This window comes from Paenirhodobacter hankyongi (assembly GCF_003664585.1).
Taxonomy (GTDB): Bacteria; Pseudomonadota; Alphaproteobacteria; order Rhodobacterales; family Rhodobacteraceae; genus Rhodobacter; species Rhodobacter hankyongi.
The window spans coordinates 1-109,032 of record NZ_RCHI01000013.1 but is presented as its reverse complement, the minus strand read 5'-3'; the positions used below and the strand labels follow the sequence as shown (position 1 = coordinate 109,032).

111 protein-coding genes and 3 pseudogenes (1 of these 114 only partly in view) are annotated in these 109,032 nt (G+C 69.5%); 49 read left to right on the top strand and 65 right to left on the bottom strand.

Annotation, left to right across the window (positions count from 1 at the left end; translation table 11 throughout):
- The 6 genes in view from DYS74_RS13535 to DYS74_RS13510 are tightly spaced (at most 16 nt apart) and all read left to right on the top strand, a layout consistent with a single transcriptional unit that may run on beyond the window.
- Nucleotides 1-143: the 3' end of a nuclear transport factor 2 family protein gene (locus DYS74_RS13535; RefSeq protein ID WP_121534222.1), read on the top strand. It extends 259 nt beyond the left edge of the window; only the last 143 of its 402 coding nucleotides appear in the window; its start codon lies off the left edge, out of view; it ends in the stop codon at nt 141-143.
- Complete coding sequence (locus DYS74_RS13530; RefSeq protein ID WP_220668850.1) at nt 127-1,587, top strand: amidase; 1,461 nt, start codon at nt 127-129, stop codon at nt 1,585-1,587. Before DYS74_RS13535 ends, DYS74_RS13530 begins: the two co-directional genes overlap by 17 nt.
- Complete coding sequence (locus DYS74_RS13525; RefSeq protein ID WP_121534220.1) at nt 1,584-2,879, top strand: amidase; 1,296 nt, start codon at nt 1,584-1,586, stop codon at nt 2,877-2,879. Before DYS74_RS13530 ends, DYS74_RS13525 begins: the two co-directional genes overlap by 4 nt.
- Nucleotides 2,876-3,982, top strand: coding sequence for an AbrB family transcriptional regulator (locus tag DYS74_RS13520; protein WP_121534219.1), 1,107 nt, complete (start codon nt 2,876-2,878; stop codon nt 3,980-3,982). Before DYS74_RS13525 ends, DYS74_RS13520 begins: the two co-directional genes overlap by 4 nt.
- On the top strand, nt 3,979-4,497 hold the full coding sequence (locus DYS74_RS13515) for a flavin reductase family protein (protein ID WP_121534218.1): 519 nt from the start codon (nt 3,979-3,981) through the stop codon (nt 4,495-4,497). Before DYS74_RS13520 ends, DYS74_RS13515 begins: the two co-directional genes overlap by 4 nt.
- Before the next feature lie 16 nt (nt 4,498-4,513).
- Nucleotides 4,514-5,545 carry a 2,5-dihydroxypyridine 5,6-dioxygenase gene (locus tag DYS74_RS13510; RefSeq protein WP_121534217.1) on the top strand — a complete coding sequence of 344 codons (1,032 nt, stop codon included), beginning with the start codon at nt 4,514-4,516 and terminating at the stop codon, nt 5,543-5,545.
- Nucleotides 5,546-5,633: 88 nt separating this feature from the next.
- On the opposite strand, the gene ppaT is transcribed toward DYS74_RS13510, so the two are convergent.
- Nucleotides 5,634-6,818, bottom strand: coding sequence for a pyridoxamine--pyruvate transaminase (gene ppaT / locus DYS74_RS13505; RefSeq protein ID WP_121534216.1), 1,185 nt, complete (start codon nt 6,816-6,818; stop codon nt 5,634-5,636).
- Between the two features lie 260 nt (nt 6,819-7,078).
- Between ppaT and DYS74_RS13500 the strand changes: the two genes are divergently transcribed.
- Nucleotides 7,079-7,780, top strand: a complete 702-nt coding sequence (locus DYS74_RS13500; protein WP_121534215.1) for a FadR/GntR family transcriptional regulator — start codon at nt 7,079-7,081, stop codon at nt 7,778-7,780.
- A 10-nt stretch (nt 7,781-7,790) separates the two neighbouring features.
- Nucleotides 7,791-9,314, top strand: coding sequence for a GMC family oxidoreductase (locus DYS74_RS13495; RefSeq protein WP_121534214.1), 1,524 nt, complete (start codon nt 7,791-7,793; stop codon nt 9,312-9,314).
- 42 nt (nt 9,315-9,356) lie between these two features.
- On the opposite strand, the gene DYS74_RS13490 is transcribed toward DYS74_RS13495, so the two are convergent.
- From DYS74_RS13490 to DYS74_RS13460, 7 genes are all read right to left on the bottom strand, one after another.
- Nucleotides 9,357-10,136: an SDR family NAD(P)-dependent oxidoreductase gene (locus DYS74_RS13490; protein WP_183077536.1), complete on the bottom strand. Its 780-nt coding sequence runs from the start codon at nt 10,134-10,136 to the stop codon at nt 9,357-9,359.
- A gap of 83 nt (nt 10,137-10,219) precedes the next feature.
- A complete protein-coding gene (locus tag DYS74_RS13485; RefSeq protein ID WP_121534212.1) occupies nt 10,220-11,059 on the bottom strand; it encodes a fumarylacetoacetate hydrolase family protein in 840 nt (279 codons plus the stop codon).
- A gap of 125 nt (nt 11,060-11,184) precedes the next feature.
- Nucleotides 11,185-11,877, bottom strand: a complete 693-nt coding sequence (locus DYS74_RS13480; protein ID WP_183077535.1) for a GntR family transcriptional regulator — start codon at nt 11,875-11,877, stop codon at nt 11,185-11,187.
- A gap of 108 nt (nt 11,878-11,985) precedes the next feature.
- On the bottom strand, nt 11,986-13,506 hold the full coding sequence (locus tag DYS74_RS13475; RefSeq protein ID WP_121534210.1) for a TRAP transporter large permease: 1,521 nt from the start codon (nt 13,504-13,506) through the stop codon (nt 11,986-11,988).
- Nucleotides 13,506-14,045: a TRAP transporter small permease gene (locus DYS74_RS13470; RefSeq protein WP_183077534.1), complete on the bottom strand. Its 540-nt coding sequence runs from the start codon at nt 14,043-14,045 to the stop codon at nt 13,506-13,508. Before DYS74_RS13470 ends, DYS74_RS13475 begins: the two co-directional genes overlap by 1 nt.
- A 147-nt stretch (nt 14,046-14,192) precedes the next feature.
- A complete protein-coding gene (locus DYS74_RS13465; RefSeq protein WP_121534208.1) occupies nt 14,193-15,398 on the bottom strand; it encodes a hypothetical protein in 1,206 nt (401 codons plus the stop codon).
- 149 nt (nt 15,399-15,547) lie between these two features.
- On the bottom strand, nt 15,548-16,489 hold the full coding sequence (locus DYS74_RS13460; protein WP_121534207.1) for a LysR family transcriptional regulator: 942 nt from the start codon (nt 16,487-16,489) through the stop codon (nt 15,548-15,550).
- 108 nt (nt 16,490-16,597) lie between these two features.
- Between DYS74_RS13460 and DYS74_RS13455 the strand changes: the two genes are divergently transcribed.
- Nucleotides 16,598-17,350, top strand: a complete 753-nt coding sequence (locus tag DYS74_RS13455) for an SDR family NAD(P)-dependent oxidoreductase (protein ID WP_121534206.1) — start codon at nt 16,598-16,600, stop codon at nt 17,348-17,350.
- A gap of 38 nt (nt 17,351-17,388) precedes the next feature.
- On the opposite strand, the gene DYS74_RS13450 is transcribed toward DYS74_RS13455, so the two are convergent.
- The 5 genes from DYS74_RS13450 to DYS74_RS13430 all read right to left on the bottom strand — a co-directional run bounded on the left by DYS74_RS13450 (nt 17,389) and on the right by DYS74_RS13430 (nt 23,374).
- Nucleotides 17,389-18,627, bottom strand: coding sequence for a pyridoxal phosphate-dependent aminotransferase (locus DYS74_RS13450; RefSeq protein WP_121534205.1), 1,239 nt, complete (start codon nt 18,625-18,627; stop codon nt 17,389-17,391).
- An 8-nt stretch (nt 18,628-18,635) separates the two neighbouring features.
- Nucleotides 18,636-20,147 (bottom strand): L-piperidine-6-carboxylate dehydrogenase, encoded by a 1,512-nt coding sequence (gene amaB / locus DYS74_RS13445; RefSeq protein ID WP_121534204.1) that lies wholly within the window; start codon nt 20,145-20,147, stop codon nt 18,636-18,638.
- A gap of 22 nt (nt 20,148-20,169) precedes the next feature.
- The gene (locus tag DYS74_RS13440) at nt 20,170-21,588 is read right to left on the bottom strand and encodes a hypothetical protein (protein ID WP_121534203.1); all 1,419 of its coding nucleotides are present in this window, start codon (nt 21,586-21,588) and stop codon (nt 20,170-20,172) included.
- A gap of 247 nt (nt 21,589-21,835) precedes the next feature.
- Nucleotides 21,836-22,594, bottom strand: a complete 759-nt coding sequence (locus tag DYS74_RS13435) for an HpcH/HpaI aldolase family protein (protein WP_121534202.1) — start codon at nt 22,592-22,594, stop codon at nt 21,836-21,838.
- An 81-nt stretch (nt 22,595-22,675) separates the two neighbouring features.
- Nucleotides 22,676-23,374 carry a response regulator transcription factor gene (locus DYS74_RS13430; RefSeq protein ID WP_183077533.1) on the bottom strand — a complete coding sequence of 233 codons (699 nt, stop codon included), beginning with the start codon at nt 23,372-23,374 and terminating at the stop codon, nt 22,676-22,678.
- An 89-nt stretch (nt 23,375-23,463) separates the two neighbouring features.
- Here DYS74_RS13430 and DYS74_RS13425 point away from each other — a divergent pair, with 89 nt between their 5' ends.
- The 3 genes from DYS74_RS13425 (at nt 23,464) to malQ (ending at nt 27,363) form a co-directional block, all read left to right on the top strand.
- Nucleotides 23,464-25,083, top strand: a complete 1,620-nt coding sequence (locus tag DYS74_RS13425; RefSeq protein ID WP_121534200.1) for an FAD-dependent monooxygenase — start codon at nt 23,464-23,466, stop codon at nt 25,081-25,083.
- Between the two features lies 1 nt (nt 25,084).
- Nucleotides 25,085-25,255 carry a hypothetical protein gene (locus tag DYS74_RS18690; RefSeq protein WP_183077532.1) on the top strand — a complete coding sequence of 57 codons (171 nt, stop codon included), beginning with the start codon at nt 25,085-25,087 and terminating at the stop codon, nt 25,253-25,255.
- Nucleotides 25,256-25,362: 107 nt separating this feature from the next.
- Nucleotides 25,363-27,363, top strand: coding sequence for a 4-alpha-glucanotransferase (gene malQ / locus DYS74_RS13420; protein WP_121534199.1), 2,001 nt, complete (start codon nt 25,363-25,365; stop codon nt 27,361-27,363).
- 3 nt (nt 27,364-27,366) lie between these two features.
- On the opposite strand, the gene DYS74_RS13415 is transcribed toward malQ, so the two are convergent.
- Nucleotides 27,367-28,332 (bottom strand): XdhC family protein, encoded by a 966-nt coding sequence (locus tag DYS74_RS13415; RefSeq protein WP_183077531.1) that lies wholly within the window; start codon nt 28,330-28,332, stop codon nt 27,367-27,369.
- A 251-nt stretch (nt 28,333-28,583) separates the two neighbouring features.
- Here DYS74_RS13415 and DYS74_RS13410 point away from each other — a divergent pair, with 251 nt between their 5' ends.
- The 3 genes from DYS74_RS13410 to DYS74_RS13400 are packed head-to-tail and all read left to right on the top strand — an operon-like array spanning nt 28,584 to nt 32,681.
- Nucleotides 28,584-29,882 (top strand): cytochrome c, encoded by a 1,299-nt coding sequence (locus tag DYS74_RS13410; RefSeq protein ID WP_121534197.1) that lies wholly within the window; start codon nt 28,584-28,586, stop codon nt 29,880-29,882.
- Between the two features lie 14 nt (nt 29,883-29,896).
- Nucleotides 29,897-30,370 (top strand): (2Fe-2S)-binding protein, encoded by a 474-nt coding sequence (locus DYS74_RS13405; protein WP_121534196.1) that lies wholly within the window; start codon nt 29,897-29,899, stop codon nt 30,368-30,370.
- A complete protein-coding gene (locus DYS74_RS13400) occupies nt 30,363-32,681 on the top strand; it encodes a xanthine dehydrogenase family protein molybdopterin-binding subunit (protein ID WP_121534195.1) in 2,319 nt (772 codons plus the stop codon). Before DYS74_RS13405 ends, DYS74_RS13400 begins: the two co-directional genes overlap by 8 nt.
- A 77-nt stretch (nt 32,682-32,758) precedes the next feature.
- On the opposite strand, the gene DYS74_RS13395 is transcribed toward DYS74_RS13400, so the two are convergent.
- The 5 genes from DYS74_RS13395 to DYS74_RS13375 all read right to left on the bottom strand — a co-directional run bounded on the left by DYS74_RS13395 (nt 32,759) and on the right by DYS74_RS13375 (nt 37,729).
- The gene (locus DYS74_RS13395) at nt 32,759-34,372 is read right to left on the bottom strand and encodes an FMN-binding glutamate synthase family protein (protein ID WP_121534194.1); all 1,614 of its coding nucleotides are present in this window, start codon (nt 34,370-34,372) and stop codon (nt 32,759-32,761) included.
- Between the two features lie 157 nt (nt 34,373-34,529).
- The gene (locus DYS74_RS13390; protein WP_121534193.1) at nt 34,530-35,567 is read right to left on the bottom strand and encodes a DUF475 domain-containing protein; all 1,038 of its coding nucleotides are present in this window, start codon (nt 35,565-35,567) and stop codon (nt 34,530-34,532) included.
- Nucleotides 35,568-35,685: 118 nt separating this feature from the next.
- Entirely contained in the window at nt 35,686-36,111 is a 426-nt protein-coding gene (locus DYS74_RS13385; RefSeq protein WP_121534192.1) for a DUF1499 domain-containing protein, read from the bottom strand.
- Nucleotides 36,108-37,076, bottom strand: coding sequence for an agmatinase (gene speB / locus DYS74_RS13380; RefSeq protein ID WP_121534191.1), 969 nt, complete (start codon nt 37,074-37,076; stop codon nt 36,108-36,110). Before speB ends, DYS74_RS13385 begins: the two co-directional genes overlap by 4 nt.
- A 176-nt stretch (nt 37,077-37,252) precedes the next feature.
- Entirely contained in the window at nt 37,253-37,729 is a 477-nt protein-coding gene (locus tag DYS74_RS13375; RefSeq protein WP_121534190.1) for a hypothetical protein, read from the bottom strand.
- A 273-nt stretch (nt 37,730-38,002) separates the two neighbouring features.
- On the opposite strand from DYS74_RS13375, the gene DYS74_RS13370 reads away from it, so the two are divergent.
- From DYS74_RS13370 to DYS74_RS13365, 3 genes are all read left to right on the top strand, one after another.
- On the top strand, nt 38,003-38,506 hold the full coding sequence (locus tag DYS74_RS13370; protein WP_121534189.1) for an RrF2 family transcriptional regulator: 504 nt from the start codon (nt 38,003-38,005) through the stop codon (nt 38,504-38,506).
- Nucleotides 38,507-38,639: 133 nt separating this feature from the next.
- A complete protein-coding gene (locus DYS74_RS19050; RefSeq protein ID WP_281272464.1) occupies nt 38,640-38,774 on the top strand; it encodes a hypothetical protein in 135 nt (44 codons plus the stop codon).
- Between the two features lie 122 nt (nt 38,775-38,896).
- The gene (locus DYS74_RS13365) at nt 38,897-39,253 is read left to right on the top strand and encodes a TfoX/Sxy family DNA transformation protein (protein WP_121534188.1); all 357 of its coding nucleotides are present in this window, start codon (nt 38,897-38,899) and stop codon (nt 39,251-39,253) included.
- Nucleotides 39,254-39,275: 22 nt separating this feature from the next.
- Here the strand turns inward: DYS74_RS13365 and ndk are convergent, their stop codons facing one another.
- Nucleotides 39,276-39,698 (bottom strand): nucleoside-diphosphate kinase, encoded by a 423-nt coding sequence (gene ndk / locus DYS74_RS13360; RefSeq protein WP_121534187.1) that lies wholly within the window; start codon nt 39,696-39,698, stop codon nt 39,276-39,278.
- A gap of 214 nt (nt 39,699-39,912) precedes the next feature.
- Here ndk and DYS74_RS13355 point away from each other — a divergent pair, with 214 nt between their 5' ends.
- A complete protein-coding gene (locus DYS74_RS13355) occupies nt 39,913-41,769 on the top strand; it encodes an ABC-F family ATP-binding cassette domain-containing protein (protein ID WP_121534186.1) in 1,857 nt (618 codons plus the stop codon).
- A 171-nt stretch (nt 41,770-41,940) separates the two neighbouring features.
- Nucleotides 41,941-42,945: a Fe(3+) ABC transporter substrate-binding protein gene (locus tag DYS74_RS13350; protein ID WP_121534185.1), complete on the top strand. Its 1,005-nt coding sequence runs from the start codon at nt 41,941-41,943 to the stop codon at nt 42,943-42,945.
- A gap of 51 nt (nt 42,946-42,996) precedes the next feature.
- Here DYS74_RS13350 and DYS74_RS13345 read toward each other — a convergent pair whose 3' ends face one another.
- Entirely contained in the window at nt 42,997-43,776 is a 780-nt protein-coding gene (locus tag DYS74_RS13345; RefSeq protein ID WP_121534184.1) for a hypothetical protein, read from the bottom strand.
- A 156-nt stretch (nt 43,777-43,932) separates the two neighbouring features.
- Here DYS74_RS13345 and DYS74_RS13340 point away from each other — a divergent pair, with 156 nt between their 5' ends.
- The 6 genes from DYS74_RS13340 (at nt 43,933) to DYS74_RS13315 (ending at nt 50,536) form a co-directional block, all read left to right on the top strand.
- A complete protein-coding gene (locus tag DYS74_RS13340) occupies nt 43,933-44,868 on the top strand; it encodes a nucleoside hydrolase (protein WP_121534183.1) in 936 nt (311 codons plus the stop codon).
- Nucleotides 44,869-44,974: 106 nt separating this feature from the next.
- Nucleotides 44,975-46,402 carry a protein adenylyltransferase SelO gene (locus DYS74_RS13335; RefSeq protein WP_121534182.1) on the top strand — a complete coding sequence of 476 codons (1,428 nt, stop codon included), beginning with the start codon at nt 44,975-44,977 and terminating at the stop codon, nt 46,400-46,402.
- 38 nt (nt 46,403-46,440) lie between these two features.
- Complete coding sequence (locus tag DYS74_RS13330; RefSeq protein WP_121534181.1) at nt 46,441-47,142, top strand: endonuclease/exonuclease/phosphatase family protein; 702 nt, start codon at nt 46,441-46,443, stop codon at nt 47,140-47,142.
- A gap of 105 nt (nt 47,143-47,247) precedes the next feature.
- Nucleotides 47,248-48,144: a DMT family transporter gene (locus DYS74_RS13325; protein WP_121534180.1), complete on the top strand. Its 897-nt coding sequence runs from the start codon at nt 47,248-47,250 to the stop codon at nt 48,142-48,144.
- Nucleotides 48,145-48,231: 87 nt separating this feature from the next.
- The gene (gene eno, locus DYS74_RS13320; RefSeq protein WP_121534179.1) at nt 48,232-49,506 is read left to right on the top strand and encodes a phosphopyruvate hydratase; all 1,275 of its coding nucleotides are present in this window, start codon (nt 48,232-48,234) and stop codon (nt 49,504-49,506) included.
- A gap of 13 nt (nt 49,507-49,519) precedes the next feature.
- Nucleotides 49,520-50,536, top strand: a complete 1,017-nt coding sequence (locus tag DYS74_RS13315; protein ID WP_147435509.1) for a hypothetical protein — start codon at nt 49,520-49,522, stop codon at nt 50,534-50,536.
- Nucleotides 50,537-50,636: 100 nt separating this feature from the next.
- Here the strand turns inward: DYS74_RS13315 and DYS74_RS13310 are convergent, their stop codons facing one another.
- Together DYS74_RS13310 and DYS74_RS13305 are read right to left on the bottom strand one after the other, a co-directional pair.
- Nucleotides 50,637-50,891, bottom strand: a complete 255-nt coding sequence (locus DYS74_RS13310) for a DUF2798 domain-containing protein (protein WP_121534177.1) — start codon at nt 50,889-50,891, stop codon at nt 50,637-50,639.
- A gap of 165 nt (nt 50,892-51,056) precedes the next feature.
- Nucleotides 51,057-52,166: an anhydro-N-acetylmuramic acid kinase gene (locus tag DYS74_RS13305; RefSeq protein WP_121534176.1), complete on the bottom strand. Its 1,110-nt coding sequence runs from the start codon at nt 52,164-52,166 to the stop codon at nt 51,057-51,059.
- Between the two features lie 61 nt (nt 52,167-52,227).
- On the opposite strand from DYS74_RS13305, the gene tyrS reads away from it, so the two are divergent.
- Complete coding sequence (gene tyrS, locus DYS74_RS13300) at nt 52,228-53,478, top strand: tyrosine--tRNA ligase (RefSeq protein WP_121534175.1); 1,251 nt, start codon at nt 52,228-52,230, stop codon at nt 53,476-53,478.
- 140 nt (nt 53,479-53,618) lie between these two features.
- Here the strand turns inward: tyrS and DYS74_RS13295 are convergent, their stop codons facing one another.
- On the bottom strand, nt 53,619-54,206 hold the full coding sequence (locus DYS74_RS13295; RefSeq protein WP_121534174.1) for a peptidylprolyl isomerase: 588 nt from the start codon (nt 54,204-54,206) through the stop codon (nt 53,619-53,621).
- Nucleotides 54,193-54,705, bottom strand: a complete 513-nt coding sequence (locus DYS74_RS13290) for a peptidylprolyl isomerase (RefSeq protein ID WP_121534173.1) — start codon at nt 54,703-54,705, stop codon at nt 54,193-54,195. The genes DYS74_RS13295 and DYS74_RS13290 overlap by 14 nt, the downstream gene beginning before the upstream one ends.
- Before the next feature lie 162 nt (nt 54,706-54,867).
- Between DYS74_RS13290 and DYS74_RS13285 the strand changes: the two genes are divergently transcribed.
- From DYS74_RS13285 to DYS74_RS13250, 8 genes are all read left to right on the top strand, one after another.
- On the top strand, nt 54,868-56,058 hold the full coding sequence (locus DYS74_RS13285; protein ID WP_121534172.1) for a phosphoglycerate kinase: 1,191 nt from the start codon (nt 54,868-54,870) through the stop codon (nt 56,056-56,058).
- 136 nt (nt 56,059-56,194) lie between these two features.
- Nucleotides 56,195-57,085 (top strand): fructose bisphosphate aldolase, encoded by an 891-nt coding sequence (locus tag DYS74_RS13280; protein WP_121534236.1) that lies wholly within the window; start codon nt 56,195-56,197, stop codon nt 57,083-57,085.
- A gap of 84 nt (nt 57,086-57,169) precedes the next feature.
- Nucleotides 57,170-57,805 carry a hypothetical protein gene (locus DYS74_RS13275; protein WP_121534171.1) on the top strand — a complete coding sequence of 212 codons (636 nt, stop codon included), beginning with the start codon at nt 57,170-57,172 and terminating at the stop codon, nt 57,803-57,805.
- 127 nt (nt 57,806-57,932) lie between these two features.
- Entirely contained in the window at nt 57,933-58,229 is a 297-nt protein-coding gene (locus DYS74_RS13270; RefSeq protein ID WP_121534170.1) for an FtsB family cell division protein, read from the top strand.
- Between the two features lie 132 nt (nt 58,230-58,361).
- Nucleotides 58,362-59,366, top strand: coding sequence for a pyruvate dehydrogenase (acetyl-transferring) E1 component subunit alpha (gene pdhA, locus DYS74_RS13265; RefSeq protein ID WP_121534169.1), 1,005 nt, complete (start codon nt 58,362-58,364; stop codon nt 59,364-59,366).
- Between the two features lie 12 nt (nt 59,367-59,378).
- Nucleotides 59,379-60,746, top strand: a complete 1,368-nt coding sequence (locus tag DYS74_RS13260; protein WP_121534168.1) for a pyruvate dehydrogenase complex E1 component subunit beta — start codon at nt 59,379-59,381, stop codon at nt 60,744-60,746.
- A gap of 10 nt (nt 60,747-60,756) precedes the next feature.
- Complete coding sequence (locus tag DYS74_RS13255) at nt 60,757-62,043, top strand: pyruvate dehydrogenase complex dihydrolipoamide acetyltransferase (protein ID WP_121534167.1); 1,287 nt, start codon at nt 60,757-60,759, stop codon at nt 62,041-62,043.
- A gap of 126 nt (nt 62,044-62,169) precedes the next feature.
- Nucleotides 62,170-62,505: a carboxymuconolactone decarboxylase family protein gene (locus tag DYS74_RS13250; protein ID WP_113898795.1), complete on the top strand. Its 336-nt coding sequence runs from the start codon at nt 62,170-62,172 to the stop codon at nt 62,503-62,505.
- A 42-nt stretch (nt 62,506-62,547) separates the two neighbouring features.
- On the opposite strand, the gene cysE is transcribed toward DYS74_RS13250, so the two are convergent.
- The 24 genes from cysE to DYS74_RS18685 form a co-directional block, all read right to left on the bottom strand.
- The gene (cysE, locus tag DYS74_RS13245) at nt 62,548-63,366 is read right to left on the bottom strand and encodes a serine O-acetyltransferase (RefSeq protein WP_113898886.1); all 819 of its coding nucleotides are present in this window, start codon (nt 63,364-63,366) and stop codon (nt 62,548-62,550) included.
- A gap of 87 nt (nt 63,367-63,453) precedes the next feature.
- Nucleotides 63,454-67,371, bottom strand: a complete 3,918-nt coding sequence (locus tag DYS74_RS13240) for a baseplate multidomain protein megatron (protein ID WP_121534165.1) — start codon at nt 67,369-67,371, stop codon at nt 63,454-63,456.
- Nucleotides 67,371-67,826 carry a peptidase gene (locus tag DYS74_RS13235; protein WP_121534164.1) on the bottom strand — a complete coding sequence of 152 codons (456 nt, stop codon included), beginning with the start codon at nt 67,824-67,826 and terminating at the stop codon, nt 67,371-67,373. The genes DYS74_RS13240 and DYS74_RS13235 overlap by 1 nt, the downstream gene beginning before the upstream one ends.
- Nucleotides 67,823-68,713 (bottom strand): DUF2163 domain-containing protein, encoded by an 891-nt coding sequence (locus DYS74_RS13230; protein WP_121534163.1) that lies wholly within the window; start codon nt 68,711-68,713, stop codon nt 67,823-67,825. The genes DYS74_RS13235 and DYS74_RS13230 overlap by 4 nt, the downstream gene beginning before the upstream one ends.
- A complete protein-coding gene (locus DYS74_RS13225; RefSeq protein WP_121534162.1) occupies nt 68,713-69,345 on the bottom strand; it encodes a DUF2460 domain-containing protein in 633 nt (210 codons plus the stop codon). Before DYS74_RS13225 ends, DYS74_RS13230 begins: the two co-directional genes overlap by 1 nt.
- A 10-nt stretch (nt 69,346-69,355) precedes the next feature.
- Nucleotides 69,356-70,009, bottom strand: coding sequence for a phage tail tape measure protein (locus tag DYS74_RS13220; protein WP_121534161.1), 654 nt, complete (start codon nt 70,007-70,009; stop codon nt 69,356-69,358).
- Nucleotides 69,996-70,226: a rcc01693 family protein gene (locus DYS74_RS13215; protein WP_281272463.1), complete on the bottom strand. Its 231-nt coding sequence runs from the start codon at nt 70,224-70,226 to the stop codon at nt 69,996-69,998. Before DYS74_RS13215 ends, DYS74_RS13220 begins: the two co-directional genes overlap by 14 nt.
- Entirely contained in the window at nt 70,223-70,543 is a 321-nt protein-coding gene (locus tag DYS74_RS13210) for a gene transfer agent family protein (RefSeq protein WP_121534160.1), read from the bottom strand. Before DYS74_RS13210 ends, DYS74_RS13215 begins: the two co-directional genes overlap by 4 nt.
- Complete coding sequence (locus tag DYS74_RS13205; RefSeq protein WP_113898802.1) at nt 70,543-70,956, bottom strand: phage major tail protein, TP901-1 family; 414 nt, start codon at nt 70,954-70,956, stop codon at nt 70,543-70,545. The genes DYS74_RS13210 and DYS74_RS13205 overlap by 1 nt, the downstream gene beginning before the upstream one ends.
- 45 nt (nt 70,957-71,001) lie before the next feature.
- Nucleotides 71,002-71,409, bottom strand: coding sequence for a DUF3168 domain-containing protein (locus tag DYS74_RS13200; protein WP_121534159.1), 408 nt, complete (start codon nt 71,407-71,409; stop codon nt 71,002-71,004).
- Between the two features lie 28 nt (nt 71,410-71,437).
- Nucleotides 71,438-71,743, bottom strand: coding sequence for a head-tail adaptor protein (locus DYS74_RS13195; RefSeq protein WP_342769167.1), 306 nt, complete (start codon nt 71,741-71,743; stop codon nt 71,438-71,440).
- On the bottom strand, nt 71,740-72,333 hold the full coding sequence (locus tag DYS74_RS13190) for a head-tail connector protein (protein ID WP_121534158.1): 594 nt from the start codon (nt 72,331-72,333) through the stop codon (nt 71,740-71,742). The genes DYS74_RS13195 and DYS74_RS13190 overlap by 4 nt, the downstream gene beginning before the upstream one ends.
- A 178-nt stretch (nt 72,334-72,511) precedes the next feature.
- On the bottom strand, nt 72,512-73,708 hold the full coding sequence (locus DYS74_RS13185) for a phage major capsid protein (RefSeq protein WP_121534157.1): 1,197 nt from the start codon (nt 73,706-73,708) through the stop codon (nt 72,512-72,514).
- 29 nt (nt 73,709-73,737) lie between these two features.
- The gene (locus tag DYS74_RS13180) at nt 73,738-74,295 is read right to left on the bottom strand and encodes an HK97 family phage prohead protease (protein WP_121534156.1); all 558 of its coding nucleotides are present in this window, start codon (nt 74,293-74,295) and stop codon (nt 73,738-73,740) included.
- 10 nt (nt 74,296-74,305) lie between these two features.
- The gene (locus DYS74_RS13175) at nt 74,306-74,539 is read right to left on the bottom strand and encodes a GTA head formation protein, RCAP_rcc01685 family (RefSeq protein ID WP_121534155.1); all 234 of its coding nucleotides are present in this window, start codon (nt 74,537-74,539) and stop codon (nt 74,306-74,308) included.
- Between the two features lies 1 nt (nt 74,540).
- Complete coding sequence (locus DYS74_RS13170; protein WP_121534154.1) at nt 74,541-75,719, bottom strand: phage portal protein; 1,179 nt, start codon at nt 75,717-75,719, stop codon at nt 74,541-74,543.
- 169 nt (nt 75,720-75,888) lie between these two features.
- The gene (locus DYS74_RS13165) at nt 75,889-77,190 is read right to left on the bottom strand and encodes a DNA-packaging protein (protein WP_121534153.1); all 1,302 of its coding nucleotides are present in this window, start codon (nt 77,188-77,190) and stop codon (nt 75,889-75,891) included.
- Nucleotides 77,183-77,509, bottom strand: a complete 327-nt coding sequence (locus DYS74_RS18955) for a hypothetical protein (RefSeq protein WP_245965283.1) — start codon at nt 77,507-77,509, stop codon at nt 77,183-77,185. The genes DYS74_RS13165 and DYS74_RS18955 overlap by 8 nt, the downstream gene beginning before the upstream one ends.
- 199 nt (nt 77,510-77,708) lie before the next feature.
- The gene (gene mltG, locus DYS74_RS13155) at nt 77,709-78,875 is read right to left on the bottom strand and encodes an endolytic transglycosylase MltG (RefSeq protein WP_121534151.1); all 1,167 of its coding nucleotides are present in this window, start codon (nt 78,873-78,875) and stop codon (nt 77,709-77,711) included.
- Nucleotides 78,875-80,134, bottom strand: coding sequence for a beta-ketoacyl-ACP synthase II (gene fabF / locus DYS74_RS13150; RefSeq protein WP_121534150.1), 1,260 nt, complete (start codon nt 80,132-80,134; stop codon nt 78,875-78,877). Before fabF ends, mltG begins: the two co-directional genes overlap by 1 nt.
- A 64-nt stretch (nt 80,135-80,198) precedes the next feature.
- A complete protein-coding gene (gene thpR, locus DYS74_RS13145; protein ID WP_121534149.1) occupies nt 80,199-80,777 on the bottom strand; it encodes an RNA 2',3'-cyclic phosphodiesterase in 579 nt (192 codons plus the stop codon).
- A gap of 68 nt (nt 80,778-80,845) precedes the next feature.
- On the bottom strand, nt 80,846-81,079 hold the full coding sequence (locus DYS74_RS13140) for an acyl carrier protein (protein WP_068765186.1): 234 nt from the start codon (nt 81,077-81,079) through the stop codon (nt 80,846-80,848).
- Nucleotides 81,080-81,252: 173 nt separating this feature from the next.
- Entirely contained in the window at nt 81,253-81,990 is a 738-nt protein-coding gene (fabG, locus tag DYS74_RS13135) for a 3-oxoacyl-[acyl-carrier-protein] reductase (RefSeq protein WP_121534148.1), read from the bottom strand.
- Between the two features lie 31 nt (nt 81,991-82,021).
- Nucleotides 82,022-82,171, bottom strand: a complete 150-nt coding sequence (locus DYS74_RS18685; RefSeq protein ID WP_183077529.1) for a hypothetical protein — start codon at nt 82,169-82,171, stop codon at nt 82,022-82,024.
- Between DYS74_RS18685 and DYS74_RS13130 the strand changes: the two genes are divergently transcribed.
- The gene (locus DYS74_RS13130; protein ID WP_121534147.1) at nt 82,161-82,388 is read left to right on the top strand and encodes a hypothetical protein; all 228 of its coding nucleotides are present in this window, start codon (nt 82,161-82,163) and stop codon (nt 82,386-82,388) included. The two genes, DYS74_RS18685 and DYS74_RS13130, sit on opposite strands and share 11 nt — an antisense overlap.
- A 45-nt stretch (nt 82,389-82,433) precedes the next feature.
- Here the strand turns inward: DYS74_RS13130 and fabD are convergent, their stop codons facing one another.
- Entirely contained in the window at nt 82,434-83,363 is a 930-nt protein-coding gene (fabD, locus tag DYS74_RS13125; RefSeq protein ID WP_121534146.1) for an ACP S-malonyltransferase, read from the bottom strand.
- Nucleotides 83,364-83,514: 151 nt separating this feature from the next.
- Here fabD and DYS74_RS13120 point away from each other — a divergent pair, with 151 nt between their 5' ends.
- Nucleotides 83,515-84,726, top strand: a complete 1,212-nt coding sequence (locus DYS74_RS13120) for a cytochrome b/b6 domain-containing protein (protein ID WP_121534145.1) — start codon at nt 83,515-83,517, stop codon at nt 84,724-84,726.
- Between the two features lie 57 nt (nt 84,727-84,783).
- Here the strand turns inward: DYS74_RS13120 and DYS74_RS13115 are convergent, their stop codons facing one another.
- Entirely contained in the window at nt 84,784-85,713 is a 930-nt protein-coding gene (locus DYS74_RS13115) for a helix-turn-helix transcriptional regulator (RefSeq protein ID WP_121534144.1), read from the bottom strand.
- 139 nt (nt 85,714-85,852) lie between these two features.
- Here DYS74_RS13115 and DYS74_RS13110 point away from each other — a divergent pair, with 139 nt between their 5' ends.
- Both DYS74_RS13110 and DYS74_RS13105 read left to right on the top strand, forming a co-directional pair.
- The gene (locus DYS74_RS13110; RefSeq protein WP_121534143.1) at nt 85,853-87,931 is read left to right on the top strand and encodes a TonB-dependent siderophore receptor; all 2,079 of its coding nucleotides are present in this window, start codon (nt 85,853-85,855) and stop codon (nt 87,929-87,931) included.
- The gene (locus DYS74_RS13105; RefSeq protein WP_245965282.1) at nt 87,931-88,803 is read left to right on the top strand and encodes an alpha/beta hydrolase; all 873 of its coding nucleotides are present in this window, start codon (nt 87,931-87,933) and stop codon (nt 88,801-88,803) included. The genes DYS74_RS13110 and DYS74_RS13105 overlap by 1 nt, the downstream gene beginning before the upstream one ends.
- Nucleotides 88,804-88,829: 26 nt before the next feature.
- On the opposite strand, the gene DYS74_RS13100 is transcribed toward DYS74_RS13105, so the two are convergent.
- On the bottom strand, nt 88,830-89,123 hold the full coding sequence (locus DYS74_RS13100; protein ID WP_121534142.1) for a DUF2218 domain-containing protein: 294 nt from the start codon (nt 89,121-89,123) through the stop codon (nt 88,830-88,832).
- A gap of 120 nt (nt 89,124-89,243) precedes the next feature.
- On the opposite strand from DYS74_RS13100, the gene DYS74_RS13095 reads away from it, so the two are divergent.
- Genes DYS74_RS13095 through DYS74_RS13060 form a run of 8 tightly spaced genes read left to right on the top strand, consistent with a single transcriptional unit; the run spans nt 89,244 to nt 95,123 of the window.
- Nucleotides 89,244-90,143, top strand: a complete 900-nt coding sequence (locus tag DYS74_RS13095; protein WP_121534141.1) for a siderophore ABC transporter substrate-binding protein — start codon at nt 89,244-89,246, stop codon at nt 90,141-90,143.
- Nucleotides 90,144-90,145: 2 nt separating this feature from the next.
- Nucleotides 90,146-91,099, top strand: coding sequence for an ABC transporter permease (locus DYS74_RS13090; RefSeq protein ID WP_121534140.1), 954 nt, complete (start codon nt 90,146-90,148; stop codon nt 91,097-91,099).
- Nucleotides 91,089-92,039: an iron chelate uptake ABC transporter family permease subunit gene (locus DYS74_RS13085; protein WP_121534139.1), complete on the top strand. Its 951-nt coding sequence runs from the start codon at nt 91,089-91,091 to the stop codon at nt 92,037-92,039. The genes DYS74_RS13090 and DYS74_RS13085 overlap by 11 nt, the downstream gene beginning before the upstream one ends.
- Nucleotides 92,036-92,803 carry an iron ABC transporter ATP-binding protein gene (locus tag DYS74_RS13080; protein WP_121534138.1) on the top strand — a complete coding sequence of 256 codons (768 nt, stop codon included), beginning with the start codon at nt 92,036-92,038 and terminating at the stop codon, nt 92,801-92,803. Before DYS74_RS13085 ends, DYS74_RS13080 begins: the two co-directional genes overlap by 4 nt.
- 24 nt (nt 92,804-92,827) lie before the next feature.
- On the top strand, nt 92,828-93,505 hold the full coding sequence (locus tag DYS74_RS13075) for a MotA/TolQ/ExbB proton channel family protein (protein WP_245965281.1): 678 nt from the start codon (nt 92,828-92,830) through the stop codon (nt 93,503-93,505).
- On the top strand, nt 93,502-93,885 hold the full coding sequence (locus tag DYS74_RS13070; RefSeq protein ID WP_121534136.1) for an ExbD/TolR family protein: 384 nt from the start codon (nt 93,502-93,504) through the stop codon (nt 93,883-93,885). The genes DYS74_RS13075 and DYS74_RS13070 overlap by 4 nt, the downstream gene beginning before the upstream one ends.
- Before the next feature lie 3 nt (nt 93,886-93,888).
- A complete protein-coding gene (locus tag DYS74_RS13065; protein WP_121534135.1) occupies nt 93,889-94,329 on the top strand; it encodes an ExbD/TolR family protein in 441 nt (146 codons plus the stop codon).
- Complete coding sequence (locus DYS74_RS13060) at nt 94,326-95,123, top strand: energy transducer TonB family protein (protein ID WP_121534134.1); 798 nt, start codon at nt 94,326-94,328, stop codon at nt 95,121-95,123. The genes DYS74_RS13065 and DYS74_RS13060 overlap by 4 nt, the downstream gene beginning before the upstream one ends.
- A gap of 37 nt (nt 95,124-95,160) precedes the next feature.
- Here DYS74_RS13060 and DYS74_RS13055 read toward each other — a convergent pair whose 3' ends face one another.
- From DYS74_RS13055 to DYS74_RS13010, 10 genes are all read right to left on the bottom strand, one after another.
- Nucleotides 95,161-96,585, bottom strand: coding sequence for an aldehyde dehydrogenase family protein (locus tag DYS74_RS13055; protein ID WP_121534133.1), 1,425 nt, complete (start codon nt 96,583-96,585; stop codon nt 95,161-95,163).
- 112 nt (nt 96,586-96,697) lie between these two features.
- Nucleotides 96,698-97,993, bottom strand: a complete 1,296-nt coding sequence (locus DYS74_RS13050; protein ID WP_121534132.1) for an NAD(P)/FAD-dependent oxidoreductase — start codon at nt 97,991-97,993, stop codon at nt 96,698-96,700.
- A gap of 50 nt (nt 97,994-98,043) precedes the next feature.
- Complete coding sequence (locus DYS74_RS13045) at nt 98,044-98,679, bottom strand: cupin domain-containing protein (protein ID WP_121534131.1); 636 nt, start codon at nt 98,677-98,679, stop codon at nt 98,044-98,046.
- An 88-nt stretch (nt 98,680-98,767) separates the two neighbouring features.
- Nucleotides 98,768-99,853, bottom strand: coding sequence for an ABC transporter ATP-binding protein (locus tag DYS74_RS13040; RefSeq protein WP_121534130.1), 1,086 nt, complete (start codon nt 99,851-99,853; stop codon nt 98,768-98,770).
- The gene (locus DYS74_RS13035; RefSeq protein WP_220668849.1) at nt 99,850-100,635 is read right to left on the bottom strand and encodes an ABC transporter permease; all 786 of its coding nucleotides are present in this window, start codon (nt 100,633-100,635) and stop codon (nt 99,850-99,852) included. Before DYS74_RS13035 ends, DYS74_RS13040 begins: the two co-directional genes overlap by 4 nt.
- Nucleotides 100,632-101,498 (bottom strand): ABC transporter permease, encoded by an 867-nt coding sequence (locus DYS74_RS13030; protein WP_121534129.1) that lies wholly within the window; start codon nt 101,496-101,498, stop codon nt 100,632-100,634. The genes DYS74_RS13035 and DYS74_RS13030 overlap by 4 nt, the downstream gene beginning before the upstream one ends.
- An 80-nt stretch (nt 101,499-101,578) precedes the next feature.
- Nucleotides 101,579-102,589, bottom strand: a complete 1,011-nt coding sequence (locus DYS74_RS13025) for an ABC transporter substrate-binding protein (protein WP_121534128.1) — start codon at nt 102,587-102,589, stop codon at nt 101,579-101,581.
- Nucleotides 102,590-102,804: 215 nt separating this feature from the next.
- A complete protein-coding gene (locus DYS74_RS13020; protein ID WP_183077528.1) occupies nt 102,805-103,395 on the bottom strand; it encodes a TetR/AcrR family transcriptional regulator in 591 nt (196 codons plus the stop codon).
- Nucleotides 103,396-103,483: 88 nt separating this feature from the next.
- Nucleotides 103,484-104,647 (bottom strand): NAD(P)/FAD-dependent oxidoreductase, encoded by a 1,164-nt coding sequence (locus tag DYS74_RS13015; protein WP_121534126.1) that lies wholly within the window; start codon nt 104,645-104,647, stop codon nt 103,484-103,486.
- Nucleotides 104,644-106,152 carry a 2Fe-2S iron-sulfur cluster-binding protein gene (locus DYS74_RS13010; protein ID WP_121534125.1) on the bottom strand — a complete coding sequence of 503 codons (1,509 nt, stop codon included), beginning with the start codon at nt 106,150-106,152 and terminating at the stop codon, nt 104,644-104,646. Before DYS74_RS13010 ends, DYS74_RS13015 begins: the two co-directional genes overlap by 4 nt.
- Nucleotides 106,153-106,782: 630 nt before the next feature.
- On the opposite strand from DYS74_RS13010, the gene rlmF reads away from it, so the two are divergent.
- Nucleotides 106,783-107,688: a 23S rRNA (adenine(1618)-N(6))-methyltransferase RlmF gene (gene rlmF, locus DYS74_RS13005; RefSeq protein ID WP_121534124.1), complete on the top strand. Its 906-nt coding sequence runs from the start codon at nt 106,783-106,785 to the stop codon at nt 107,686-107,688.
- Nucleotides 107,689-107,690: 2 nt separating this feature from the next.
- Here the strand turns inward: rlmF and DYS74_RS13000 are convergent.
- A pseudogene (locus tag DYS74_RS13000) lies at nt 107,691-107,945 on the bottom strand (transposase); the annotation flags it as partial.
- A 149-nt stretch (nt 107,946-108,094) separates the two neighbouring features.
- On the opposite strand from DYS74_RS13000, the gene DYS74_RS12995 reads away from it, so the two are divergent.
- Entirely contained in the window at nt 108,095-108,727 is a 633-nt protein-coding gene (locus DYS74_RS12995) for an AAA family ATPase (RefSeq protein ID WP_183077527.1), read from the top strand.
- A 59-nt stretch (nt 108,728-108,786) separates the two neighbouring features.
- On the opposite strand, the pseudogene DYS74_RS12990 reads toward DYS74_RS12995, so the two are convergent.
- Both DYS74_RS12990 and DYS74_RS12985 read right to left on the bottom strand, forming a co-directional pair.
- Nucleotides 108,787-108,891, bottom strand: a pseudogene (locus DYS74_RS12990) (IS5/IS1182 family transposase); the annotation flags it as partial.
- 18 nt (nt 108,892-108,909) lie between these two features.
- Nucleotides 108,910-109,032: pseudogene (locus tag DYS74_RS12985) on the bottom strand (IS3 family transposase); the annotation flags it as partial.

Here is a 109,032-nt window from a genome sequence, read left to right as displayed (position 1 = left end):
CCCGCCCGCGCCCCGAGGCCCCCTGCCCCGCCCCGCGCACGGTGGTGATCGAGGGGATGCACCTGCTGCTGATCCGCGACGGCGCGATCCGGATTTCGCAAGATTACTGGGACAAGGACGTCTTCCTTGCCCAGATCGGGTGACGCGATGCTGAGCGAGTATCCCGACCTCGACGGCATGGCGCTGGCCGCGCTGATCCGGGCGCGCGAGGTCAGCGCGCGCGAGGTGCTCGACACCGCGCTTGCCCGCATCGCCGCGCTGGACCCCGCGCTGAACACCATCGTGCATGCGCATTTCGACCTGGCCGCCGCCGATCTCGAGGCGGGCCTGCCCGAGGGCCCCTTCACCGGCGTGCCCTTTCTCGTCAAGAACACCGGCATCGCCGTGCGCAGGATGGAGATGTCGACCGGCTCGCAGCTCTTTCGCGGCAATACCGACGCCGCCGATTGCACCCTCGTCGCGCGCTATCGCGCCGCGGGGCTGGTGCTGCTGGGCAAGTCGAACACGCCCGAATTCGCGCTGAGCTTCGCCACCGAGCCGCGCGCCTTCGGCCCCACCCGCACCCCCTGGAACCCTGCGCACGGGCCGGGCGGCTCGTCGGGCGGCTCGGCCGCGGCGGTGGCGGCGGGGATCGTGCCCTGTGCCAACAGCTCGGACGGGGCGGGCTCGACCCGGCTGCCGGCGGCGCATTGCGGCCTCTTCGGTTTCAAGCCCAGCCGGATGCGCAACCCGCTCGGCCCGGTCGCGGTCGAGGGCATCGCCGGCATGTCGACGCCGCATGCGATCACCCGCTCGGTGCGCGACAGCGCGGCGCTGCTCGACGTGACGGCGGGCGCCGACCTCGGCGACCCCTATGCTCAGCCGCCGCGCGCGGGCAGCTTCCTCGCCTCGGTGGCGACCGACCCGCGGCCGCTGCGGATCGGGCTGACGCTCGACTCGCCGCTGGACACCGTGATCGATCCGCAGATCCGCGCCCGGGCCGAGGCGGCCGCGCGGCTGATGGAGGATCTGGGCCACCAGGTCGAGCTGGTCGAGACCGCAGGTTATGACGCCCACGCGCTCAAGACCGCCTGGCAGGTGATCCCCGGGGTGAATGTCGCGGCCGCCGTTCTGGCCCGCGGCCGCGCCCTTGGCCTCGCCGATCCGGTGGCCGAGCTGGAACCCGTCAACGCCGAATGGGTGCGCCGCGGTCTTGCGCTGAGCGGCATGGACTATCTCGCCGCGGTCAACCGGCTGCACCAGACCGCCCGCGATCTGGGCCGGTTCTTCGCCCGCTTCGACGTGCTGATGTCGCCCGCGACGGCCGAGCTTGCCCCGAAGATCGGCGAGATGGCGAGCACGCCCCCCGGCCTCGACGCCTTCTATGACCGGTTCTGGGCGCACAGCCCCTTCACCTGCGCCTTCAACGCCTCGGGCTTCCCGGCGATGTCGGTGCCCTTCGGCCTGTCGCGCGAGGGGCTGCCGATCGGCGTGCAGTTCGGCGCGGCGCTTGGCGGCGAGAACCTGCTGTTCGCGCTTGCCGGCCAGATCGAGCGCGCCGCCCCCTGGGCCGGCCTGCGCCCCGACCTTGCGGAGTTCCTGAAATGACCGATATCCTCGCGCTCGACGCCACCGACCTGATCGCCGAGGTCACCGCCTGCCGGCTCAGCCACCGCGCCGTGGCCGAGGCCTATCTCGAACGCATCGCCACCCGCGAGCCCGAGGTCGAGGCCTGGGCCTTCCACGATCCGCAGCTGGTGCGCGACGCCGCCGACCGGCGCGATGCCGCGGGCACGGCGGGCCCCTTGGCCGCGCTGCCGGTCGGGGTCAAGGACGTGATCGACACCTGCGACATGCCGACGGGCTATGGCAGCGCCGCCTATGCCGGCTTCCGCCCCGCCTGGGATGCGCCCTGCGTGGTGCAGGCCAAGGCCGCGGGCGCGCTGATCCTCGGCAAGACCGTCTCGACCGAATTCGCCATGGCGAGCCCGGGCAAGACCCGCAACCCCTGGAACCCGGCGCATACGCCCGGCGGCTCGTCCTCGGGGTCCTGCGCCGCGGTGGCGGCGGGGATGGCGCTGATGGGCTTTGGCACGCAGACCGCGGGCTCGGTCATCCGCCCGGCCTCCTATTGCGGCGTGGTCGGCTACAAGCCGACCATCGGCCTGCTGGAGGCGGCCGAGATCAAGGTGCTGGCGCACACGCTCGACACGCTCGGCCTGATCACCCGTTCGGTGCGGGACGCCGCGCTGATCGCCTCGGTGCTCGCCGGCCGGCCCGGGCTTGCGCTGCGCGAGCTGCCGCAGAGTGCGCCGCGTGTGGGTCTCTTCCGCACCCCGCCCTTCGACGCCGCCGAACCCGGCACGCTCGCCGCGCTTGAGCACGCCCGCGCCCGGATCGAGGCGGCGGGCGGGCAGGTGACCGAGATCGCCGTGCCGGCCGATTTCATCGCCACCCATGCGCTTCATGCCGCGGTGATGGGCTGGGAGGTGACGCGTGCGCTCGCCCATGAACGCGGCCCGCTGTGGGAGGCGCTGACCCCGGTCACCCGCGCCTTCCTGACCGAGAAGGCGCAGATCGACGCCCCCGCCTATGACGCCGCCCGCGCCGCCCTGCCGGCACAGCGCGCGGCGCTGGCCGCGGCGATCGAGGGGGTGGACGTGCTGCTTGCGCCGGCCGCGCCCGGCCCCGCGCCCGAGGGGCTTGCCTCGACCGGCGCACCCGCCTTCAACACCCCCTGGACGCTGCTGCAGATGCCCGCGCTCAGCCTGCCCGCGATCGTGTCGGGCGGCCTGCCGGTCGGCGTGCAGGTGATCGGCCGCAAGGGCGAGGACGCCCGCACGCTCGCCGCCGCCGCCTGGATCGAGGCCTGCCTCGACGCGCCGAAGGGGATCCGATGACCGCTCCCTTCCAACCCGAGGCGCGCCCTGCCGTGCGCCGGCGCGGCGCGCTGCAATGGCTGGCGCTGCTGGCGACGGCAGGAGTGCTTGCCGCGCTGCTCGCGCTGATCCGCTTTCCCGCCGCGCCGCTTCTGGGGGCGCTGGTCGCGGGCATCCTGTTCGGTGCCTCGGGCAGTCCGCTGCGGGTGCCGCGCCCGGCCTATCTGCTGGCGCAGGGCGCCGCGGGGGTGTTCATCGCCTCCTCGATGACCCCCGCGATCCTGGTCGACATGGCGCACGACTGGCCGCTTTTGCTGCTGATGACGGCGCTGACGCTGATGGCGGCATTCGCCATCGGCTGGGCGATGAACCGGTTGACCGGCATCGACGAGGACGTCGCCGTCTATGGCAGCCTGCCGGGGATGTCGGGCGCGATGGTGGTGATCGCCACCGAGCGCGGCGCCGACGCCCGCATCGTCGCGCTGATGCAATACGTGCGGCTTGCCGCGGTGATCGTCTCGGTCGCGCTGCTGGCCAGCGTGCTGCCCTCGGTCGAGGTCGCCGCGCGCGCCGCGCGCCCGGTCAGCCCGCTGTCGCCCGTCGTCGCGATGGCGATCGCCGCCGGGGCGCTGGTCGCGGTGCGGCTGCGCGCCCTGCCCGCCGCCGGCATGCTGATCCCGATGATCGTCGCCGCGGTGATCGAGGCCGGCGGCTGGATGCACCTCGCCCTGCCGCAGCCGGTGATCCTCGCCACCTTCGGGGTGATCGGGCTCGAGGTCGGGCTGAAGTTCACCCGCGGCGTGCTCGGCCATGTGCTGCGCCTGCTGCCCGCGGTGCTCGCCGCCACCGCGGCGCTGATCCTCGTCAGCGCGGGCTTCGGGCTGCTGCTGATGACCATCACCGGGCTTGATCTGAAGACCGCGCTGCTCGCCACCGCGCCCGGCTCGATCGAGACCGTCGCCCTCGTCGCCATCGCCACCAAGGCGAATGTCGCCGCCGTTCTGGCCTTCCAGACCGTGCGCATGTTCGCGGTGGTGCTGTTCGGCCCCGTCCTCGTCGAGCGCCTCGTGCAGCTTCCGATCTGGCGCCGACATGCCCCCCGCCCCAACCGGAGAAGACCATGACCATGCCGATGCTCTATCCGCGCCCCGATGTCGCCGAAGGGCTGAAAGCGGCGATGCGCCATGTGGCGAGCAGCGTGACGGTGATCACCGCCGGGCGCGGCGCCGCGCGGCGCGGCATCACCGCCACCGCCTTCACCTCGGTCACGATGGAGCCGCCCACGGTGCTCGTCTGCATCAACCGCGGCGGCGCCGCGCACGAGGCGATCACCCGCGCGGGGCATTTCTGCGTCAACGTGCTGTGCGAGGACGCGACCGATGTCGCGGCCAGCTTCGCCGGCATGACCGGCAAGACCGGCGCCGACCAGTTCGAGGGCTTCGAATGGGTCGAGACCGCCTCGGGCGCGCCCGCCTATGCCTATGCACAGGCGGCGATCTCGTGCTCGGTGGCGGCCTGCCATGTCGCCGGCAGCCATTCCATCTTCATCGGGCAGGTCGAGGAGGTGGCGATCGATCCCGACCGCACCCCGCTTCTGCATTTCAACCGCGGTTTCCACCGCCTCGGCGCCCGCCGCTAACCGACAGGAGAACACCATGATCAGCGACGCCGATTTCGTCATTGCCTGGAAGGACGTGCTGGAACAATGCCGGCTGCAGCCCGGGGAACAGGTGGCAATCCTGACCTCGGACGACAGCAACATGCAGATCGTGAATTGCGCGCGCATCGCCATCGGCCTGCTCGGCGGCGTGCTGACGATGATCAACCTGCCGCCGATCAACGGCGAAAAGGCGCTGTCGCGCGACAAGTCGGGCTATGTCGGCAAGACCCCCCTCGCCTTCAACACCGCGGCGCTCGCCGCGCTGAAGGCCGCCGATCTGGTGATCGACACGATGCAGATGCTGTTCTCGCCCGAGCAGGAACAGATCCTGAAGACCGGCACCCGGATGCTGCTCGCCGTCGAGCCGCCCGAGACCATGCTGCGGATGATCCCGACGCCCGAGGCGAAGGACAAGGTCAAGCGCGCCAGCGTCTTCATGGGCCAGGCGCGCGAGATGACCGTGACCTCGAAGGCCGGCACCGATTTCCGCTGCCGCCTCGGCCAGTATCCGGTGCTGGAACAGTTCGGCCTGGCCGACGAGCCCGGCCGCTGGGACCACTGGCCGAGCTGCATGATCGCGCGCTGGCCCGACGAGGGCTCGGCCGAGGGCCAGATCGTGATCGACGCGGGCGACATCCTGTTGCCGTTCAAGCGCTATGCCACCGACCGAACGGTCTTCACCGTCGAGAAGGGCATCGTGACGCGGATCGAGGGTGGGGTAACCGCGGAATACATCCGCAGCTTCATGGAGACCTTCCGCGATCCCGACGCCTATTACATGGCCCATGTCGGCTGGGGGCTCGAGCATCGGGCCAGCTGGACCACGCTCGGCCTTTACGACCGCGAGGCGGCGCTCAGCATGGACAGCCGCTGTTACGAGGGCAATTTCCTGTTCTCCACCGGCCCGAACACCGAGGCCGGCGGCCACCGCGACACGCCCTGCCACCTCGATATCCCGTTGCGCGGCTGCTCGGTCTCGCTCGATGGCGTGGCGATGACGGTCGATGGCCGGGTGGTGCATGGCTGACCCCGCGGCCCTGCCCTCCCGACCGGAAAAAGGCGGCCCGTCAGGGCCGCCTTTGCCGTTCGTGCCGGTGGCGGGGGAAACCCGGGGCTCAGCCCCGGATCACCGCCTCGGCCGCCGCGACGCCGGCGCCGATGTCGATCGCGCGCCCGGTCAGCTCGGCCATCGCGCCGCCAAGCGCGGTCAGCGCCACCACGGCATAGAGCGGATGCGCCGTCGGCCCCATGTGCCCGATCCGCACCAGCCGGTTGAAGGTCTCGGCCCGCCCCGACGAGATCACCACGCCATAGCGGCGCTTCATCAGGGTGCGCAGCGCGGTCTCGTCGACGCCCGCGGGCAGCTTCACCGCGGTGCAGGTCGGCGAGGCGATCGCGGGCCGCGCCGCCCACAGCTCGAGCCCCATCGCCAGAACCCCCGCGCGCATCGCCGCCGCGGTGGTCGCGTGCCGGGCCCAGACCGCCTCGGGCCCCTCGCCCAGATAGCGGTCAAGCCCGGCATCGAGCGCGTTGATCTCGGCCACCGAGGGGGTGAACGGGAAGGGGTTTTCCTTCCGCCACGCCTCTTTCCAGTCGAGGATCGACAGCATCGAGGCGCGCGGCGCCGCCGGGTTCGTCTCCATCTTCGCCCAGGCCCGGTCCGACACCGCCAGGATCGACAGCGCCGGCGGGCAGCCGAGGCACTTGTTCGGCCCGGTCACCAGCAGGTCGGCGCCGACCGCATCGAGATCCATCTCGACCCCGGCCCAGGCCGAGACCGAGTCGACGACGTAAAGCGCCCCATGCGCGCGAACCACGCGACCGATTTCCTCGATCGGGTTGAGCGTGCCAGAAGGGGTGTCGTGATGACAGATCGCGACCAGGGTCACCTCGGGGTGGGCGTCGAGGAAGGCCGCCACCGCGGCCGGGTCGATGACCTCGTCATAGGCCACGCGGATCTCGTGGAAGCTGCCCGCCCGCGGCTTCAGCCATTCGCCGTAGCCCGCGCCATAGACCCCCGAAACGAGGTTCAGCACCACATCCACCGGCGCCACCAGCGAGGCCGCCGCGGCCTCGAGCCCAAGCACCGGCTCGCCCTGCAAGATCACCGGAACCGTCTGGATTCGAAGGGCTTTTTGCAGCTTCAGCACGGTCGCCTCGTAAAAGGCGAGGAAGGCCGGGTCGTAATCGTAGAGCACCGGCTTCGCGATGGCGGAAAGCACCTCGGGATAGCAGTTCACCGGCCCCGTGGTCAGCGTGAAAAGCGCCGGGGCGAGGGCGGCTGCGGTAACGTCGTTCATGGTCCCTGTCCTGTTCTGTGGTTCGTGCCGGGGCACGCCCGGACGGGCCTTCGGCCCTGCGGAAAACTCAACCACACTCCAACCAAGGTCGCAACCAATATGTCAACATTTTCCATTTTTTGGTTGCATCCTCTTGGTGTATCTCTCAGAATTATTGGCAAGACGTGCAACCAGCGGTCGCGGTATTCCGGGCGACCCATCCGGGCGGGCGTCACGAATAAACCGGGGGTCTGCGATCTTCGGCGGGAGGCGAGCAAGGCATGACGGATCGAGACGACACCACGGCGACGCAGGCGCCGGACGACACCCTCGGCGCGGTGCTGGCGCGGCTGCGCGAGATCATCGCCGAGATGCCGCAGCTGCCCCCCGAACGGACCCTGTCGGAACAGCTGAACGTCTCGCGCCATGCGCTGCGCAAGGCGCTGAAGGTGCTGCGCGACGCCGGCGAGATCGATCCGGCGCGGGCCGGGCGGCGGGCGCTGGCCGACCGCGCGCCCTCGAGCACCCGGCTGGTGCAGTCGACCAATCCGCTCGAGGTGATGGAGATGCGCCTGATGATCGAGCCGGCGCTGGCCCGGCTCGCGGCGCTGCGCGCTTCGCCCGACGAGATCGCGCGCATCCTGCAGACCTCGCAATCGCCCTCGGGCCTCAGCCCGAGCCAGGCCGACCAGGAGTTCCACCGCGCCGTCGCCGCCGGCTCGCGCAACAGCCTCGCCTCGGAACTGCACATCCTGCTGCACCGGGTGCAGAACGATGCCCGGCTGCGCTTCACCGACAGCGACGCCGACAGCCGCACCACCGAGGAACGGGTGCGGATGCGCGACGACGAACACCGCACCATCGCCGAGGCGATCGCGGCGCGCGACCCGGACCGGGCCGAAGAGGCGATGTATGAGCACCTCGAACGAACGCAACGCAAGCTGACCGGGCGGCTCGGCTCACGCTCGACCGACGCGGCATGATCGGGACAAGATGACGGACATTCTCATTCTGGGGGCCGGGTCCGCCGGCTGCATCCTCGCGGCCCGGCTCAGCGCCGATCCCGCCTGCCGGGTGACGCTGGTCGAGGCGGGCACGCGCCCGACCGATCCCGACATCGCCCGCCCGGCGATGTGGCCCTTCCTGCAGGGCCGCCCCTATGACTGGGATTACACCACCGTGCCGCAGCCGGGCACCGCCGGGCGGGTGCATCACTGGGCCCGCGGCAAGGCGCTTGGCGGCTCGAGCAACCTGCACGCGATGTTCCACGTCCGCGGCCATGCCGAGGATTACGAGGACTGGGTCGCGGCCTCGGGCTCGCAGCGCTGGAGCTATGACGCCCTGCTGCCGCATTTCCGCGCAACCGAAAGCTGGTCTTGCGGCGGCGACGATCTGCATGGCGATGCCGGGCCGATGCCGATCCTGCTGCCCGAGGCCGAGACCCACCCGCTGGTGCGCGATTTCATCGCCGGCTGGGTCGCGATGGGGCAGCCGCGGCTGCGCGACCATTGCGGGCGCGCGCTGATCGGCACCGCGCCGAATGCGCTGATGATCCGCGACGGGCGGCGCATCACCACCGCCGAGGCCTGGCTGACCCCCGCGGTTCTGGCGCGGCCGAACCTGACCGTGCTGACCGGGGCCGAGGTGCACCGGCTGCGCCTTGAGGGCGCCCGCGTCACCGGCGCCGAGCTGCGGGTGGAGGGCACCGAGCAGGTGCTTGCAGCCGATCGGGTGATCCTGTCGCTTGGCGCGATCGGCACGCCCCTGCTGCTGATGCGCTCGGGCATCGGCGATCCGGCGGTGCTGGCGGCGGCGGGCGTGCCCTGCCGGATGGAACGGACCGAGCTCGGCCGCAACCTGCACGATCACATGCTGGGCGCGGGCGTCGTGTGCCGCTCGAAACGCCCGGTCGCGCCCTCGAAGCTGCAGGTCTCGGAAAGCCTGAGCTATCAGGCCGAGGACCCGGCGCGCACCACCGGCCGGCCCGAAATCGTGGTCGGCTGCGTCGTCGCGCCGAGCGTCGCCGAGGGGGTCGAGGCCCCTGCCCCCGGCACCGGCTTCACCCTGCTCTTCGGCGTCACCAACCCGACCAGCCGCGGCCGGCTGGCGATCACCGGCCCCGCGCTTTCCGATGCGCCGATGATCGACCCGGCCTATCTGTCGACCGAGCATGACCGCCACCTGTTCCGCGTCGCACTGAAACGCGCCCGCGCCATCGCAGCGAGCCCCGCCCTCGCCGATTGGGTCGCCGAGGAGGTGCTGCCCGGCCCCGCCCTGCGCAGCGATGCCGAGCTGGACGCCTTCATCGCCCGCGTCGCGATCACCCATCACCACCCGGTGGCGACCTGCGCCATGGGCCGCGACGAGGCCGCGATCACCGATGCCGATCTGGCCATGCGCGGGCTCGACAACCTGTGGATCGTCGATGCCTCGGTCATCCCCTCGATCACCGCGGGGCCGATCCACGCCGCGGTGATGGCGATCGCCGAAAGCTTTGCGAGCGGCTTTCGCGGCTGACCGCACCACCCGCACCGGCGGGCGGCAGGGACAGCACGGATCTCAGCCGAGGGTGCGGCCGCCGTCGACCACCAGATCGGCGCCGGTGATCAGGCTGGCCTCGTCCGAGGCGAGGAAGGCCACCGCATTCGCGATGTCGGCCGGCATCGGCAGGCGGTCGGTGCAGTGCTGCGCCAGGATGACCTCGAGCGCCTTTTCCTTCGAGCCATAGCGCTTCAGCAGCATCGCCTCGATCAGCGGCGTCCAGACCCAGGTCGGATGCACCGCGTTCACCCGCACCCGATAGCCGCTCTTGCCCGCGCTCATCGCCGCACTGCGGGTCAGCGCACGCACCGTCGCCTTGCTGACGTTGTAGGGAATGGCGTCGACGCTGCCGAGGAAGGCGGTGGTCGAGCCGATGTTCACCACCGCGCCGCCGCCCGTCTCCTTCATCACCCGGATCGCCTCGCGGGTGCCGAGGAAGGTGCCGTCGGCATTCACCGACATGATCCGGCGCCATTCCGCCATCGGCAGTGCATCGATCAGGAAGCTCGCGCTGCCGACGACACCGGCGGCATTGACCAGAACGTCAAGCCGCCCGGCCTCACGCACCACCCCCTCGAGCGCGCGCTGCCAGTCCTCCTCGGAGGTGACATCGAGCGGCACGATCTGCGGCGCGGGAAGCCCCTCGAAGGCCGCCATCACCGCCTCGACCCCGTCGGGCTTCTGGTCGGCCAGGAACACCCGCCCGCCCTCCTGCGCAATGCGCAGACCGATCGCCGTGCCAAGCGCGCCGACGCCGCCGGTCACCACCGCGGTCTTGCCCGCAAACCTCATGTTCATCGAACCGTCTCCTTCGTGGGCGCGCGCCCGGGGCGCCGCCGGTTGGGGTTTCGCGCCGCCTGCCCGCCAGGCGGCGCAGGGCGTCATTCGTCGACGACGCCGTTCTTCAGGGTGCCGATGCCGGTGATCTCGACCTCGACCTGCATGCCGGGCACGAGATAGAGCTGCGGCTTGCGGAACTTGCCGACCCCGCCCGGCGTGCCGGTGGCGATCACGTCGCCCGGGCTCAGCGTGATGACCGTCGAGATATAGGCGATCATCTCGGGGATGCCGATCGCCAGATCATCGAGCCACGCGCGCTGCACCACCGCGCCGTCGACGCGGGTCGTCAGCTCGGCCCGGGTGATGTCGTCGATCGCATCGGCGGTGACGATCCAGGGGCCGATCGCGCCCGAGGCCTCGAAGCTCTTGCCCGGCCAGAACTGCGGCGTGTGGATCTGGAAATCGCGGATCGAGCCCTCGTTCACGCAGGTATAGCCGAGGACGTGGTCGAAGGCCTCGGCGGCCGGGATATGCCGGCCGCCCTTGCCGATGATCACCGCAAGCTCGCCCTCGTAGTCGAAGGCCTGGCTGGCCTTCGGCCGCACGAGCGGCGTGCCGTGGCCCACCAGCGAAGCGGGATAGCGGGTGAAGATCGACGGGTGGGAGGGCCGCTCGCGCCCGGTCTCGGCGATGTGCGACAGATAGTTCAGCCCGATGCAGAGGATCTTCCCGGGTTCGGGGATCGGCGGCAGAAGGCGGACATCGGCGAGCGGGCGGCGCGGACCGAGGCCCGCGAGCTCGGCCACCGCACCGGCGGCCACGACCGCGCGCAGGTCGGGCCAGCGCGACCGCAGCACCGATCCGGCATCGAGAACCTCGCTGCCCTCGACCGTGCCATAGCTTGCCTGACCGCTCTGGTCGGTGAAAGAAACAAGACGCATTCGTCACTCCTCGTGATGGCCGGCAGGCGCCGGCATGGGTTGCCCGCCGGGCAAGATGCTCGTGTGCGCATCACCGCGATGCGCATCATTCCGGGATGGGGAGCGGGGCGCGCGCCCCGCGATTGTCAGGGCGCGGGGGACACGTCCCTGGGCCAGTTTGCCAACAGCTTTTCCTCGGTCGCGTGGTAATGCTCGAGCAGCAGCGCCGTCGCCCGGTCGGTGTCGCGCCGCAACACCGCCGCGAGGATCTCGGCATGCTCGTGCTCGACGTTGCGCGCGCTGCTGGTGGTGACCGGGCTCGACCAGACGCGATAGATCTCGGTCGCGGAGGCCAGCTTCTCGCAGATGTCGATCAGCGCCGGGATGCCGCAGGCCTCGACCAGCCGCGAATGGAAGGCACGGTGCGCGCTGAACCATTCGGGGTTGCCGTGCAGCTCGTCGCCCGCGCTGCGGCGCGGGGTGCGGGTCAGACGGTGATGCGCCGCCAGCACCTCGGTTTCCCACTCGACACCGCCGCGCTCGATCGCGAGGGCCAGCGCCAGCTTCTCGTTGTGGCAGCGGATCAGCGTCAGGTCGCGCAGCTCCTGGCGGTCGAGCATCGGCACGAAGAAGCCCTGCCCGATTGACGATTGCACCAGCCGGTCGCCGCTGAGCAGGATCAGCGCCTCGCGGATCACCGTCGTGCTGGCCTCGTAGGCCTTGCCCAGCAGGCTCGGCTGCAACCGCGCCCCGGGGGCAAAGCGGCCGTCGAAGATGTCCTGGCGGATCCGCTGATAGACATCCAGCGCCAGCGATTTTGCGTCACCTCGTTTCGACATGGTCCTGCGCCTCTGCGTCCTGTTTCCGGTCTTGCCCCGCCCCGTCGTGGGGGCGCAGGGCGCCGCGGGTCTTGTCCCGCGGCGTTGTGCCAGCATAGGCCATTGCGCTCACTGGATCATCTGCGCCGGCAGCCAGGTCACCAGCTGCGGGAAGACGGTGATCAGGATCACCACCGCCAGCGCCAGCGGCACGAAGAGCAGCACCCCCGAGAACACATCCGCAAGCGAGATCCGGTGGCCGATGTTGATCTCGGGGTCCTGCGCCATGCGGTGGCCGATGAACACCAGAAGCCCTACCGGCGGCGTCAGGATGCTGATCTCGGCCATCAGCACCAGGAACACCCCGAACCACATCGGATTGTAGCCCGCCGCGACGACGATCGGCATGATCAGCGGCACGGTCAGCAGCATCATCGCGATCGCATCCATGAACATGCCCAGCACGAGGTAGAGCACGATCAGCAGCGTGAAGAACACGAAGGCGTTGCTGGTCAGGCTCAGCATGTGCGACGACAGCCATTGCGCGGCGCCGGTGACGGCGAGCAGCCGGCTGAGGATCGCGGCGCCGATGATCAGCATCAGGACCGAGCCCACGGCCGAGAGCGTGCCCCGCGCCGCCCCCGAAAGCGAGCGCAGGAAGCTGCGCCGGTCCTGCACCGCAAAGCAGTATCCCATCGCCCCGAGCGCGCCGACCGAGGCGCATTCGGTCACCGTCAGGAAGCCGCCGCCAAGCCCGCCGAAGATCACCGCGATCAGCACCGGCACCGGCCAGGCCTCGGCGACGATGCGCAGCTTCTCGCGCGGGCTCAGGGCAGGAGCCGGGGCCGGTGTCGCCTCGACCTTCGCGGCCTTCGCGCCGCGCGCCGCCTCGCCGACCCAGTCGGGGCGGAACAGGGCGATCGCCACCACGGTCAGCACATAGGCAAGGGTCAGCAGGATGCCCGGGATCGTCCCCGCCAGCAGCTGCGGCCCGACCGGCACCTCGGCAAATCCCGCGAAGATCACCATCATGATGCTCGGCGGGATCAGCTGGCCGATGGTGCCGGCGCTGAGCACCGCGCCGACCGCAAGGCGCTTGTCATAGCCGAAGCGCAGCATCTCGGCGATCGCGATCCGGCCGAGCGCATAGGTGCTGCCCACGGTCGAGCCGCTGATCGCGCCAAGGCCCGCCCCGGCGATGTTCGTCGTCGCCGCAAGGTTGCCCGGCAGCCAGAAGAACAGGATCCGCGCCGCCGCGTAAAGCTTGGTGGTGATGCCCGAATACCAGAGCATCAGCCCCATCAGCACGAACATCGGCAGCACAATGAAGGTCGTGCTCGAGGCCGAGGTGAAGGGCGTCTGCGACAGCGTCGCATCCAGCGCCCGCGTTCCCATCACCGCATAGAGGCCAAGGGCGCCCGAGATCCCCATCGCCAGCCCGACGCTCATGCCAAGGCCCATCAGCGCGAACATCATGCCAAGCGCCACCAGCGCCCGCAGCTCGCGCGCCATGTCGGCGAAGAAGAGCCCCCCGAAGGCGGCCGCAAGGACCGTCAGCAGGATCACCCAGCTCACCCCCTTCCAGGGGTGAAGCGACGCCGCGGTATCAGACGCGGCCAGATCGGCGGTCGGTGTCGTTGCCTTGCTCATCACAGCGCCTCCGGGCTTTCGAGATGGTCGTCGGAATCGGTATCGCGGCCTTTCAGCACCACGACGAGGTGGCGCAGCAGGACGAGCGCATAGCTGAGGAAGCCGACCGCGGTGACGAAGCGCACCGGCCAGATCACGATCTTGTAGGCGCCGGTATATTCGCCGTCGATCATGCTCTCGTAGGCGACATGGAAGCCAAGCAGCGCCATCCGCAGCAAGATCGCGATCGCCACCAGCGCGACGATCGCCTCGGCCAGCTTCAGCGCGTTGCGGCCCAGCACCTCGGTCAGCATGGTGACGCGCACGTGCTCGTGGCCAAGGCCGGCCCACCAGATGCCGATGAAGACCATCGGCACCAGCAGCCAGTATTGCGTCACCTCGAGGGCGCCGGGGATCGGGGTGTTGAACAGGTTGCGCGACAGCACATCGGTGAAGGTCAGCGCGACAAGGGCATAAAGGCAGAAGGTACCCAGTCCGACGAGGACGGACTTGCCCAGGCTCCATATCGAGGTCTTGCGCCGGTTCGGGGGCGTGATCATGGACACTCTCTCGAGTTGGGATGCCGGCGCCGCCACGGGCAGGCACGGCATCGAGATGGGGGGATGGGGCCGGCGCCGACGCGGCGCCGGAGGCGGTCCGGATCGCCCGGCGCCGCGTCCGTGCCGGCGCCGGGCGGGACCTGCCGGTCAGCGGGTCGCGGCGGCGTAGGGCGCGACGATCTCGCTGCGGATCCGCTGCGCCAGCGGCGCGAAGTCGGGCAGCGTGCCGCCCTTGGCGACGAAATCGCCCCAGGAGGTGTACGCGCCGCCAAAGCCGAATTCATCGCTCAGGATGGTGCGCCACTTCGCGCGCAGCGCGGTCAGCCGGGCGACCTCGGCGGCGGGATCGGCCACTTCCTTCGGGCTGGCGGCCACCGCATTCGCGCGCACCGCATCGTGGAAGTCATCGACCTTCTTGCGCATCTCGGCATCGGGGGTGGTGTAGATCACGCCGCTCGCGATGCTCGAGGTCGCGGTGCGCAGCTGCTGCTCGAGCGCGGCCTGCAGCAGGTCGGACGAATATTGCGCCGTCTCGTCCCAGATGATGTCCTTCAGCTCCTGCGGGAAGGCCTTCCAGGTGTCGAGGTTGAAGCCATAGACCGCCTGCGCATAGGCGGTCAGCCCGACGCCGAGGTTGAAATACTTGGCATGGTCGAAGAAGCCGTTCGCGCCGGCATCGGCCAGCCCGCCCATCCAGCAGTCGATCACGCCCGACTGGAACGACTGATAGACCTCGGTGATCGGCAGCGCGACCGGGGTCAGGCCGAGGTTCTGCGCCTCCTTCGTCCAGGTGTCGCCCGCAACCCGGCTGCGCTTGCCGGCAAGATCGGCGAGCGTCGCATTGTCGTCGCGGCACAGCACGCCATAGGGCCCGGTGATCGAGAACGAGGGCATCACCGCGAAGATCCCGGCATCAAGCAGCTGCTGGCTGTGCGCCGTCATGCCGGCGTTCCACTCATAGCCCGCAAGCGCCGTGGTCGCCACCTCGAGCACCGGGTTCTGCTCGGTCGGAATGGCCAGGCTGCCCTGCCACTGGTCGACCGAGAATTTCGCGGGCTCGTAGGCGGGCAGCACGAAGCCGAAGTCGAACAGCCCGGCACCGAGCGCCGAGGTCAGTTCCGAGGCGGGCACGAGGCTGCCGGCATAGTAGTATTCGAAGGTGACCTTGCCGCCGCTGCGTGCCTCGACCCGCTTGGTGAAGGCCTCCATCGGCGCGGTGAACCAGCTGTCCGGCCCGTAGAGCGAGGCAACGCGCAGCGTCATCGGCTTCATCTCGGCGAGGCTCTCGGCCGAGGCGCCCGTGAAGGTGAAAAGCGCGGCCGACAGTGCAGCCCCCGCCACCAGGTATTTCATAACAATCTCCTCCCCTTGGTGATGTCAGCCGTCCGGCGCCGCACCTCCTGGCCCGGGTCCCATCCCGACCGGCCGAGAGCTTTCCTCCCGCGGCGGCGAGAACGACTCTGCATCATAGAATCGATTCTTACTTTCAAAATATTTTAGCGTCAACTCTCACGCCATGCCGCGGGGCCATTCCCGCCCTCGCCCACGACCCCCTCTCGCCGCATCAGCGCCTCGAGCCAGTCCATGAAGACGCGCAGCCGCGGCGCCAGGTGGCGGCGGCGGGCGTAGAGGATCGAGAGCGGCACCGGCGCCGGGCGGAATGCGGCCAGCACCTCCACAAGCTGCCCGGTGCGCAGCTCCTCGCGCACGCCATGGGCCGGCAGCTGCACCAGCCCATGCCCCGCAAGCGCCGCCGCGACATAGCTTTCGGCATTGTCTACGCACAGATGGCTCTGCATCGGCACCGAGATCGCCACGCCCGCGCGCCGCCCCTCCCACAGCGCCTCGGCCGCGGGCATCCGCAGCGCGTAATTCACCAGCAGATGCCCGCCGAGATCCTCGGGCGTTTCCGGCCGGCCGTGCTCGGCGAGATACCCCGCCCCGGCACAGGTCAGGATCGCCACCGTGCCGAGCCGGCGGCAGATCAGCTCGCTGTCCTCGAGCTCGGCCATCCGCACCACCGCATCCACCCCCTCGGCGATCAGGTCGGTCATCCGGTCGGTGGCACTGAGGTCGATGGCAAGCCCCGGATGGCGGGCGCGGAACTCGGCCAGATGCGGGATCACCACATGCCGGGCCATCCGGCTCGGCATGTCGACCCGGATCCGCCCCGCAAGCGCCTCGGGCCGGTCGCGAAACAGCCCCTCGGCCTGCGCCATCGCGTCGACCAGATCGCGCGCGGTCTCGAGGAACTGCAGCCCCTCCGGCGTCGGACGCACGACGCGCGTCGTGCGCGCCAGAAGCTGCGCGCCGAGCCGGTCCTCGAGCGCCTGCACCGTGGTCGAGACGGTCGAGCGCGGCAGCCCGAGCACCGCCGCCGCGCGGGTGAAGTTTCCGCTCTCCACCACCCGGATGAAGACCTGCATCTGCTGAATTCTGTCCATGCCGATTGTTCGCGCCTTTCGACAGATGATGTCAATGGCGGCCGGTTTATCCGTCATCCCCGTCGGATTATCTCTGCCGCAGATGATTTCCGGCAAAGGAGAAGGAAAATGGCGATTGCTCTGGTGACCGGTGCAAGCCGCGGGCTTGGCCGTGACATGGCGCTTGCGCTGGCGCGGGCGGGCACCGATGTGGTGCTGACCTATCTGGGCAGCGCGGCGCGGGCCGAGGCGGTGGCGGCCGAGATCCGCGCGCTCGGCCGGCGCGCCGCGGCGCTGCAGCTCGATGTGACCGACAGCGCGTCCTACGGCGGCTTCGCGGCCTCCCTTGCGGCGCTGCTGCCGGCCGAGTTCGGCGCCGACCGGCTCGATGCGCTGGTGAACAACGCGGGCGTCGGCATCAACGCGCCCTTCGCCGAGACCTCGGAGGCGCAGCTCGACCAGATGCTTGCCACCCACCTCAAGCCCGCCTTCCTGCTGACGCAGGCGCTGCTCGGCCTGCTCGGCGACGGCAGCGCGGTGGTGCATGTCTCGACCGGGCTCGCGCGCTTCGCGCTGCCGGGCTATGCCGCCTATGCCGCGGCGAAGGGCGGGATCGAGGTTCTGACCCGCTATCAGGCGAAGGAGCTCGGTGCGCGCGGCATCCGGGTGAATGTCGTCGCCCCGGGCGCGATCGAGACCGATTTCGGCGGCGGCGCGGTGCGCGACGATGCCCGCGTCAATGCCTTCATCGCCAGCCAGACCGCGCTTGGCCGCGCCGGCCGGCCCGAGGACATCGGCCCGGTCGTCGCCTTCCTGTGCTCGGACGCGGCCCGCTGGGTCACCGGCCAGCGCATCGAGGTCTCGGGCGGCATGTTCCTGTGAGGATGCGGCCGCCCCCGGCGCGGGGGGCGGCCCGCCGCTCAGCGCGGCCGGGTCAGCGTGGCGCAGGCCCGCGCGATGCGGTCAAGCGCCTCGCGCAGCTCGGCCTCGGAGGTGGCGTAGGAGATCCGGAAATAGGGCGAGAGGCCGAAGGCCGCCCCCGGCACCATCGCCACGTCGGCCTCGTCGAGCAGCCAGGCGCAGAAGGCGCGGTCGCTGTCGATCACCCGGCCAGAGGGCGTCACCGCCCCGATCAGCCCGGCGCAGGAGGCGAAGGTGTAGAACGCCCCCTCAGGCACCCGGCACTCGATCCCCTCGATCGCGTTCAACCCGGCGACGACCAGATCGCGGCGGCGCCGGAAACTCTCGGCACGCTCGGCCAGCAACTCCTGCGGCCCGGTCAGCGCCGCCACTGCCGCCGCCTGGCTGATCGAGCTCGGGCAGGAGGTCGACTGGCTCTGCACCACCGCCATCGCCCGGATCAGCGCCTCGGGCCCGCCGGCATAGCCGATCCGCCAGCCGGTCATCGCATAGGCCTTTGAGACCCCGTTCACCGTCAGGATCCGGTCCTTCAGCCGCGGCTCGAGCGCCGCGGGCGTGACGAAGCGGAAGCCGTCATAGGTGATGTGCTCGTACATGTCGTCGACCAGCAGCCACAGCTGCGGATGGGCAAGCAGCACATCGAGGAGCGGGCGATAATCGGCCTCGGCATAGGCCGCGCCGGTCGGGTTCGAGGGCGAGTTCAGGATCACCCAGCGGCTGCGCGGGGTGATCGCCGCGGCCAGATCCCCGGGCGTCAGCCGGAACCCCTGCGCACCATCGCAGGGCACCGCCACCGGCACGCCGCCGGCGATCCGCACGATGTCGAAATACGAGGTCCAGCACGGCGTCGGGATGATCACCTCGTCGCCCGGGTTCAGGCTTGCCATCAGCGCGTTGAACAGGATCTGCTTCGCGCCGGCGGCGACGGTGATCGCGCTGACCGGATAGTCGACACCGTTCTCGCGGCGGAACTTCTCGGCGATCGCCGCCTTCAGCTCGGGCGTGCCGTCAAGCGCGGTGTATTTCGTCCGCCCCTCGGCCATCGCCTGCGCGGCACCGGCCTTGACGTGTTCGGGCGTGTCGAAATCGGGCTCGCCCGCACCAAGGATGATCGTCGGCCGGCCCGCGCGCTTCATCGCCGCGGCCCGCGCCCCGATCTGCAGGATCTCGGACACGCCAAGCGTGGCGATCCGATCGGCCGGGACGAACCCGGCCGTTTCAGGCATGTGCACGGTCATTTCCGGCCTCAGTCGATGTCGAAGGTGACGCCCTGGGCGAGCGGCAGCTCGCGCGAGAAGTTGATCGTGTTCGTGGCCCGGCGCATGTAGCCCTTCCACGCATCCGACCCGCTTTCGCGGCCACCCCCGGTTTCCTTCTCGCCGCCGAAGGCGCCGCCGATCTCGGCGCCCGAGGTGCCGATGTTGACGTTGGCGATGCCGCAATCCGAACCGCGCGCCGACAGGAAGGTCTCCATCTCGCGCAGATCGAGGGTGAAGATCGACGAGCTGAGCCCCGCGCCCACGGCGTTATGCGCCTCGAGCACCGCGTCGAAATCGCTGTATTTCATCACATAGAGGATCGGCGCGAAGGTTTCCTCGAGCACCGGGCCGACCTGTTCGGGCATCTCGACGAGCGCCGGGTGCACGTAATAGGCCGCGTCCGAGCCGATCGCCTCGCGTGCGCCGCCATGCACCGTGCCGCCGGCCGCGCGCGCCGCCGCAAGCGCGGCCTGCATCGCGTCGAAGGCCTGCCTGTCGATCAGCGGGCCGACAAGGGCCTGGGTCTCGAGCGGGTTGCCGACGGTGACGCTCGCATAGGCCTTGATGAGCCGCGGCACCAGCGCGTCATAGACACTTTCATGCACGAAGAGGCGGCGCATCGTGGTGCAGCGCTGGCCCGCCGTGCCCATGGCGCCGAAGGCCACCGCGCGCAGCGTCATGTCGAGATCGGCCGAGGGGCAGACGATGCCGGCGTTGTTGCCGCCGAGTTCCAGGATCGAGCGACCGAAGCGCGCCGCCACCTTCGGCCCGACGATGCGGCCCATCCGGGTCGAGCCGGTGGCCGAGATCAGCGCCACGTCCGGGCTTTCGACCAGCACGTTGCCGACATCGCCCGCGCCGATCAGCACCTGGCTCAGGTTCTCGGGCGCCGCACCGAAACGGGCGAGCGCACGGGCAAGGATCGCCTCGCAGGCAAGCGCGGTGAGCGGGGTCTTTTCCGACGGTTTCCAGATCACCGCATCGCCGCACACGAAGGCCAGCGCGCTGTTCCAGGCCCAGACCGCGACCGGGAAGTTGAAGGCGGTGATGACGCCCACGACGCCGAGCGGATGCCAGGTTTCCATCATCCGGTGGCCGGGGCGTTCGGTGGCGATGGTCAGGCCGTAGAGCTGACGGCTGAGGCCCACGGCGAAGTCGCAGATGTCGATCATCTCCTGCACTTCGCCCTGGCCCTCGGACGGGCTCTTGCCGGCCTCGATCGAGACGAGCTTGCCAAGCGCCACCTTGTCGGCGCGCAGCTCCTCGCCCAGAAGACGGACAAGCTCGCCGCGCTTCGGCGCCGGCACCAGACGCCAGGCCTTGAAGGCCTCCTTCGCGCGGGCGACGGCGGCGGCGGCGGTCGCGGGCGTGTCCGGGGTCAGCGCGGCGATCTCTTCGCCGGTCACCGGCGAGAAGCTCGGCATCGTGCCGGCCGTGGTGCGCGCGGCATCAACGCCAAGGGCTTCGAGCAGGCTCCGGGTTTCGGGTGCAAGCGACATGAGAGGTCCTTCCTGTGGTCTTTTATTCGAGGAAATAGGTCAGGCAGACGAGCGCCGCGGCGGCGCCGAGCCCGTAGAGGGTGAAGGCGCGGTTCACCCCGAAGGTGACACGCGCCGGCATCAGGCCGAGAACCCGGCCGGTGATGATCGACATCGCCGAGATCGGCGAGGCGGAGATCGCGAGCGCCCAGGCGAAGCACAGCGCAAGGGCAAGGGCGAGCGGATGGGCGGCGCCCACGGGGCCCGAGCCGAAGAGCTGCGCCGCCAGCACCATCACGATCGAATGCGGGATCATCGCGGCACCGGCGAGCGGGATCAGCACGAGACAGCCGAGGATGACGGCCAGCGCCGGCAGCGCGCCGCTCTCGATCAGGGCGCCAACGCCAAGCGCGTTCAGCGCAACCGAGACGCCGGCGCCGATCACCGCGGCGGCGAGGAAGATCGTCGCCTCGTTCGCCATCGTCGCCGAGGCCTCGGAAAGCGCATCAAGCGGGCGCTGCGCCCCCGCCCCGCGCGCCGCGGGCTCGAGCCGCGGCCAGAGGACGGCAAGGAGCGGCAGCACCAGACAGGCGGCGGTGAGGAAGCTGACATCCAGCGCCCGGTGCAGCCCGAGGGTGACGGCAATCAGCCCCGCCACCGCGGCAAGGATCGCGGCGAGCGCCCGGCCGCCGCCCGGCACCGCCTCGCGCTCGGGATCAGGGGTGCCCGCGCCACGATCGAGCAGCAGACCGCCCGCCGAGACCAGCATCGCCGCGCCAAAGCTGAGCGCAAGGAAGAGCACGGGATCGAGCCCCGGGATCGCCGAGGTGACGATGGCAAAGCCGACGCCGATCGGGTTCCACACCGTCATCATCAGCGTGCCGCGCAGCGCGGCGAGCGTCACCGGCGCCGGGTCGATGCCGGGCTTGCCCTCGGCCTTGGCGCGGGCGGCATGGTCGGCGGCGATGTCCGACATCATGCCGATCGTGCCGATGTTGAACAGCACCGACAGGAACTGCGCGCCGAAGGTCATGGCAAGGGCGCGCAGCCGCGCCGGATAGGCGAAAAGCCGCGCCGCCGCGGCGCCGATCACCTTCGAGGCGCGCACCGGCGCCCGGATCAGGCCGAGCGTGGTCAGGAAAGCCGAGAAGGCGGTGCCCTGAAACAGCGCGCGCTGCATCGCCGGCAGCGCCTCGGGCGCCAAGATCGCGACCAGCGCCGCCGCCACCATCGCGCCGATCGCGAAGCGGCGCGCGATGCGCTGCACCTGCGGCAACCGGATCACCGCGAGCGTCACCGCAGCCGCAGCGGCCACCCAGTCAAGCGCCGCAAGGCCGGGTGCAAAGCGCCCGCCCACCTGCCCCGCGACAAGCGCGGCGATCATCGCCACAGCGAGCCCGCCGGCGATCCGGTTCAGCGGCAGCACCCCGGTCCGGGGCAAGATCCGCGGCACGCCCATCATCCGTTCCTCCGCACCCGGAGGGGGCGTGCGGCGCCGGCGATGCCGGGGAGCGAGAGCGGAAGGAGGGAAGACGTCATTCTGTATGTGCCGCGTCAGGTGGATGCCTGAAGCGGAATACGCCTTTTCCGCCGGCCCTGCATAATGACGAATCCGGCGGAGTTGATGCGCCCGGGGAATGAGGGACCCGGAATGAGGGACCGGCCGCATCGCGTGCCGGGCCCGCCCGCGCGGCAGGCCCGGCCGAAGGTCAGAAGCCCGCGCGCAGGGTCCGCAGCCCGGTGCCGAGCACGCCGACATCGGTGCCGACGGCGAGGAAGGCGACCCCCTGTTCGGCATAGCGCCGCGCCACCGCCGGGTCGGTCGAGAGGATCCCCGCCGCCCGCCCCGCGGCGCGGATGCGCGCGATCGCGTCGCGGATCGCATCCTGCACCTCGGGCGCCGCGCTGTTCGTGCCATGGCCCATGTCGGCCGTCAGATCGGCCGGGCCGATGAAGACCCCGTCCACCCCCTCGACCGTCAGGATCTCGTCAAGCGCGGCAAGGCCCTTGCGATTCTCGACCTGCACCAGCAGGCAGACCTCGTCATTCGCGGTGGCAAGGTAATCACCGATCGCGCCATAGCCGGTGGCGCGGCCGAGCATCGCACCGACGCCGCGCACGCCCGCCGGCGGATAGAGCATCGAGCGCACCGCCTCGCGCGCCTGCTCGGCGCTTTCGACCATCGGCACCAGAATCGTCTGCGCCCCGATGTCGAGCATCTGCTTGATCCGCGCGCGGTCGTCGTCGCGCACCCGCACCACCGGATGGGTGCGCTCGGCCACCGCGCGCAGCTGGTCCATCACGTCGCGCAGCCCGTTCGGCCCGTGCTCGCCGTCGATCACCATCCAGTCGAAACCGCAGTGCGCGGCAAGCTCGGCCACCGAGGCATCGGCCAGCGAGACCCACAGGCCGATCTGCGTCTCGCCGGTCTTCAGCCGGGCCTTGAAGGGGTTGTGCGGTGCGGGCATGGGAGTTCCTCGTCTGGGTCGTTGCGGCGCCACCCTAGCGCGCCCTCGCCCGGAACCGAAGCCCCCTCGCCAGAAGCCCCGTCAGTCCTGCCGGCAGATCGCGAAAAGCGCGCCGCGCGAGGTGATGCCAAGCTTGTCATAGGCACGCTTGCGATAGGTGGCGACGGTGGCGGGCGACAGCGCCAGCTCGGCCGCGATGGTCTCGGCCTTCTTGCCGGCCAGCACGCCCAGACAGACCTCGCGCTCGCGCTCGCTCAGCGCGGTCAGCGCCGGCGGCAGGGCCGAAGGCGCGCGCGCCTCGGCATCGAGCAGCACGAGCCGGCCGACCAGCTCGGCAAGCTCCGCATCGAGCCGCCCGGCCTCGCCCTCGCCATGATAGAAGTTCACGAAGAGCCGCCGGGTCGCGCCCGCGGCCAGCACGCTCAGCTTGCCCGCCAGCCCCGGCCGGGCGAACAGCGCCTCCCAATAGTCGGGGTCGACGCCCGCACTCTCCGCCCCGAGCCCGCGCAGCTGCAGCGATCCGGGGGCGAGCGAGAGAAGCTCGGCCAGCAGCGGATCGCGGCGGAAGGCGCCGTCGAGATACTGCGCCGCCATCGCCTCGCCGACATGACCGGCCGAGTAGTTGCACGACAAGAGGCAGCGCGCCCGCTCGGCGCTGACATCGAAGACCATCACCTGCCGCGCCCCGGTGCGCTGCGCGAGATCGAGGAGCGGCGCCGCACAGCCCGCCTCGCCAAGGGACGCAAGACAGGCCCCGATCAGACCGTAGACACCGCTCATCCGTCCCCTCCTGTCCCCTGCTTTGAAGGACATACCTGCCCGCCCCGGCGCGGTAAACAGGGGCGGGAGACTGTTTCAGGGAGGACGGCATGAGACCCGCAGGCCGCGCGGACACCGCATCGCTTTATTTCACCTATCCGCAATTCGCGGCGCCCGAGGGCGCGGCGCGCGCGGGACTTGCGCGCGACGTGGCCGTCGCCATCGTCGGCGCCGGCCCCGTCGGCATGGTCGCTGCGCTGACGCTCGCCCAGCAGGGCATCGCCTCGGTGCTGATCGAGGCGAAGGACAGCTTCAACGACGGCAGCCGGGCGATCTGCATCGCGCGGCAAAGCTATGCCATCCTCGACAGTCTCGGCGTGGTCGCGCCCTTCCTCGAGAAGTCGCTCGGCTGGACCACGGGGCGCAGCTTCTACCGCGGCCGGCAGATCCTCGAGTTCCACATGCCCGACGGGCCCGAGGAAAAGTTCCGCCCGATGTACAACCTCGAACAGCAGTTCATCGAGGCCTATCTGTGGCAGGCGATCGAGGCCAACCCGCTGATCGAGACGCGCTGGCAAAGCCGGCTCGAGGGCATCGAGATCGACGAGGCCGGTGCGCGACTGACCGTCGCCGACCCCGAGGGAAGCTACAGCTTCCACGCTGACTGGGTTCTGGCCGCCGACGGCGCGCGCAGCGTGGTGCGCAGCCAGCTTGGCCTGCGCCTGCAGGGGCAGAATTTCGAGGGCCGCTATGTCATCGCCGACGTGCAGATGGATCACGACTATCCGACGATCCGCCGCGCGCTGTTCGACCCGGCCTGCCGGCCCGGCGCGACGGTGCTGATCCACCGCCAGCCCGACAACATCTGGCGCATCGACTATCAGCTTGGCGATGACGAGGACCCGGCCGAGGCGGTGCGCGAGGAGGTCGTGCGCGACAGCGTCGCCGCGGTGCTGGCCGAGATCGGTCACACGGGCCCCTGGGAGCTTGAATGGTGGTCGATCTACTCGGCCAACACGCTGGCGCTTGACGACTACCGCAAGGGCCCGGTGATCTTCATCGGCGACAGCGCCCATATCGTGCCGATCTTCGGCGTGCGCGGGCTGAACAACGGCATTGCCGACGCCCATAACATCGGCTGGAAGCTCGGCCATGTGCTGACCGGCAAGGCCGGGGCGGCGCTGATTGACAGCTATACCCCCGAGCGGCGCGGCGCGACGCTCGATGTCTTTGCGAATGCCTCGAAAAGCGCGCGCTTCATGACGCCGCCCACCCGCGGCTGGCAGATCCTGCGCGACGCGGCGCTTGGCCTCGCCCTCACCCACCCCTTCGCGGGCGAACTTGCCAATCCGCGGCAGATGACGCCCTTCACCTATGCCGAAAGCCCCGCGGTGCTGCCCGACGATCCGGGCTTTGCCGCGGGCCCCGCGCCCGGGGCGGCGATGATCGAGGCGCGGGTGGGCGCCGGGTTCCTGTCGGACCGGCTGGCCCGCGGCGGCTTCACGCTGGTCTGCTTCGATCCGGCCCTTGCCCGCGCCGTCGAGGCGCTGCCGGACGCCCCCGCTGTTGCCTGCCTGCCCTGGCCCTCCGCCGCGGCCGACCGGCTTGGCGCCGGGCAAGGGGCTGCCTATCTCGTCCGCCCCGACCTGCATGTCGGTGCACGCTGGCCGGCGGCCACCGCCGAGACGGTGCGCGCCGCGCTTGATACCCTGTGCTTCCGGGAGGTGTGAGATGACCCAGCACGAAATCGAACAGGTCTACGAGGCGCTGGCCGAGGGGATCGACCGCGCCGCCCCCGAGGCGCCCGAGCTCTACCTCGCCCGGGTCTGCCTGCTGCTCGCGCGCGAGCTGCCCTCGGTCGAGGCGGCGCTGGCCGCCATCGCCGCGGCGCAGACGGCCTGAGATGGCAGGAACGGGTGCGCTGCGATGCAGCGCCCCGTTGCCGCCCGCCCGGGGGCCGGCTATGCTCGGGCAAAGGCGCGGCAATTTGGCCGTGCAGCGGAGGACAGATGACCCCGATCGAAGAGATTGCCGCGGCGGCCGGTGTCGCCCGGATCTGGCACGACATCTTCGGATCGGATCAGGTGATCCCCGAGGCACGGCTGGCGCGGATCCTCGCGGCGCTTGGCTACCCGGTGGGCTCGGCGGCCGAGATCGCGCGCAGCCGCGACCAGCTCGCCGGCGAGGCCGCGACGCCCCCCGCGATGATCGTCACCGAGGCCGGGATCGGGACCGCGCTTCCCGCCACGCTGCCGCAGGGTGACATCCCCGCGCTGCTGGTCTGCGAGGACGGCACGAGCCGGCCGATCGCGCTGGCGAATGGCCGCCTCGCCGCGGTGACCGAGCCCGGCTATTACCGGCTGGTTCTCGGCAAGACCGAGCTGACGCTCGCCGTCGCGCCGCCCACCTGCCACGGCATCGACGCCCTCGGCGATCGGCATTTCTGGGGCCCGGCAGTGCAGATCCCGGCCTTGCGCGGCGCCACCCCCACCCCCTTCGGCGGCTTTGGCGAGCTGGCGGATGCCGCGCGCCTCTTTGCCGCGCGCGGGGCCGATGCGATGATGATCAACCCGGTGCATGCGCTCTTTCCCGGGCACGGCGCGGGCTACAGCCCCTATTCGCCCTCGAGCCGGCTGTTCCTGAACACCGCCATGGCGGACCCCGCGCTTCTGGGCCTGCCGCCGCTCGCCGCCGCTCCGGGCGGCGCGTTGATCGACTGGGCCGGCGCCCTGCCCGCGCGCCACGCCGCGCTGCGCGCGCTCTTCGCCACGCTCGACGCCGAGACCCGCGCCCGCATCGCCGCGGACAGCGCCGCCGAGGGGCCCGGCCTGCGCCGCCACGCAATCTTCGACGCGCTCGATACCCGGTTCCGCCCGACGGGCGCGGATGGCTGGCGCGCCTGGCCCGCGGCCTTCCACGACCCCGACGGCGCAGCGGTGGCCGAGTTCGCGCGCGAAGAGGCCGAGGAGGTCGAGTTCCACCTCTTCACCCAATGGCTGGCCCGCGAGGGGCTGTCGGCGGCCCAGGCCGCGGCGCGCCAGGGCGGCATGGCGATCGGACTCATTGCCGACCTGGCCGTCGGCGTGCATGGCGCGGGCAGCGACAGCTGGTCGCTGCGCGGCCAGATGCTTGACGGGCTGACGATCGGCGCGCCGCCCGACCCGCTCGGACCGCAGGGCCAGAACTGGCTGCTGAGCAGCTTCTCGCCGCGGGGCCTGCGCGACAGCGGCTATGCCCCCTTCATCGCGATGCTGCGCGCGACGCTTGCGCGGGCGGGCGGGCTGCGCATCGACCATGCCTTCGGGTTGGCCCGGCTCTGGGTCGTGCCCGACGGGCAAAGCTCGGCCGAGGGCGCCTATCTGAGCTATCCGTTCGAGGACATGCTGCGGCTCGCCGCCCTTGAAAGCCACCGCGCTCAGGCGCTGATCGTGGCCGAGGATCTGGGCACCAAGCCCTTCGGCTTCACCGAGGCGATCGAGGCGAAGAAGATGCTCGGCATGCGCGTGCTGTGGTTCGAGCGGGCAGGCGATCAGGGCTTCATCGGGCCGCAGGATTACGCGCCGATGAGCCTGGCGATGACCGGCACGCATGACACGGCGACGGTGGCGGGCTGGTGGACCGGGCGCGACCTCGACTGGGCGGAGAAGCTGCACCGCTTCGGCCCCGGGGAAAGCCGCGCCGATGCCGACGCGCATCGCGCCTGGGACCGCGGCCGGCTGTGGGGCACGATCGGCGCGGGCGCGCCCTGCCCGGCGGTCGACGACCCGGCGCCGGTGGTGCGTGCCGCCCTGCGCCACCTTGGCCACACCGCTTCGCGCCTTGCGCTGGCGCCGCTCGAGGATCTGCTGGCGCTGCGCGAACAGCCGAACCTTCCGGGCACGATCGACGACCACCCGAACTGGCGCCGCCGCCTTGACGCGCCGCTGGCCGAGCTGCTCGATGACCCGACGACGGCCGAGCGGATCGAGACCCTCGCCACCGCCCGCACCGAGGCCTTCCCGGGGCATTAGACCTCAGCCGGCGACCACCGCCTCGGCCAGAACCTCGGCCAGCACCGAGGCGGCAAGGGTGCGCGCGTCGCGGGTCGAGGGGATCACCCCGATCGGGCCGCGCAGCCGGGCAAGATCGGCCTCGGCCACCCCCGCCGCGCGCAACCGTGCGAGCCGGTTTTCCGCCGTGCGCCGGCTGCCCTGCGCCCCGACATAGAAGGCGCGGCTTGCCAGCAGGTGGCGCAGGATCGCGGGCTCCCAGTCGTGATCGTGGAAGAACAGCACCCCGGCGGTGAAGGCATCAAGCGGCACCTGCGCGACAGCCGAGGGCTGCGGCAGGTGCACGACCGTGGCGCCGCGGCCGTCGAGCGGGGCGAGCGTCTCGGTATCGGGCGAGGCGAGCACCGTTTCATAGCCCGCCCCGGCGACCATGCGCGCGAAGGCCACGGCCTCGGGCCCCTTGCCGAAGACGGCAAAGCGCGGATCGGGGAGCACGCGCAACACAAGTTCGGCCTGCGGATCGGCGCCGAGGCTCAGCCCGGCCCCGGACACGGCCAGCGAGAATGGCGCGCGCGCCGCCAGCCGCGCCCGCAGATCGGCCAGCACATCGGCCGAGGGCGCCGGCAGCACGAGGATGTCGAGCCCGCCGCCGCAGGGCAGCGTCAGGTCGATGAAGGGCGAGCCCGCGCCATAGCGCAGCCGCCGCGCAACGCCCTCGCCCGCCACGGCTTTCGCATGTTCGGCAATGTCGGCGTCGATGCAGCCCGAGGACAGCGTGCCCGCCACCGCGCCCGCGCGGCCAAGTGCCATCGTCGCGCCGACCGGGCGATAGGACGGCCCCTCGGTGCGCAGGATCAGGGCAAGGGCCGACGGATCCGCAAGCGCCGCAAGCGGCAGGTCACTCGCCCGGATCGTCGCCCGCGCCGGGCCCTTCCCCGTCTCGGCTCCCGGCATCGCGGCGGCACCCCGCCGCAGGTCCTGTTGCTGCATCGTCATTTCCCCGTCTGGGCACCCCGATCCGGCACAGATGGGCCCGGGCCCCGTCTGCGACCATAGGACGCGGCGCGAGGGCCCGTCCAGCCTGTCTCGGGAATGAGACAGTCGCTCCCGCAAAGCCAGGCGGGTGCAGGGCTTTTCCGGTCCGCCTCGATTGACGCGGGGGGCCGTTGCGCTATTTGGTCGCAGGTCATCCGGGCCTCTTGCCCGGATTTTCCGCACAAAGACCAAGGATTGATGCCCTGATGCTTAAATCCACGCTCTCCATTCTGGCAGGTGCCGGCGTTCTCGCCCTCGCCGGTTTCGGGATCTACGCGTATCACTCGCCCTATGCCGTCGAGCCGCCCTCGGCCCGCCCGGCGTTCGACCCGGCCCAGGTGGAACAGGGACGCATCCTCGCCGCCGCGGGCTATTGCGCCACATGCCACACCGCGGCCGGCGGCGCGCCCTATGCCGGCAACTTCCCGGTGACCACCGATTTCGGCACCATCTATGCCTCGAATATCACGCCCGACCCGGAAACGGGGATTGGCAATTGGTCGAAGGCCGCGTTCCGCCGTGCCATGCACGAGGGCGTCGACCGCGAGGGCCGCCACCTGTTCCCGGCCTTCCCCTTCGACCACTTCACCAAGATGACCGACGCCGATGTCGATGCGGTCTATGCCTATCTGATGACCGCGGTCGCCCCGGTCAAGGAAGCGACGCAGGCGCCGACCATCCCCTTCCCGCTGAACCAGCGGATCCTGCAGGCGGGCTGGAAGCTGCTCTTCGTCGATTTCGGCCGCTACACCGACGATCCGACGAAATCGGCCGAGTGGAACCGCGGCGCCTATCTGGTCGAGGGCGTCACCCATTGCGGCGCCTGCCACACGCCGCGCAACAAGGTCGGTGCCGAGGAGAAGAGCGCGCGCTTTGCCGGCGCGACGATCGACGCCTGGAGCGCGCCCGCACTGACCGCCGCGAACCCCTCGGCGGTGCCGTGGACGGCCGCGGACTTCACCCGCTACCTCTCGACCGGCGCGGGGGTCTATCATGGCATCGCCGCGGGCCCGATGGCGCCGGTGGTGCATGCCGGCCTGCGCGAGCTGCCGGCAAGCGACCTGACGGCGATCGGCGTCTATCTGGGCGATGTCGTCGGCGCGCCCGAGGCGGACCCGGCCGCCAGCCCCGCGGTGCAGGCAAGCCTGGCCGCCGGCCGCCCCGATCCCGCCTGGCGCGCCGATGAGGGCGAACGGCTTTACGCCACCGCCTGCGCCGCCTGCCACTACAACGCCGAAAGCATCGTCGCCGAACGGCCCGAGCTGGGCATCAACTCCTCCACCCGGCTCGACGATCCGTCGAACCTGATCCATGTGATCCTCGACGGGGTGTCCTCGGCCGAGGGCACGCCCGGGGTGGTGATGCCGGCCTTCCGCGACGCGCTTTCCGACCAGCAGATCGCCGCGATCGCCGCCTATCTGCGCGACAAGCGTGCCGACCTCGCCCCCTGGACCGACCTCGAGACGCGCGTGGCGCAGATCCGGGCGCACCAGGGGACGCATTGACGAGGACAGATGAGATGATCGAATTCAGCATCAACGGACGCGCCGTGCGCGTCGACGTCGATCCCGATACCCCGCTGCTGTGGGTGATCCGCGACGAGGTCGGGCTGACCGGCACGAAATTCGGCTGCGGCATCGGCATGTGCGGTGCCTGCACCGTGCATGTGGGCGGGCGCGCGACGCGCTCGTGCATCACCCCGGTCTCGGACGTGGCCGGGGCCGAGATCACCACGATCGAGGGGCTCGACCCGGCGGGCGAGCACCCGCTGCAGCAGGCCTGGCGCGAGCTGAAGGTGCCGCAGTGCGGCTACTGCCAGTCGGGCCAGATCATGCAGGCCGCGGCCTTCCTCAAGGACATCCCGAACCCGACGGATGCCGATATCGACGCGGTGATGACCGGCAACCTGTGCCGCTGCATGACCTACAACCGGATCCGCGAGGCGGTGCGCGAGGCCGCGGCCGCGATGCGGGGGGAGAAGACCAATGGCTGACACCCTGCGTTTCCCGCCCAACAAGCGCGCCCTGCCCGACCTGAGCCGGCGCGGCTTCCTCGTGTCGCTGTGCGCCGCGGGCGCCGTCTTCGGCTTCCCGAAACAGGGCGCCGCGGCGATGGACCCGGCCGCGCCGGGCGGCCTGCCGCCCGAGGCCGCAGGCGCAAGCTACGAGCCCGCGATCTGGTACTGGATCGACAGCAAGGGCATCGTCAACGTCAACATCATCCGCGCCGAGATGGGCCAGCATGTGGGCACCGCCATCGCCCGGATCCTTGCCGACGAGCTCGGCGCGAACTGGGATGACGTGCGCATCACCCATGTCGACACCGATCCGAAATGGGGCCTGATGGTCACCGGCGGCAGCTGGTCGGTGTGGCAAAGCTGGCCGGTCTATCGCCAGGCAGGCGCCGCGGGGCGCATCGCGCTCGCCGAGAAGGCCGCCGCGCTCTGGGGCGTCGATGTCGCGACCGTCACCGTGGCGAACGGCACCGTCACCGCGCCCGGCCATTCGGCGGGCTTCGGCGAGCTGGTGGCCGCGGGCATCACCCGCGCCTTCACCGAGGACGAGCTGAAGGCGCTGCCGCTCAAGCCCGCCCCCGAGCTGACGCTGGTCGGCAAGGACGTCACCGCGCTCGACATCGCCAACAAGACCACCGGCGCCACGATCTATGGCATCGACGCGCAGGTCGAGGGCATGGTCCATGCCGTGCCGCTGATGCCGCCGACCCGCTATGGCTCGGTCATCACCGCAATCGACGACAGCGCGGCGAAATCGGTGAAGGGCTATCAGCAGACGCTGACGCTCGAGGACCCGTCCGAGACCGTGCAGGGCTGGGCGATGGTCATCGCCGACAGCCACTGGGCCGCGGTCAAGGCCGCGAAGGCGATCAAGGTCACCTGGACCGCGGGCCCGGCGGCCACCGTCGACGAGGCGCAGATCCAGGATTACGGCCGCAAGCTGATCGCGGACGAGAGCACTGGCGCGATCCTCGACACCGGCAACAGCGATGTCGATCCGGTCTTCGCCAAGGCGGCGGATGTGTTCGAGGCGGAATACACCACCGCCTCGGTGCTGCACTTCCAGCTTGAACCGCTGAACGCGCTCGCCTTCCGCAACGCCGAAGGCGTGTGGGAGATCCACTCGGGCAACCAGTGGCAATCGCTCGCCCTGCCCTGGCTGCAGACCGCGCTTGGCGTCGGCGACGGCGAGGTGGTGATGCGCAGCTACATGCTGGGCGGCGGCTTCGGCCGGCGGCTGAACGGCGACTATGCCGTGCCGGTGGCGCTCGCCTCGAAGATGCTCGACGGCAAGCCGGTGAAGATGGTGATGTCGCGCGAGGCGGACGCCGCCTTCGACAGCCTGCGCGCGCCCTCGGTGCAGCACCTGAAGATGGCCTTCGACGCCGACAAGGCGGTGATCGCGATGGACAGCGCGGTGACCGCGGGCTGGCCGACGAAGGTGATGATCCCGGGCTTCATGCCGAAGGGCACCAATGGCGAGCCCTACGATCCCTTCGCGGCCGATGGCATCGACCACTGGTATGACGTCGGGGCACAACGCGCCCGCGCGATCTCGAACGACCTTGCCGAAAGCACCTTCCGGCCGGGCTGGCTGCGCTCGGTCTCGCCGGGCTGGATCAACTTCGCGGTCGAAAGCTTCATGGACGAGGCCGCGCGCCACATCGGCGCCGACCCGCTGGCGTTCCGGCTCGACCATTTCCGCGCCACCGGCCGCAATGCCGGCGAGGCGCCGAACGCGACCGGCGGCGCGACGCGGCAGGCGAATGTGCTGCGCCGGGTAGCGGAGCTGTCGGGCTATGGCAAGGGCGGGCTGCCCGACGACACCGCGATCGGCATCGCCACCACCTATGGCCAGTCGCGCTCGATGCCGACCTGGGTCGGCGGCGCGGCGCAGGTGCATGTCGACCGCGCCTCGGGCCGGGTCGAGGTGCAGAAGATCTGGCTGGTCGTCGATTGCGGCACCGTGGTCGACCCCGACGGCGCCAAGGCGCAATGCGAGGGCGCGGCGCTGTGGGGCCTGTCGATGGCGCTCTTCGAGGGCACCGAGATCGCCGCGGGCCTGCCGCGCGATCGCAATCTCGACAGCTACACGCCGTTGCGGATGATCGACACGCCCGAGGTGGTGGTCGAGTTCGTCGAAAGCACCGAGGTGCCGACCGGGCTCGGCGAGCCCGGCACCACCGTCGTCGCCCCGGCGATCGCCAATGCGATCTTCGAGGCGGTCGGCGTGCGGATGCGGCATCTGCCGATCACCCCCGCCGAGGTGCTTGCGGCGCTCGCGGGCTGACCCCGGTCCAGGGCCACGGAAACCGAAAGGGCGCGCCGATGGCGCGCCCTTTTCCTGTCCGGGATCGCGGCGGTGGATCACACGCCGCTGTCGAAGGGCTCGAAGGCCTCGGGCCGGGCGCGGCGCCAGCGTTTCAGATAGCCGAAGCGGTCATCATCCTCGCGCAGCAGGAAGCCCTCGGGCATGTAGGGATAGACCTCGTCGCCCACCACCATGTTGCGGTCCTTCTCGCGCATCATCAGGTGATGCGGCAGGAAGCCGCCCGGATGGTCGAGCCCGGCCGCGCCGGTCATCTCGGCCAGCGCCTTCAGCGTGTTGCGGTGGAAATTCGCCACCCGCTCGGCCTTGTCGGGCACCACGAGCGCCCGCGAGCGCGACTTGTCCTGCGTCGCCACGCCCACCGGGCAGCGGTTGGTGTGGCACGACTGCGCCTGGATGCAGCCGATCGCGAACATGAAACCGCGCGCCGAATTCGCCCAGTCGGCGCCAAGCGCCAGCGCCTTGGCGATGTCGAAGGCCGAGATCAGCTTGCCCGAAGCGCCGATCTTCACCCGCTCGCGCAGGCCCGCGCCGCGCAGGGTGTTGTGCACGAAGGTCAGCCCCTCGACCAGCGGCATCCCCATGTGGTTCGAGAATTCGAGCGGCGCCGCCCCGGTGCCGCCCTCCTTGCCGTCGACGACGATGAAGTCGGGGGTGATGCCGGTCTCGAGCATCGCCTTGACGATGCACATGAATTCGCGCCGGTGCCCGACGCAGAGCTTGAAGCCCACGGGCTTGCCCTTCGACAGCTCGCGCAGCTGGCGGATGAAGGCCATCATCTCGAGCGGCGTCGAGAAGGCCGAATGCGAGGCCGGCGAGATGCAGTCGACGCCCATCGGCACATCGCGCGCCTCGGCGATCTCGGGGGTGATCTTCGCCGCCGGCAGCATGCCGCCATGGCCGGGCTTGGCGCCCTGGCTCAGCTTGATCTCGATCATCTTCACCTGCGGGTCGGCGGCCTGACGCGCGAATTTCTCGGGGTTGAAGGAGCCATCGTGATTGCGGCAGCCGAAATAGCCCGAGCCGAGTTCATAGATCAGATCGCCGCCGCCCGCGCGGTGATAGCGCGAGATCCCGCCCTCGCCGGTGTCATGGGCAAAGCCGCCCGCCTTCGCGCCGCGGTTCAGCGCCTCGATCGCGTTCGAGGAGAGCGCACCGAAGCTCATCGCCGAGATGTTGTAGATCGAGGCGGAATAGGGCTGCGCACAATCCGGCCCGCCGATCGTCACGCGGAAATCGGTGTCGGCGATGTGGCGCGGCCGGATCGAATGGGTCAGCCACTGATAACCCGAGCCATAGACCTGGATCTTGGTGCCGAAGGGGCGCGCATCCTCGACGTTCTTCGCGCGCTGATAGACGATCGAGCGTTCCTCGCGCGAGAAGGGTTCCTCGTCGGAATCGCTCTCGATCAGGTATTGCCGGATCTCGGGACGGATCTCCTCGAAGAGGAAGCGCAGATGCCCGATCACCGGGTAGTTGCGCAGGATCGAGTGTTTCGTCTGGATGATGTCGCGCACGCCCATCACCGCGAGCGCCCCGAACACCAGCACCCCAAGCCAGAACCAGGCGGAATGCGCCAGTCCGAAAAGGCTTGCGACACACAGGATGACGCACAGCGCCAGCGGCAGGTAGCGCTTGTAGAGCTTGCCCATGGGATCTCCTCGGTTTCCGGCGGGCGGGCGGCCCGGCGGATTCGTCCTCGGCCCGGACTGTGGCCTGCCCCCGTGTCGGTGTCGAGCCGCGCGATGGCCAGCGGGTGGCGGAATCTGCCGTTGCGGCAACCCCGGCTTGCCAGGACGGCAGGCGCGCTCAGGCCGCTTCGTGGTGGCGGCGGAAGCGCAGCGAGGAGAAGAAGGCCAGCCCGATCAGCGCCGCACCCAGAAGGCCGGTGATGACCTCGGGCACATGCATCATCGTCTGCAGGAACATGATGAGGCTGAGGATCAGGATCGACCAGAAGGCACCGTGTTCGAGATAGCGGAACTCGGCCAGGGTGTTCTTCTCGACCAGCATGATCGTCATCGAGCGCACGTAAAGCGCACCGATGCCAAGGCCGATGGCGATCAGGAACAGGTTCTGGGTCAGCGCGAAGGCGCCGATCACCCCGTCGAAGCTGAACGAGGCATCGAGCACCTCGAGATAGAGGAAGGCGCCAAAGCCCGCCCGCGCTGTGTCGGCGGCGAGCGAAGCGCGGTCGAGCACCTGGCCGAGCACCTCGACGGCGAGAAAGGTCAGGAGCCCCGCCACCGCGGCAAAGAGGAAGTTGCCCTCGGTGCGCGGCGGCAGCAGCCACACGAAGAGCAGCACCACCGCCAGCACGAAGCCGATCTCGAGCCCGCGGATCGAGGCGCAGGCACGCAGCCGGCGCTCGAGCGCGGCGATCCAGTCGATCTCCTTGCCCTCGTCGATGAAATAGGTCAGCGCCACCATCATCAGGAACGCGCCGCCGAAGGCCGCGATCGAGACATGGGCCGAGCCGACGATGCGGGCGTATTCGGCGGGGCGCGTGGCGGCGAGATCGAGCGCCTGGAGCGGGCCGATGCCGGCGGCGATCACCACGATCAGCAGCGGGAACAGGATGCGCATGCCGAAGACGGCGATGATGATGCCCCAGGTCAGGAAGCGGTGCTGCCAGGCGGGGCTCATGTCCTTCAGCCGGTTCGCGTTGACGATCGCGTTGTCGAAGGAGAGCGAGACCTCGAGCACCGCCAGCACGGCGGCGATCAGCAGGAACGAAAGCGCGCCCGCCGCGCTGTGCGAATAGCCCCAGCCCAGCCAGAAGGCGAGCGCGAGCCCCACCCCCGTCAGCACAAAGGCCCACCGGAAGTAATGATACAGGTCGCGCATGATGGCTTGCCTCGCAGTCTCGCTGCGCTGGAGATAGGGGCGTGGCCCCCGCGCTGCAAGACAAGGCCGCCGAAAGCGCGGCGCGGCGTGCCCTTGCCGCAACAGCCGCCCGTCCCGCTCAGTGCACCCCGGCGCGGGCAAGCCAGCCCTCGATCCGGCTGCGGTTGCCGCCGAAATCGAAAGGCCCGAAAATGAGATGACCGCGCACATGCACGCGGTCCCCCTCGATCCAGAGATTGGAGATGTCGGGCAGGCCCCAGAGGGCCGAGCGGGTGACGACGGTGACCAGCCCCTCCTCGACGCTGCCCTCGATCAGCGCAGTGCGCGGCGTCGCCTCGACCACGGTCACCAGCGCCGCCAGCGTCGCCTTCGGCTCGGTCACCTGCCGCACCGCCTCGAAGCCGCCCGGCGCCGGCCAGTCGCCCACCCCATGCGCCGAATCCATCCGGTGATAGAGATCGGCCGGCAGCGGCGCGAGCCGGACCCAGGCCCCGAGCCCGAGCACGGCAAGCAGGAGAAGCGCGGCGACGAGGCGCAGGATCATGCGCGCCCCCGGCGGGTCCAGCCGTAAAGCGCGATCAGCTCCATCGCCACATGGGCGCCGGCGATCGCGGTGGCGCCGGTGGTGTCATAGGGCGGCGAGACCTCGACCACGTCGCCGCCGACCAGATTGATGCCGGCGAGCCCGCGCAGGATCGCCGCCGCCTGCCACGAGGCCAGTCCGCCCCAGACCGGGGTGCCGGTGCCGGGCGCAAAGGCCGGATCGAGGCAGTCGATGTCGAAGGTGATGTAGCAGGGCCGATCGCCCACCACCGCCTTGATCCGCGCCACGGTCTCGGCCACGCCCGCCTGATGCACGAAGGGCGCGTCGAGGATGGTGACGCCGCAGGTGTCGGGGTTGTCGGTGCGGATGCCGACCGAGACGGTGGTCCCGGGCGCCACCACCCCGGTCTTCAACGCCTTGTAGAGGAAGGTGCCGTGGTCGATCCGGCTCATGTCGTCATCGGCCCAGGTGTCGGAATGGGCGTCGAACTGGATCAGCGCCACGGGGCCGAATTTCGCGGCATAGGCGCGCAGGATCGGCAAGGTGATGAAATGATCGCCGCCGAGCGTGATGCTGCCCGCCCCGGCGGCGAGGATGCCCGCGACATGCGCCTCGACCCGGCCCGGGAAGGACGGCGTGTGGGCATAGTCGAAGGCCAGATCGCCGTAATCGACGACGGTCATCTCGGAGAGCGGATCATAACCCCAGCCGAAGGGCGCGTCGGGCGCCTGCAGCGCCGAGGCCTCGCGGATCGCGCGCGGCCCGAAGCGGGTGCCGGGCCGGTTCGTCACCGCCTGGTCGAAGGGCACGCCGGTCACCGCCAGATCGACCCCGGTCAGATCCTTGGTATAGCGCCGGCGCAGGAAGCTCGTGGCACCGCCGAAGGTGTTCTCGAAGGCCAGCCCGCGCGCCTCCGCACGGGTGAAAGCCATGTCGACCTGGGTCTTCGCGTCCTCGAGTGCCATCTGCTTCTCCTGTCTCGCGCCCTAGCTGAACCGACGGTGGCAAAAGGTCAAGCATGGGCGCAGGGGCAGGCGTGGGTTGGGGGCAGCAAAGATCGCCCAAATGACGACAGCGGTGCACCATAAGGTCGCGAAGGTCTAAAATACCAAGACACCCGAAAGATGCGCGACGAGTTCGCTCACTTCTTCGCCGTGTAAAGGTTCAGGATCTCGATTTCCCCATCATCGAGGAACCATGCCCCGTCTCTGCATTGGATTTTCTTGAAGCCATAGCTATCGAAAAGCTCGATCTTGCCAAGACCGCCCACAGTGCGGATCGCGGTGTAGTGGTCGAAGCCGTCCGGGCGCTTGAGGTAGATGATCGCCCCATCTGTCGAATGTTCGACGATTTCCTCTGGCGTCGGCTTGACGAAACGCTTGGCCTTATAGTCGAAATGGCTCAGGAACTCGATGACATCGGCGCGGTACACCCCTTCCGTGATTGTCCGGAACAGGTCGCCGTTCGTCGCAACATACTGAAGAAGTTCGTTGAACTTTATTCCGGCATCCTCAATGCCGTCGATATCCTTCTGAAGGTGCATCAGGTTGATCGTGGCATAGAGACTGCACAACCAGTCAAGATCACCCTGCTGAAAAGGGAATTCGTGGTTCTTCATATCACATGCTCCGGCAGAAATCAGATGAAGGCGTAACCCGTCAATGAGCATAGCCTGAGGGGCGCGGCGAATGCCAGTGGCGAAGCATAGAGACGCCGGGACAGGAGGTCGAAATCTGTCCGCTGCCCGTTTGAGCCTGTCTTGGGAGAATAGAGGCGCGGGCAGTTGGAGAGACGCATGACCCCGAAAAAATCATGCATCGCGGATATCTGATCTGGGTCAAATCGCGCCGGCCCGGTTTCGCCTATGGGATGCTGAACAGAGGGCCTTGCCATGAGACTGACGACGCGAACCAACCTGGCCATGCGCACGCTGATGTGCTGTGCGGTCAATCCCGGCCGGATCGTGCGCAAGCACGAGATCGCCGCCGCCTGCAACGCCTCGGAAAACCACCTCGCGCAGGTCGTCAACACCCTCGCGCAGCGCGGCTTCATCGAGACGCAGCGCGGCCGCTCGGGCGGGCTGCGGCTGGCGCGGCCGATGGCCGAGATCGGCGTCGGCGAGGTGCTGCGCGCCTTCGAGGCCACCCTGCCCTTCGCCGAATGCTTCGACGCCGAGGCAAACACCTGCCCGCTGAGCGAGGCCTGCCTGTTCCGCGTGGCCCTCGGCAAGGCGCTCGAGGCCTTCTATGCCTCGCTCGACAGCTGCACGCTCGCCGATCTCGTCGCCGACAATGCCGCGCTCGACCGGCTGCTGAGCCTGCCCGCCGAGCGCACGATCTCGCTGTGCGGCCGGCCGCAGGGGCAGAGCCCCGACCAGGCCGTGGCCGGGCTGTAACATCCTCGCGAGCCCGGCCCCGAACGCGCGACTTCGCTTGACCGGATGCGCGCGCCAGCCTACCTCCCGCCAACGTCTCGCCGTTTTCAAACTGCCTCATGTCGAGGCATGTCGGCGTTGCATGAGGCAAGAGATGCAGAGCACGCAACAGTCGGGCGCAGCCCAACCGGCCCCGTCCGCGCAACCCGCCCCGCAGCAGCAGGCCCAGTCGACCCCGGTCGTGCAGCAGGGCGCACCGGTGAAGATCACCGACTGGGCGGCGATCTGACCGCCTGACTCGGGCGCGCGCGGGCTCCTGCCTGCGCCCGCCAGACCCGCGGCGCCGTTCCCGGCGGCTTGTGCCCCGGCGCCCCTTCGGCGAGACTGCGCCATCTTGCGCAGGAGCCTGCCATGCCCCGCCCCCTCACCGACATCTCCGGCATCGGCCCCGCCACCGCGGAGGGCTTCGCGCGCGCCGGTATCCCCGATGCCGAGACGCTGATCGAGATCGGCGCCGACGCCGCCTATTCGGCCTGGCTGGCGGCCGGCAACCCGCCCCATTTCATCGGTTATTACGCGCTGGTGATGGCGCTGCAGGGCCGCCCCTGGAACGATTGCCGCGGCGCCGAGAAGGACGCGCTGCGGCTGCGCTTCGACGCGATCAAGGCCGCGGCCCGCGCCCCCTCAGCGGGTGGCGCCGGACAGGACAAGGGCCGCCTCCGGCTGGAAGCGGCCCTTGACGAGATTGGCGTGGGGCTGCGGCGCTGAGGCGCCACAAACCGGATCCGGCTCAGCCGACCAGTTCGAGGCCCGAGAAGAAGTAGGCGATCTCGACCGCGGCGGTTTCCGGCGCGTCCGAGCCGTGCACCGAGTTCTCGCCCATCGACAGCGCGAATTCCTTGCGGATGGTGCCGTCGGCGGCGTTCGCCGGGTTGGTGGCGCCCATCACTTCGCGGTTCTTCGCGATCGCGCCTTCGCCCTCGAGCACCTGCACGACGACCGGCTCCGACGCCATGAATTCGCACAGTTCGCCGTAGAACGGACGGTCCTTGTGCACTTCGTAGAACTTGCCGGCCTGCTCGAGCGACAGACGGATGCGCTTCTGCGCGACGATGCGCAGGCCCGCTTCCTCGAACTTGGCGTTGATCTTGCCGGTCAGGTTGCGGCGGGTCGCATCGGGCTTGATGATGCTGAGGGTGCGTTCGATGGCCATGAGGGAAGCCTTTCTGGGAGGGGACCGGGGGGCTGTCCACCCGGTCAGGTTTTGGTCTGGCGCCTGCTAGCATGGGGAATCGGCGTTGAAAACCCCGTCTTTCGGGCAGGTATCGCGGCAAAACGCGATATCTGCATGACAGCCACGCCATTTCGCGCAAGCCGCCCCCGCGCGCCCCGTTGACGCGCGCGCGCCGCTCGGGCATGGCTCGGCCATGCTGAAGATCGACACCATCACCTATGCCGTCGAGGGCCGCCCACTGTTCGAGGGCGCCTCTGCCACCATTCCCGACGGCCACAAGGTCGGCCTCGTCGGCGCGAACGGCGCGGGCAAGACCACGCTCTTCCGCCTGATCCGGGGCGAACTCGCGCTGGAAAGCGGCGAGATCAGCCTGCCGTCGCAGGCCCGCATCGGCGGTGTGGCGCAGGAGGTGCCCTCCTCCTCGACCTCGCTCATCGACACCGTGCTCGCCGCCGATACCGAGCGCGCCGCGCTGATGGACGAGGCCGCCCACGCCACCGACCCGCACCGCATCGCCGAGATCCAGACCCGGCTCGCCGATATCGACGCCTGGTCGGCCGAGGGCCGCGCCTCGGCGATCCTGAAGGGGCTCGGCTTCGACGCCGAGGCGCAACGCCGCCCCTGCTCGGATTTCTCCGGCGGCTGGCGGATGCGCGTGGCGCTGGCGGGCGTGCTCTTTGCCCAGCCCGACCTGCTGCTGCTTGACGAGCCGACCAACTACCTCGACCTCGAGGGCGCGCTCTGGCTCGAAAGCTATCTGGTGAAATACCCGCATACGGTGATCATCATCAGCCACGACCGGGAACTTCTGAACCGCGCCGTCGGCTCGATCCTGCATCTCGAGAACCGCAAGCTGACGCTGTGGCAGGGCCCCTACGACCAGTTCGCCCGCCAGCGCGCTGCCGCCCGCGCCGCCCTGGTGGCCGAGGCGAAGAAGCAGGACGCCCGCCGCGCCCATCTGCAAAGCTTCGTCGACCGCTTCAAGGCGAAGGCCACCAAGGCCGCCCAGGCCCAGGCCCGGGTCAAGATGCTGGAAAAGATGGAGCCGATCACCGCCCCCGAAGAGGCGGCGAAGGTCGCCTTCTCCTTCCCCGCGCCCGAGGCACTGAACCCGCCGATCATCGCGATGGAGGGCGCGGCCGTCGGCTATGGCGGCAAGCCGGTGCTGCGCCGTCTGTCGCTGCGCATCGACCAGGACGACCGGATCGCGCTGCTGGGCCGCAACGGCGAGGGGAAATCCACCCTGTCCAAGCTGCTCGCCGGCAAGCTTGAGGCCTCCGAGGGCTCGATCACCCGCTCCTCGAAGCTGCGCATCGGCTATTTCGCCCAGCACCAGGTCGACGAGCTCGACCTCGACGCGACGCCGCTCACCCATCTGCAGCGTCTTCGCCCCGAGGAGGCGCAGACGAAGCTGCGCGCGCGCCTGGCGGGCTTCGGTCTTTTTGCCGATCAGGCCGAGACCATCGTGCGCAAGCTCTCGGGCGGTCAGAAGGCGCGCCTGTCGCTGCTGCTGGCCACGATCGACGCGCCGCATCTGCTGATCCTCGACGAACCGACGAACCACCTCGACATCGAAAGCCGCGAGGCGCTGGTCGAGGCGCTGACCGCCTATTCGGGCGCGGTGGTTCTGGTCAGCCATGACATGCACCTGCTCAGCCTGGCCGCGGACCGGCTGTGGCTGGTGAAGGGCGGCGCCGTTGCCCCCTATGGCGGCGATCTCGAGCAATACCGCGCCGAGCTGCTGGCGGGCGATCCGGCGGACAAGCCCGCACCGAAGCCGAAGGACAAGCCCGCGCGCCCCTCGCGCGACGCCATCCTTGCCCTGCGCGCGGAGGCGCGCAAATGCGAGGAACGCGTGAACAAGCTTGCGGAAATGCTTGAAAAGCTGGACGAAAAGCTGTCAGACCCAGAGCTTTACGACGCCTCCCGCGCAGCCGAGCGTGACAAGTGGCTGCGCAAGCATGCCGAGGCGCGCGACGCGATGACCCGCGCCGAGGAACTGTGGATGGCCGCCCTCGAGGCGCTCGAGACCGCCGTCGCGGCCGGCTGAGCCCCAGCCATTCATCTTGCCCCAAAGACCTCGGGGGGCGGCGCAGCCGCGGGGGCAGCGCCCCCTCGGCCCGCGTCGCCCCGCGCGGCATTCCCGATTTCTTCACTCAGGTATTGACCCCTGTGCCACGCTCGGGCATAGAACGTCAAAACCTGACCAAAGGAGTCACCCATGACCGCGCGCATCCTTCTGGCCCTGACCACGGCGCTCGCTGCCACCCCGGCGCTGGCCGAGGAGGTCAATGTCTATTCGCACCGCCAGCCCGAGCTGGTGCAGCCGCTCTTCGACGCCTTCACCAAGGAGACCGGCATCGACGTCAACGTCGCCTTCGTCGACAAGGGCATGGTCGAGCGGCTGGTGGCCGAGGGCGCGCGCTCGCCCGCCGATCTGGTGATGACCGTCGATATCGCGCGACTGATGCAGGTGGTCGATGCCGGCGTCACCCAGCCGGTCGAGGATCCCGCGCTCGACGCCGCGATCCCGGCCGAGTTCCGCGACCCGGGCCATCAGTGGTTCGGCCTGACCACCCGTGCCCGCATCGTCTACGCCAGCCGCGACCGGGTGAAGGACGGCGAGGTGACGAGCTACGAGGATCTCGCCGATCCGAAGTGGAAGGGCCGGATCTGCACCCGCCCCTTCACCGCCGATTACAACGTCGCGCTGACCGCGGCCTATCTCGCCCATCACGGCGAGGAGGCAACGCGGACCTGGCTCGAGGGCGTGAAGGCCAATCTCGCGAAGAAGCCCGAGGGCAACGACCGCAGCCAGGTGAAGTCGATCTGGGCCGGCGAATGCGACATCTCGCTCGGCAATACCTATTACATGGGCCAGATGGTCGCCGACCCGGTCGAGAAGGACTATGCCGCCGCGGTGCGCATCGTCTTCCCGAAGTTCGAGGGCGGCGGCACGCACATGAACATCTCGGGCGTGGCGATGACCAAATCCGCCCCGAACAAGGACGCGGCGCTGAAGCTGATGGAATTCCTGGCCTCGGACGAGGCGCAGCGGATCTATGCCGAGACCAACAACGAATTCCCGGTGAAGCCCGGCGTGCCGCGCTCGGCGCTGGTCGAGAGCTGGGGCGAGTTCACCCCGGACGCGCTTGGCCTTGTCGAGGTGGCGAAGCTGCGACCGGCGGCACTGAAGCTCATCGAAAGTGTCAACTTCGACGGCTAATCGCTTGAAATAAAAGGCCCCGCTTCGGCGGGGCCTTTTCCTGTTCCGGGCTCACTCGGCCGCAAGAACCACCGGCTGCGGCGCGGCGCCGACGCGCACGCAGGGCAGACCGGTGAGCTGATCGAGATCGGCCGCGAACTGCCGGCGCAGGCGCGCGGCGTCAAGCTCGGAGAACGCCGCAATCGGCGCGGGCTGCGGCTGGCGCAGATGGAAGGCGACAAGGCGCGAGAGCTGCCGCGCGGGCAGCGTGATGCCGCTGCGATGGAGTCGCTGCAGCATGGCGAGCGCGGTATCGGGCAGCTCGGGCTCGACGGAAGCCGGGGCGGCAAGCTCTGCCTCGGGCACCAGTGCGGCCAGCGCCTCGGCGGGCGTCGGGTCGACCAGCAGGATGGTTTCGCGCGGCGCAAGCGTGGCGATCAGCTCGGAGGCCAGATCGAACCAGCCGCGCGGCTCGGCCAGCAGATGCGGCGCAAGTTCGTCGAAGGCCGGCATCTCGCGGCGTGCGGCCTGCGCCCGCCACAGCCGCGGATAAAGCGCATCGAGCGGCAGCATCGGCAGCACCAGCCGCCCGACCGGGCCGCGGATCTTGCGCGCAAAGGCAAAGGCGCGGGCCTCGGCGAGCGGGAAGAAGCCTTCCATCCCCGCCGCGGCGCGACCGCAGATCGTCTCGTCGACATGAACGCCGCCCGAGGCCACGGGTCCGAGCACCGCCTTGCCCAGCCCGGCCGCACCAAGAGCCGCCTGCCCGGTGGCCAGACTGCGCGCGAGGATGGCACCGAGGGTTCCGGTGCCCGGCATCGAGAGAAACACGTGATGGTCGGTCGTCCGCATCTGCCTGCCTGCTGTTTTTCTTGGGCGGGGCCGGAAACCGGCGCCGTGTGACTCATCGTTAACCATTGAATGTGGCGAAGATTGGGCCCGGGCGGGGCGGCGGACGATGGACTTCGGCCGCGCCCTGCGACACTCTGCCCGCCGAAGGAGACCGCCATGACCCGCAAGATCATCATCGACACCGACCCCGGCCAGGACGACGCCGTTGCCATCCTGCTGGCGCTGGCGAGCCCCGAGCTCGAGGTGCTGGGCATCACCTGCGTCGCGGGCAATGTGCCCTTGCCGCTGACCTCGAAGAACGCGCGGGTGGTGTGCGAGCTGGCGGGGCGCGCCGACATCAAGGTGTTTGCGGGCTGCGACCGGCCGCTGGTGCGTCCGCTCGTCACTGCCGAATATGTGCATGGCAAGACCGGGCTCGACGGCATCGCACTGCCCGAGCCCGCGATGGCGCTGCAGCCGGGCCATGCCGTCGATTTCCTGATCGAGACGCTGCGGCGCGAACCCGCGGGCACGGTCACGCTATGCCCGCTCGGGCCGCTGACGAACATCGCGACGGCGCTGCAAAAGGCGCCCGACATCGCCCCAAAGATCGCCGAGATCGTGCTGATGGGCGGCGCCTATTTCGAGGTGGGCAACACCACCCCCGCCGCCGAGTTCAACATTCACGTCGACCCGCAAGCCGCGGAAATCGTGTTTCATTCCGGCGTTCCTCTGGTGGTTCTTCCGCTTGACGCCACGCATCAGGTGCTGACCAACCGCGCCCGGATCGAGGCGTTTCGCGGCCTTGGCACGCCGGTGGGCCATGCCGTGGCAAGCTGGACCGATTTCTTCGAGCGTTTCGACATGGAGAAATACGGCTCTGAGGGCGCGCCTTTGCATGACCCCTGCGTCATCGCCTATCTGCTGCAACCGGACCTGTTCGAGGGGCGCCACATCAATGTCGAGATCGAGACCGTGTCCGAGCTGACGATGGGGATGACGGTTGCCGACTGGTGGCGGGTGACCGATCGCGAACCGAACGCCTATTTCGTCGGCCGGGCGAATGCCGAGGGGTTCTATGCGCTGCTCACCGAGAGGCTGGCGCGGCTGTGAGCGCGGCGCCTCCGGCGGGCGTCTTTTGCCAGCGAAAGGCGGCCGTCGCCTTCAACTCCGCGCGCGCGGGGCTTGACCCGGGCGGGCGGCGGCGCAGATCAGAGGGATGACGATGACCCTGCCCTTCGACAATTCCTATGCCCGCCTGCCCGAGCGGTTCTTCGCGCGGCTCGATCCCGCACCGGTGCGAGCCCCGGCGTTGCTGGCACTGAACCGCGATCTCGCCCTGCGGCTTGGGCTTGACCCCGATGCGCTGGCCACGCCCGAGGGCGTCGCGATGCTTTCGGGCAATGCCGTGCCCGCGGGGGCCGCGCCGCTCGCCCAGGCCTATGCCGGGCATCAGTTCGGGGGCTGGGTGCCGACTCTTGGCGATGGCCGCGCGGTGCTTCTGGGCGAGATCGTGGCGCCGGACGGGGCGCGCTTTGATCTGCAGCTGAAGGGCGCCGGGCAGACGCCCTTCTCGCGGCGCGGCGACGGGCGGGCCTGGCTCGGCCCGGTGCTGCGCGAATATCTGGTGAGCGAGGCGATGGCGGCCTTCGGCGTGCCGACGACGCGGGCGCTCGCCGCGGTGGCGACCGGCGAGGTCGTGGTACGCGATGCGATGGGGCGGCCGGGCGCGGTGCTGACCCGCGTGGCCGCGAGCCATATCCGCGTCGGCACCTTCCAGTATTTCGCCGCGCGCGGCGACACCGAGGCGCTTTCGCTGCTCGCCGATCAGGTCATCGCGCGGCATTATCCCGAGGCACAGGGGCCGCTTGAGTTGCTGCGCGCGGTCGTCGCGGCGCAGGCGCGGCTGATCGCCGCCTGGATGGCGCTTGGCTTCATCCACGGCGTGATGAACACCGACAACATGGCGGTTTCGGGCGAGACCATCGACTATGGCCCCTGCGCCTTCATGGACGCCTATCACCCCTCGACGGTGTTCTCCTCGATCGACCAGTATGGCCGCTATGCCTATGCCAACCAGCCGCAGATCGCGGTGTGGAACCTCGCGCAACTCGCCACCTGCCTGCTGCCGCTGATGGGCGACCGCGACGCGGCGATCGAGGCCGCGACCGCGGCGGTGAACGAGTTCGTGCCGCTCTATCAGACCGAGTGGCTGGCGCGCTTCGGCCGCAAGATCGGTCTGGCCGCCGCAACGCCCGAGGATCAGCCGCTGATCGAGTCGCTGCTCTGCCGGATGGCGAGCGAGCGCGCCGATTTCACCCGCAGCTTCCGCGGCCTCGTCACCGGCACCGCGCGCGCCGAATTCGCCGAGCCCCTGGCCTTCGACACCTGGGCGCCCGACTGGCAGGCGCGGCTGGCGCGCGAGGCGGATCCGCAGGCGGTGATGGCCGCGGCGAACCCGGTGCGCATTCCGCGCAATCACCGCGTCGAGGAGGCGATCGCTGCGGCGGTCGAGGGCGAACTTGCGCCCTTCACGCGGCTGTCGGCGGCACTCGCCGATCCTTTCGCCGCCGATCCGGCGCTTGCCGATCTCGAGGCCGCGCCGCGGCCCCACGAGATCGTGCACCGGACCTTCTGCGGCACCTGAACGTCACCGATCAACCCATTGCCAGACAAAGATTTCGCATGAGCCTGCGCATCGCCTCGTACAACACGCACAAATGCGTCGGCACCGACGGGCAGCGCGACCCGGAGCGGGTGCTGAGCGTGATCAACGCGCTCTCGGCCGATGTCATCGCGCTGCAGGAGGTGGACCTTCGGCTCGGCGAGCGGCCCGCGGCGCTGCCCGCGAAGCTGATCGAGGCCGAGACCGATTTCCGCCCTGCCGATCTGCCGCGCACCGGGCCGGAAAGCCTTGGCTGGCATGGTCAGACGGTGCTGGTACGGCGCGGCACGCGGATCCTCGAGGCCGAGGGGATCGCGCTGCCGGGGCTCGAACCGCGCGGCGCGCTGCGCCTGACACTCGCGCGCAGCGGCGCCGATCCCTTCGTGCTGGTCGCCGCGCATCTGGGCCTGCGCCGCACCGACCGGCGCGCGCAATGGGCCCGCATCGCGCGCGAGCTTGGCCGCGGCGGGCCCGCCCCCGCGCTCGCCATCGGCGATTTCAACGAATGGTCGTCGACGCGCGGCTTCGAGGCGCTGACCGGGCTCGACATCCATGCGCCGGGCGCCACCTACCCCTCGCGCGCGCCGCTCGGCCGGCTCGACCGGCTGGTGACGACGCCGGGGCTGCGGGTGCTGCGGATGGGGGTGTTCGACAGCCCGCTGGCGCGGCGCGCCTCGGATCACCTGCCGATCTGGGCCGATGTCGAGGGGCTGCAGGTCTGACAGGGGCGGCGCGATTGTGCGCCACACAATCGCGCGCTGGACGGCCGGCGGCGCTTGCGGCACAGGGGCAACAGGCGGACGGCTCCGCCAGGGGCAAGACCTTCAATGGAAAATCTTCGCGGCAGCCTGCTGATGGTGGGCGCAATGCTTGGCTTCGCGCTCGAGGACATGTTCATGAAACGGCTGACGGCGGAGCTGCCGGTCGGCCAGATGATCATGCTGCTGGGCGCGCTTGGCGCGGCGATTTTCGCCGCGGCGGCGCTCGCGCGGCGCGAGAACCCGTTCACCCGCCGCCTGTTCACCGGCCCGGTGATCTGGCGCAGCTTTGCCGAGTTCGTGGCGACAATGTTCTATGTCAGCGCCATCGCCTTCACCCCCCTCGCCCAGGCCTCGGCGATCCAGCAGGCGGCGCCGCTCGTGGTCACGCTCGGCGCGGCGCTGTTCCTGAAGGAGACGGTCGGCTGGCGGCGCTGGCTGGCGATCGGGGCGGGCTTCGCCGGCGTGATGATCGTGATCCAGCCCGGCACCACGGGCTTTTCCGTGCTGTCGCTGCTCTCGGTGATGTCGGTGATCTGGATCTCGGCGCGCGATCTCATCACCCGGCGCATCGGGCGCGGCGTCACCTCGCTGCAGCTCGCCACCTGGGGCTTTGCCGCGATCGTGCCCGCGGGGCCGATCATGCTGTGGTTTCTGGGCGATCACCTGGTCCCGATGCAGGCATTGCAATGGGCGATGCTGTGCGGCGCGGCCCTGTTCGGCGCCGCGGCCTATTACATGCTGATCGCCTCGGTGCGGATCGGCGAGATGTCCTTCATCACCCCCTTCCGCTACACCCGGCTGATCTTTGCCGTGGCGATCGGCTGGGCGGTGTTCCGCGAACCGCCGGGCCCGGCCACCCTGATCGGCGGCGCGGTGATCGTGGCCTCGGGGCTTTACACGATCTGGCGCGAGGCAGCGCGCCGGCGTGCAAACGCCGCTTTCGTCGCTAACATGCCGCGGTGACGCCGAATTCACCCACTCGGCGCTTTTCGGATGCGCCGGCGCGGGCTATAGAGAAGCCGACTTCAGCCACCCAGTGAGGGCACCGACATGAGCACGATCATCGACATCCACGCGCGCGAGATTCTCGACAGCCGCGGCAACCCGACCGTCGAGGTCGACGTGATCCTCGAAGACGGCACGATGGGCCGCGCCGCGGTTCCCTCGGGCGCCTCGACCGGCGCGCATGAGGCGGTCGAACGCCGCGACGGCGACAAGGCGCGCTACATGGGCAAGGGCGTTCTGGAAGCCGTGATGGCGGTGAACGGCGAGATCGCCGAGAACCTCGTCGGCGAGGACGTGACGGAACAGGTCGCCATCGACAACATGATGATCGAGCTCGACGGCACGCCGAACAAGGGCCGGCTCGGCGCGAACGCCATCCTCGGCGTCTCGCTCGCCTGCGCCAAGGCCGCGGCCGATTTCACCATGCAGCCGCTCTATCGCTATGTCGGCGGCACCTCGGCGCGCATCCTGCCGGTGCCGATGATGAACATCATCAACGGCGGCGAGCATGCCGACAACCCGATCGACATCCAGGAATTCATGATCATGCCGGTGAGCGCGGGCAACATCCGCGACGCGGTGCGCATGGGCTCGGAAGTGTTCCATACGCTGAAGAAGGAACTCACCGCCGCGGGTCTCTCGACCGGGCTCGGTGACGAGGGCGGCTTTGCGCCGAACCTCAGCTCGACCACCGCGGCGCTCGACATCATCCTGAAGTCGATCGAGAAGGCGGGCTACAAGCCGGGCGAAGACATCTATCTGGCGATGGACTGCGCCTCGACCGAGTATTACGCCGACGGCAAGTACAACATGAAGGGCGAGGGCAAGGTCCTCACCGCCGAGGAGAACGTCGCCTATCTGGCCGATCTGTGCGCGAACTACCCGATCATCTCGATCGAGGACGGCTGCGCCGAGGACGACTGGGAAGGCTGGAAGCTGCTGACCGACACGCTCGGCGGCAAGATCCAGCTGGTCGGCGACGACCTCTTCGTGACCAACCCCGAGCGTCTCGCCCGCGGCATCAAGGCCGGCGTCGCGAACTCGATGCTGGTCAAGGTGAACCAGATCGGTTCGCTCACCGAGACCCTCGCCGCCGTCGACATGGCGCATCGCGCGGGCTACACCAACGTGATGTCGCACCGCTCGGGCGAGACCGAGGACGCGACCATCGCCGACCTCGCCGTCGCCACCAACTGCGGCCAGATCAAGACCGGCTCGCTGGCGCGTTCGGACCGGCTCGCGAAATACAACCAGCTGATCCGCATCGAGGAAATGCTGGGCGAGACCGCCGAGTTCGCCGGCCGTTCGATCCTGAAGTAAGGGGCGCGGGCCGGTGACGATTTTCATTGTCGGTGGCTCGAACTCCCTGATGAAGGACGGGTGGGTGACCTCACTCACCCGTCTTTTGCCATCCGAGCAGATCACCAACATCTCGATCGGCGCCACGCATTCGATGACGGGGCTGTTCCGGGTGATGACGCGCAGCGATCTCCAGCCCGGCGACACCATCGTCTGGGAATATGCGCTGAACGAGATCAACCATAACCAGCGCGGCCACCGGACCGAGGACCTGCTTCGCTTCCTCGAACATCTGCTGCGTCTGTGCTCCCGGCGCGGGATAAACTTCGCCGCGGCCGTCTTCACCCCCCGGCAGATCGAGGCGCTTCCTGCACGGCCGGCGTATTACGATGCGCTGCTGCAGCTCTTCGCGCATTACGGCGTGCCCAGCTTCGATGTCTCGCCCCGCTGGTGCGCGGCGAACCGGGCGTCGCGCTTTCCGGTGAAGCTGTTCAAGGATGCCGCGCATTACGTCCTCGAGCCCCGGCTGATGCGCTTCATCGCCGAAGGGGTCATCGACGCCATCGGACGCGCCTGCGTCCCCGCCGAGGTCACACCGCGCTACACCGGGGCGACCGTGCCGCGTCTGGTCACGCCGCAGGACGGCGTGCCGTTCCGCAACACGATCCTCGACCTGACCCTGGCCGAGGTTCCGAGCGCCAGCTTCACCCTGTCGCAAGACGGCCATATCCTCGGCTTCTTCGCGCTCTGCCCGCCCGGACTGCAGACGGGGCTGCGTCTGACCCTTGCCAATGGCCAGACCGGCGGTCGCTGGATCCGGATCTCGACGACGCCCGAGGGCAATTACGAGCGCCCGCAGTTCCGGGCCTTTTCGCTGCTGCAGGCCGACGGCGCGGCGTGGCGGTGCACCCGGGGCGACCGGCTCGAGGTGCGCCCGGCCGAAGGCACCGGCCGCTACTACGCCGAATTCGAGCTTCGCGCGCACCTGTCCGCGATCAGCCGCCCGTTCCAGCCGAGCTTCGCCGGTTTCCTGCTCGAGGTCGCCGAATAATCGCGCGACGACAGCGCTCCGAGACGGGGATTCGGCCGCTGACGCTCAGGTCGGCGCGCCGAACGCGGTGCCGGAAAACACCGTCGCACGACGCGCCAGATCAGACCGGATCGGAAAATCGCCGCATCAGCGCGAAGGCCAGACGAAAGGCCAGCGGCCCGACGCCGAGCGACAGGACAAAGGCCACGGGCCAGGCCATGGCGAAATGGTGCATCCACAGCCCCGGCCAGCCTTCCGGCAGACCCTGCGCCAGCACGCTGAAGATGAAGGTCATCAGAAAGGCCATCATCCCGGAGATGAACAGCTGCGCAAGCAGGATGGTGCGCTTCTCGCGCTTGGGATCGGTTTTTTGCATGTGATGTCTCGACTGTGGGCAAGGCCCGAGAAAAAGGTGCCGCGGGATCGAGACTTCGACAAACACCCACAGCCCTCGGGCTGCAGGGGCCGGGATAACCAACCGGCCTGACATTTTTCGGCTCAGCCCGCGTAACGCCCCGGGCCGGCTCCGTCAAGCCTGCGCTCAGCTCGGCGCGCTGAACTGGCCGCCGCCCACCAGCGCCGCGACGCCCGTGGTGCTCGGCCCCGATGTCGGCAGACCGCGCGCCACCCGCACCGCGAGATAGGCAAAGGCCTGCGCCTCGAGCATGTCGCCATCGAGGCCGAGATCCTCGACCGGGGCGACGGGGCAATTCAGCCGCCGCGCCAGCTCGACCATCAGCGCCGTGTTCATCCGCCCGCCCCCCGAGACGTAAAGCGCCGCCGGCGGTTCGGGGAAATGCTCGAACCCGCGAACAACCGAGGCCGCAGCCGCAGCGGTGAGGGTCGCCGCGGCATCCGCGTCGGAAAGCCCTTCCACCGATTTCAGAAGATCCGGAAATTCGTTGCGATCCAGAGACTTCGGCGGAATGCGCAGGAAGAACGGATGGGCAAGGAAGCGCTCGACCAGGTCCGGGTCGGCGGTCCCCGCAAGCGCGAGCGCGCCCCCCTCGTCGCGCAGTCCGCCCAGACGGGCATGGACCAGATCGTTGATCGGCGCATTCGCCGGGCCGGTGTCGAAGGCGAGGATCGCGCCCGCCGCCTCGGGCCCCGCCGCGCGCGGGTCGAGCCAGGTGACATTGCCGACCCCGCCGAGGTTCAGGAAGGCCACCGGCGCCGACAGCCCCGCCCATTGCGCCGCGGCGAAATGGAAGAAGGGCGCAAGCGGCGCGCCCTGCCCGCCCAGCTCGACGTCGGTCGAGCGGAAATCCCACACCACCGGCCGGCCCAGCACCTCGGCCAGCACCCGCCCCGAGCCCGCCTGATGCGTGCGCCGCACCCCGCCGATCCCCTGCGGGTCATGCGCGAGCGTCTGGCCGTGAAAGCCGATCACCCGGGCGTCGACCATGCCCGCCAAGAGCTCGGCATGGGCGGTCTCGACGACCTCGGCCGCGGCCTCGACCTCCGGCGCGCCCGGCCACAGGCCAAGGGCCGCGCGCAGCACCTCCTGCTCGGCCTCGGAATAGGGGCGATAATCGGTGCGGCCGAAATCGAGAATGCGTGTGCCGTCGGTCAGCACCATCGCCGCATCGACCCCGTCGAGCGAGGTTCCCGACATCGTTCCCGCCGCCCAGACCGGCCCCGGCTTCAACATGGCTTCCCCTTTGGCTGCCTGCCGGATATACGGCAGGACGTGTAGAATAGGGACAAGCACGATGACCTACCATCCCCGATCGGACTTCCTCCGCATCATCATCGAGCGCGGCTTCCTGGCGGATTGCACCGACATCCAGGAACTCGACGCGGCACTGACGAAGGGGATGGTCACCGCCTATATCGGCTATGACGCCACCGCGGCGTCGCTGCACGTGGGCCATCTGCTCAACATCATGCTGCTGCGCTGGTTCCAGAAGACCGGCAACAAGCCGATCACGCTGATGGGCGGCGGCACCACCAAGGTGGGCGACCCCTCCTTCCGCTCGGAAGAGCGGCCGCTGCTGACGCCCGAGAAGATCGACGAGAACATCGCAGGCATGCAGCGCGTCTTCGCGCGCTTCCTCGATTACCGCGACGAGGCGAACGGCGCGATGATGCGCAACAACGCCGAGTGGCTCGACAGCCTGAACTACCTCGATTTCCTGCGCGACATCGGCCGGCACTTCTCGGTGAACCGGATGCTGTCGTTCGAATCGGTGAAGTCGCGGCTCGACCGCGAGCAGTCGCTCAGCTTCCTCGAATTCAACTACATGATCCTGCAGGCCTATGACTTCCTCGAGCTGAACCGCCGCTATGGCTGTCTGCTGCAGATGGGCGGCTCGGACCAGTGGGGCAACATCGTCAACGGCATCGACCTGACGCGCCGGGTGCTCGACCGCGAGATCTTCGGCCTGACCACGCCGCTGCTGACCACCTCGGACGGGCGCAAGATGGGCAAGTCGCAGGGCGGCGCGATCTGGCTGAATGACCAGATGCTGTCGCCTTACGAGTTCTGGCAGTTCTGGCGCAACACCACCGATGCCGATGTCGGGCGCTTCCTCAAGCTCTATACCGACCTGCCGGTCGAGGAATGCGAGCGGCTCGGCGGCCTCGGCGGGGCCGAGATCAACGGCGCGAAGATCATCCTCGCGAACGAGGTGACGACGCTGCTCCATGGCGCCGAGGCGGCCGCCGCGGCCGAGGCCACCGCGCGCGAGGTCTTCGAGAAGGGCGGCGTGGGCGAGGACCTGCCGACGCTGGCGCTGAGCGCCACCGAGGTTGCCGACGGCATCAGCCTTGCCCAGCTCGTGCTGCGCACCGGGCTCGCGAAGACCGGCAAGGACGGCAAGCGGCTGATTTCCGAAGGCGGGCTGAAGGTCAACGACGAGACCTGCGTCGATGCGGGGCGGATGTTCCACGCCGCCGACCTCGCCGAGCCGGTGAAGCTGAGCGCGGGCAAGAAGCGCCACGCCCTCGTCACGCTGGGCTGAGGACAGCCCGGGGGCGCCGCCCCCGGACCCCCGGCCTCTCTCGACCCGGAAAAACCAAGGGCGCCCCGATCGGAGCGCCCTTTCTCTTTCATCTTGCCACAAATACCTCGGGGGTGCGGGGGCAGCGCCCCCGCCCGGCCTCACTCGATCGTCGCCGAGACGATGTAGTCCGGGTCCTCGACGAGCCCGTTCTGCGCCGGATTGCCCTTTTTCAGCCGGTCGATCACCTCCATGCCGGAGACGACATGACCGACGATGGTGTACTGGCCATCCAGATGCGGCGCCGGGGCGAACATCACGAAGAACTGCGAGTTGGCCGAATCCGGGTTCGCCGAGCGCGCCATGCCGACCATGCCGCGGCTGAAGGAGCGGTTCGAGAATTCCGCCGGAAGATCCGGGTATTTCGAGCCGCCCATCCCCGCCATCGAGGTGTCCGCGCCACGCTTGCCGAACTGCACGTCGCCGGTCTGCGCCATGAAGCCGTCGATCACCCGGTGGAAGACCACGTCGTCATAGGCGTGCTCGTTCGCGAGCTTGACGATCCGCTCGACATGCTTGGGCGCAACGTCGGGCAGCAGGTCGATCACCACCTTGCCGCTGACCGAGCCACCGATCTCGAGCACCAGATTCGGGCCCGGGCCGTCAGGAACGGTGGTGCCGTCCTGAGCGAGCGCCACGGTGGCGCCGAGGCAGAACGCCCCGGCCAGGAAGAGCTTACGCGTCAGCATCGGCGGCGACCTTCACCTTGATCATCCGGTCGGGGTTCGCCGGCGGCTCGCCACGCATGATCTTGTCGACGAATTCCATCCCCGAGATCACCCGGCCATAGACGGTGTACTGGCCGTTCAGGAAGTGGTTGTCGGAGAAGTTGATGAAGAACTGCGAGTTGGCCGAGTTCGGGTTCATCGAGCGCGCCGCGCCGAGCGTGCCGCGGTCATGCGGGATGCGCGAGAATTCGGCGGGCAGGTCGGGGTACTGCGAGCCACCCGTGCCGGCGCGGCGGGGGTTGTAGTCCTTTTCCATGTTGGCGTTCTCGACATCGCCGGTCTGCGCCATGAAGCCCTCGATGACGCGGTGGAAGGCCACGTTGTCATAGGCGCCGTCGCGGGCAAGCTGCTTCATCCGCTCGGCGTGCTTCGGCGCGATCTCGGGCATCAGCTCGATCACGACATCGCCATCCTTGAGCGTCATGATGATGGTGTTTTCGGGGTCTTTGATCTCGGCCATCGCTGGTCCTCCTCGAATGTTTGGCGCGACCTTACGCAGGAGCCCCGCCCAAGAAAAGAGCAAAGCGCCAGAGGCCGTTGACGGCCCCGTCACGGCGGGGCAAGTTTGCGTGAGCAGCATCGGCGGATGGTCCTTCGCCGGTCGCGCAATGAGGAGAGTGAAATGGCCTGGAAAACCCTCGACGAGATCGACCTTGCGGGCAAGGTCGTGCTGGTGCGCGTCGACATCAACGTGCCGGTCGAGAACGGCGTGGTGACCGACGCAACCCGGATCGAGAAGATCGTGCCCACGGTGAAGGACATCCTCGCCAAGGGCGGCAAGCCGGTGCTTCTGGCCCATTTCGGCCGCCCGAAGGGTCAGGTCGTGCCGGAGATGAGCCTGAAACCGCTCGTGCCGACGCTCGAGAAGGCGCTTGGCGTGCATGTGATCTTCGCCGAGGACTGCATCGGCGGTCCGGCGAAGAAGGCGGTGGCGGCGATGCAGCCGGGCGAAGTGGTGCTGCTCGAGAACACCCGCTTCCATGCCGGCGAGGAAAAGAACGACCCCGAACTCAGCGCGGCGATGGCGGCGCTTGGCGAGGTCTATGTGAACGACGCCTTCTCGGCCGCGCACCGCGCGCACAGCTCGACCGAGGGCGTGGCGCATATCCTGCCCTCGGCCGCGGGCCGGCTGATGGAGGCCGAGCTGAAGGCGCTCGAGGCGGCGCTTGGCAATCCGGTGCGGCCGGTGACGGCGGTCGTCGGCGGCGCCAAGGTCTCGACCAAGCTCGACCTGCTCGGCAATCTGGTGAGCAAGGTCGAATATCTGGTGATCGGCGGCGGCATGGCGAACACCTTCCTCGTCGCGCAGGGCATCGACGTGGGCAAGTCGCTGGCCGAGCATGACATGGCCGAGACCGCGAAGGCGATTCTCGCCAAGGCCGCCGATGCCGGCTGCCGCGTGGTGCTGCCCTCAGACGTCGTCGTGGCGCGCGAGTTCAAGGCGGGCGCCGAGAACGACGTGGTGGCGGCCGATGCCTGCCCCGCCGATGCGATGATCCTCGATGCCGGCCCGAAGGCGGTCGAGGAGATCTGCAAGGTCTTCGAGGCCTCGAAGACGCTGATCTGGAACGGCCCGCTCGGCGCCTTCGAGATCGCGCCCTTCGACACCGCGACGAATGCGGCGGCCAAGAAGGCGGCCGAACTGACGAAGGCCGGCGCGCTGGTCTCGGTTGCGGGCGGCGGCGATACCGTCGCGGCGCTGAACAAGGCCGGCGTCGCGGCCGATTTCAGCTATATCTCGACCGCGGGCGGGGCCTTCCTCGAATGGATGGAAGGCAAGGAACTGCCCGGTGTTGCGGCACTGATGAAATGACAAGGGGCGGCCTTCGGGCCGCCCTTCCCCTGTCTGGGCCCCTGTTAGCGTTCTCAGAATTGCGCGAAGGGGGACAAGGGGTTATCCGGGGACCAAGGCCGGGGAACCGGCGCAACCAGCTTGCATGGAGACCATGATGGCGAACGCGAAAATGCTCGAACAGATGAAGAAGGGGCAGGGTTTCATCGCCGCGCTCGACCAGTCGGGCGGCTCGACGCCGAAGGCGCTGAAGCTCTATGGCGTGAACGAGGACGCCTATTCGAACGAGACCGAGATGTACGACATGATCCACGCGATGCGCTCGCGGATCATCAAGTCGCCCGCCTTCACCGGCGAGAAGGTGATCGGCGCGATCCTGTTCGAACAGACCATGGACCGCGAGATCGACGGCATCCCGACCGCCACCTTCCTGTGGGAAAAGCGCGGCGTCGTGCCCTTCCTGAAGATCGACAAGGGGCTCGAGGCCGAGGCCAAGGGCTGCCAGATGCTGAAGCCGATCCCGGGGCTCGAGGCGCTGCTCGACCGCGCCGCCGCCGCCGGCATCTTCGGCACCAAGGAACGTTCGGTGATCTCGGCCGCCAATGTCGAGGGCATCCGTGAGGTCGTGGCGCAGCAGTTCGAACTGGGCAAGACCGTCATCGCGCATGGTCTGATGCCGATCATCGAGCCGGAAGTGACGATCTCGATCGCCGACAAGGCCGATGCCGAGGCGATCCTGCTCGAGGCGATCCTCGAACAGCTCGAGGGGCTCGAGGACGGCAAGACGGTGATGCTGAAGCTGAGCCTGCCGACGATCCCGAACTTCTACAAGCCGCTGGTCGATCACCCGAAGGTGCTGAAGGTCGTGGCTCTGTCGGGCGGCTATGCGCGCGACGAGGCGAACCGGATCCTGGCGCAGAACGACGGCATGATCGCCTCGTTCAGCCGTGCGCTGACCGAGGGGCTGAGCGCGCAGCAGTCGGACGCGGAATTCGACGCGGCGCTCGGCGCGGCGATCGACAGCATCTACAAGGCCTCGATCGCCTGATCGCGGCTTGCGATACGAAAATCCGTGCTATCGTGGCACCGGCCGGGCTCCCTTCGGGGGGCCCGTTTCGTTCGGAGCCCTCGGATGACACGACACTGCCTGCCGCTTGTCCTGGCCGCGCTGATCGCCGGCTGTGCGCCCCAGCCGCCCGCGGCGCCGGACGGCTTCCTTCCCGATGCGGTGGTGCTGACCCCCGATCCGCCGGAGGGCTGGCCCTGGAAGATGGGCACGATGGAGGTGACGCTGGACGGCGCCGCCCATCCCTACACCACCTACGATTTCTCGATCGGAGCCATCGACGCCTCGGTGCAGCTGAGCTGGGAGCCCGACGCGGATCATTCGGTCACACCGGGCGGCGCGGTGCATTTCCTGCTGGGCGGATCGCCCGGCGGCACGCCGAAACCCGCCTCGGACGAGATCTTCGTCAACGCGGTCTTCCCCGGCGTTCCGGCAAGTGGCACCCGCACCGGGCAGGTGACGGTCGACTGGCTGCTGGGCCCCACGCTCGACGGGCCGAAGCTGCGCAGCCGCGGACCGGTCGACCTGACAATCGAGCAGCTGAGCCGCGATGCCGCCGAGCCGAGCCGCGGTCAGGTCACCGGGCGCATCCGCGCCACCCTGTGCGATGCGCAAGGCGACAGGCTGACCCCGGGCGGCGCCTGCCACGCCTTCACCGCGCGCTTCGACACCCGGGTCTTCATCAGCCTGAAACCCGAGTGAGTGCAGGAAAAACAGGGCCTTCCCTGCCTTTCGGGGATTCACAATCCGCCGCGGCTGTGGCAGGATGAACAGATCGCCCGACAAGAGGCGGATGCGCCGGGGCACCCCGGGGGACAGAGGCAGCAGCATGTTTCACAAACGCCCCGCCGTCGGGCCCTTCATCTTCTTCTCGATTGCCGTGGTGCTCGGCCTCTATTTCACCTTTGCCGCGGTGCAGGGGTCGTACGGCATCTTCCGCCGGGTGCAGGTCGATGCCGAGATCGACCAGCTGACCACCGAGCGCGACGCCCTGCGCAACGAGGCCGAGCGGATGGCGAACCTGACGCGCCGACTGTCGGACGAATATCTCGACCTCGATCTTCTCGACGAGCGCGCGCGCGAGGTGCTGGGCACCGTGCGCCGCGACGAAATCGTCATCCGCTGAGTTCCCCTTCCCGACGGCCGCCCTGCACCCGCTTGCGGGCAGGGTTGACGCATGTGCGATTGCATCCCCATCCGCCTTGCTGTATGAAATGGTTTAACATTGAACTACTTTCTGAACAGGGGAGGAAGCCGGATGGCGACTCGCAAGACCCCCGAGACGGCCGCCGTGGACGGCGCCAATGTCTCGAAGGACGATCTTCTGAAATATTATCACGAGATGCTGCTGATCCGCCGGTTCGAGGAGAAGGCGGGCCAGCTCTATGGCATGGGGCTGATCGGCGGGTTCTGTCACCTCTACATCGGCCAGGAGGCGGTCGTCGTCGGGCTCGAGGCGGCGGCGAAAGAAGGCGACAAGCGCGTCACCTCGTACCGCGACCACGGCCACATGCTGGCCTGCGGCATGGACCCGAAGGGCGTGATGGCCGAGCTGACCGGGCGCGAGGGCGGCTACAGCCGCGGCAAGGGCGGCTCGATGCACATGTTCTCGAAGGAGAAGCACTTCTACGGCGGCCATGGCATCGTCGGCGCGCAGGTGCCGATCGGCGCGGGGCTGGCCTTCTCGGACAAGTACAAGGGCAATGACAACGTCACCTTCGCCTATTTCGGCGATGGCGCGGCGAACCAGGGCCAGGTCTACGAGACCTACAACATGGCCGAGCTGTGGAGCCTGCCGGTGGTCTTCGTGATCGAGAACAACCAGTATGCCATGGGCACCTCGGTCAAGCGCTCGACCAAGTCGACGACGCTTTACGGCCGCGGCGTGGCCTTCGGCATTCCGGGCGAGCAGGTCGATGGCATGGACGTGCTGGCGGTGAAGGCGGCGGGCGAGAAGGCGGTGGCGCACTGCCGCGCCGGCAACGGCCCCTACATCCTCGAGATGATGACCTATCGCTATCGCGGCCACTCGATGTCGGACCCGGCGAAATACCGCACCCGCGAAGAGGTGCAGAAGATCCGCGAGGAGCGCGACGCGATCGAGCACGTGCGCGAGCTGCTGATCTCGGGCGGTCACGCCACCGAAGACGACCTGAAGGCGATCGACAAGGAGATCAAGGCGACGGTCAACGAGGCCGCCGAATTCTCCAAGGAAAGCCCCGAGCCCGCGCTGAGCGAGCTCTGGACCGATATCTACGCCTGAGGGAGACTGACAATGGCAACCGAAATCCTGATGCCCGCGCTCTCCCCGACGATGGAAGAGGGCACGCTTGCGAAATGGCTGGTCAAGGAGGGTGACACCGTCACTTCCGGCCAGATCCTCGCCGAGATCGAGACCGACAAGGCGACGATGGAATTCGAGGCGGTCGACGAGGGCACGATCGCGAAGATCCTGGTGCCCGAAGGCACGGCCGGCGTGAAGGTGAACACCCCGATCGCGGTGCTGGCCGAGGACGGCGAAAGCGCGGCCGACGCGGTGCAGAGCGCCGCCGCCCCGGCAGCCGCCGCCCCTGCCCCGGTCGCGGCGCCCGCCGCCGCGCCCGCCGAGGCGCCCGCAGCGCCGGTCTCGAAGGCCTCGGCCGACTGGCCCGAAGGCACGCCGATGAAGACGATGACGGTGCGCGAGGCGCTGCGCGAGGCGATGGCCGAAGAGATGCGCGCCGACGAAAACGTCTATCTGATGGGTGAGGAAGTCGCCGAATACCAGGGCGCCTACAAGATCAGCCAGGGGCTGCTGGACGAGTTCGGCGAGAAGCGGGTGATCGACACGCCGATCACCGAATACGGCTTCACCGGCATCGCCGTGGGCGCGGCCATGGGCGGGTTGCGCCCGATCGTCGAGTTCATGACCTTCAACTTCGCGATGCAGGCGGTCGACCACATCATCAACTCGGCGGCGAAGACGCTTTACATGTCCGGCGGCCAGATGGGCTGCCCGATCGTGTTCCGCGGCCCGAACGGCGCAGCGGCGCGCGTCGGCGCCCAGCACAGCCAGGACTATGCCGCCTGGTATGCGATGATCCCGGGCCTCAAGGTGGTGATGCCCTATTCGGCGGCCGATGCGAAGGGCCTGCTGAAGACCGCGATCCGCGATCCGAACCCGGTCGTCTTCCTTGAGAACGAGATCATGTACGGCCGCAGCTTCGAGGTGCCGGACCTCGAGGACTTCACCATCCCCTTCGGCAAGGCGCGGATCTGGCGCGAGGGCACCGATGTCACCCTCGTCAGCTTCGGCATCGGCATGAGCCACACGCTCGAGGCGGCCGAGAAGCTCGCTGCCGAGGGGATCTCGGCCGAGGTGATCGACCTGCGCACGCTGCGCCCGATCGATTACGACACGGTGCTGGCGAGCGTGATGAAGACCAACCGCTGCGTCACCGTGGAAGAGGGCTGGCCCGTGGGCGCAATCGGCAACCACCTGTCGGCGGTGATCATGGAGCGTGCCTTCGACTATCTTGACGCGCCGGTGATCAACGTGACCGGCAAGGACGTGCCGATGCCCTATGCGGCCAACCTCGAGAAACTGGCGCTTGCGACCTCGGACGATGTCGTCGCGGCGGCGAAGTCTGTCTGCTACCGCTGAGGAGAAAAAGATGGCAACCGAAATCCTGATGCCCGCGCTTTCTCCGACGATGGAGGAAGGCACTCTGGCCAAATGGCTGAAGAAGGAAGGCGACACGGTCAAGTCGGGCGACATCCTCGCCGAGATCGAGACCGACAAGGCGACGATGGAATTCGAGGCCGTGGATGAAGGTATCCTCGGCCAGATCCTCGTGGCCGAGGGCACGGCCGGCGTGAAGGTGAACACCCCGATCGCCGTGCTGCTGGAAGAGGGCGAAAGCGCCGACGCGCTGCCCGCGGCGAAGGCTGCTCCGGCCGCCGCGCCGGTGGCAGCGGCTCCGGCCGCAGCCCCTGCGCCGGTGGCGGCTCCCGCTCCGGCGGCTCCGATGGCTGGTGGCAAACGGATCTTCGCCTCGCCGCTCGCCCGCCGCATCGCCGCCGACAAGGGGCTTGATCTTGCCACGCTCGCGGGCTCGGGCCCGCACGGGCGGATCGTCAAGGCCGATGTCGAGGCCGCAACCGCCGCGCCCAAGGCCGCGGCCCCTGCCCCGACCGCTGTCGCGGCAGCGCCCGCCCCGGCGGCGCCGGCCGTCTCGGCCAGCGCGGTGGCAAAGCTCTACGAGGGTCGCGCCTATGAGGAGGTCACGCTCGACGGGATGCGCCGCACCATCGCCGCGCGCCTGACCGAGGCGAAGCAGACGATCCCGCATTTCTACCTGCGCCGCGCCGCGCGGATCGACGACCTGCTCGCCTTCCGCTCGGAGCTGAACAAGAAGCTCGAAGGCCGGGGCGTGAAGCTGTCGGTCAACGACTTCATCATCAAGGCCTGCGCGCTCGCGCTGCAGGCGGTGCCGGATGCGAATGCCGTCTGGGCGGGCGACCGGGTCCTGAAGATGAAGGCCTCGGATGTCGCGGTGGCCGTGGCGATCGAGGGCGGGCTGTTCACCCCGGTGCTGTTCGACGCTGAGGCGAAGTCGCTGTCGAAACTGTCGGAGCAGATGAAGGATCTGGCCAAACGCGCCCGCGATCGCAAGCTCGCACCACAGGAATACCAGGGCGGCAGCTTCGCGATCTCGAACCTCGGCATGTTCGGGATCGAGAATTTCGACGCGGTGATCAACCCGCCGCATGGCGCGATCCTCGCCGTCGGTGCAGGCGTTCGCAAGCCGGTGGTGAATGACGCGGGCGAGATCGAGGTGGCGACGATGATGTCGATGACGCTCTCGGTCGATCACCGGGTGATCGACGGGGCGCTTGGCGCGCAGCTTCTGGCGGCGATCGTCGAGAACCTCGAGAACCCGATCGCGATGCTGGCCTGAGGCCCGCGTCCGGAAACGACGAAAAGCCCCCCGTTTCCGGGGGGCTTTTTTGTTCTGGCTCAAGGCGCGGCGCGATCCGCCCCGCTAGGGTCGTCCATGGATGCACTCCTTCGGAAAGGACAGATCATGGACTGGAAGGCGGAACTTGCGACGATCAAGGCCGAGATGGGGGATTACGCGAAGTGCCAGGAAGCCTCGTATCAGGGCTTCGGTGCACTGCACGGCGCCTCGCTTGCGCCGGGGGCGCTCTCGACCAAGGAAAAGGAGCTGATCGCGCTGGCCATCGGCATCGCCCGGCAATGCAGCTATTGCATCGGGCTGCATGTGCAGGCCTGCATCGCGGCGGGCGCGAACCGGGCCGAGATCGAGGAAACTGTGAACGTCAGCGTGCTGATGGGCGGCGGGCCGTCGCTGATGTACGGGGTCAAGGCGCTCGAGGCCTATGACCAGCTGTCTGCCTGAGATCCGAGGGGCCGGGCGTCGCCCGGCCTTACCCGCGGGCCTTCAGCCCTCGCAGTTGCAGTTCTTCAGCTGCTGATCCATCCGCACCGCGGGCTGGTCGCAACCGGCCTCGCCGACGATCTTCGCCGGCACGCCGGCGACGGTCTTGCAGCAGGGCACGTCGTTCAGCACTACCGAGCCCGCAGCGATGCGGCTGTTGTCGCCGATGCGGATATTGCCCAGCACCTTCGCGCCTGCGCCGATCAGCACGCCGTTGCCGATCTTCGGGTGGCGGTCCTCCTCCTCCTTGCCGGTGCCGCCGAGCGTCACCGAATGGAGCATCGAGACATTGTCGCCCACCACCGCCGTCTCGCCGATCACGATGGAATGGGCGTGGTCGATCATCACGCCCTTGCCGATCCGCGCGGCGGGGTGGATGTCGACGCCGAACATCTCGGAGGTGCGCATCTGCACGAAATAGGCCATGTCGCGCCGGCCCTGCCGCCACAGCCAATGCGAGATCCGATAGGCCTGCAGCGCCTGATAGCCCTTGAAGAACAGGATCGGCTGCAGGAAGCGGTGGCAGGCCGGGTCGCGGTCATAGACCGCCACCAGATCGGCGCGCGCCGCACCGCCCAGCCCCGGGTCCGCGCCATAGGCCTCATCGGCGATCTCGCGCAGGATCTGCTCGCTCATCTCGCCCGAGGCCAGCTTCAGCGAAAAGCGGTAGGCAAGCGCGCGTTCCATCGTCGGGTGATGCAGAAGCCCCGCATGGATCAGCGCCCCAAGAAGCGGCTCGTCGCGCACGGCATCGCGCGCCTCGTCGCAGATCCGGGTCCAGACCGGATCGACCGCCGTCACCTTCGCGCGCATTTCCGCCATGACCAAGCTCCTTCGCTTTCGGGAAAGCCTATCACATAGGCCCGACCACACATAGGGGAAGGCCGGCCCGGAGAAAAGCCCGCAGCGTCAGGGCGCAAGCGCGATCCGCGCCGAAAGCCCCGGGCCGAACACCTCCGAGATCTGCATCACCTCGATGGCAAAGGGCCCCGTGATCCCGTCCGCCGCCGCCTGCGCGCGGCTGTAGCTCCAGGCCGGCGTGTTCACCGTGGCCTCCCGGCGCACGGTCGTGCCCTCGATCACCCGCACCAGATACAGTTCCGAGGCCTCGCCCAGCGGCACCTCATAGCCGTCCCAGCTATCGCCGTCGATCCGGGTGCGGCGCACCCAGCTCAGATCCCAGCCCGCCCCCCCGCGCCCCGCGCGCAGATGGCACGGGCTGAGCGGGCGCAGCCCCGCGCCGCGAAAGGCCAGCACCTCGTGCACATAGGACGGGTCGTCATAGCCGCGCCGCGCCGATCCGATCCGGTAGTGCCGCGCCAGCCCCCGGGCCGAGGCCGCCAGCGCAATCTGCTCGGGCGCCTCGTCCAGCAGCACCACTGTGCTGCCGGCGGGCCAGACCTCGGGGATCAGCGCATCGGTGCCAAGCTGCCCGCGCAACCGCAGCGACAGGTCCCAGACATTCGGCAGCACCGGCACCGCCGTGGCGAATTGCAAAAGCTCCCAGCCCTCGGCACTGCCATCCCCGATCGCCAGCAGGTTCGCCCCCGAGAGCAGCCGCGCCATGCTGACCGTTTCGAGATCGCCACCGACCATCCGCACCCGCAAGGGCGCCCCCCGGTCCCACAGCCCCGGCCCCGCCGCCGGCAGCGTGCTCAGCGTCTCGCCGATCACTGCCCGCGCGGCAAGCGTGGTGTTGAGCGCATAGCCCTCGTCCTCGATCGAGGAATAGACGGCGACGGTGCCCGGCCAGGGCGTCGCGGTCACCGCCAGATGCGGGGCGACGGGATCTTCCGTTCCCGTCATCAGCGGCAGGTCGAGAAAGACCGGCGTCACCGGCACCGGCGCGGCGAAGGGGCGGGGCACCACCCGCTCCTCGACCTCGTCCGAAGGCCGGTAGATCGCCGGCTCGACCCGCACCGCCTCGACCGCGATCGCCCCCGCCTGCTCCAGCCGGTCAAAACGATAGCGCCGCACCCCCTCGGCCGTCTCGAGCGCCACCACATCCCCCGCGCCAAGGTGCCCGAGCGAGGGCGGAAGCGAAAACCGCGCCCCGTCGCGTGCCACCCGCGCTTCGGCCAGCCAACGCTCGGCAAGCCCCTGCGCCTGTGCCCGGGTCAGCGCGAGCGACAGCTCCGATCCCGACACCGCGCCATCCGCCTCGTCGGGAAACAGCGCCTCGGCCACCGCAACCTCGAAATCGCCATCGGCCTCGACATAGGTCAGCCGCACCCGCCCCGCCATCTCGGCCTCGGGCGCACGGCTCGTCTCGATCACTGCGTCGCTCTCCTCGCCGAGGGCCAACGCATCGTGGTCAAGCTCGGCCGCCACCCGCCCGTCGCGCATCCGGAACACAAGCCGCCCCTCGCGCTCGAGCGCCTCGAAGCCATAGGCCAGCATCAGCGACTGCAGCATCGCCCGCCCGCTCTCGCCGCCCTCCGGCGCGAAACCGCGCACCAGCCCGTAAAGCCCGCCGACATCGATCGCCGTCACCCCGGCGCCCTCGCAGATCTCGGCCACCACATTTGCCAGCGGCTGCGACACCGCGCGGCCGGAAATCCAGTGCCCGCGCGCATAGTTGTCGGCATCGGCCCAAAGATCGGCGCGCCCCGGAAAAGCCGGATAAGGCCGGCTGTCCCAGGCCCAGACATGAGCGCGGAGCATGTTGACCATCGGCGCGCCATACAGATCGGAAACTGGGTTGTTCGCCGCCTCGCCCCAATAGCTGACCATGGCGCGCAGGTATTGCATCTGGATCAGCTCGTCGCGCCGCCCGTCCGAGTAATAGGGCAAGCGCGATTCCGAGCTTTTCGGATCGAGGAACTTGTTGGGCTGGTTCGTGCCCTTGTCGATCGCGGCGCAGCCCATCTCGGTGAACCACATCGGTTTCGAGCCCGGAACCCAGGCCGTCGCCGTGGCGCTGCGTACGCCCCCCACCCGCTCATGATGGGCATTCTCCCACCAGCCGCGAATATCCTTCACCCGCCAGATCCAGGGCTCGCCCGCGGCGCCATCGGTGATCGGCGTGCGGATCTGCGCCGCGCGGTGTTCCTCGGCCGCATAATACCAGTCATAGCCCTCGCCGCCCGCGACATTGGCCTTCAGGTAGTCAAGCGCATGGATCGCGCCCCAATGCGCATCAAGATGCTCCTCGCCATCGCGCCAGTCCGAAAGCGGCATGTAGTTGTCGATGCCGATGAAATCGACATTCTCGTCGGCCCAGAGCGGATCAAGGTGGAAATAGCGGTCGCCATTGCCCGGCGCATAGCCCGCATATTCCGACCAGTCGGCGGCATAGCTGATCTTGCAACCGGGGCCCAGAATGGCGCGCACCTCGGCGGCAAGCGTGCGAAACGCCGCGACCGCCGGGAAACTGTCATCCCCACCGCGGATCTGGTTCAGCGCCACCATCTCGGTGCCGATGCAAAAGGCCTCGACCCCGCCGGCCATCGCGCACAGATGCGCATAATGCAGGAGGAAGCGGCGCATCGACCATTCCGCCGGCCCCGAGTAGGCAACCGTGCCCTCGCCCGGGGTGAAGTCACCGGGCTGCGCCGCCCCGAAGAAGGCCGTCACCTCGGCCTCGGCGGCAAGGCTGCGGTCGGGGCTGCCCGCCCGCCCCGGCGCGACCGACAGGGTGATCCGCCCGCGCCAGGGCAAGACCGGCTGGCTCTCGGCTCCGGACCAGGGATCGGGCAGCGTGTTGTCCCCGGTCTGGTCCATCAGGATGAAGGGATAGAAGGTCACGGCCTTGCCCGCCGCCCGCAGCGCCGCAATTGCCTCGATCACCGCGGCATCGGCCGGCGTACCGCCATAGATCGACGCGCCATCGGCGCGCGGCACCTCCTCGACATCGGCGCGCGACGTCCCCGAGACCCGCCAGCGCATGCCCACCCCCTCGACCGTGGTATCGGCGACCTTCGGGCGCACCGCACATTCGCCGCAGCGCAGGTCGCTGCCGAACCAGGACACGACCAGCGACACCGCCTCGCAGCCCGGCAATTCCTCCTCGAGCGCGGTCAGCGACTGCGTGAAATCGGTGCCCCCGCCCGGCGCGTTCTGGTTCACCACCTCGGTCACCGCCCCGGCACCGGTGCCCGATTTCTGATAGACCGGCGTTGTCGCCAGCGCGTATTCGCCGGTGCCCGGGATCATCGCCACCGCGCGCAAGCCCCGCACGAGGTCAGGCACCGCATCGATCAGTGCCCCCTGCGCCGCGCGCACCACCTCGAAGGAGAACTGCGGCACCCGATTGCCATAGGCCGACAGCTCCAGATCCTCGAAAACGACATAGGCGATGCCACGATAGGCCGGCGCCGCCCCCGCCCCCTCCACCGCCTCGATCTTCGGATCGGGCAGCTGGTCCTCGGAGCCCATATAGACGCGCATGGTCAGGCTGCCCGGCTCGATCTCGATCCCGTCCGCCCAGACCCGCCCCACCCGCAGGATCTCGCCCTCGCACAGCGCGATCGCAAGGCTCACCGAATAGCTGAAACTGGTGGTGGTGACCTTCGGCGCCCCCTTGCCACGCTTCTTGGTCTTCTTCGTCTCGAAGAAACGAGTCGCCCAGATCACCTGACCCGCAACGCGCATCCGCCCCCAGACACGTCCGACCGGTTCGCCCTCGCTCGCGCTCGACAGCCGCAGCCGATCGACCCGCCCGGTCTCCACCCGCTGCGAGCCCGCCCCCAGCAACCGCTGGTCGATCACCCGCCCCAGCGTCGCCCCGATCGCCCGCCCGATCACCGCGCCCGAAAGGCCGAGAACCGTCCCCCCGAACCCCGCCCCGACCAACCCGCCCGCGGCGGAAAGCAACAGCGTCGCCATCAGATGCCTCCCTCACAGAATTGAAACCGCGCCACGATCCGCCGCGCCCAGGGGCGCGAGAGCGGGCTCTCGATCACCCCGTGGCCGCTGTAGGCATGCACGAAACTCGCCCCCGCCCCGACCTCGGCCGCAATGCCCAGGTGCTTGGCGACGCCGCCCGCACGCAGCCGGAACAGGATCACCTCACCGGGCCACTCGGGCAGGCTGCCCGCCTCCTCAGAGGCCACGACCAGATGCCGCCGCGCCGCCGCCCAGAGCCGTTCTTCGCGCGCGGGCTCCGACCAGTCGGGCGTGTAGGCCGGCACGGGTTCCGGCTCCTGCCCATGGATTTCGCGCCAGATCCCGCGCAGAAGACCAAGGCAGTCGCTGCCCGCCCCCTCGACCGAGGCCTGATGCAGATAGGGCGTGCCGATCCAGCGCCGCGCGATCGCCACCGCCTGCTCTCCCACGCTCATCGGAACAGGCTCCCGCCGTCGTTGCTGCCGCCCTCGACCGGATAGGAGACTAGCCAGTCCTCCCCGGGAAGATGCGGGAAACCCCTGAAGTTCCTGAAATTGTCGAATTTCAGCCGACAGGTGTCGGCACGACGGTCGCAGCCCGCATCGAGCCGCACAAGATCCCCCGCCGCAACCTCGGCGCCCAGCCCCTGCCACAGCTCGACCACCCGCGCACCGCTGCCCTGAACCCGGTCGTTCTTGATCGCGCCAAGAAGCCCCGCCGCCGCCCCGCTCAGCACGCGAAAGCGCCCCTTCTCGAACCAGCGGTCCTCGAATCCCGCGACCGCGGCAAAGCGGAACACCAGCCCGTCCTCGACCTCCTCGGCGGCGATCTCGAGCCCGTAGCCGTTCCTCTCCAGATCGAAGCGGCAGGACGCATCCCCCAGCACCGCCGAACAGCGCGGATGATAGATCCGCCCGCGCTCGGCCGACAGCGCCTCGGTCAGCCCGCGCAGCTCGGCACGGAAGGCCCCCGCTCCGCGCGTCACCTCGCCGATCGTGCCGCGAAAGGTCTCGGCCCGGATCGCCACATCCGCCCAGTCGACGATCCAGGCCCGCACCTCGGCCCCGTCATAGCGCCCGGCCAGCAGATCGCCCTCCGTGATCGCCTCCGAGCTCAGCGCGCCCGCCCCCTCGCTGTTGTCGACAGAAAGCCCGGTGCCCTGCACCAAGGCCTTCGCCGTCATGCCGCTGCCGGGCTCGAAGCGGATCCCCTCGAAGATCAGCGGCCGGTCGTGATCGGTGAAGCCCAGCACCCGCCCGTCCCGGCGCACGATCGCCCAGGCCCGCGCCATCGTCGTCGCGCCGCCGGCCAGATGCGCCTTCAACTCCTCGGAATAGGCCATCAGATCCGCACCTCCACCACCGGCACCTGCGGCAGGTCGCCTGCCCGGAACGACTGCACCGACACCTGGATCGTGTCGGTGTCGAAGCGCACCGGCACGTCGAATTCGAACCCCGCCGTCACCCGCACCCCCTCGGCCGGCGGGTCGAAGAAGGTGACGATGCCGGTCGCGGTGTCGATCCCGAAATGCACCGCCTCGGCCAGGCTGTCGCCCTGCACCCCGACGACGACCGTCCCCGCCACCGGCTTGGTGATCGGGCGCACGTAATCGACGCCGCCCGAGCTGTAGGTCTTCGTCAGCCCGAAGGCCGTGGTCACCCCGTCGCCGGTGCCGATCAGCTGATCCTCGAAGCGCGGCGCGCGCGAGGCCGGACAACTCTTGTAATCGGCCCAGTCCTTCCAGCGAAAGCCGTGCAACTGCCCGGCCCGCGCCTCGAAAAAGGCAATCAGCCGCTCGACGTCATCAAGGCTGCGCAGCCCCACCCCCGCGTCATAGCGCCGGCGCGAATGCGCCCAGGGGGTGTTGCGCTCCTCGAAGCCGTTCGCCATCGTGACGATCTCGGTGCGCCGCTCGGGCCCGCCGACCGAGCCGAAGCTCAGGTTCGCGGGGAAACGGATCTCGTGAAAGGCCATCCTCCCCTCCTCAGCTGTTGCGGCTGCCGCGCGCCAAGGCGCGGTTGATCTGCGCCGCGATCTGGCTCTGGCTGCGGGCAAAGCCCGCGACATCGGGCGTGGTCACGTTCATTACCACGGTGACCGTGCGCCCGCCGCCACCCGCCTGCACGCCAAGCCGCCCGTCCGCACCGCGCGCGAGCGGCAAGATCGCCTCGGGCCCGGCCTCGCCCATCAGCCCGGCCCCGCCGCGCATCGGGAAGGAGACCGGGCTGCTCACCACGCCGCCCTTGGCAAAGGGCATCACCCGGCCCTGGCTGAAGGCCGCGCCATTCGCGAAGGGCAACATCCCGCTCAGCAGCCCGTTCACCCCCTCGGCAATCGCCGAGCCAAGCGCGTTCTGCACCGGCCGCATCGCGATCGAATAGGCGCTGGCCGAGATCGTCTGCGCCACCTCGCTCAGCGCCTCCGACAGCTTCATCCCGTCGAAGATCAGCCCGTCGAAGGCACGCCGCAGCCCGCGCCCGATGCTGCTCGAGAGGGTCGAGACCTCGCGCCCGGTGTAGACCATGCTTTCGCGCATCCGCAAAAGCTCGCCACCAAAGCTCGCCGCCACCGCCTCGGCTCCGCCCAGATTGCGCTCAAGCTCGGCCGCCTGCGCGCTCAGCGCATCAAACCCGTCCATCTGCATCCTCCTGATGTTTCGGTCCTGCCGGCGCATCCGGCCAGCGCGCGGAAAGTGCCGCCAGCCCCGCCCGCGTCAGCGGCGCCCGCGCCGCACCCTCGCCCAGCATCAGCGCAAGCTCGGCCGGGGTCAGCGCCCAGAATTCATGCGGGCGCAGGCCAAGCCCGCGCAGCCCCGCCCGCATCAGCCCGGGCCAGTCGAGCCCGCCCCCGCTCACGACGCCCCCGGCACGGTGAAGGCCCGGGCGAGCAGCTCGGCCGCGATCCGCGCCGCCGCCACCGGCCCGCCGCCGATCTCGACCGTGCGCAGGTCCTCGGCCCGTCCGTCCCAACCGCCGCCGCGCAGCCCCGCAACCACAAGCGCCAGCACGTCGCGGGTGGAAAACGCCCCGCTCTCGAAGCGCCGCACAAGGTCGAGCATCGTGCCGCCGCCAAGCTCCGCCTCAAGCTCGGCCAGCGCCCCAAGCGTCAGCTTCGCCCCCCGTCGCTCGCCGTCGAGCACGACCTCGACCTCTCCCGCCCAGGGGTTCGCCATCACAGTGCCGTAAAGCTCAGCGCCCCGGCCGAGGCGAGGCTCAGCTCATAGGTCGCCTCGCCATTGTGACTGCCCGCATAGTCGATCGAGGCGATCATGAAGGGCCCCTGGACGATGCCGAAATCCGGGATGATGACCTGGAAATCCGGCGCCTCGCCGTCGAAGAAGATCTGCCGCGCGCGCTCGTCCGTCGCCGCATCGCGAAACACGCCCGAACCGCTGATCGCGGCCGAGCGCACGCCCGCGCCGCCCAGAAGCTCGCGCCAGCCGCCCTGACTTTCCAGCGAGGTCACATCGACCGTCTCGGCGTTGAAGCTGATCCGCGTCGCGCGCAGCCCCGCGATGGTCTCGAACGCGCCCGCCCCGGTCAGGTCGAGCTTGATCAGAAGGTCCTTGCCGTTCTGTGCCGCCATTTTCACTCTCCGATTGCTGAAATTGCCGCGGGTCTCGCGGCCCGCTCAGGTCTCCACCCGGGCGCGAAAGGTCAGGTCGATGCGCCGCACGCTGCCCTGCGCCGCCCGCGCCGCCCGCGCCCGCAGGAACCACAGCTCGACCAGACGCCCGCGCGCGAGCACAAGCGGCGCGTCGACCAGCGCATCCGAGACCGCCGCCGCCGCCGCCTTCGCCGCGGCAAAGCCCGCCGCATCGCTGATGACCGACACGGTGAAATCATGCACCGCACCGCCGCCCGTCTTGTCCGAGGCATCGCGCGCCACCTCGGGGCCAAGGCTCACCCAGGTTCCCGTGGGCGTGCCACCCGGCGCCGCGTCATGGATCGCGCTGCCGACAAGCGCCGCCAGCGCCGCGTCATCGCACAGCGCCTGATAGACCGCGCCTTGCAGCGCGGCCGCCACGCCATAGCTCATCGCACCACCTCCTCGCGGGCAAAACAGGTCAGATAGCGCGCCCCGGGTCCGCCTCGGCGACCGTCACGATCGCGAAGATCCGCGCGCCATCGCGAAAGCGCTGGCCGGCCTCGGGCCGGCGCGGCGACCCCATGGGCGCGGCACGCACCACGATCGTCCAGGGCGTTGCCCCAAGCGCCAGCGCCTCGCCCGCCCGCGCCTGCCCGGTGCCCGCGCGCATCTCGGCCCAAAGCGTGCCGCGCGCGCTCCAACCCGCGGTGAAGCCGCCCGCACCATCCTCGACGCGCGAGGGCACCTCCAGCACCAGCGGCCGGGTCAGTCGCGGCGCGCTCATCCCCGGCCTCCCAGCACCCGCACCGTGCGCCAGCGCTCGATCAGCGCCATCACCCCGAAGGGCATCGCGCTTGCCGCGCCCGCCCCGTCATGACGCAGCTCGAAATACTGCGCCGCCAGCAGGAACACCGCCTGCGCCAGATCGACCGGAAGCTCGGCCCAGGTACCGAAGCCGGCGGTGAAGTCGATCTCGGCCTTGCCCGCCACCGGCACCTCGGGCAGCGCCCCGCCCACAGCCTCGAGCCGCGGCCGCGCCAGATCCTCGACCAACCGCCAACGCGTGGCAGACAGCGCCGTCTCGGCCCCCTCCCGGTCGATCAGCCGCACCCCGGCCACCGCGCTCACCGGCGCCACCGGCAGGGGCACGCTCTCGGCATCGCGCCAACCCGGCAGCACCAGCCGGAACTCACGCGCCAGCAGCACCTTCGCCGTGCGCCCCTCGATCGCCGCGATCGCCGCCCGCAGATAGGCCACCAGCGCCGCATCCTCGGCACCCGTGTCGGCAAAGCCGGTACCAAGCCGCAGGTGGTCGCGAAATTGCGCCACCGGCAGCGCCGCCTGCGCCACCGCCGTCAGTTCCTTCAGCATCATCGCATCTCTCCGAAAGTCGCTGGGCGCCCTCCGCACGCGCGGCGCGGAGGGCGTTCGGGCGCAGACCTCCCGCCGCCGCTCGGACGGAGGGAGCAGCTAGGCGACGACGGTCGGCCCGCGCCCGGCCGGGTCGCCCCGGCTCAGGCAGAGGGCACCGCCTCCGCCATCCTCACCGCCCTCACGAGACGGCGAATTTCAGCAGCTTGATCGCGGCGAAGTCGCTCACATCGCCACCGACCCGCTTCGACGCATAGAAAAGGACATGCGGCTTGGCCGAGAACGGATCGCGCAGCACCCGCAGGTCGGGCCGTTCGGCGATGGTGTAGCCGCTGGCGAAATCGCCGAACGCCAGCGCATAGGCGCCCGCGGCGATGTCGGGCATGTCCTCGGACACCAGCACCGGATAGCCCATCAGCCGCGCGGGTTCCCCCGCCGCCAGCCCGTCGGTCCACAGGAAACGCCCGTCGGCGTCCTTCATCTTGCGCACCGCGCCGGCGGTCTTCGAATTCATCACGAAGCTCGCATTCGCCCGGTATTCGGCCTCGAGCGCATAGACCAGATCGACGATCGCATCGACCGCGTTCACCGCCGCGAAATCGCCATCCGCTCCGGTAGCAACATAGCCAAGCGCCCCCCAGGCCCAGGCGTCGTTCGCCACCTTGGAATGGGTCAGGAAGCCGGTCGGCTTGTCGACACCATTGCCCGAGACGAAGGCCGCCGCTTCGGCACGGGCGAAGCGGTCGGCGATGCGGTTGGCCAGCCAGGTCTCGATGTCGAAGGCAGCATCGTCCAGCAGCCGCTGGCTCGCCTTCGGCATCGCGGCAAGCTCGTGCAGCGGGATCGAGATCCGGTCGATCTGCGGCGTCGCGGTCTCGCTCAGCGTCGCGGTCTCGGTGGCCCAGCCCGAGCCCAGCTCGCTGCGGTCGACCAGCACGTCGTAGGAGGTCGCCTCGACATTCACCACCGTCGCCACCTGGCGGATCGAGGCCGTCGCGCGCAGCACGCCGCGGATCGTCTCCGAGGTCTGCGGATCGACGAGATAGCCGCCCTCGGCGGCCACCGCGGTGTTCAGCGCCTTGCCCTCGAGGCTCAGCGCGCGCAGCCCATCGTCATCGCCCGAGCGCAGATAGGCCGCAAAGGCCTTCTGGTGCGGCGCCTCCTCGAAGGCCGCGGCGGCAAGGGCGGGACGCCCGGCGAAGGTCTTGCTCTGCAGCATGGTCAAACGCTCTTCCTGTTGTTGCATCCTCGTCTCCACTTCCGCCTGAAAGCCCTTGATCTCTTTCAGGAAACCGGCCAGCGCGATTTTCACCCCGTCCGCCGGACCCGGCCCCGCGGACGGCTCCGCCCCGGACCGGGCCTTGAACTCGGTCGTCATCCTTGCACCTCTCTTGCGATGGCGCCGGCTCAGCGCCGGGCCAGCTCGGCCGCAGCGCCATCCAGCGCCTCGGCCAGGTCGCGCCAGATCGCGGCCTCGGGGCTGTCGCCCTTCGCCGCCACCCGCGCCTCACGAAGCATCGGGAAGGTGACAAGCGACACCTCCCACAGCTCCAGATCGGCCAGCAGCCGCTGGCCCTTCGCGTCCTTCGCCGCGCGCACCGTGCGATAGCCGATCGACAGCCCGTCGATCGCCCCCGCACCGATCAGCGCCGCCGCCTCGCGCGCCTTCGCGACGTCGGGCAGCAGCCGCCCCTTGACGTAAAGCCCGCGCGCATCCTCGAAGATCTCCTCCCACACGCCGATCGGCTGGCCCGGGTCGTGCTGCCAGAGCATCTTCACCGTGCCGCCCCGCGCCTTCAGCGCGGCAAGCGAGCGGGCATAGGCACCGGGCGCCACCACGTCGCCGCCCTGATCGGGCAGACCGAAGAGGCTCGCATAGCCCTCGATCGCGGTGCCATCCCGCACGGTCACCGCCTGCCCGCTCGCACAAAACTTCAGCTCAAGCTCGCAATCCGTTGATTTCATGTTGATATCCTCATCTCGGTGCGTATTGCAAAAGGCCCTGCACCGCCTGCGTCAGGATCACCGCGACGACGCCATAGACGGTCATCCACAGCCGTTTCTCGAGCCCGAGGATCATCGCCTCGATCTTCTCGAGCCGCCGATCGACCTGGGCGAACTGCAGCTCCATGATCCGCTCGGTCGCCTCGAAGCGCTGCTCATGGACCTCGAACGGCTCCTTCAGGAAACGCGACCCGCCCGTCGCCATCTCAGCCCTCCGCCAGCGGCGGCAGGCCAAGCGCGGCGCGCTTCTCGGCATCGGTGAGGAAGCTCGCCTCGCCGATCCGTTTCCACTGCGCATCGCGCTCGGCCGCGAGCGCCGGCACCTGGTCAAGATCGGGGCGCAGCTCGATCGTGCTGCCCAGAAACCCCGACAGCCACCACGCCACCGCCGCCGCGACCCGCGTCGCCAGCGGCAGCACGGTCAGCCGGTAAAAGGCCCGGTTCGCCTCGGCGTAATTCGCATAGGTCGCGTCGCCGGGGATGCCCAGCAGCATCGGCGGCACCCCGAAAGCCACCGCGATCTCGCGCGCCGCCGCGGCCTTCGTCTCGTGGAATTCCATGTCCGAGGGCGAAAACCCCATCGGCTTCCAGTCGAGCCCGCCCTCGAGCAGCATCGGCCGCCCGGCGTTGCGCGCGCCCTGGTGATGCGTCTCCATCTCGAAGACCAGCCGGTCGTATTGCTCGGGGGCGAGCATCCCCTGACCGTCCGCGCCGCGATAGACGATCGCGCCCGAGGGCCGCGCGGCATTATCGAGCAGCGCCTTCGACCAGCCGGAGGCGGCGTTGTGCACCTCGATCGCCACTGCCGCCGCCTGCAGCGGGCTCAGCCCGTAATGGTCGTCCTGCGGGTGAAAGCTGCGGATGTGGCAGATCGGATCGGGATGGCCGGTCATGTCGAACCGATGCCGGCGCCCGCCCACGGCATAGTCATAGGCCACCGGCCAGCCATCCGCCCCGGGCACCACCGACATCCGGTCGGCGCGCAGCACGTGCAGCTCGCGCGGCAGGCCCGGGTCCGGCACCACCGCCTCGAGATAGCCGTTGCCGCTCAGCAGCAGCTGACCGAACAGCGCCTCGAAGAACTCCGCCCGCCCCTGGCCCGCATTCGGGCGCCGCAGCAGGTCAAGCACCGGATGCACCTCATAGCGCCGCTCGGCGTCCTGGCAGATCAGCGGCACCGCCGCCGCCGCCTCGGCGATCAGCCGCACCGAGCGAAACCCCACCGGGTTGCCCAGGAAGCCGAGCCGGGTGAGCGAGCTCGTGTCGCGCGGCCCCCAGACCGGCCGGCCGGCCCCCGTCGCCATTGCCGCGATCCGCCCGGTGACCGAGGCCTTGCGCTCGGGCGCCACCTCCGGCCCCTGTCGGCGAAAGAAGTTGATCCCCATCCGGTTCTCCTCGTCTTCGTATGGGCCCGGGCCCCGGGCACGGTCGGAAAAGGGGCCGGGAATGACCCCGGCCCCTGAACGGTTGCTGTGCGGCTTCTGTCGATGGCGGCGGCGGGGGTTTCACACCCCCGCACCCCCGTGAGGTATTTTCCGCAAGGAGAAAGAGGGGTCAGAGTCCCCGAACCTGCGGCCGTCGCCACTGCCGCGAGGGCTCGATGATGAGCTCGGTCAGCGCCCAGACCAGCGCATCCGCCCGGTCGGGCGAACCGCGGCCCTGATAGCCCTGCACCGTCATCCGGCACAGCTGATCCTCGAGCACGCCCAGCCGGCCGGTGCGCAGGTGCTTGACCCGGCCCTGTTCGTAAAGCGCCGCGACCGGCTCGGCCCGCGCCGCCTTGCCGCGCGCGGCGCGCAGCGCCTTGAACGGCACCAGCGGGTCGATCTGCCGAAGCACGCTCTCGACCAGATCGCCGCCCTGGTTCACCTCGGCCACCAGCCGCTCGGCGCCCCATTTCTCCATCGCCGCGATCGCGGCGCGCGCCCAGTCGGTCGGTCGGCCGCGCGCCGTGCAATCCTCGAGCACATAGGCGCGCCAGTCCTGCGCCGGTCCCGTGCTGACGACGCCCGCGACGATGATTCCGCATTCGTCCGCGCCCGCCCCCGCCGTCACCGCCGGATCGACGGCGACGACGATGCGGTCGAGCGCCGGCGCCGTCGCGACCCGCGCCGCCTCGAGCGCGGCGGTACTCCACAGCGCGCCCTCGACATCGTCAAGCAGCACGCCGTCGAGTTCCTGCCGGCCAAGTCGCGTGCCGGCATAGCGCCCTCGCACCTCCTCGAGGAAGGAGGCCGCCAGATAGGCCCGGTTCGCCTCGGTCGGGGCATGGGTGACGACGGTCGAGGGGTTGTGCAGGATCGCCTTCAGCACGCCCACGTTGCGCGGCGTGGTGGTGATGACCTGCTGCGGATGATCGCCAAGCCGCAGCGCGAATTGCAGCATGTCCCAGGTCTCCTCGGCCATCTTCCATTTCGCCAGCTCGTCGGCCCAGGCGGCATCGAACTGCGGCCCGCGCAGCGCCTCGGGCTCATGCGCCGAAAACGCCTGCGCGGTCGCGCCGTTCGGCCAGACCAGCCGACGCCGCCCCGCCTCCCACTCGGGCCGCCGGTCGGGCGGCGAACAGGCCAGGATGCCGCTCTCGCCGAAGATCATCACGTCGCGCACCTGATCGAAGGTCTCGCCCACCAGCGCCACCCGGGCGGCGCGGCCGGGGTCCGCGGGCCGCGCCCCCTCCACCTGCGCGCGCACCCATTCGGCCCCCGCCCGTGTCTTGCCCGCGCCGCGCCCGCCCATGATCACCCAGCTCTTCCAGGCCCCCGCCGGCGGCAGCTGATGCGGCAGCGCCCAGAACTCGAAGATCCAGGGCAGCGCCAGCAACGCGCCATCGCCCAGCCCCGACAGGAACTCATCCACCTGTTCCGGCGTCGCGGAGGCGAGCCAGGCGGCGCCCGATCTCAGCGCGGGCGGCGTCGAAGTCGAGCTCGCCGGTTCCGACGACCCCGGCAACCTGCTTGCGGAGTTTTTCAACGCGTGTCCTTTCATCCATCACCATCTGGAAGGCGGCCCGAAGGTCCTTCACCGCCTGCGCGGCGACCTTCGCCTCCTTCAGATCCCCCTGGCGAACCCCTCGCATCGCCAGCGCCAGTTCCCCGGCAATTTCCCGATACAGAAGCTCGGTCTCCGTCAGCAGATCGACTGCCGGCGGAGCCCCTCCCGAGAAGGTCATTTCCATCTGTCGTGAACCCGCCTCTCATGCCTGATCCGCACGAGCGAAATGAAAAAGCGCCGACGGTTTCCCGCGGCGCTTGCCCACTTCTCCTAGCATGAGAAATCTCTACCTTAGAGCGTTCGCAAAGTCAATCGCTAAATCCAGGGTTGTGCCCGGCAGGCAAAAGGAAACCCCCGGAAGAACCGGGGGTTTCGCTGAAAGATCAGTTATTTGTGCTGTCCGCCGGCGCCGCCTTTTCCAGCGCACGCCACTTCGCGACATTGCGGTTGTGCTCCTCGAGCGTCTCGGCAAACACATGCCCGCCGCTGCCATCGGCCACGAAGAACAGGTAGGGCGTCGAATCGGGATGCAGCGCCGCCTCGATCGCCGCGCGACCGGGGTTGCAGATCGGCGTCGGCGGCAGGCCCGCCACGACATAGGTGTTGTAGGGCGTCTCGCGGCGCAGCTCGCTTTGCCGCAGCCCCCGGCCCAGAACGCCCTGCCCCTTGGTCACACCATAGATCACCGCCGGGTCGGTCTGCAGCTTCATCCCCTGCTCGATGCGGTTGACGAAGACGCTCGCCACGCGCGTGCGCTCCTCGGCGATGCCCGTCTCCTTCTCGACGAGCGAGGCCATCACCAGCGCCTCCTCGGGGGTCGAATAGGGCAGGCCCGAGGCGCGCCCCTCCCAGGCCGCGGCCAGGATCGCCGCCTGGCGCTTTTCCATTTCGGCGATCAGCGCCCCACGGTCCGAGCCGCGCTTCAGGTCATAGCTTTCGGGCGCAAGGCTGCCCTCGGCCGGCACCGCCTTGATCTCGCCCTGCAGGAAATCGGCCGATTTCAGCGCCTCGACGATCTGCCAGCTGGTCGCGCCCTCGGCCACGGTCACCCGCAGCCGCACATCGGCCTTGCCCGCGGCCTCGGCAAAGCCTTCGGGCGCGGTCTCGGTCTTCGGGTCGAACTTCGCCTGCTCGACATAATCGCCCGTCGCCGGGTCAAGCTCGCGCAGGATCATCTGCTGACCGGTCACCCCGACGCGATAGTTCAGCTCGGTGCCACAGGTCGACGGCCCGCCCGAGGTCACCTGCTCGACGATGCCCCGCATCGTCGCGCCCGGTTCGATCAGGTAGGAGCCGAACTTCAGATCGCCGCTCTTCTTCGCGTAATCCGCCCCGGCACGGAAGATATAGGCCGACGAGATCGCGCCCTTCGCCCGCAGGTCTTCCGACACCCGCGCAAAGCTCGCGCCCGGCTCGACCTTCAGGCAGACCGCCTGGGCCAGCGGCCCCGGCGCCTCGTACTGCTTCTGCGCCCAGGCGACGAGGCCGCCAAGCGCCACCAGCAGCACGATCAGCACCGTCAGGAAGTTCGAGACGACATGCCGCCACATCAGGCGCGAACCTTGCCGACGATGAGGCTCGCGTTGGTGCCGCCAAAGCCGAAGCTGTTCGACAGCGCCACGTCGATCTTGCGCTTCACCGCCACCTTCGGCGCCAGGTCGATCGTCGCCTCGGCGGCCGGGTTCTCAAGGTTCAGCGTCGGCGGCGCCACCTGGTCGCGGATCGCCAGGATGCAGAAGATCGCCTCGACCGCGCCGGCCGCGCCCAGAAGGTGGCCGATCGCCGATTTGGTCGAGCTCATCGTCGCCGTCGCCGCGGCATTGCCGAGGAAGCGCTCGACCGCGCCCAGCTCGATCGTGTCGGCCATGGTCGAGGTGCCATGCGCGTTGATGTAGTCGATATCCCCGGGCGAGATCCCCGCCCGCGCCACCGCGGCCTTCATCGCGCGATATCCGCCGTCCCCATCCGAGGCCGGCGCGGTGATGTGATAGGCATCGCCCGACAGGCCATAGCCCAGCACCTCGGCATAGATCTTCGCGCCGCGCGCCTTGGCGTGCTCGTATTCCTCCAGCACGACGACACCCGCGCCCTCGCCCATGACGAAGCCGTCGCGATCCGTATCCCAGGGACGCGAGGCCTTCACCGGGTCCTCGGCCGCGGTCGACAGCGCCTTGCAGGCGTTGAAGCCGGCGATGCCGATCTCCGAGATCGGGCTTTCCGCGCCGCCCGCAACCATCACGTCGGCATCGCCGAGCATGATCAGCCGCGCCGCGTCGCCGATCGCGTGGGCGCCGGTCGCGCAGGCCGTCACCACCGAATGGTTCGGCCCCTTGAAGCCATAGCGGATCGAGACCTGCCCCGAGGCGAGGTTGATCAGCGAGGCGGGAATGAAGAACGGGCTCACCCGCTTCGCGCCCTTCTCCTTGATCAGCACCGCGGTCTCGGCAATCGTCGACAGCCCGCCGATGCCCGAGCCGATCATCACGCCGGTGCGTTCGCGGCTCTCCTCGTCCTCGGGCTGCCAGCCGGCATCCTTCACCGCCTGATCGGCCGCGGCCATCGCGTAAAGGATGAACTCATCGACCTTGCGCTGATCCTTCGGCGCCATCCAGTCGTCGGGATTGAACGTGCCATTGGTGCCGTCGCCGCGCGGGATCTCGCAGGCGTATTTCGTCGTCACACCGCTCGCGTCGAAACGGGTGATCGGCCCGGCCCCAGATTGTCCGGCAATCAGCCGCGACCAGGTCTCTTCGACCCCGCAGGCCAGCGGCGTGACCATACCCAGACCCGTGACGACAACGCGACGCATGCTCGACCTCTCAGAGTATTGCTCGTTCGGGCCCTGATACACGGGCCGGTCGAACCGTGCAACGTCAAGCACCGCCGCGCTGCGGCAAAGCCCCTGGAAAATCGAGCGGATAGGCCGCCAGTTCCTCGTAGATCGGCCCCTCGGCGCGCAGGTGCGAACGGATCATCGAAAAGCCCGTCACCTCGAAGGGATTGAGCGCCAGATCGCCCCGCGCCTGCAGGAAGCGGCCCAGCCGGCCGGCGTCAAGCGCCCCGAAATCGCGCCCGAAGCGCGAAAGCGTCACATGCGCGCGGAACCGCCGCCGCGGCAGCACCAGCCCCGCCGCCCGCGCCGCGCCCGCAACCGCGCGCACCAGCGCGTCAAGTCCGGGCTCGGGGCGCAGCCCCACGACCACCGCCTCGGGCCGCTCGGCCGGGCCGAAAACGCTGATCCCGGCCGGGGCGAGCCGGAACCCCGGCAGCCGGATCGTCTCGAGCGCCGCATCCAGCTCGGCCGCCTCGCGGCCGTCGATCTCGCCCGCGAAGGCGAGCGTCAGGTGCAGGTTCTCCTCGGCGACGGGCCGGCCGCAGCCGAGCTCGTCTTGCAGCGCGCCAAGGCGCGCCGTCACCTCTTCGGGCAGCATGATCGCGACGAAGACCCGCATTCCCCCCTCCGGAAACGAAAAACGGCGCCCGCAAGGGGGCGCCGCTCAGGAAAGTCTGACCGGAAGGATCAGACGGCTTCCGAGATGAATTTCACCGCGTCGCCGAAGGTCTGGATCGTTTCCGCGGCGTCGTCCGGGATCTCGATGCCGAACTCTTCTTCGAAGGCCATCACCAGCTCGACGGTGTCGAGGCTGTCAGCGCCCAGATCGTCGATGAACGAGGCGGTCTCGGTGACCTTGTCCTCTTCGACGCCCAGGTGTTCCACGACGATCTTCTTCACGCGATCAGCGATGTCGCTCATGTCTTTTCCTCAGTTTGAGGGCCTTGGCCCGTCCCGTATTCCGTGCTCGCAAGAGCGGCTTGGCGCCCCCGGCCGGGGGCTGAAAGCCCAGGGCAAAGGCCCTGACCTGTTCCCCCGCGCCTATAGCACAGTCATGCCTCAAGGCAAGCCGTTTCGCAAGCGCGGGCGGCGCGTCAGATCATCGCCATGCCGCCGTTGACGTGCAGCGTGGCGCCGGTGACATAGCCCGCTTCCGGACTTGCCAGATAAAGCACCGCTGCGGCGATTTCCTCGGCAGAGCCCATGCGGCCGGCCGGGATCTGGCCAAGAATCTTGCCCTTCTGCTCGTCGTTCAGCTTGTCGGTCATCGCCGTCGCGATGAAGCCCGGGGCGACGCAGTTCACCGTGATACCGCGGCTCGCGACCTCATAGGCGAGGCTCTTCGACATGCCGACAAGGCCGGCCTTGGCGGCGGCATAGTTGCCCTGCCCGGGGTTGCCGGTCGCGCCGACGATCGACGAGACCGAGATGATCCGGCCCCAGCGGGCCTTCATCATGCCGCGCAGGCTGCCGCGCATCAGCCGGAAGGCCGAGGTCAGGTTGACGTCAAGCACCGACTGCCATTCCTCGTCCGACATCCGCATGAACAGGTTGTCGCGGGTGATGCCGGCGTTGTTCACCAGGATATCGAGCGAGCCCATGGCCGCCACCGCCGCCTTCGGCAGCGCCTCGACCGAGTCCGCGTCAGAGAGGTTCGCCGGGCAGACATAGGCGCCCTCGCCCAGCTCGGCAGCCAGCGCCTCGAGCGGTTCGACCCGCGTCCCCGACAGCGCGACCTTCGCCCCCGCGCCATGCAGCGCCTTCGCGATCGCCCCGCCAATGCCGCCCGAAGCGCCCGTCACCAGCGCCGATTTCCCCGTCAGATCAAACATCGCTTTCCCCTCGGATTGCCGTCGCGTCTCCTTAACAGCGTTCCGCCCGCCCCGCCAGCCGTCGCGTCCGCCGCAGCACGGCCGCAATCTCTGTCATAATGATGCCGTCTTTGGCTGCGACCGTCTCGGCATTGAACACGACGACACTGATTTCACAAAGTGGCAGATAGATGAATTTCATTACTCCGACCGCCCGCACGGAACCTGCGGGCAGCTCGATTTACGACAGCATTCTCAGCTTCGGCGGCGGCCTCGCGCTGCTGACCCTGCTCGTGCTGACCATCCTGTGCGCCGCAGTGCTGCGCGAATGGTCCCACCCGAAGGAGGACACCGCACCTCTCCCCCGGCACGCGCCGCGGCGCCGGGAGCACCCGCGCGCCTCCTGTCGGCGGACATGAAAAAGGGGCGGTCCCCCGCCCCTTCCCATCCTGCCGCCGCCGGGCTCAGCCCTTCAGCTTGGCGATGTCCTCGGGCGTACCCACGGCCGCCTGGGTGGTCTCCTTGGCGATGCGCTTGATCATCCCCGACAGCGCCTTGCCCGCGCCGATCTCCCAGAACTCGGTCACGCCCTGACCGACCATCCACTGCACGCTCTCGCGCCAGCGCACCGAACCGGTGACCTGCGCCACCAGAAGCCTGCGGATCTCCTCGGGGTCGGTGACGGCATGGGCGACCACGTTCGCGACGACCGGCACCACGGGCGCCTGGATCGCGACGCCCGCAAGCGCCTCGGCCATACGCTCGGCCGCGGGCTGCATCAGCGCGCAATGGAAGGGGGCGGAGACCGGCAGCATCAGCGCCCGCTTCGCGCCCTTCGCCTTGGCGATCTCGACCGCGCGTTCGACCGCGGCCTTCGCGCCCGAAACCACGACCTGCGCCGGGTCGTTGTCATTCGCGGCCTGACAGACCTCGCCCTGCGCCGCCTCGGCGGCGACCGCCGTCGCGGTCTCGAAATCAAGGCCGAGGAGCGCCGCCATCGCACCGACACCCACCGGCACCGCCGATTGCATCGCCTCGCCGCGCACCCGCAGCAGCTTCGCCGTGTCGGTGATGCTCAGGCTGCCCGCCGCGCAGAGCGCCGAATATTCGCCGAGGCTGTGCCCCGCGACAAAGGCCGCATCGGTCACCGCGAAGCCCTCGGCCTCGAGCGCGCGCAGCGCCGCCATCGAGGTCGCCATCAGCGCCGGCTGCGCATTCGCGGTCAGCGTCAGCGTCTCGATGTCGCCCTCCCAGATCAGCGCGCTCAGCTTCTCGCCAAGCGCCGCGTCGACCTCCTCGAAGACCGCGGCCGCCGCCGGCCATGCCTCGGCCAGCGCCCGCCCCATGCCGATCGCCTGCGCGCCCTGCCCCGGGAAAACAAATGCTCGGCTCATGCCATCCTCCGTATCCGAATTTGTCCACCTCTAGCCCGGCCCTGCCGCCGGGGCAACTCCTGCGCACACCCGCTGTGCACCCACCCGCGTGGCCGGCAGCCGCGCAAGCGGCTATCCTGCGCCCCTCCCGAACAACGGCCCGAGGCCTTCGATGCTTTCCAACACCCCCACGTCCTACGGCACGCCTGCCCGCGCCTTCCACTGGCTCGTCGCACTGCTGATCCTCAGCGCCGTCGCACTCGGCCTCTATGGCGAAAGCCTGCCGCGCAGCGCCGAGACGATCGACACGCTGAAGACGCTCTATTCCGCGCACAAGACGATCGGCGTCGCGGCCTTCTTCACCGCGCTCGCCCGCATCCTGTGGGCGCTGGTGCAGCCCCGCCCCACGCCGCTGCACCCCGAGCGCCGGCTCGAGACCTTCGGCGCCGAACTGGTGCACTGGGCGCTTTACGGCGCGATGCTGGTGATGCCCGCCTCGGGCTGGATCAGCCATGCCGCGCAGGCGGGCTTTGCGCCGATCCTGTGGCCCTTCGGCCAGACCCTGCCCTTCGTGCCGCAGTCGGATGCCGTCGCCCATGCCGCCGAGGGCGTGCACAAGCTCTCGGCGCTGGTGCTCTATGCCGCGGTTGCGCTGCATATCCTCGGCGCGCTGAAGCATGTGGTGATCGACCGCGATGCGACGCTCGCGCGGATGACGCGCGGCACCGCGGCGGGCCCGGGTGTGGCCGATCATTCGGCGCTTGCACCGCTGCTCGCCATCGTGGTCTGGGCCGCGGTGATCTCGGTTGCGCTGCTGGTGCCGCCGCCGGCCGAGGACGGCGCCGCCCCCGCCGAGGTCGCCACGACCGCGCCTGCCCCCGCCGCGACGCCGGCCGCCAGCACTGCCGGCAACTGGCAGGTGACGCAGGGCACGCTGGGCTTCACCGTGAAGCAGATGGGCGCCGAGGTCAGCGGCAGCCTGCCGAACTGGACCGCCGACATCGCCTATGACGAGGCGACCGGCACCGGCACCGTGACCGTGACGATCGACACCACGACGCTGGTGCTCGGCTCGGTCAGCGATCAGGCGAAGGGCGCCGATTTCTTCGACACCGCGACCCATCCGACCGCCACCTTCACCGCCGCGATCACCCGCACCGAGGGCACGGCCCATACCGCGACCGGCACCCTCACCCTGCGCGGCACCGAGGTGCCGGTGGTGCTGCCCTTCACCCTGGCAATCGCCGGCGACACCGCGACGATGACCGGCGAGACCACGCTCGACCGGCGCGCCTTCGGCATGGGGGCAAGCTATCCCGACGAGGCGACGGTGGGCTTCAATGTCGGCGTGCAGATCGCGCTGACCGCCACCCGCAAGGGCTGAGCCCCGCGCCCACTCGTACACAAGGCCGGCGTTCCGACGCCGGCCTTTTTGCTGCGCTCAGCGCGCGCCTCGCGCATGCAGCGCCGAGGGCGTCAGGCCGAAGCGGCGCCGGAAGGCGGTGGCAAAGCTCTCTGCCGAGAGGAACCCCGCCAGATGCGCCGCTGCGGCGACACTTTCCCCCCGGCACAGTGCCTCATGCGCGCGGCACAGGCGCAGCTCGCGGATGCGGGCGCGGGCCGGCACGCCATGGGCGCGGTGAAACAGCCGCTGCGCCGAGGACAGGCTCATCGAACCCGCCCGGGCGATCTCGGCCAGATCCGGCACCGGCCCGGGAGTCAGCGCACAGGCCTCCATCCGGGCCAGCCGCTCGGCCTCCTCGGGGCGCAGCGCCGGGCCCTGTGCCAGATGCTCGACACAGCGCGACAACAGCGCCAGCACCAGCGCCTCGCGCGCAAGCGCCGTCGCACCGCCGCCGGCATCCAGCGCCACCAGACGCTCGCCGAGCGCCGCCTCCTCGGGCGTCGCGGCCCGCGCGCCCTGCACCAGCTCGCGCCCGCCGAGCAGCGCCTCGCGGCCGATGCCGCGCGCCTCGAGCCAGTCCCAGCCGACCGAGACGGTGACCTTGCGCAGCCGCTCGCCCCGGCGGGCGCGGCGCACGAAGGGCAAGGGCCGCGCCGTCGCCGAATGCACCAGCTGCACCGGCGCGCCCGGCGCGCGTGCCACCGCCATCGGCGCGCCGCCGATCGTGGCCGTCACCTGCCCGTCGAAAACCAGATGCAGCACCAGCCCCGCCGGCCGCGTCACCCGGGTTTCGAAATCGGTCTCGGCAATCGCGTCAAGACTGTGCGTCTCGGGCCCCGCGGGCAGGGCATGCGCCTCGCGCAGGCCGCGCAGCGCCACCCGGTCATCGCGAATCGTGGCGCCGAAATCGCGCCCGGCGCGGCGCACCGGCGCCGCGATCTCCCCCAGCCGGATCAGGTCCTGCATCGGTTCCGCCTCCGAAATTGAACGTCTGCGCAAGACTTCTGGCTCTCTCGCGAAGGTTCGCCGATGGCGGAGCGGTCTTGGCGCGCCTAAAGGACTACTAAAATACTCAAGTTTCAAGAACCGAAGGGATGGCAAAACGATGAAACGGCAGCTGCGCGTGGCCCTGCTGGTCTCGACGGCGCTTTGTGCGCCCCGGGCCTGGGCCGAGGACACCTATGCGCTCGAGGACATCACCGTCGAGGGCGCAAGCTATCAGACCGAGGGCAGCGACAGCTATCGCTCCGGGCTGATCTCGGTCGGCGAGAAGGCCGCGATGACACCGCGCGAGGTGCCGCAGTCGACCACCGTCATCACCCGCAAGCAGATCGAGGACGGCGGCTATACCGCGCTCGAGACCGCGCTCGAGGACACCGCGGGCATCCTGGTGCTGAACAACGACACCGGCCGCTCGTCGCTGTTCTCGCGCGGGTTCGAGTTCGACTACCTCTATTACGACGGTCTGCCGGCGCCGGTCAGCTCGATCTACGGCACCCAGCCCGATCTGGCGATCATCGACCATGTCGAGATCCTGAAGGGCCCCTCGGGTCTCTTCATCGGCACCGGCTCGCCCGCGGGCTCGGTCAACATGCGGCTGAAGCAGGCGAACCGCACCGATCCGGGCGGCTACGTCACCACCACCGTCGACGACAACGGCCAGACCCGGATCGAGGGCGACGTCGGCGGCAGGCTGAACGCCTCGGGCACGCTGCGCGGCCGCGCCGTGGTGGCCTATGCCCGGGGCGACGGCTTCGTCGACAAGCAGACGAACGGCGTCACCGACTATTACGGCACCCTCGCCTGGGACGCGACGCCCGACACCACGGTGACGCTCTCGCTCAACCACATGGAGCGCGACATCGACCCGTTCAACGGCCTGCCGACCTATGCCGACGGCTCGCTGATCTGGATCGATCCCTCGGCCACCACCGCCGCCGACTGGAACCATTTCGAGAATTCGGTCACCGACGCGATTGCCGCGGTCGAGCACCGGCTGGCGGGCGGCGGGCGGCTGAAGTTCAGCCTGCGCCAGTCGCACCAGACGGCCGACTTCAAATACGCCTATGCCAGCGGCACCGCCGACGCCGACAATGTGATCTCGCAACTTGCCTGGATCTCGCGCAAGTTCACCCAGGATTCGCTCGCCCTCGACGCCCATGCCGAGCTGCCCTTCACCCTCGGCAGCTGGCAGGCAACGACGATCCTCGGCGCCGATTACCAGAAGACGAATTCGACGCTCTACGCCGCCTCGGGCCGGATCACCGGCAGCTTCGATCTCGACGACTGGGACGTGTCCTCGATCGCCGATCCGAGCGTGACCTACGGCACCCCGACCCGCACCGACACGATCAGCAAGGGCGTCTATGCCCAGATGCGGGTGAAGCCGGTCTCGGCGCTGACCCTGATCGGCGGCGCGCGCTTCTCCTGGTATGACAGCACCGTCACCACCGCGGGCGTGCCCGCGCGCAGCCAGGTGAGCAGCCACCTCACCCCCTTCGCCGGCGCCACCTGGGACATCAGCCCCGACACCACGCTTTACGCCAGCTATTCCGAGATCTTCGCGCCGCAAAGCGTGACCGACGCCGCGGGCAAGCTGCTCGACCCGCTCGAGGGCAAGCAGTACGAGATCGGGGTGAAATCGGAACTGGCGAGCGGCATCAACCTTTCCGCCGCGCTCTACCGGCTTGAACAGGTCAACCGGCCGATCGCCGTCACCGGCGAGACCTATTCTGTCGCCGGCGAGAAGGTCCGTGTGCAAGGCGTCGAGCTGGAAGCCGCGGGCGAGATCGGGCGCAACCTGCATCTGTCGGGCGGCTACACCTATTCCGACACCGAATACCTGTCGGGCCCGAGCGAGGGCGAGGATTACTCGACCTATACCCCCGACCACCTGTTCAAGATCGCGCTCGAATACGACGTGACCGAGGGCGCGCTCGAGGGCTGGAGCTTCGGCACCCGGCTGCGCGCAATGTCGAGCTTCTCCTCGCGCGGGATCAAGGCGCCGGGCTACGGGGTCGTCGACGTCTCGGCGGCGCGGCAGCTGCCGGGCGATGCAGAGCTGCGGCTGACCGTCGCGAACCTCTTCGACAAGGCCTATTACAGCCGCGTTGGCTCGACCACGGTGTTCAACTTCCGCGGCGAGCCGCGCACCGTCTCGCTCGCGCTGACGAAGCGGTTCTGATGACCCCCTTCGCCAGTCTGGTCCTGGGCCTCTCCACCCTCGCGGGTGGGGAGGCGCTTGCACAGGATCTGCCCGCCCGGAACCTGCCCGCCGGAGACGCCACGCCCCACGCCGAGATGGCGCTGGCCGGGCTTGGAAGCCCGGTCACGCTGGAACGCTCTGCCCAGTTCGACGTCGCGGGGCCCGCGGGCGTGCTGCGGGTGCTGGTCTCGGCCCCCACGGCCCCGCCACCGCCCTCGGGCTATGGCGTGATCTATGCGATCGATGCCGGCTGGACCTTCGGCACGCTGCGCGACACGCTGCGGCTGCAAGGCGGCGATGCGCCCCGCGGCCCGACGGTGGTGGTGGCGCTTGGCTGGCCGGTGCCCGACCTGATCGACCTACCGCGGCGCGGCCCGGATCTCGTCGGCAGCAACGCCGCGGCGACGCTGGCGCTGCTCACCGACACCATCGTGCCGCGGATCGAGGCGGCGCTGCCGGTCGACCCGGCGCACCGGATGATCCTCGGCCATTCCTTCGGCGGCGCCTTCGCGCTGCGCGCCGGGCTGACGCACCCCGAGCTGTTTTCACATATCGCGGCGGGCAGCCCGTCGATCTGGACCGATCCGGACTGGTTCCTGCGCACACCTCCTCCGCAGGCCGGGGCGCCGAAGGTTCTCGTCACCCTCGGTGCGCTGGAATTCCCCGAGGCCGCCGCGGCTGCCGGCACTCCGCCCGAGCGGGTCGACCGGCTGCGCGCGCGCGACATGGCCGGCCGGGCCGAGGCGATGGCCACGCGGCTTGGCACCCAGGCCGAGATCGTCGACGGCGCAAGCCACGGCAGCTCCGTGCCCGCCTTCCTTGCCCGCGCGGCGGGTTTCCTGTGGCGCTGACACGGCGGGCCTCAGCCCGCCTCCCTTCAGCCCGCCTCCACAGCCCAGTCGAGACCGTGGAAAGCCTCGCGATGCGCGAAGGTCACAAGATGCGAGTCGATGACGAACCGCGCCTGGATCATCGCCTTGGCGTCCTCGGCCACGAGCCGGAAGCTGACGCCCTCGGCATCGGCCACCATCTCGGCCGGGCCGGTGGGCAGGGCGGCGCGGCCCGAGGTCTCGGTCCATTCCGCCTCCACCTTGTGGGCGAAATGCTTGCACAGCTGGGCGATGTATTTCGCGCCATGCGGGGTCGTCATGCGGGCGGTCGTCACGAGCATCGATCAATCCTGATTTTTTCTGTAAACTATCCTCTGGCCAAATCCGCCGCAAGGGGCTACCTCTACCCCGCCGCGAAGCCAGTGCCAGCCACGCGCAGATCACCAGACAGGAGATTTCCGATGAAACTCGCTGCATTCGCGGGCGCCTTCGCCCTTGTCGCCGCAACCGCCGCAACCGCCCCTGCGGGCGAGGTCGAGATCGCCACAGCCCGCGGTCCGGTCACCCTTGCGGCCAGCCCGGCCCGCGTCGCGGCCTATGACGCGGCGGCGATCGACACCCTGCTGGCGCTTGGCGTGACGCCGGTGGGCGTGCCGGAAAAGCTCTATGATCCCGACCTCGCCGCGGCCGAGAAAGGCGCGACGCCGATCGGCACGCTGTTCGAGCCCGACCTTGAGGCGCTTTCCGCCCTCGTTCCCGACCTGATCGTGGTCGGCGGCCGCTCGGCGCCGAAGTTCGACGCGGTGGCGCAGCTCGCGCCGACCATCGACATGACGATCTCGCCCGATGTGGCGGGCGACGCCAAGGCGCGGCTGGCGGCCTATGGCACGCTCTTCTGGCGCGAGGCGAAGGCGGCCGAGCTCGGCGCCGCGCTGGATGCGCAGATCGCCGCTGCGCAGGCCGCCGCGAAAGGCAAGGGCAATGCGCTGATCGTGCTGACCAACGGGCCGAAGATCTCGGCCTATGGCCGAGGCTCGCGCTTTGGCTGGCTGCATGACCTGATCGGCCTGCCCGAGGCGCGCCCGGGCCTCAGCCCGGAGGTGCATGGCGATGCGATCTCCTTCGAATTCATCGCCGAGGTGAACCCCGACTGGCTGATCGTGGTCGACCGCGGCGCCGCCGTCGGGGCCGAGGGCGCCTCGGCGCGCGAGACACTCGACAACCCGCTGGTGAACGGCACCAGGGCCGCGAAGGCCGGCCACGTGGTCTATCTCGACGCCTCCAAGCTCTACATCTCGGGCGGTGGCTATACCGCGCTGAGCCGCACCCTCGCGCAGATGACCGCGGCGCTCGAGGGGTGAGCATGTCGCCGCGCCGGCTCTGGATCCTCGCCTCGGGGGCGCTTGCGCTTCTGGTCGCGGCAAGCCTCGCCACCGGCGCCGCCCGGATCGCTCCCGGCGATCCGATGGCGGCGCTGGTGCTGAGCGTGTCGCGGATCCCGCGCACGCTCGCCGCGATCCTGACCGGCGCGGCGCTTGCCGTCGCGGGGGTGGTGATGCAGCAGATCCTGCGCAACCGCTTCGTCGAACCCGCCACCGCCGGCACGCCCGAGGCCGCCGCCGCCGGCCTGCTGGCCGTCACCATCCTCGCCCCGCACGCACCGATCTGGGCGAAGATGGGCGTCGCGGCGCTGTCGGCGCTGGCCGGTGCGGTGCTGCTCGCCGCACTGATCCGCCGCCTCCCCCCGCGCGAGATCTTCCTCGTGCCGCTCACCGGGATCGTCCTGTCGGGCGTGATCGGCGCGGGCGTCACCTTCATCGGCTGGCAGACGGATCTGATGCAATATGTCTCGGTCTGGCTGATGTCAGGCGAGTTCTCGGGGGTGATCGCGGGGCGCTATGAACTGCTGTGGATCGCCGGCGCGGCGGCAGCACTCGCCTGGTTCGCCGCCGACCGCTTCGCCATCCTCGCCCTTGGCCCCGAGGCCGCCACCGCCCTTGGCCTGCATCCGCGCACCGTGGTGCGGCTTGGCCTTGGCGTCGTCGCGCTGGTCACCGCGATGGTCGTGGTCACCGTCGGCATGGTGCCCTTCGTCGGCCTGATCGTGCCGAACCTCGTCAGCCGGGTGATGGGCGACAATCTGCGCGCCTCGCTGCCGGTCGTGGCCATGGGCGGCGCGATCATGGTGCTGGGCTCCGACCTGATCGGCCGGCTCCTGATCCACCCCTACGAGATCCCGGCGGGCACGATCCTTGGCGTCACCGGCGCGGCGGGCTTTCTTGCGATGCTGTGGTGGAGGCCGCGCGATGCGTCCTAGAACCGCCCTCGTCATCGCGCTGCTGCTGGCGCTGGCCGTGGCGCTGTGGCTGTTCCAGGGCCTCGGCCCGGGCAACACGCGCTTCGTCCTTGGCCTGCGGGCGGCGAAACTCGCGGCGCTTGCCCTTGTCGCGGCTTCGGTGGGCATGGCGACGGTGCTGTTCCAGACCGTGGCGCAAAACCGCATCCTGACCCCGGCGATCATGGGCTTTGACGCGCTTTACCTGCTTATTCAAAGCCTTGCGGTTGCGACCCTTGGCACGGTGGGCTTCGCGATGCTGCCCGCCGGCGCCAAGTTCGCGGCCGAGACCCTGTTGATGACCGCCGTCGCCGTGGCGCTGTTCGGCGCGCTTCTGGGCCGCGCCGCGCCCGATGCGATCGGCCGCACGATCCTGACCGGCGTGGTGCTGGGCATCCTGTTCCGCTCGGGCGCGACGCTGGTCGCGCGGATGCTCGACCCGAACGCCCATGCCGTGGTGCAGGCCGCGAGCTTTGCCGATTTCGGCCGCCCGGCGGCGGGGACACTCGGCTGGGCGGCGGCAGTGGCGCTGCCGGCGATGGCGCTGGCGCTGGCGCTCGGGCCGGGGTTCGACCTGCTGGCGCTCGGCCGCGAGCGGGCGGTGCCACTGGGCCTGCCGCATCGCGCAATGGTGCTGATCACCCTCGCCCTCGTCGCCCTGCTCACCGCGGTCTCGACCGCGCTTGTCGGCCCCGTCGCCTTCTTCGGGCTGATCGTCGCAGGCCTCGCCCATGCGCTCGCCCCGGGCGCGCGGCACCGCGTTCTGCTGCTGACCGCGGCTGCCCTTGCCGCGACGCTGCTCATCGGCGGGCAATGGGCCTTCGAGCGCCTGCTTGGGCTGCGCGCCACGCTGAGCGTGGTGATCGAATGCGCAGGCGGGATCTTCTTCCTCGCCCTGCTTCTGAAAGGACGGATCCGATGACAGCCACCGGCATCGAGATTTCCGGGCTGCGCCACGCGATCCGCGGCACCGAGATCCTCGCCCCCGCCACGCTGACGATCCCCGCGGGCCGGATCACCGCACTGATCGGGCCGAATGGCGCGGGCAAGTCGACGCTCTCGCGCCTCATTGCGCGGATCGAGCCGCCGCCCGCCGGCACCGTGGCGGTGAACGGGCTCGACGTCGCCACCACCCGCACCGGCCGGCTGGCGCGCGAGCTGGCCTTTCTGGGCCAGCACACCACGCTTGCCTCGCGGCTGCGGGTGCGCGAACTGGTGGCCTTCGGGCGCTGGCCGCATTGTCATGGCCGCCCGGGCCCCGAGGACCACGCCGCGGTCGCGCGCGCACTGGACGATTTCGACCTTGCGCCGCTTGCCGGGCGTTTTCTCGACACGCTCTCGGGCGGGCAGGCACAGCGGGCACACCTCGCCATGGCGGTCGCGCAGCAGACGCCCTGGCTGATCCTCGACGAGCCGCTGAACAACCTCGACCTCGCCCATGCCCGCGCGCTGATGGCGCATCTGGCGCGGCTGCGCGACGGCGGCGGCTCGATCCTCGTCGTGCTGCACGATCTGAATTTCGCCGCCGCCTGGGCCGACAATGTGGTGGCGATGAAGGCCGGCCGGGTCATCGCCGAGGGCCCGCCCGCGGCGGTGCTGACCGAAGACCGCCTGTCGGCGCTTTACGACACCGAGATCCGGGTGGGCAGCCATGGCGGGCGCCCGCTCGTGCTGCACCACCTGTGATCGCCTGACGCAAGGATGAAAGAGATGACCGAGTTCAACCTGACCGATGCCCTCGAGCGCGCCCGCGCCTTCGTCGAGATGGGCGGCCCCGCAATGGCGGCGATTGCCGCGCTGTCGGTGGTGACGGTGGCGCTGATCCTGTGGAAGATCTGGCGGCTTGCCGCCTGCGGCGCCTGGTCGGGCGGCAGCCACAGCGCCGCGGCGATCGCGCTGTGGACGCGAGGCGCGCATCAGGCCGCGATCGACAGCCTCACCCGCCGCCGCTCGCTGCGCGCGCGGCTCGTGCGTGCGGCGATGGTCGCCGCGGCCGATCCCGCGCTGACCGACGAGGACGCGGAAGCCGAGACCGCCCGCGTCGCCCGCGCCCTTCTCGCCCGCGCCCAGGCCGGGCTGCGCGGGCTTGAACTCGCCGCGACGATCGGGCCGCTTCTGGGGCTTCTGGGCACGGTGACCGGGATGATCTCGGCCTTCCAGGCGCTGCAGGAGGCGGGCAGCCACGCCGACCCGGCGACGTTGGCGGGCGGGATCTGGGAGGCGCTGCTGACCACCGCGGCCGGCATGGCGGTGGCGATCCCGGCACAGGTCGCGCTGACCTGGTTCGAGTCGGTGCTCGACCGGCTGCGCCACGACCTGGAAGACGCCGCGACCCGCGTCTTCGTCGCGCGCCACAGCGCCCGGGCCACGTGCAAGGCGGCCGAATGATGCTGAGCTTCGCCGAACCGCGGCGCGCGCGCCGCCCGAACCTGACGCCGATGATCGACGTGGTGTTCCTGCTCCTCGTCTTCTTCATGCTCGCCTCGCGCTTTGGCAATGACCGCACGCTGCCGCTGGCGACCGGCACCGGCGCGGCCAGCGAGACCCCGGCCGTGCTGCGTCTGGTCGAGCTGGACGCAAGCGGTGGGTTGCGCCTGAACGGCCGCCTGATCACCGCGCCCGAGCTGGCCCCGGCATTGACCGCGCTCAGCCCCGACCCGGCCGCGCCGGTGGTGCTGCGCGGCAAGGGCGCGGCGCTGCAGGCGCTGGTCACGGTGATGGATACCCTCGAGGCCGCGGGCTTCTCGCGGCTGGTGCTGGTGGAGTAGCCGATGGCGATCGACCTTTCCCCGCCGAAGCGGCGCGGCAGCGATGCGAACCTGCTGCCGATGATCAACGTCGTCTTCCTGCTGCTGATCTTCTTCCTGATCACGGCCAAACTCGCCCCGCCCGAACCCTTTGCGGTGACCCCGCCCGAGGCGCAGGCGGGAGCCGAGGCGAGCGCCGAACTGACGCTGCATCTCGATGCCTCCGGGCGGCTTGGCTTTCGCGAGCTGACAAGCGATGACGCCGGGACCGACGCGCCGCTTCTGGCCGCTCTGGCCGCCGAGCGTGGGCCCGGTTGCGCGGGCGCCGACTGCGCCGAGGCGCCGCGGCTCCTGCTGCGCGCCGATGCCGCCGCACCGGTCGCGCGTCTGGCCGCGCTGCTCCCGGCCCTTGCCATGGCGGGCTTTGCAGGCGTCGAGCTGATCGTGAGCGAGGCGGCACCATGAGCGCGCGCACCGGCCTTGAGATCGCCGGCTTTACCGGGCTTGCCCTTGCGCTCCATGTCGCCGTCTTCGGCTGGTCGCCGGGCGGCAGCGCAGGGCTCGAGGGCGCGGGCGACGGCGGCGAGGCGCGCATCAGCCTGCTTTCGGCCAGCGCCGATGTGGCCGAGATGGTCGCCCGCTTCGACGCCCCCGAGGTGCCTGCGGCGGCGCTGGCCACCCCGCTGCCGCCGCCCGAGTTCCGGGTGCCGCAGGTCGCGCTTCCGGCCCTCGCCCCCCTGCCCGCGCCGGATCTGACGCCGCCGCCCGCGCCGAAAGCCGAGGCCGAGCCGCCCGCACCTCCGAAGGTCGAGGCACCGAACCCTGCGCGAAAGACGGAACCGCCCCCGAAGACAAAGCCCCGCGCCACGGCCACGCATGACTCGGCGGGGCAGCGCGCGGCAGGCTCGGGCGGCGGTGGCATCGCCGGCAACAATGGCACGGCGCAGGAAACGGTTGCGGGCACCGGCAAGGCCGTCAACCTGCGCGCGCAATGGGGCGCGACGATCCGCGCCCGGATCGAGCGGGCGAAACGCTATCCCTCGGCCGCGGGGCGCGTGGGCGGCACGGTCACGGTGCGGTTGAGCGTGACGCGGGGCGGCGATCTGGCCTCGGTGGCGCTGGCGGCCTCGTCAGGCAATGCCGCGCTCGATGCCGCAGCGCTCGAGGCGGTGCGGCGCGCCGGTCGCTTCCCGGCCGCGCCGAAGGGGCTGAGCGAGCCGGCCTATGCCTTCTCGCTGACGATCCGCTTTTCGCGGTAAGTCCCCGGCCCGTCGGGCCGGGGACAGGGCGGCCGGATCAGCTCCAGCCGCACACGCCCTTCACCTCGGTGAAGTCGTGGATGCCCCAGTCGGCATATTCGCGGCCGTTGCCCGACTGCTTGTAGCCGCCGAAGGGCGCGAACAGGTCCCAGGCCGGGCCGTTCACATAGACCGAGCCCGCGCGCAGTTGCCGCGCCACCGTGCGCGCCGTCTCGAGGCTGCCCGACTGGAGATAGGCGGCCAGGCCATAGACCGTGTCATTGGCGATCGCGATCGCCTCCTCGACCGTGTCATAGGGCAGGATCGACAGCACCGGGCCGAAGATCTCCTCGCGGGCAATGGTCATGTCGTTCGTGACATCGCCAAAGACCGTCGGGCGCACGAAATAGCCGGTGTTGCGGCCCTCGGGCTTGCCCGGACCGCCGGTGACGAGCGTCGCGCCCTCGGCGATGCCCGCCTCGATCAGCCGCTGCACCTTGTCGAACTGCAGCGCCGAGACCAGCGGCCCCATCGTCGTTGCCTCGTCGCGCGGATCGCCGATCACCACGCTTTCGGCCGCGGCCTTCGCGATGGCCAGCGCCTCGGCATGGCGGGCGCGCGGCACCAGCATCCGGGTCGGCGCGTCGCAGCTCTGCCCGGTGTTGTTCATCACCCCGATCGTGCCCTCGCGCACCGCCTTTTCAAGATCGGCATCGGGCAGCACGAGATTGGGCGACTTGCCGCCCAGCTCCTGCGCCACGCGCTTCACCGTCTCGGCCGCGGTGCGCGCGACGATGATGCCGGCACGGGTCGAACCGGTGAAGCTGACCATGTCGACCTCGGGATGGGCGGCCATCACCTGACCGACATCGGGGCCGGTGCCGTTCACCAGGTTGAAGACGCCCTTCGGCGTGCCCGCGGCCGCCATGATCTCGGCGAAGAGAAGCCCGCTCATCGGCGCGATCTCGGAGGGTTTCAGCACCACGGTGCAGCCCGCCACGATCGCCGGCGCGACCTTGCACACGATCTGGTTCATCGGCCAGTTCCAAGGGGTAATCAGCGCGCAGACGCCGATGCCCTCGCGCAGGATCTGCGTGGTGCCGCGGCTTTCCTCCCAGGCGAAGGTCTCGGCGGCGGCGATCGTCGCCTCGAGATGGCCCTGCCCGGCATAGGCCTGCGCCTCGCGCGCCCAGGTGATCGGCGCGCCCATCTCGTGGCTGATCGCCTGCGCCATGTCCTCGTAGCGGGTCTTGTAGACCTCGAGCACACGTTTCAGCAGCGCAATGCGCTCGGCCGGCGGCGTGGCGGACCAGGCCGGGAAGGCCGCGCGCGCGGCCGCGACGGCGCGCTCGACATCGGCCGCGGTGCCGGCCGAGATCACCGCATAGGCGGTCTCGGTCGCCGGGTCGATCACCTCGATCTCGGCCGGGGACACCGGGTCCACCCAGGCCCCGTCGATGAAGAATTTGCGGGAATCGGTCATGTCAGCTCCGTTCTTGGCCGGGGCTCCCGGCCGGGTTCGGGCGGCAAGGGCCGCCGGTTCGGGATGAGTGGCCGGGCGGGCGCGGCATCTGTGCCCCGCCCGGCCGGAAAGGTCATTTCGAGGCGAAGCCGAGGCTGTCCTTCAGCCAGTACCAGCGCACGCCAAGCCCCATCACCGGGCGGCGCAGCGCGTGCCAGCCGATGCGGGCAAGCCGGGTGCGCGGATAGACCGCCTCGCCCCGCCCGGCGATCTCCTCGGCGAGCATCCGCCCGAAGGCCGAGGCCAGTGCCACACCGCGCCCGTTATAGGCGAGCAGGCAGATCAGCCCGGGCTCGGGCTCGTGGAAATGCGGCAGCCCGTCGAGCGACAGGCACACATGCCCCGACCAGCGATAGCGCACCGGCATGCCGGCGAGATCGGGGAAGAGCTTGAGCATGCCGCGTTCGAGCGCCGCCATCAGCCGCCCGTCCTCGCCATCGCCCACGGCCCCGCGCCCGCCGATCATGAAACCGCCGCGCGGGGTCTGGCGCATGTAGAAGGCCAGCTTGCGGGTTTCCGACATCATCAGCCCGCCGGGCATGATCCGCGCCGCCAGATCCGCCGGCAGCGGGTCGGTCGCAAGCTGCATGCTCTGCACCGGCAGCACCGATTGCGCGAGGCCGGGCTTCAGCCGGTCGGTATAGGCATTGGTGCCGAGGATCACCCGCTTTGCGGTGCAGCGCCCCTGCCCCGCGCGCAGGCTCCAGCCCGAGGCGGTGCGGACAAGCTCGCGCACCGGGCTTTGCTCGTAAAGCATCGCGCCCGCCCGCGCGGCCGCCCGCGCCAGCCCCCGGGTGTAGTCGAGCGGCTGGATCGCCCCCGCCCGCGGGTCGCGCCAGCCGCCGAACTGGTTGGCCGTGCCGGTCCGCGCCGCCACCTCGTCGCGCGACAGGATCTCGACCGGAACGCCGCGGGCCTGCCATTGCCGGGCACGCGTCGTCACCGCCTCGAGCGCATGGGGCGAATGCGCCGCCTGGATCCAGCCGCCGCGCACCGGGTTGCAGCGGATGCCGTGGCGCGCGATCAGATCGAAGGTCAGATCGGCCGCACCGCCCGCCATCTCGGCCAGCCGGCCACCGCGGTCGGGGCCGTATTTCGCCACCAGATCCTCGGGGTCGTATTTCAGCCCCGGGATCACCTGCCCGCCATTGCGCCCCGAGGCGCCGAACCCGATGTGCCGCGCCTCGAAGAGCGCGACGCGCAGCCCCGCCTCGGCCAGATGCAGCGCCGCCGAGACGCCGGTGATGCCGCCGCCCACGATCGCCACGTCGACCTCGCTTTGCCCCGTGTGCGGCGCGAAACCGCACGGCGGTTCCTCGCTCTCGTTCCACCACAGAGAGTCCGCAAAACTCTCCTGACTGCTTTTCACCGTCTCTCTCCTGTCTGCCTGTTGGCCATGTGTCTCGTGCCCGGGGCCGCTCAGCTGGTGCTGTTCACCCAGATCACCTCGGCCGGCACGTCGCCGTCGTTGAAGAAGCGATGGCGCAGCGTGCTCGGGAAGGTGAAGCTGTCGCCCGGGCCGAGCAGATGGATGCGTCCCTCGATCTGCAGCGAGAAGCTGCCGGCGGTGACCACGCCCACCTCCTCGCCCTCGTGGGCATAGCTGTTCTCGCCCGAGCTGCCGCCCGGGGCGATGGTGACGACATAGCCCTTGTAGCGCGAATGGCCGATCGGGGTGGCGAGCAGCTTGGTCACGCCATTGGTGTCGAGCACCTTGGGCTGGGCCACGCGGCGCACGATGAAGGGGCTGTCCTCGGGCGCCGCCGCCTGCGCGCCGACCGGGTCGATCACCGAGGCGGGCGAGATGCCCAGCACGCCGGCAATCGCATAGATCGTGCGCACCGTGGGCGAGACGAGACCGCGCTCGACCTGCGACAGCGCGCCGATCGACAGCCCCGCCTCCTCGGACAGGCGGCCCAGCGTCATGCCCTGCTTCAGCCGCTCCTCGCGCAGGCGCATGCCGATGCTGTCGGCCTCGCTCGGCTCGGCGACGCGGCGGGGCGGAGGCGCGGAGATGTCGCCTTGCGGCTCGACGGGGTCAGTGTCGGAAGTCATGGAGGTCCTTCGGAAACGGATGGGGAGAATGCGTCCAGAGTGCGGGAGCCGGGCCGCGCGGTCAAACCCGACGCGGCCCGGCCAGGCCTCAGCCGGGAATGACGACGAAATCCTCGTCACGCCAGCACAGGGTGACGGCATCGCCCTGCGCCAGCGCCGAGATCCGCGCGAGGTCGCGGCTGCGCACCTGCACCGCCGAGCCGTCGGCCAGGCGCGCGATCAGCCGGAATTCGACGCCGAGATAGATCCGGTCCTCGATCGTGCCGGTGAGCGCATTGGCCGGCCGCTCGCCCTCGGCCGCAAGCGCGATCACCTCGGGGCGCAGCACCACCGTCACCGCGGCGGTCTTTGCCGGCGCGCGCGGATCGTCGCCGGGCAGGCTGGCCCGCCAGCCCGCCCCCTCGAGCCGGCAGATCCCCCCCTCGCGCCGCGCGGTGCCGCGCAACAGGTTCGCCTCGCCGATGAAATCGGCGACGAATTCCGAGTTCGGCCGGGTATACAGCTCCTGCGGCGTGCCGATCTGGGCAAGCTTGCCGGCGCGGAAGATGGCGATGCGGTCCGACATCACCAGCGCCTCTTCCTGATCGTGGGTCACCGAGACCACCGTCGCACCGACCTTGCGCGCGATGTGCATGATCTCGATCTGCATCTGGCCGCGCAACTTCTTGTCGAGCGCCGCCATCGGCTCGTCGAGGAGCACGATATCGGGGTGGAAAACGAGCGCGCGGGCCAGCGCCACGCGCTGCTGCTGGCCGCCCGACATCTGCTTCGGAAAGCGTTTTGCGAAATCGCCCAGCCCGACGATGCCCAGCATCTCGCGTGCCCGCGATTCCCGCTCGGAGCGCTTCACGCCGCGGGTCTCGAGCGGATAGGCGACGTTTTCGAGCACGGTCATGTGCGGGAAGAGCGCATAGTCCTGGAACATCATGCCGATGTTGCGCCGCTGCGGGGGCACGCCGGTCATGTCGCGCCCGTCGATCAGAAGCGCGCCGCTGCTCGGCTCGACAAAGCCCGCGATCACCCGCAGCGTCGTCGTCTTGCCCGAACCGGACGGCCCGAGCATGGTCAGGAACTCGCCCTTCCTCAGCTCGAAGGAGACGTCCTCGAGCGCCCTCACCTCGCCATAGTGCTTGCTCACGCGGTCGAGCTGCAGCGCCTTGTGCTCAAAGCTCATCGGTCGGACTCCTTCAGGGTATAGGACAGCACCACGCCGATCGCCGAGACCGCGATCAGGATCGCGCCGACGGCGGCGGTGGCGGGGTCGAGACTGGTGCGCACCTGGTTCCAGATCATGATCGGAACGGTGCGGGTGCCGGTATTGGCGACGAACATCGCCACCACCACCTCGTCCCAGGAGGTGATGAAGGCGAAGACCGCGCCCGAGATCACCCCGGGCAGAATGAGCGGCAGCGTCACCCGGCGGAAGGTGAAGAGGCGCGAGGCGCCGAGCCCGGCGCTGGCGAGCGCGAGGTTCGGGTTCACCATGCGCAGGCTGGCCAGCACCGAGACCAGCACGAAGGGGATCGCGAGCACGGTATGGGCGGCGATCAGCCCGGCATGGGTGCCCGCCAGCCCCCAGCGCGCGAAGACGAGATAGCTGCCGACGCCGAAGACGATCACCGGCGTCACCATCGGGCTGAGCAGGAAGCCCAGCACCAGCGCCTTGCCGCGGAAGCTGGCGGTGTTCAGCATCATCGCCGCCGCCGTGCCGAGCGCCGAGGCCAGCACCGCGGTCGCGGAGCCCACCAGCAGGCTGTTGCCCAGCGCCGCGCGCCAATCGGGATCGCTCAGCACCTTGCCATACCAGCGCAGCGAGACCCCCTCGGGCGGGAAGACCAGCCGGCTGCCCGCGGAAAAGGACATCGGCACGATGATCAGCGTCGGCACCAGCAGGAAGAGCGCCGTGGCGCAGACGAAGGCCCAGAACAGGGTCTTGCGCAGACGGTCCGTCATCATGCCGCGGCCCTCCGCGCAAGCAGCACCCGGCCGAGGCCGAAGAGCGCGAAGGCAAGCGCCGTCAGCCCCATCAGCACTACGGCGAGTGCCGCGCCGAGGCCGAAGTTCAGCTGTTCCGAGAACTGCCCGGCGATCATCTGCGCAATCATCATGTCGCGCGGACTGCCGAGCAGCGCGGGCGTGATGTAGAAACCGAGCGCGAGCGTGAAGGTCAGGATCGCCGCCGCCAGCACACCGGGCAGCGCCATCGGCAGATAGACCCGGCGGAAGCCGTGGAACCAGCTTGCCCCGCAGATCGAGGAGGCCTCCATCAGCCGCATGTCGATCTTCTTCATCACCGAATAGAGCGGCAGCACCGCATAGGGCAGCAGCACATGCACCATGCCGAGGATCACCCCGATCTCGGTGCGAATGAGCTTGAGCGGTGTCTCGATCAGGCCAAGGCCCAGCAGCACCTGGTTCACCAGCCCGGTGTTCTGCAACAGCACGATCCACGAGAAGGACCGCAACAGCAGGCTGACCCAGAACGGGATCAGGAGCGCGATGGTCAGGAACAGCAACGCGCGGCGGCCGGCATTGGCCATCGCATAGGCATAGGGAAAGGCCACCAGCACCGTCACCGCCATCACCACCAGCGAGACGCGGAAGGTCTCGGCGATCACCCGCAGAAAGACCGGGCGGGAGAAGATCAGCGCATAGTTCTTGCCGCTGCCGCCGGGCAGCGAGGCGCCGATCAGCTGGGCAAGCGGGTAGACGTAGAACAGCAGCAGGAACAGCAGCGCCGGCACCAGAAGCACGCTGCCGCGGGGCAGCCGCTCGACCAGTGTCGGGCCGCGGGGAATGGCGGGGGAAGAAAGGGTCATGTCAGGCCTTCGGGGACTTTGCGTCCGGCCCGCGCGATGGCGGGCCGGAGGGGCTGGGTGTCAGGCGTGCGGCGCAGGGCTCACTCGAGCAGCCATTCCTGGAAGCGCATGTCGACATCGGCGCCGTTCTTCGCCCACCAGTCGGCATCCATCAGCACCCGGTTGTCGAGGTGATCGGTCGGCAGGTTGCCCTTGAAGGTCTCGCTCACCCCGGCGACCGCAGTCTTGTTCGACGGGCCATAGGGCATGTACTGGGTGAAGGCGATCTGCTGCGCGGGCTCGGTGAAGAACTCGAGCGCCTTCATCGCCGCCTCGCGGTTCTTCGTGCCCTTCGGCACCACCCAGAAGCCGGTCTGCGAGGTCCACTGCGTCCAGTCGATCTTGATGCCCTGCTCGGCACCGCTGACCGCGCGGCCGACCCAGACGAGACCCATGCTCGCCTCGCCGCTGTCGAGAAGCTGCTCGGATTGCGCACCGGTATCCCACCACACGATGTGGTCCTTGATCGTGTCGAGCTTCTTCAGCGCGCGCTCGACATCCAGCGGATAGAGCTTGTCGGCGGGCACGCCGTCGGCCAGCAGCGCGGTCTCGAAGATGCCGCTCGGCGCGTATTTCCACACCGCGCGCATGCCGGGGAATTTCTCGAGGTCGAAGAAGTCCTTGTAGCCCTGCGGCGCAGTGGAGAACTCGGCCGCGTTATAGGCGAGCACCGTCGCCTCGATGTCCGAGGCGATGCGGTAGGTGCCGGCGGTGCCCGGGATGAACTTGTCGCGGTTCACGATCGTGTAGTCGATCGGCTCGAGCCACTCGGCATCGCTGTCGAGCCCGAAGCTGTCGTCGGTGACCATGATGTCCCAGTCGACCGCGCCGCTCTCGACCATCGCCTTCAGCTTGGCGTTGCTCGAGGGGCTGTCCTGGCGGATGGTGATCTCGGGATGCGCGGCGGCGAAAGGCGCGAAATAGGCCTTGTCCTGCGCCTCCTGATAGCCGCCGCCATAGCTCGACACGGTGAGGGTGGTCTCGGCCAGCGCGGCCCCGGCGGTCAGCACGCAGGCCCCGACCAGCAGCGTGCTCCACAGAGTCTTCTGCATTCTTGTCTCCCTTGTTGGTGACTCGCAGCGTCGTCAGGAAAACGAAATTAGTCAAACAATTTTTTAGTAAAATGAATTCTAGGTCCGAAATTCGCTGCATGACGCCGTTTCTTCAGCATTCCACGCGGCAGAACAGACATAATAATGAAAACTCCAGGCCGGGACGCGTGACCGAGGCGGAGTTTCACACGGGAAACGCCACCCGGGCGCGCCGTTCAGCCCACCTGCCCCTGCCGCGGGGCCCGGGCGAAGACATCGTCGATCATGCCGCGCGCCGCCTCGAGCTGGCGCTCGGGCGTCCAGTGCCCCGGATAGAGCAGCGCATAAAGCAGCAACCCGTCGAGCGAGACACACAGCCGGTCGGCGAGGCGTTCGGCCTCCTCGGGGGGAAAGCCGAGCGCGCGGATCCAGTGCAGATGATGGCCGCGCAGTGCCGCATAGACTTCGTCATGGATCTCGTGCAGCCCGGCATCGTGCTGGGTCAGCGCCCAGTAGCCGATCCAGACCGACAGCTGCCGACGCCGGACCGCGTCGAGTGGCAGGAAGAACTTGACCGCCCGCAGCACCGCGGCGCGGTCGGCGGTCTCGGGCCAGACGACGACCGCCTGATCCCTGAGCCAGCTGGCCCGCACCGCGGCCTTCACCATCGCCGCGCGGTTCGGGAAGTGGTGGGTGATGAGCCCGATCGTGGCATCGGCGCGTGCCGCGACATTGCGCATGCTGAGCGCGGTCACGCCCTGCTCGGCAAGCACGTCGCAGACCGCATCGGTGATCCGCTCGATCGGGTTCTGTCTGGGCTCTGACATCGGTCTCGTCGCTTCGTTCCGGCGGGTGTTGCGTCCCGCGGCCGCGGGTCCGGCCATATCGTGCCGCCGCCGCCCCGCAGGCGCAAGGTTACATAACGATCGTCTTGTCGATGAGCGGCGCGCCGCGTGCAAAACGGTCGAGTGCGAAGGGTTGCAACCGGCGCTCCACCTTGCCCTCGGTGATCGAGCGGGCAAGCAGCACCCCGGTGCCGGGCCCGCCGGTCCAGCCATAGGACCAGCCGGCCGAGAACCACAGGTCGCGCAGCTCGGGATGCGGCCCGATCATCGGCGCCCAGTCGGGCGTCGCATGGATCAGCCCCGCCCAGTGCCGCAGGATGCGCAGCTCGGCGAGCTGCGGGAAAAGCCGGGCATAGACGCCCGCCGTGCGGGCCAGCACCGGGAAATCGGCCGTCAGGCTCATCCGCGGCCGCTCGGGCACCTCGGTGCCGCCCACCACCTCGCCGCGCGCGGTCTGGTGCATGTAGCACAGGCTGTCGATCAGCGCGATGCCGGGGCCGATCAGCGGCCGGATCGGCTCGAGTGCCATCGCCTCGATCCGCATCGAATGGCCGGGCACGGTGACGCCGGCCATCTCGGCGACGGTCAGATTGAAACCCCCCGCCGCAACGACGATGGTCTCGGCCGCAATCCGGTGATCGCCCACCAGCACCGCCGCGGCACGGCCATTCTGCGTCTCGATCCCGGTCACCCGGGTGCGATAGCGGACATCGACCCCGGCCTCGAGACAGGCGGCATGGAAGGCCTTCATCCCGGCGTGATGCGGCGCGACGCCACCATCGGCCAGATGGATCGCGTTGAGCACCTTGTCGTGCCGGATCGCCGGCAGCACCCGCCGCACGCCCGCCCCCGAGATCAGCTCGGCCTTCACCCCATAGTGGTGGTGCAGCCGGATGGTGTCGTTCAGCACCCCCGCGGTGCGTTCGGTCTCGGCCACCATCGTGTAGCCGCGGCGCGAGAACATGGTGTTGTGGCCAAGCGTGCGCGACAGATCCTGCCAGCAGCGGGTCGAGAACTCGAACAGCTCGATCCAGGCCTGCGAGCCGAAGCCGCCGCGGATCAGCGTGCCGTTGCGCCCCGAGGCGCCCCCCTGCCAATAGCCCGCGTCGAGCACCAGCACCCCCTTGCGGCCGTTGCGCGCCAGGTTGAAGGCACAGGCGAGCCCCTGGATGCCGCCGCCCACGATCACCACCGAGGCCTGCGACGGCAGCGCCCTGTCCTGTGCCTGCATCATTCATACCCTCCCTCGGGACCACTTGCCGGGCGGACATCGGGGGCGACAAGCCCCTCCATCCCCGCCGCCTGTGCCACGGTCAGCGCCCGGCGCGGGGCGCGGTGGCTTGGCCTTGGCACGCGCTGCACGGCCTGCGGCGCGAGCTGCGCGACGACCGCAGCCATCGTCTCCCAGCAGGGAAAGCCCTGACACGGCCCCATCCCGCAGGACGTGAGGCGCTTGAGCACCTCGAGATCGGTGATGCCGCGGTCGATGTGGTGGCGCAGCTCGCCCACCGTGACATCCATGCAGGCGCAGACATAGGACGCATCCTCGAGCACCGCCGGCAGTGCGAGCGGCGCGACCGGCTGCGCACAGCTGCCCGCAAGCGCCACCCGCGGCGGGATCGCGCCCGGGCGCAGCTGCACGCAGCCGGCGGCCGAGGCCTGGAACGGCAGCCCGGGATCGGGCCGCGCGTCCCCCGCGAAGATCACACCATCGCAGCGCAGCCGCGCGCCCACCTCGACGCCCGTCACCCGGCTCCGGCCGAGGATGCGGTGCAGCTCGGTGCGCGGGCCGGCGTGGACGCAACTCGCCCCCGAGGGCGCAAGGCGGCGCGCAAGCTCTGCCGCTGCGCAGGCATCTTCGGCGAAGACCGCGATCCGGCGCCCCGGCGCGACGCCATGATCGAGCGCCAGCCGCAGCGCGGCACGCGCGTCGATCACCCCGGGCAGGTGGTTGCCGGGCACCAGCAGCGGCATCGCCCGACGGCCGGTCGCCAGCACCACCCGGCCCGGCACGAAGACGAGCCCACCGCGCGTCGTGTCGAACGGCGCCGCCGCCACGATCTCGCCGCCGCGGTAGAGGCCGAAGACCTCGGTCTCGGGGAAGACCTGCACCTGGGGCGCAAGCGGCACCGCGGCCCGGGCCGGATCGCACGCCGTCCCGCCCGCAGCCGATCGGGTCACCAGCGCGACGCGCACCCCCTCGGCAGCGGCGGCATTCGCCACGCGCCGCCCCTCGACGCCGCCGCCGACGACAAGCAGGTCAACCTCGATCCGCCTGCCCGGCACCGCCTGCCCCGGGCGCGGCGCCGGGGGATCGGCCATGCCGGCCAGATGGCTCATCACCTTTTCCGCCAGACGGAACGCGCGCGGCGAGCGCGGCATCAGCGCGCCATGCTCGAACCCGCCATAGAGCCACGGTGCCGGCACGAGCGACAGCGCCCGCGTCACATCGACCCCCGGCGCCGGCCAGCAGTTCTGCGCCCGCACCTGCGCCCCCGCGCGCAGCGGCACCTGATCGAGCCGCACGTTCGGGATGCCATCGACCCGCGCAAGGTTGCCCGAGACCGAGGCCCCGAGCAGCCCGAGCGGCAGGTGCCGCTTGCGCGTCGTCGCCACCCGGCGGATGCCGTTGCGCCACAGCGCAGCCGCCAGCGTGTCGCCCGCCCGCCCCGTCAGGCGCCGCCCGTTGAAGCTGAAGACGATTGCCTCGCCCCCGGCCGATGCTGTCCCGTCTCTCATTCCCCGTCTCCCCGTGCTGTGCCGCCACCAGCCGGACAAACCTCCGGAAAGCGCGACCGCCAGTCTTGCGCGCCAACCATCGGTGACGCGACATAACAGTTGTTATCTTTCATAGAGCGGAGCGCCCTGCCGTCTGTCAACGGATTTCTTGTCGCCGAGAGGCTTGATGCCCGATCGGAACGCCGGGGCCAGGAATCGCGCCCACGCAACGGCCCCGCCTTCGGACGCGCAGCCCCGCCCGAGCCCCATTCCGCCGCCGGATCGATGCTGCAGAAGGGCAAGCCGGCCATCCCGGGCAGCCCCCCTCGCCGCCCATGAGCCCCCGCAGGCAAGCGCCGCGCGCCGCAAGAGCCGCCAGATGGCGACGATTGGCGCGAAGGGCATGCCGCGTTGCCTCTGGACGACGCTCGGCCTTTCGCGTCGCTGCCGCGCGCTTTCTGTCGACAGGCCGGAATGACCGGAACGGGCGGCGCCGTCCTTCGCTGCGGCGCAGCCGCTTCGCGACGGGCCGTGGCGGGAAGGTCACCCGGCGTCTCGGTGCCGTTCAGCTATTCCGCAGGCGGCCACGACGCTCTAAGCTTGAAGCCCTGTCGGGCGAGCGGCCTGCACCCATAGGCTAGAAGGTTTCCGATGGCGGTCAAATCCATCCTGCACCCCCGCAACCAGCACCGGGAGGGGTATGACTTCGAGCGCCTGTTCGTGACATCCCCCGAACTGAAGGCCGTCACGACAAGAAACCCGAGCGGTCGGATGACGATCGATTTTCAAGACGCAAACGCGGTCCGCATGCTCAACCGGGCCCTCCTGAGGGCACATTACGACATCGAGTTCTGGGACATTCCGGCCTCTTTCCTGTGCCCCCCGATCCCGGGCCGTGTCGATTACATCCACTACCTGGCGGATCTTCTGGCCGAGAGTAACGGCCAGAAGATCCCTCTCGGCCCCGAGATCAAGGCGCTCGACATCGGGACCGGCGCCAGCCTCGTGTATCCGCTGACAGGTCGGCATGAATACGGCTGGGACTTCACCGGCGTCGATATCGACCCGCTCTCGATCAGGTCGGGCCGCGAGATCTGCAAACGCAACGGGCTGAACATCCGGCTCCGACATCAGAAGAACCCGGAGGATATCTTCGCAGGCGTTGTCGGCCCCGATGACATTTTCCATGTCACGCTGTGCAATCCGCCGTTTCACGCATCGCCTGCCGAAGCCGAAGAGGGCACGCGGCGCAAGTGGCGCAATCTTGGCAAGGGGCACTCGGCCGAACTCAATTTCGGCGGCCAGAATGCCGAGCTCTGGTGCCCCGGGGGTGAAATCGGCTTCATCGCCCGCATGATCGAGCAGAGCATGGCTTTTGCCGACCAATGCCTGTGGTTCACCTGCCTGGTGTCCAAGAAGGACAGCCTCAAGCCACTTTTCCGGCTGCTGAAAAAGGCGAGGGTTGCCGAGTTCAGGGTCGTCGAAATGGCGCAGGGACAGAAGACCAGCCGGTTCGTTGCCTGGACCTACTATCCCGAACGGCAGAGATCCCTCTAGGGTCAGGACTGGTTCTCGGGGCAGAGCCGGAAGATGACGGTTGCGGCGAAGAGGATGGCGGAGAGGAAGAGCTTTGGGCATCGATCGTAGCGGGTGGCACCCCGTCGCCAGTCCTTCGGTCGTCCGAACATGATCTCGATCCGGTTGCGGCGTTCGTCGCGGCGCTTGTCGTGTTTCACGTGCCTGGCACGCGACATCCTTCCCGGGGAGACAGGCTTTATCCCTTTGTCTTTCAGTGCTCCCCTGAACCAGGTCGCTCCACCGCTTCCAGCGGTGGTATAGGGTCTTGGGAGAGGCGTATTCCCGGGGGCATCACACCAGCGTAACCCATTGCGGTTGCTGGATAATATTCCACCAAGGGCACGCGTTGCGGAAATCGGTGCGCGAGGGTTGGCCGGGCGTTCGCTTGCCGCCGCTTCTGCTCGATGGGCCCCCGGGGATCGCAAAGTCGACTTGGGCACGTCATCTGGCTACCGCGCTGCGTATGCCGTCGATATCGGTTGAGGCGACGGTCGAGAACGCCAGTTTCGGATTGCTCGGCTGTCAGCGCGGCTGGGCCACCGCAGGACCCGGGCGGCTGCTACAGCTGATCCTTCAGGAGAGGGTTGGCAACCCGATCGTCGTGATCGATGAACTCGAAAAGGCCGGTCGTGTGACAGGGACGAATGGCGGGTCCTATGATCTGTGCGGCGGACTGTTGCCACTGTTGGAGCCCGCAACCGCAAACCGTTGGACTTGCCCGTATTTTCAGGTGCCATTTGACTTGGGACAGGTGTCATGGGTCATGACCGTCAACGCGACGCGCCCCATTCCAGAGCCTCTGCTGAGCCGCTGCCCGCCGATCCGGCTGCCGCACCTGACAACGCGGGACCTGACCGGTTTCGCGCGTCGTCAGGGCGCGCGGCGTGCTTTGAGCGATGACAGCATCGAGGTGATCGTGGAAGCGATCCAAGCGAGCGCAGGTCCCATCTCGCTCCGGACTGTGATGCGGATGATCGCGCGTGCCGAGACGCTTGAGGCGAGGCCGCAGTGGCACTGACGGGCGCCTCAACGCATTGGAGAGATTATGATAAACCTAGGCTCCAGACTCATTAGATTTCACAGCCAGAACAAGACGGTTGCAGCGAGCATGATCGCGGAGAAGAAGGTTTCTGGGCACCGGTCGTATCGTGTGGCGACGCGCCGCCAGTCCTTGAGCCGCCCTGACCTGCCACGGGTCTTTCATCCAGCCGTGACCGGAGCCCGGTTGGGGTTTACGCCGATCGGCGCAGGTTGAGCAATCGCCCGACGCGCGGAGCTATCATCTCGTGCAGCGGGGCGGGCGATTGCGGTGGTCAGGCTCCG

What these genes read in the sequence shown, in the direction of transcription:
- DYS74_RS13525 (WP_121534220.1), top strand. Translation starts at nt 1,584, where the DNA reads ATGACCGATATCCTCGCGCTCGACGCCACCGACCTGATCGCCGAGGTC.
- DYS74_RS13520 (WP_121534219.1), top strand. Translation starts at nt 2,876, where the DNA reads ATGACCGCTCCCTTCCAACCCGAGGCGCGCCCTGCCGTGCGCCGGCGC.
- DYS74_RS13515 (WP_121534218.1), top strand. Translation starts at nt 3,979, where the DNA reads ATGACCATGCCGATGCTCTATCCGCGCCCCGATGTCGCCGAAGGGCTG.
- DYS74_RS13510 (WP_121534217.1), top strand. Translation starts at nt 4,514, where the DNA reads ATGATCAGCGACGCCGATTTCGTCATTGCCTGGAAGGACGTGCTGGAA.
- ppaT (WP_121534216.1), bottom strand. Translation starts at nt 6,818, where the DNA reads ATGAACGACGTTACCGCAGCCGCCCTCGCCCCGGCGCTTTTCACGCTG.
- DYS74_RS13500 (WP_121534215.1), top strand. Translation starts at nt 7,079, where the DNA reads ATGACGGATCGAGACGACACCACGGCGACGCAGGCGCCGGACGACACC.
- DYS74_RS13495 (WP_121534214.1), top strand. Translation starts at nt 7,791, where the DNA reads ATGACGGACATTCTCATTCTGGGGGCCGGGTCCGCCGGCTGCATCCTC.
- DYS74_RS13490 (WP_183077536.1), bottom strand. Translation starts at nt 10,136, where the DNA reads ATGAACATGAGGTTTGCGGGCAAGACCGCGGTGGTGACCGGCGGCGTC.
- DYS74_RS13485 (WP_121534212.1), bottom strand. Translation starts at nt 11,059, where the DNA reads ATGCGTCTTGTTTCTTTCACCGACCAGAGCGGTCAGGCAAGCTATGGC.
- DYS74_RS13480 (WP_183077535.1), bottom strand. Translation starts at nt 11,877, where the DNA reads ATGTCGAAACGAGGTGACGCAAAATCGCTGGCGCTGGATGTCTATCAG.
- DYS74_RS13475 (WP_121534210.1), bottom strand. Translation starts at nt 13,506, where the DNA reads ATGAGCAAGGCAACGACACCGACCGCCGATCTGGCCGCGTCTGATACC.
- DYS74_RS13470 (WP_183077534.1), bottom strand. Translation starts at nt 14,045, where the DNA reads ATGATCACGCCCCCGAACCGGCGCAAGACCTCGATATGGAGCCTGGGC.
- DYS74_RS13465 (WP_121534208.1), bottom strand. Translation starts at nt 15,398, where the DNA reads ATGAAATACCTGGTGGCGGGGGCTGCACTGTCGGCCGCGCTTTTCACC.
- DYS74_RS13460 (WP_121534207.1), bottom strand. Translation starts at nt 16,489, where the DNA reads ATGGACAGAATTCAGCAGATGCAGGTCTTCATCCGGGTGGTGGAGAGC.
- DYS74_RS13455 (WP_121534206.1), top strand. Translation starts at nt 16,598, where the DNA reads ATGGCGATTGCTCTGGTGACCGGTGCAAGCCGCGGGCTTGGCCGTGAC.
- DYS74_RS13450 (WP_121534205.1), bottom strand. Translation starts at nt 18,627, where the DNA reads ATGACCGTGCACATGCCTGAAACGGCCGGGTTCGTCCCGGCCGATCGG.
- amaB (WP_121534204.1), bottom strand. Translation starts at nt 20,147, where the DNA reads ATGTCGCTTGCACCCGAAACCCGGAGCCTGCTCGAAGCCCTTGGCGTT.
- DYS74_RS13440 (WP_121534203.1), bottom strand. Translation starts at nt 21,588, where the DNA reads ATGATGGGCGTGCCGCGGATCTTGCCCCGGACCGGGGTGCTGCCGCTG.
- DYS74_RS13435 (WP_121534202.1), bottom strand. Translation starts at nt 22,594, where the DNA reads ATGCCCGCACCGCACAACCCCTTCAAGGCCCGGCTGAAGACCGGCGAG.
- DYS74_RS13430 (WP_183077533.1), bottom strand. Translation starts at nt 23,374, where the DNA reads ATGAGCGGTGTCTACGGTCTGATCGGGGCCTGTCTTGCGTCCCTTGGC.
- DYS74_RS13425 (WP_121534200.1), top strand. Translation starts at nt 23,464, where the DNA reads ATGAGACCCGCAGGCCGCGCGGACACCGCATCGCTTTATTTCACCTAT.
- DYS74_RS18690 (WP_183077532.1), top strand. Translation starts at nt 25,085, where the DNA reads ATGACCCAGCACGAAATCGAACAGGTCTACGAGGCGCTGGCCGAGGGG.
- malQ (WP_121534199.1), top strand. Translation starts at nt 25,363, where the DNA reads ATGACCCCGATCGAAGAGATTGCCGCGGCGGCCGGTGTCGCCCGGATC.
- DYS74_RS13415 (WP_183077531.1), bottom strand. Translation starts at nt 28,332, where the DNA reads ATGCAGCAACAGGACCTGCGGCGGGGTGCCGCCGCGATGCCGGGAGCC.
- DYS74_RS13410 (WP_121534197.1), top strand. Translation starts at nt 28,584, where the DNA reads ATGCTTAAATCCACGCTCTCCATTCTGGCAGGTGCCGGCGTTCTCGCC.
- DYS74_RS13405 (WP_121534196.1), top strand. Translation starts at nt 29,897, where the DNA reads ATGATCGAATTCAGCATCAACGGACGCGCCGTGCGCGTCGACGTCGAT.
- DYS74_RS13400 (WP_121534195.1), top strand. Translation starts at nt 30,363, where the DNA reads ATGGCTGACACCCTGCGTTTCCCGCCCAACAAGCGCGCCCTGCCCGAC.
- DYS74_RS13395 (WP_121534194.1), bottom strand. Translation starts at nt 34,372, where the DNA reads ATGGGCAAGCTCTACAAGCGCTACCTGCCGCTGGCGCTGTGCGTCATC.
- DYS74_RS13390 (WP_121534193.1), bottom strand. Translation starts at nt 35,567, where the DNA reads ATGCGCGACCTGTATCATTACTTCCGGTGGGCCTTTGTGCTGACGGGG.
- DYS74_RS13385 (WP_121534192.1), bottom strand. Translation starts at nt 36,111, where the DNA reads ATGATCCTGCGCCTCGTCGCCGCGCTTCTCCTGCTTGCCGTGCTCGGG.
- speB (WP_121534191.1), bottom strand. Translation starts at nt 37,076, where the DNA reads ATGGCACTCGAGGACGCGAAGACCCAGGTCGACATGGCTTTCACCCGT.
- DYS74_RS13375 (WP_121534190.1), bottom strand. Translation starts at nt 37,729, where the DNA reads ATGAAGAACCACGAATTCCCTTTTCAGCAGGGTGATCTTGACTGGTTG.
- DYS74_RS13370 (WP_121534189.1), top strand. Translation starts at nt 38,003, where the DNA reads ATGAGACTGACGACGCGAACCAACCTGGCCATGCGCACGCTGATGTGC.
- DYS74_RS19050 (WP_281272464.1), top strand. Translation starts at nt 38,640, where the DNA reads ATGCAGAGCACGCAACAGTCGGGCGCAGCCCAACCGGCCCCGTCCGCG.
- DYS74_RS13365 (WP_121534188.1), top strand. Translation starts at nt 38,897, where the DNA reads ATGCCCCGCCCCCTCACCGACATCTCCGGCATCGGCCCCGCCACCGCG.
- ndk (WP_121534187.1), bottom strand. Translation starts at nt 39,698, where the DNA reads ATGGCCATCGAACGCACCCTCAGCATCATCAAGCCCGATGCGACCCGC.
- DYS74_RS13355 (WP_121534186.1), top strand. Translation starts at nt 39,913, where the DNA reads ATGCTGAAGATCGACACCATCACCTATGCCGTCGAGGGCCGCCCACTG.
- DYS74_RS13350 (WP_121534185.1), top strand. Translation starts at nt 41,941, where the DNA reads ATGACCGCGCGCATCCTTCTGGCCCTGACCACGGCGCTCGCTGCCACC.
- DYS74_RS13345 (WP_121534184.1), bottom strand. Translation starts at nt 43,776, where the DNA reads ATGCGGACGACCGACCATCACGTGTTTCTCTCGATGCCGGGCACCGGA.
- DYS74_RS13340 (WP_121534183.1), top strand. Translation starts at nt 43,933, where the DNA reads ATGACCCGCAAGATCATCATCGACACCGACCCCGGCCAGGACGACGCC.
- DYS74_RS13335 (WP_121534182.1), top strand. Translation starts at nt 44,975, where the DNA reads ATGACGATGACCCTGCCCTTCGACAATTCCTATGCCCGCCTGCCCGAG.
- DYS74_RS13330 (WP_121534181.1), top strand. Translation starts at nt 46,441, where the DNA reads ATGAGCCTGCGCATCGCCTCGTACAACACGCACAAATGCGTCGGCACC.
- DYS74_RS13325 (WP_121534180.1), top strand. Translation starts at nt 47,248, where the DNA reads ATGGAAAATCTTCGCGGCAGCCTGCTGATGGTGGGCGCAATGCTTGGC.
- eno (WP_121534179.1), top strand. Translation starts at nt 48,232, where the DNA reads ATGAGCACGATCATCGACATCCACGCGCGCGAGATTCTCGACAGCCGC.
- DYS74_RS13310 (WP_121534177.1), bottom strand. Translation starts at nt 50,891, where the DNA reads ATGCAAAAAACCGATCCCAAGCGCGAGAAGCGCACCATCCTGCTTGCG.
- DYS74_RS13305 (WP_121534176.1), bottom strand. Translation starts at nt 52,166, where the DNA reads ATGTTGAAGCCGGGGCCGGTCTGGGCGGCGGGAACGATGTCGGGAACC.
- tyrS (WP_121534175.1), top strand. Translation starts at nt 52,228, where the DNA reads ATGACCTACCATCCCCGATCGGACTTCCTCCGCATCATCATCGAGCGC.
- DYS74_RS13295 (WP_121534174.1), bottom strand. Translation starts at nt 54,206, where the DNA reads ATGCTGACGCGTAAGCTCTTCCTGGCCGGGGCGTTCTGCCTCGGCGCC.
- DYS74_RS13290 (WP_121534173.1), bottom strand. Translation starts at nt 54,705, where the DNA reads ATGGCCGAGATCAAAGACCCCGAAAACACCATCATCATGACGCTCAAG.
- DYS74_RS13285 (WP_121534172.1), top strand. Translation starts at nt 54,868, where the DNA reads ATGGCCTGGAAAACCCTCGACGAGATCGACCTTGCGGGCAAGGTCGTG.
- DYS74_RS13280 (WP_121534236.1), top strand. Translation starts at nt 56,195, where the DNA reads ATGGCGAACGCGAAAATGCTCGAACAGATGAAGAAGGGGCAGGGTTTC.
- DYS74_RS13275 (WP_121534171.1), top strand. Translation starts at nt 57,170, where the DNA reads ATGACACGACACTGCCTGCCGCTTGTCCTGGCCGCGCTGATCGCCGGC.
- DYS74_RS13270 (WP_121534170.1), top strand. Translation starts at nt 57,933, where the DNA reads ATGTTTCACAAACGCCCCGCCGTCGGGCCCTTCATCTTCTTCTCGATT.
- pdhA (WP_121534169.1), top strand. Translation starts at nt 58,362, where the DNA reads ATGGCGACTCGCAAGACCCCCGAGACGGCCGCCGTGGACGGCGCCAAT.
- DYS74_RS13260 (WP_121534168.1), top strand. Translation starts at nt 59,379, where the DNA reads ATGGCAACCGAAATCCTGATGCCCGCGCTCTCCCCGACGATGGAAGAG.
- DYS74_RS13255 (WP_121534167.1), top strand. Translation starts at nt 60,757, where the DNA reads ATGGCAACCGAAATCCTGATGCCCGCGCTTTCTCCGACGATGGAGGAA.
- DYS74_RS13250 (WP_113898795.1), top strand. Translation starts at nt 62,170, where the DNA reads ATGGACTGGAAGGCGGAACTTGCGACGATCAAGGCCGAGATGGGGGAT.
- cysE (WP_113898886.1), bottom strand. Translation starts at nt 63,366, where the DNA reads ATGGCGGAAATGCGCGCGAAGGTGACGGCGGTCGATCCGGTCTGGACC.
- DYS74_RS13240 (WP_121534165.1), bottom strand. Translation starts at nt 67,371, where the DNA reads ATGGCGACGCTGTTGCTTTCCGCCGCGGGCGGGTTGGTCGGGGCGGGG.
- DYS74_RS13235 (WP_121534164.1), bottom strand. Translation starts at nt 67,826, where the DNA reads ATGAGCGTGGGAGAGCAGGCGGTGGCGATCGCGCGGCGCTGGATCGGC.
- DYS74_RS13230 (WP_121534163.1), bottom strand. Translation starts at nt 68,713, where the DNA reads ATGGCCTATTCCGAGGAGTTGAAGGCGCATCTGGCCGGCGGCGCGACG.
- DYS74_RS13225 (WP_121534162.1), bottom strand. Translation starts at nt 69,345, where the DNA reads ATGGCCTTTCACGAGATCCGTTTCCCCGCGAACCTGAGCTTCGGCTCG.
- DYS74_RS13220 (WP_121534161.1), bottom strand. Translation starts at nt 70,009, where the DNA reads ATGGACGGGTTTGATGCGCTGAGCGCGCAGGCGGCCGAGCTTGAGCGC.
- DYS74_RS13210 (WP_121534160.1), bottom strand. Translation starts at nt 70,543, where the DNA reads ATGGCGAACCCCTGGGCGGGAGAGGTCGAGGTCGTGCTCGACGGCGAG.
- DYS74_RS13205 (WP_113898802.1), bottom strand. Translation starts at nt 70,956, where the DNA reads ATGGCGGCACAGAACGGCAAGGACCTTCTGATCAAGCTCGACCTGACC.
- DYS74_RS13200 (WP_121534159.1), bottom strand. Translation starts at nt 71,409, where the DNA reads ATGAGCTATGGCGTGGCGGCCGCGCTGCAAGGCGCGGTCTATCAGGCG.
- DYS74_RS13195 (WP_342769167.1), bottom strand. Translation starts at nt 71,743, where the DNA reads ATGAGCGCGCCGCGACTGACCCGGCCGCTGGTGCTGGAGGTGCCCTCG.
- DYS74_RS13190 (WP_121534158.1), bottom strand. Translation starts at nt 72,333, where the DNA reads ATGATGCTGAAGGAACTGACGGCGGTGGCGCAGGCGGCGCTGCCGGTG.
- DYS74_RS13185 (WP_121534157.1), bottom strand. Translation starts at nt 73,708, where the DNA reads ATGACGACCGAGTTCAAGGCCCGGTCCGGGGCGGAGCCGTCCGCGGGG.
- DYS74_RS13180 (WP_121534156.1), bottom strand. Translation starts at nt 74,295, where the DNA reads ATGAAATCAACGGATTGCGAGCTTGAGCTGAAGTTTTGTGCGAGCGGG.
- DYS74_RS13175 (WP_121534155.1), bottom strand. Translation starts at nt 74,539, where the DNA reads ATGGCGACGGGCGGGTCGCGTTTCCTGAAGGAGCCGTTCGAGGTCCAT.
- DYS74_RS13170 (WP_121534154.1), bottom strand. Translation starts at nt 75,719, where the DNA reads ATGGGGATCAACTTCTTTCGCCGACAGGGGCCGGAGGTGGCGCCCGAG.
- DYS74_RS18955 (WP_245965283.1), bottom strand. Translation starts at nt 77,509, where the DNA reads ATGGAAATGACCTTCTCGGGAGGGGCTCCGCCGGCAGTCGATCTGCTG.
- mltG (WP_121534151.1), bottom strand. Translation starts at nt 78,875, where the DNA reads ATGTGGCGGCATGTCGTCTCGAACTTCCTGACGGTGCTGATCGTGCTG.
- fabF (WP_121534150.1), bottom strand. Translation starts at nt 80,134, where the DNA reads ATGCGTCGCGTTGTCGTCACGGGTCTGGGTATGGTCACGCCGCTGGCC.
- thpR (WP_121534149.1), bottom strand. Translation starts at nt 80,777, where the DNA reads ATGCGGGTCTTCGTCGCGATCATGCTGCCCGAAGAGGTGACGGCGCGC.
- DYS74_RS13140 (WP_068765186.1), bottom strand. Translation starts at nt 81,079, where the DNA reads ATGAGCGACATCGCTGATCGCGTGAAGAAGATCGTCGTGGAACACCTG.
- fabG (WP_121534148.1), bottom strand. Translation starts at nt 81,990, where the DNA reads ATGTTTGATCTGACGGGGAAATCGGCGCTGGTGACGGGCGCTTCGGGC.
- DYS74_RS13130 (WP_121534147.1), top strand. Translation starts at nt 82,161, where the DNA reads ATGAATTTCATTACTCCGACCGCCCGCACGGAACCTGCGGGCAGCTCG.
- DYS74_RS18685 (WP_183077529.1), bottom strand. Translation starts at nt 82,171, where the DNA reads ATGAAATTCATCTATCTGCCACTTTGTGAAATCAGTGTCGTCGTGTTC.
- fabD (WP_121534146.1), bottom strand. Translation starts at nt 83,363, where the DNA reads ATGAGCCGAGCATTTGTTTTCCCGGGGCAGGGCGCGCAGGCGATCGGC.
- DYS74_RS13120 (WP_121534145.1), top strand. Translation starts at nt 83,515, where the DNA reads ATGCTTTCCAACACCCCCACGTCCTACGGCACGCCTGCCCGCGCCTTC.
- DYS74_RS13115 (WP_121534144.1), bottom strand. Translation starts at nt 85,713, where the DNA reads ATGCAGGACCTGATCCGGCTGGGGGAGATCGCGGCGCCGGTGCGCCGC.
- DYS74_RS13110 (WP_121534143.1), top strand. Translation starts at nt 85,853, where the DNA reads ATGAAACGGCAGCTGCGCGTGGCCCTGCTGGTCTCGACGGCGCTTTGT.
- DYS74_RS13105 (WP_245965282.1), top strand. Translation starts at nt 87,931, where the DNA reads ATGACCCCCTTCGCCAGTCTGGTCCTGGGCCTCTCCACCCTCGCGGGT.
- DYS74_RS13100 (WP_121534142.1), bottom strand. Translation starts at nt 89,123, where the DNA reads ATGCTCGTGACGACCGCCCGCATGACGACCCCGCATGGCGCGAAATAC.
- DYS74_RS13095 (WP_121534141.1), top strand. Translation starts at nt 89,244, where the DNA reads ATGAAACTCGCTGCATTCGCGGGCGCCTTCGCCCTTGTCGCCGCAACC.
- DYS74_RS13090 (WP_121534140.1), top strand. Translation starts at nt 90,146, where the DNA reads ATGTCGCCGCGCCGGCTCTGGATCCTCGCCTCGGGGGCGCTTGCGCTT.
- DYS74_RS13085 (WP_121534139.1), top strand. Translation starts at nt 91,089, where the DNA reads ATGCGTCCTAGAACCGCCCTCGTCATCGCGCTGCTGCTGGCGCTGGCC.
- DYS74_RS13080 (WP_121534138.1), top strand. Translation starts at nt 92,036, where the DNA reads ATGACAGCCACCGGCATCGAGATTTCCGGGCTGCGCCACGCGATCCGC.
- DYS74_RS13075 (WP_245965281.1), top strand. Translation starts at nt 92,828, where the DNA reads ATGACCGAGTTCAACCTGACCGATGCCCTCGAGCGCGCCCGCGCCTTC.
- DYS74_RS13070 (WP_121534136.1), top strand. Translation starts at nt 93,502, where the DNA reads ATGATGCTGAGCTTCGCCGAACCGCGGCGCGCGCGCCGCCCGAACCTG.
- DYS74_RS13065 (WP_121534135.1), top strand. Translation starts at nt 93,889, where the DNA reads ATGGCGATCGACCTTTCCCCGCCGAAGCGGCGCGGCAGCGATGCGAAC.
- DYS74_RS13060 (WP_121534134.1), top strand. Translation starts at nt 94,326, where the DNA reads ATGAGCGCGCGCACCGGCCTTGAGATCGCCGGCTTTACCGGGCTTGCC.
- DYS74_RS13055 (WP_121534133.1), bottom strand. Translation starts at nt 96,585, where the DNA reads ATGACCGATTCCCGCAAATTCTTCATCGACGGGGCCTGGGTGGACCCG.
- DYS74_RS13045 (WP_121534131.1), bottom strand. Translation starts at nt 98,679, where the DNA reads ATGACTTCCGACACTGACCCCGTCGAGCCGCAAGGCGACATCTCCGCG.
- DYS74_RS13040 (WP_121534130.1), bottom strand. Translation starts at nt 99,853, where the DNA reads ATGAGCTTTGAGCACAAGGCGCTGCAGCTCGACCGCGTGAGCAAGCAC.
- DYS74_RS13035 (WP_220668849.1), bottom strand. Translation starts at nt 100,635, where the DNA reads ATGATGACGGACCGTCTGCGCAAGACCCTGTTCTGGGCCTTCGTCTGC.
- DYS74_RS13030 (WP_121534129.1), bottom strand. Translation starts at nt 101,498, where the DNA reads ATGACCCTTTCTTCCCCCGCCATTCCCCGCGGCCCGACACTGGTCGAG.
- DYS74_RS13025 (WP_121534128.1), bottom strand. Translation starts at nt 102,589, where the DNA reads ATGCAGAAGACTCTGTGGAGCACGCTGCTGGTCGGGGCCTGCGTGCTG.
- DYS74_RS13020 (WP_183077528.1), bottom strand. Translation starts at nt 103,395, where the DNA reads ATGTCAGAGCCCAGACAGAACCCGATCGAGCGGATCACCGATGCGGTC.
- DYS74_RS13015 (WP_121534126.1), bottom strand. Translation starts at nt 104,647, where the DNA reads ATGATGCAGGCACAGGACAGGGCGCTGCCGTCGCAGGCCTCGGTGGTG.
- DYS74_RS13010 (WP_121534125.1), bottom strand. Translation starts at nt 106,152, where the DNA reads ATGAGAGACGGGACAGCATCGGCCGGGGGCGAGGCAATCGTCTTCAGC.
- rlmF (WP_121534124.1), top strand. Translation starts at nt 106,783, where the DNA reads ATGGCGGTCAAATCCATCCTGCACCCCCGCAACCAGCACCGGGAGGGG.